98 protein-coding genes (1 of these 98 only partly in view) are annotated in these 115,343 nt (G+C 67.1%); 38 read left to right on the top strand and 60 right to left on the bottom strand.

Annotated features, from left to right (window positions below; genetic code table 11):
* The 7 genes from hpaI to WS49_RS05525 all read right to left on the bottom strand — a co-directional run.
* Positions 1-462 carry the 5' portion of a 4-hydroxy-2-oxoheptanedioate aldolase gene (gene hpaI / locus WS49_RS05555; RefSeq protein WP_059525206.1) on the bottom strand. 342 nt of this gene lie to the left of the window's left edge, so 462 of the gene's 804 nt are visible here — the first part of the coding sequence; its start codon is at positions 460-462; the stop codon falls past the left edge of the window.
* Between the two features lie 11 nt (positions 463-473).
* Positions 474-1,277: a 2-oxo-hept-4-ene-1,7-dioate hydratase gene (gene hpaH / locus WS49_RS05550; protein ID WP_059525204.1), complete on the bottom strand. Its 804-nt coding sequence runs from the start codon at positions 1,275-1,277 to the stop codon at positions 474-476.
* A 20-nt stretch (positions 1,278-1,297) separates the two neighbouring features.
* Positions 1,298-1,690 carry a 5-carboxymethyl-2-hydroxymuconate Delta-isomerase gene (locus WS49_RS05545; protein ID WP_059525202.1) on the bottom strand — a complete coding sequence of 131 codons (393 nt, stop codon included), beginning with the start codon at positions 1,688-1,690 and terminating at the stop codon, positions 1,298-1,300.
* Positions 1,691-1,719: 29 nt separating this feature from the next.
* Entirely contained in the window at positions 1,720-2,568 is an 849-nt protein-coding gene (hpaD, locus tag WS49_RS05540) for a 3,4-dihydroxyphenylacetate 2,3-dioxygenase (protein ID WP_059525200.1), read from the bottom strand.
* A 64-nt stretch (positions 2,569-2,632) separates the two neighbouring features.
* Positions 2,633-4,096: a 5-carboxymethyl-2-hydroxymuconate semialdehyde dehydrogenase gene (gene hpaE / locus WS49_RS05535; RefSeq protein WP_059525198.1), complete on the bottom strand. Its 1,464-nt coding sequence runs from the start codon at positions 4,094-4,096 to the stop codon at positions 2,633-2,635.
* 22 nt (positions 4,097-4,118) lie between these two features.
* Positions 4,119-4,883, bottom strand: coding sequence for a fumarylacetoacetate hydrolase family protein (locus WS49_RS05530; protein ID WP_059525196.1), 765 nt, complete (start codon positions 4,881-4,883; stop codon positions 4,119-4,121).
* Positions 4,880-5,569: a fumarylacetoacetate hydrolase family protein gene (locus WS49_RS05525; RefSeq protein ID WP_059525194.1), complete on the bottom strand. Its 690-nt coding sequence runs from the start codon at positions 5,567-5,569 to the stop codon at positions 4,880-4,882. The genes WS49_RS05530 and WS49_RS05525 overlap by 4 nt, the downstream gene beginning before the upstream one ends.
* A gap of 160 nt (positions 5,570-5,729) precedes the next feature.
* On the opposite strand from WS49_RS05525, the gene hpaR reads away from it, so the two are divergent.
* The gene (gene hpaR / locus WS49_RS05520) at positions 5,730-6,170 is read left to right on the top strand and encodes a homoprotocatechuate degradation operon regulator HpaR (RefSeq protein ID WP_059525192.1); all 441 of its coding nucleotides are present in this window, start codon (positions 5,730-5,732) and stop codon (positions 6,168-6,170) included.
* A gap of 78 nt (positions 6,171-6,248) precedes the next feature.
* Here the strand turns inward: hpaR and WS49_RS05515 are convergent, their stop codons facing one another.
* Positions 6,249-7,460, bottom strand: coding sequence for an SDR family oxidoreductase (locus WS49_RS05515; protein WP_059525190.1), 1,212 nt, complete (start codon positions 7,458-7,460; stop codon positions 6,249-6,251).
* A 649-nt stretch (positions 7,461-8,109) separates the two neighbouring features.
* Here WS49_RS05515 and WS49_RS05510 point away from each other — a divergent pair.
* Together WS49_RS05510 and WS49_RS05505 are read left to right on the top strand one after the other, a co-directional pair.
* On the top strand, positions 8,110-8,457 hold the full coding sequence (locus WS49_RS05510; RefSeq protein WP_059525188.1) for a DUF3564 family protein: 348 nt from the start codon (positions 8,110-8,112) through the stop codon (positions 8,455-8,457).
* 375 nt (positions 8,458-8,832) lie between these two features.
* Positions 8,833-10,725, top strand: coding sequence for a peptidoglycan D,D-transpeptidase FtsI family protein (locus WS49_RS05505; RefSeq protein ID WP_059525186.1), 1,893 nt, complete (start codon positions 8,833-8,835; stop codon positions 10,723-10,725).
* A gap of 130 nt (positions 10,726-10,855) precedes the next feature.
* Here the strand turns inward: WS49_RS05505 and WS49_RS05500 are convergent, their stop codons facing one another.
* From WS49_RS05500 to WS49_RS05485, 4 genes are all read right to left on the bottom strand, one after another.
* Positions 10,856-12,577 carry a cation:proton antiporter domain-containing protein gene (locus WS49_RS05500; protein WP_059525184.1) on the bottom strand — a complete coding sequence of 574 codons (1,722 nt, stop codon included), beginning with the start codon at positions 12,575-12,577 and terminating at the stop codon, positions 10,856-10,858.
* Positions 12,578-12,786: 209 nt separating this feature from the next.
* Complete coding sequence (locus WS49_RS05495; protein WP_059525182.1) at positions 12,787-14,181, bottom strand: cytochrome c; 1,395 nt, start codon at positions 14,179-14,181, stop codon at positions 12,787-12,789.
* The gene (locus WS49_RS05490) at positions 14,178-15,956 is read right to left on the bottom strand and encodes a GMC family oxidoreductase (protein WP_059525180.1); all 1,779 of its coding nucleotides are present in this window, start codon (positions 15,954-15,956) and stop codon (positions 14,178-14,180) included. The genes WS49_RS05495 and WS49_RS05490 overlap by 4 nt, the downstream gene beginning before the upstream one ends.
* On the bottom strand, positions 15,956-16,693 hold the full coding sequence (locus tag WS49_RS05485) for a gluconate 2-dehydrogenase subunit 3 family protein (RefSeq protein ID WP_059525696.1): 738 nt from the start codon (positions 16,691-16,693) through the stop codon (positions 15,956-15,958). Before WS49_RS05485 ends, WS49_RS05490 begins: the two co-directional genes overlap by 1 nt.
* A gap of 6 nt (positions 16,694-16,699) precedes the next feature.
* On the opposite strand from WS49_RS05485, the gene WS49_RS33185 reads away from it, so the two are divergent.
* Positions 16,700-17,062, top strand: coding sequence for a hypothetical protein (locus WS49_RS33185; protein ID WP_179949244.1), 363 nt, complete (start codon positions 16,700-16,702; stop codon positions 17,060-17,062).
* Between the two features lie 244 nt (positions 17,063-17,306).
* Here WS49_RS33185 and WS49_RS05480 read toward each other — a convergent pair whose 3' ends face one another.
* Positions 17,307-17,723, bottom strand: a complete 417-nt coding sequence (locus WS49_RS05480) for a DUF3995 domain-containing protein (RefSeq protein WP_059525178.1) — start codon at positions 17,721-17,723, stop codon at positions 17,307-17,309.
* A 355-nt stretch (positions 17,724-18,078) separates the two neighbouring features.
* Here WS49_RS05480 and ald point away from each other — a divergent pair, with 355 nt between their 5' ends.
* Entirely contained in the window at positions 18,079-19,194 is a 1,116-nt protein-coding gene (gene ald, locus WS49_RS05475; RefSeq protein WP_059525694.1) for an alanine dehydrogenase, read from the top strand.
* A 15-nt stretch (positions 19,195-19,209) separates the two neighbouring features.
* On the opposite strand, the gene polX is transcribed toward ald, so the two are convergent.
* Positions 19,210-20,976: a DNA polymerase/3'-5' exonuclease PolX gene (gene polX / locus WS49_RS05470; RefSeq protein WP_059525176.1), complete on the bottom strand. Its 1,767-nt coding sequence runs from the start codon at positions 20,974-20,976 to the stop codon at positions 19,210-19,212.
* Between the two features lie 169 nt (positions 20,977-21,145).
* The gene (locus tag WS49_RS36335; RefSeq protein WP_059525174.1) at positions 21,146-21,538 is read right to left on the bottom strand and encodes a TraR/DksA family transcriptional regulator; all 393 of its coding nucleotides are present in this window, start codon (positions 21,536-21,538) and stop codon (positions 21,146-21,148) included.
* Between the two features lie 343 nt (positions 21,539-21,881).
* Between WS49_RS36335 and WS49_RS35535 the strand changes: the two genes are divergently transcribed.
* Positions 21,882-22,055, top strand: coding sequence for a hypothetical protein (locus WS49_RS35535; RefSeq protein WP_175907158.1), 174 nt, complete (start codon positions 21,882-21,884; stop codon positions 22,053-22,055).
* Between the two features lie 82 nt (positions 22,056-22,137).
* On the opposite strand, the gene WS49_RS05455 is transcribed toward WS49_RS35535, so the two are convergent.
* Together WS49_RS05455 and WS49_RS05450 are read right to left on the bottom strand one after the other, a co-directional pair.
* The gene (locus WS49_RS05455; RefSeq protein ID WP_059525692.1) at positions 22,138-23,529 is read right to left on the bottom strand and encodes an undecaprenyl-phosphate glucose phosphotransferase; all 1,392 of its coding nucleotides are present in this window, start codon (positions 23,527-23,529) and stop codon (positions 22,138-22,140) included.
* A gap of 32 nt (positions 23,530-23,561) precedes the next feature.
* On the bottom strand, positions 23,562-24,344 hold the full coding sequence (locus WS49_RS05450) for a Crp/Fnr family transcriptional regulator (protein ID WP_059525170.1): 783 nt from the start codon (positions 24,342-24,344) through the stop codon (positions 23,562-23,564).
* A 917-nt stretch (positions 24,345-25,261) separates the two neighbouring features.
* On the opposite strand from WS49_RS05450, the gene WS49_RS05445 reads away from it, so the two are divergent.
* The 6 genes from WS49_RS05445 to WS49_RS05420 all read left to right on the top strand — a co-directional run bounded on the left by WS49_RS05445 (position 25,262) and on the right by WS49_RS05420 (position 32,148).
* The gene (locus WS49_RS05445; protein WP_179949131.1) at positions 25,262-26,044 is read left to right on the top strand and encodes a Crp/Fnr family transcriptional regulator; all 783 of its coding nucleotides are present in this window, start codon (positions 25,262-25,264) and stop codon (positions 26,042-26,044) included.
* A gap of 168 nt (positions 26,045-26,212) precedes the next feature.
* Positions 26,213-26,464: an acyl carrier protein gene (locus WS49_RS05440; RefSeq protein WP_047903457.1), complete on the top strand. Its 252-nt coding sequence runs from the start codon at positions 26,213-26,215 to the stop codon at positions 26,462-26,464.
* Positions 26,461-27,657 carry an acyl-CoA dehydrogenase family protein gene (locus WS49_RS05435; RefSeq protein ID WP_059525166.1) on the top strand — a complete coding sequence of 399 codons (1,197 nt, stop codon included), beginning with the start codon at positions 26,461-26,463 and terminating at the stop codon, positions 27,655-27,657. The genes WS49_RS05440 and WS49_RS05435 overlap by 4 nt, the downstream gene beginning before the upstream one ends.
* On the top strand, positions 27,654-28,625 hold the full coding sequence (locus WS49_RS05430; protein WP_059525165.1) for an amino acid--[acyl-carrier-protein] ligase: 972 nt from the start codon (positions 27,654-27,656) through the stop codon (positions 28,623-28,625). The genes WS49_RS05435 and WS49_RS05430 overlap by 4 nt, the downstream gene beginning before the upstream one ends.
* Positions 28,622-29,677 (top strand): DUF1839 family protein, encoded by a 1,056-nt coding sequence (locus tag WS49_RS05425; RefSeq protein ID WP_059525163.1) that lies wholly within the window; start codon positions 28,622-28,624, stop codon positions 29,675-29,677. The genes WS49_RS05430 and WS49_RS05425 overlap by 4 nt, the downstream gene beginning before the upstream one ends.
* A 29-nt stretch (positions 29,678-29,706) precedes the next feature.
* Positions 29,707-32,148 carry a glycoside hydrolase family 2 protein gene (locus tag WS49_RS05420; RefSeq protein ID WP_257127648.1) on the top strand — a complete coding sequence of 814 codons (2,442 nt, stop codon included), beginning with the start codon at positions 29,707-29,709 and terminating at the stop codon, positions 32,146-32,148.
* A 45-nt stretch (positions 32,149-32,193) separates the two neighbouring features.
* Here WS49_RS05420 and WS49_RS05415 read toward each other — a convergent pair whose 3' ends face one another.
* On the bottom strand, positions 32,194-33,585 hold the full coding sequence (locus WS49_RS05415) for a sigma-54 dependent transcriptional regulator (RefSeq protein WP_059525160.1): 1,392 nt from the start codon (positions 33,583-33,585) through the stop codon (positions 32,194-32,196).
* Positions 33,586-34,457: 872 nt separating this feature from the next.
* On the opposite strand from WS49_RS05415, the gene WS49_RS05410 reads away from it, so the two are divergent.
* From WS49_RS05410 to WS49_RS05400, 3 genes are all read left to right on the top strand, one after another.
* Positions 34,458-34,754: a hypothetical protein gene (locus WS49_RS05410; protein WP_059525158.1), complete on the top strand. Its 297-nt coding sequence runs from the start codon at positions 34,458-34,460 to the stop codon at positions 34,752-34,754.
* A gap of 129 nt (positions 34,755-34,883) precedes the next feature.
* Entirely contained in the window at positions 34,884-35,468 is a 585-nt protein-coding gene (locus tag WS49_RS05405; RefSeq protein ID WP_059525690.1) for a drug:proton antiporter, read from the top strand.
* Positions 35,465-37,039: a mannose-1-phosphate guanylyltransferase/mannose-6-phosphate isomerase gene (locus tag WS49_RS05400; RefSeq protein ID WP_059525156.1), complete on the top strand. Its 1,575-nt coding sequence runs from the start codon at positions 35,465-35,467 to the stop codon at positions 37,037-37,039. Before WS49_RS05405 ends, WS49_RS05400 begins: the two co-directional genes overlap by 4 nt.
* Positions 37,040-37,153: 114 nt before the next feature.
* On the opposite strand, the gene WS49_RS05395 is transcribed toward WS49_RS05400, so the two are convergent.
* Positions 37,154-38,443 carry a right-handed parallel beta-helix repeat-containing protein gene (locus WS49_RS05395; RefSeq protein WP_059525154.1) on the bottom strand — a complete coding sequence of 430 codons (1,290 nt, stop codon included), beginning with the start codon at positions 38,441-38,443 and terminating at the stop codon, positions 37,154-37,156.
* 415 nt (positions 38,444-38,858) lie between these two features.
* On the opposite strand from WS49_RS05395, the gene WS49_RS05390 reads away from it, so the two are divergent.
* From WS49_RS05390 to WS49_RS05380, 3 genes are all read left to right on the top strand, one after another.
* Positions 38,859-39,908, top strand: coding sequence for a glycosyltransferase family 2 protein (locus WS49_RS05390; protein ID WP_059525152.1), 1,050 nt, complete (start codon positions 38,859-38,861; stop codon positions 39,906-39,908).
* A gap of 456 nt (positions 39,909-40,364) precedes the next feature.
* Entirely contained in the window at positions 40,365-41,513 is a 1,149-nt protein-coding gene (locus WS49_RS05385) for a glycosyltransferase (protein WP_059525150.1), read from the top strand.
* 27 nt (positions 41,514-41,540) lie between these two features.
* Positions 41,541-42,620: a glycosyltransferase family 4 protein gene (locus WS49_RS05380; protein ID WP_059525148.1), complete on the top strand. Its 1,080-nt coding sequence runs from the start codon at positions 41,541-41,543 to the stop codon at positions 42,618-42,620.
* Positions 42,621-42,759: 139 nt separating this feature from the next.
* Here the strand turns inward: WS49_RS05380 and WS49_RS05375 are convergent, their stop codons facing one another.
* From WS49_RS05375 to WS49_RS05360, 4 genes are all read right to left on the bottom strand, one after another.
* Positions 42,760-43,929: an acyltransferase family protein gene (locus tag WS49_RS05375; RefSeq protein WP_059525146.1), complete on the bottom strand. Its 1,170-nt coding sequence runs from the start codon at positions 43,927-43,929 to the stop codon at positions 42,760-42,762.
* 85 nt (positions 43,930-44,014) lie between these two features.
* Positions 44,015-45,418, bottom strand: coding sequence for an oligosaccharide repeat unit polymerase (locus WS49_RS05370; protein ID WP_059525144.1), 1,404 nt, complete (start codon positions 45,416-45,418; stop codon positions 44,015-44,017).
* Positions 45,415-47,688: a polysaccharide biosynthesis tyrosine autokinase gene (locus WS49_RS05365; protein WP_059525142.1), complete on the bottom strand. Its 2,274-nt coding sequence runs from the start codon at positions 47,686-47,688 to the stop codon at positions 45,415-45,417. Before WS49_RS05365 ends, WS49_RS05370 begins: the two co-directional genes overlap by 4 nt.
* Before the next feature lie 58 nt (positions 47,689-47,746).
* Positions 47,747-48,973, bottom strand: a complete 1,227-nt coding sequence (locus tag WS49_RS05360; protein ID WP_059525140.1) for a polysaccharide biosynthesis/export family protein — start codon at positions 48,971-48,973, stop codon at positions 47,747-47,749.
* A gap of 127 nt (positions 48,974-49,100) precedes the next feature.
* Here WS49_RS05360 and WS49_RS34840 point away from each other — a divergent pair, with 127 nt between their 5' ends.
* Entirely contained in the window at positions 49,101-49,520 is a 420-nt protein-coding gene (locus WS49_RS34840; protein WP_059525138.1) for a hypothetical protein, read from the top strand.
* A 162-nt stretch (positions 49,521-49,682) separates the two neighbouring features.
* Here WS49_RS34840 and WS49_RS05350 read toward each other — a convergent pair whose 3' ends face one another.
* The gene (locus WS49_RS05350; RefSeq protein ID WP_059525688.1) at positions 49,683-51,539 is read right to left on the bottom strand and encodes a serine aminopeptidase domain-containing protein; all 1,857 of its coding nucleotides are present in this window, start codon (positions 51,537-51,539) and stop codon (positions 49,683-49,685) included.
* Positions 51,540-52,111: 572 nt separating this feature from the next.
* On the opposite strand from WS49_RS05350, the gene WS49_RS05345 reads away from it, so the two are divergent.
* Both WS49_RS05345 and WS49_RS05340 read left to right on the top strand, forming a co-directional pair.
* Positions 52,112-53,368 (top strand): oligosaccharide flippase family protein, encoded by a 1,257-nt coding sequence (locus WS49_RS05345; RefSeq protein ID WP_059525136.1) that lies wholly within the window; start codon positions 52,112-52,114, stop codon positions 53,366-53,368.
* A gap of 499 nt (positions 53,369-53,867) precedes the next feature.
* Positions 53,868-56,069, top strand: coding sequence for a glycoside hydrolase family 3 C-terminal domain-containing protein (locus tag WS49_RS05340; protein ID WP_059525686.1), 2,202 nt, complete (start codon positions 53,868-53,870; stop codon positions 56,067-56,069).
* 114 nt (positions 56,070-56,183) lie between these two features.
* Here WS49_RS05340 and WS49_RS05335 read toward each other — a convergent pair whose 3' ends face one another.
* Positions 56,184-57,431 carry an NAD(P)/FAD-dependent oxidoreductase gene (locus WS49_RS05335; RefSeq protein ID WP_059525134.1) on the bottom strand — a complete coding sequence of 416 codons (1,248 nt, stop codon included), beginning with the start codon at positions 57,429-57,431 and terminating at the stop codon, positions 56,184-56,186.
* 110 nt (positions 57,432-57,541) lie between these two features.
* Here WS49_RS05335 and WS49_RS05330 point away from each other — a divergent pair, with 110 nt between their 5' ends.
* Positions 57,542-58,261, top strand: a complete 720-nt coding sequence (locus tag WS49_RS05330) for a class I SAM-dependent methyltransferase (RefSeq protein WP_059525132.1) — start codon at positions 57,542-57,544, stop codon at positions 58,259-58,261.
* 45 nt (positions 58,262-58,306) lie between these two features.
* Here WS49_RS05330 and WS49_RS05325 read toward each other — a convergent pair whose 3' ends face one another.
* From WS49_RS05325 to WS49_RS34835, 19 genes are all read right to left on the bottom strand, one after another.
* Positions 58,307-58,741, bottom strand: a complete 435-nt coding sequence (locus WS49_RS05325; RefSeq protein WP_179949243.1) for an excinuclease ABC subunit A — start codon at positions 58,739-58,741, stop codon at positions 58,307-58,309.
* Between the two features lie 11 nt (positions 58,742-58,752).
* Entirely contained in the window at positions 58,753-59,178 is a 426-nt protein-coding gene (locus WS49_RS05320; RefSeq protein WP_059525130.1) for a hypothetical protein, read from the bottom strand.
* A 32-nt stretch (positions 59,179-59,210) separates the two neighbouring features.
* A complete protein-coding gene (locus WS49_RS05315) occupies positions 59,211-60,431 on the bottom strand; it encodes a beta-ketoacyl synthase N-terminal-like domain-containing protein (protein WP_059525128.1) in 1,221 nt (406 codons plus the stop codon).
* Positions 60,428-61,657 carry a beta-ketoacyl-ACP synthase gene (locus tag WS49_RS05310; protein ID WP_059525126.1) on the bottom strand — a complete coding sequence of 410 codons (1,230 nt, stop codon included), beginning with the start codon at positions 61,655-61,657 and terminating at the stop codon, positions 60,428-60,430. The genes WS49_RS05315 and WS49_RS05310 overlap by 4 nt, the downstream gene beginning before the upstream one ends.
* Positions 61,657-62,382: a 3-ketoacyl-ACP reductase FabG2 gene (locus tag WS49_RS05305; RefSeq protein WP_059525124.1), complete on the bottom strand. Its 726-nt coding sequence runs from the start codon at positions 62,380-62,382 to the stop codon at positions 61,657-61,659. Before WS49_RS05305 ends, WS49_RS05310 begins: the two co-directional genes overlap by 1 nt.
* A complete protein-coding gene (locus WS49_RS05300; RefSeq protein WP_059525123.1) occupies positions 62,379-62,882 on the bottom strand; it encodes a hotdog family protein in 504 nt (167 codons plus the stop codon). Before WS49_RS05300 ends, WS49_RS05305 begins: the two co-directional genes overlap by 4 nt.
* Position 62,883: 1 nt before the next feature.
* Complete coding sequence (locus WS49_RS05295) at positions 62,884-64,071, bottom strand: beta-ketoacyl-[acyl-carrier-protein] synthase family protein (protein ID WP_059525680.1); 1,188 nt, start codon at positions 64,069-64,071, stop codon at positions 62,884-62,886.
* Positions 64,068-66,479, bottom strand: coding sequence for an MMPL family transporter (locus WS49_RS05290; protein ID WP_059525121.1), 2,412 nt, complete (start codon positions 66,477-66,479; stop codon positions 64,068-64,070). Before WS49_RS05290 ends, WS49_RS05295 begins: the two co-directional genes overlap by 4 nt.
* Positions 66,479-67,147: a LolA family protein gene (locus tag WS49_RS05285; RefSeq protein ID WP_059525119.1), complete on the bottom strand. Its 669-nt coding sequence runs from the start codon at positions 67,145-67,147 to the stop codon at positions 66,479-66,481. The genes WS49_RS05290 and WS49_RS05285 overlap by 1 nt, the downstream gene beginning before the upstream one ends.
* A complete protein-coding gene (locus WS49_RS05280; RefSeq protein ID WP_059525117.1) occupies positions 67,138-67,566 on the bottom strand; it encodes an acyl-CoA thioesterase in 429 nt (142 codons plus the stop codon). Before WS49_RS05280 ends, WS49_RS05285 begins: the two co-directional genes overlap by 10 nt.
* A complete protein-coding gene (locus tag WS49_RS05275; RefSeq protein ID WP_059525682.1) occupies positions 67,563-69,173 on the bottom strand; it encodes an HAL/PAL/TAL family ammonia-lyase in 1,611 nt (536 codons plus the stop codon). Before WS49_RS05275 ends, WS49_RS05280 begins: the two co-directional genes overlap by 4 nt.
* Positions 69,160-70,866 carry a glycosyltransferase family 2 protein gene (locus WS49_RS05270; protein WP_059525115.1) on the bottom strand — a complete coding sequence of 569 codons (1,707 nt, stop codon included), beginning with the start codon at positions 70,864-70,866 and terminating at the stop codon, positions 69,160-69,162. The genes WS49_RS05275 and WS49_RS05270 overlap by 14 nt, the downstream gene beginning before the upstream one ends.
* Positions 70,863-72,554 carry an AMP-binding protein gene (locus tag WS49_RS05265; protein WP_059525113.1) on the bottom strand — a complete coding sequence of 564 codons (1,692 nt, stop codon included), beginning with the start codon at positions 72,552-72,554 and terminating at the stop codon, positions 70,863-70,865. Before WS49_RS05265 ends, WS49_RS05270 begins: the two co-directional genes overlap by 4 nt.
* Complete coding sequence (locus tag WS49_RS35960; RefSeq protein ID WP_059525111.1) at positions 72,551-73,186, bottom strand: hypothetical protein; 636 nt, start codon at positions 73,184-73,186, stop codon at positions 72,551-72,553. The genes WS49_RS05265 and WS49_RS35960 overlap by 4 nt, the downstream gene beginning before the upstream one ends.
* Positions 73,187-73,188: 2 nt before the next feature.
* The gene (locus WS49_RS05255; protein ID WP_059525109.1) at positions 73,189-73,437 is read right to left on the bottom strand and encodes an acyl carrier protein; all 249 of its coding nucleotides are present in this window, start codon (positions 73,435-73,437) and stop codon (positions 73,189-73,191) included.
* Entirely contained in the window at positions 73,434-73,739 is a 306-nt protein-coding gene (locus WS49_RS05250) for a phosphopantetheine-binding protein (protein WP_059525678.1), read from the bottom strand. The genes WS49_RS05255 and WS49_RS05250 overlap by 4 nt, the downstream gene beginning before the upstream one ends.
* Positions 73,714-74,508, bottom strand: coding sequence for a lysophospholipid acyltransferase family protein (locus tag WS49_RS05245; RefSeq protein WP_059525107.1), 795 nt, complete (start codon positions 74,506-74,508; stop codon positions 73,714-73,716). The genes WS49_RS05250 and WS49_RS05245 overlap by 26 nt, the downstream gene beginning before the upstream one ends.
* Positions 74,492-75,178, bottom strand: a complete 687-nt coding sequence (locus tag WS49_RS05240; protein ID WP_059525105.1) for a beta-ketoacyl synthase chain length factor — start codon at positions 75,176-75,178, stop codon at positions 74,492-74,494. Before WS49_RS05240 ends, WS49_RS05245 begins: the two co-directional genes overlap by 17 nt.
* Positions 75,179-75,428: 250 nt before the next feature.
* Complete coding sequence (locus tag WS49_RS34835; RefSeq protein ID WP_156441346.1) at positions 75,429-75,569, bottom strand: hypothetical protein; 141 nt, start codon at positions 75,567-75,569, stop codon at positions 75,429-75,431.
* 42 nt (positions 75,570-75,611) lie between these two features.
* Here WS49_RS34835 and WS49_RS05235 point away from each other — a divergent pair, with 42 nt between their 5' ends.
* On the top strand, positions 75,612-76,199 hold the full coding sequence (locus WS49_RS05235) for an IMPACT family protein (RefSeq protein ID WP_059525103.1): 588 nt from the start codon (positions 75,612-75,614) through the stop codon (positions 76,197-76,199).
* A 209-nt stretch (positions 76,200-76,408) separates the two neighbouring features.
* Positions 76,409-76,696: an H-NS histone family protein gene (locus WS49_RS05230; protein ID WP_059525101.1), complete on the top strand. Its 288-nt coding sequence runs from the start codon at positions 76,409-76,411 to the stop codon at positions 76,694-76,696.
* A gap of 55 nt (positions 76,697-76,751) precedes the next feature.
* Here WS49_RS05230 and ppk2 read toward each other — a convergent pair whose 3' ends face one another.
* Together ppk2 and ggt are read right to left on the bottom strand one after the other, a co-directional pair.
* Positions 76,752-77,702, bottom strand: coding sequence for a polyphosphate kinase 2 (gene ppk2, locus WS49_RS05225; RefSeq protein ID WP_059525099.1), 951 nt, complete (start codon positions 77,700-77,702; stop codon positions 76,752-76,754).
* A gap of 243 nt (positions 77,703-77,945) precedes the next feature.
* A complete protein-coding gene (gene ggt / locus WS49_RS05220; protein WP_059525097.1) occupies positions 77,946-79,667 on the bottom strand; it encodes a gamma-glutamyltransferase in 1,722 nt (573 codons plus the stop codon).
* Between the two features lie 400 nt (positions 79,668-80,067).
* Here ggt and WS49_RS05215 point away from each other — a divergent pair, with 400 nt between their 5' ends.
* The 3 genes from WS49_RS05215 (at position 80,068) to WS49_RS05205 (ending at position 86,772) form a co-directional block, all read left to right on the top strand.
* A complete protein-coding gene (locus tag WS49_RS05215) occupies positions 80,068-80,592 on the top strand; it encodes a metal-dependent hydrolase (RefSeq protein ID WP_059525094.1) in 525 nt (174 codons plus the stop codon).
* A gap of 277 nt (positions 80,593-80,869) precedes the next feature.
* Entirely contained in the window at positions 80,870-85,366 is a 4,497-nt protein-coding gene (locus WS49_RS05210) for a DEAD/DEAH box helicase (RefSeq protein ID WP_059525093.1), read from the top strand.
* Positions 85,367-85,497: 131 nt separating this feature from the next.
* Positions 85,498-86,772, top strand: coding sequence for an APC family permease (locus WS49_RS05205; RefSeq protein ID WP_059525091.1), 1,275 nt, complete (start codon positions 85,498-85,500; stop codon positions 86,770-86,772).
* A gap of 96 nt (positions 86,773-86,868) precedes the next feature.
* On the opposite strand, the gene WS49_RS05200 is transcribed toward WS49_RS05205, so the two are convergent.
* The 4 genes from WS49_RS05200 to WS49_RS05185 form a co-directional block, all read right to left on the bottom strand.
* The gene (locus tag WS49_RS05200) at positions 86,869-87,165 is read right to left on the bottom strand and encodes an XRE family transcriptional regulator (RefSeq protein ID WP_059466239.1); all 297 of its coding nucleotides are present in this window, start codon (positions 87,163-87,165) and stop codon (positions 86,869-86,871) included.
* 70 nt (positions 87,166-87,235) lie between these two features.
* Positions 87,236-87,595, bottom strand: coding sequence for a type II toxin-antitoxin system RelE/ParE family toxin (locus WS49_RS05195; protein WP_059525089.1), 360 nt, complete (start codon positions 87,593-87,595; stop codon positions 87,236-87,238).
* A 134-nt stretch (positions 87,596-87,729) separates the two neighbouring features.
* On the bottom strand, positions 87,730-88,716 hold the full coding sequence (pcaQ, locus tag WS49_RS05190) for a pca operon transcription factor PcaQ (protein WP_059525087.1): 987 nt from the start codon (positions 88,714-88,716) through the stop codon (positions 87,730-87,732).
* Between the two features lie 77 nt (positions 88,717-88,793).
* Positions 88,794-89,531, bottom strand: a complete 738-nt coding sequence (locus tag WS49_RS05185; protein ID WP_059525085.1) for a helix-turn-helix domain-containing protein — start codon at positions 89,529-89,531, stop codon at positions 88,794-88,796.
* Positions 89,532-89,651: 120 nt separating this feature from the next.
* Here WS49_RS05185 and WS49_RS05180 point away from each other — a divergent pair, with 120 nt between their 5' ends.
* The 3 genes from WS49_RS05180 (at position 89,652) to pcaG (ending at position 91,810) form a co-directional block, all read left to right on the top strand.
* A complete protein-coding gene (locus tag WS49_RS05180; RefSeq protein WP_059525084.1) occupies positions 89,652-90,215 on the top strand; it encodes a YiiX/YebB-like N1pC/P60 family cysteine hydrolase in 564 nt (187 codons plus the stop codon).
* A 290-nt stretch (positions 90,216-90,505) separates the two neighbouring features.
* Positions 90,506-91,213, top strand: a complete 708-nt coding sequence (gene pcaH, locus WS49_RS05175; RefSeq protein WP_059525082.1) for a protocatechuate 3,4-dioxygenase subunit beta — start codon at positions 90,506-90,508, stop codon at positions 91,211-91,213.
* 3 nt (positions 91,214-91,216) lie between these two features.
* Positions 91,217-91,810 (top strand): protocatechuate 3,4-dioxygenase subunit alpha, encoded by a 594-nt coding sequence (gene pcaG / locus WS49_RS05170; RefSeq protein WP_059525080.1) that lies wholly within the window; start codon positions 91,217-91,219, stop codon positions 91,808-91,810.
* A 460-nt stretch (positions 91,811-92,270) separates the two neighbouring features.
* Here pcaG and WS49_RS05165 read toward each other — a convergent pair whose 3' ends face one another.
* The 9 genes from WS49_RS05165 to WS49_RS05125 form a co-directional block, all read right to left on the bottom strand.
* A complete protein-coding gene (locus tag WS49_RS05165; protein WP_059525077.1) occupies positions 92,271-93,050 on the bottom strand; it encodes an AraC family transcriptional regulator in 780 nt (259 codons plus the stop codon).
* 227 nt (positions 93,051-93,277) lie between these two features.
* A complete protein-coding gene (locus WS49_RS05160; RefSeq protein ID WP_059525075.1) occupies positions 93,278-94,105 on the bottom strand; it encodes a M55 family metallopeptidase in 828 nt (275 codons plus the stop codon).
* The gene (locus tag WS49_RS05155; RefSeq protein WP_059525073.1) at positions 94,102-95,181 is read right to left on the bottom strand and encodes a DmpA family aminopeptidase; all 1,080 of its coding nucleotides are present in this window, start codon (positions 95,179-95,181) and stop codon (positions 94,102-94,104) included. Before WS49_RS05155 ends, WS49_RS05160 begins: the two co-directional genes overlap by 4 nt.
* Positions 95,181-96,074, bottom strand: coding sequence for a glutathione ABC transporter permease GsiD (gsiD, locus tag WS49_RS05150; protein ID WP_059525071.1), 894 nt, complete (start codon positions 96,072-96,074; stop codon positions 95,181-95,183). Before gsiD ends, WS49_RS05155 begins: the two co-directional genes overlap by 1 nt.
* A gap of 13 nt (positions 96,075-96,087) precedes the next feature.
* Positions 96,088-97,008, bottom strand: a complete 921-nt coding sequence (gsiC, locus tag WS49_RS05145) for a glutathione ABC transporter permease GsiC (RefSeq protein ID WP_059525070.1) — start codon at positions 97,006-97,008, stop codon at positions 96,088-96,090.
* Between the two features lie 67 nt (positions 97,009-97,075).
* The gene (gene gsiB / locus WS49_RS05140; protein WP_059525068.1) at positions 97,076-98,638 is read right to left on the bottom strand and encodes a glutathione ABC transporter substrate-binding protein GsiB; all 1,563 of its coding nucleotides are present in this window, start codon (positions 98,636-98,638) and stop codon (positions 97,076-97,078) included.
* 129 nt (positions 98,639-98,767) lie between these two features.
* Entirely contained in the window at positions 98,768-100,690 is a 1,923-nt protein-coding gene (locus tag WS49_RS05135; protein WP_059525066.1) for a dipeptide ABC transporter ATP-binding protein, read from the bottom strand.
* A 27-nt stretch (positions 100,691-100,717) separates the two neighbouring features.
* Positions 100,718-101,704 carry an isoaspartyl peptidase/L-asparaginase family protein gene (locus tag WS49_RS05130; protein WP_059525063.1) on the bottom strand — a complete coding sequence of 329 codons (987 nt, stop codon included), beginning with the start codon at positions 101,702-101,704 and terminating at the stop codon, positions 100,718-100,720.
* Positions 101,701-102,657 carry a MurR/RpiR family transcriptional regulator gene (locus WS49_RS05125; RefSeq protein ID WP_059525061.1) on the bottom strand — a complete coding sequence of 319 codons (957 nt, stop codon included), beginning with the start codon at positions 102,655-102,657 and terminating at the stop codon, positions 101,701-101,703. Before WS49_RS05125 ends, WS49_RS05130 begins: the two co-directional genes overlap by 4 nt.
* A gap of 451 nt (positions 102,658-103,108) precedes the next feature.
* Between WS49_RS05125 and WS49_RS05120 the strand changes: the two genes are divergently transcribed.
* The 5 genes from WS49_RS05120 (at position 103,109) to WS49_RS05100 (ending at position 110,811) form a co-directional block, all read left to right on the top strand.
* Entirely contained in the window at positions 103,109-104,380 is a 1,272-nt protein-coding gene (locus WS49_RS05120; RefSeq protein WP_059525059.1) for an MFS transporter, read from the top strand.
* Between the two features lie 27 nt (positions 104,381-104,407).
* On the top strand, positions 104,408-106,828 hold the full coding sequence (locus tag WS49_RS05115; RefSeq protein WP_059525057.1) for a glycoside hydrolase family 31 protein: 2,421 nt from the start codon (positions 104,408-104,410) through the stop codon (positions 106,826-106,828).
* A 120-nt stretch (positions 106,829-106,948) separates the two neighbouring features.
* Positions 106,949-108,136 (top strand): porin, encoded by a 1,188-nt coding sequence (locus WS49_RS05110; RefSeq protein WP_059525055.1) that lies wholly within the window; start codon positions 106,949-106,951, stop codon positions 108,134-108,136.
* Positions 108,137-108,419: 283 nt separating this feature from the next.
* Positions 108,420-110,441, top strand: coding sequence for a BCCT family transporter (locus tag WS49_RS05105; protein WP_059525053.1), 2,022 nt, complete (start codon positions 108,420-108,422; stop codon positions 110,439-110,441).
* A gap of 58 nt (positions 110,442-110,499) precedes the next feature.
* The gene (locus WS49_RS05100) at positions 110,500-110,811 is read left to right on the top strand and encodes a hypothetical protein (protein WP_059525050.1); all 312 of its coding nucleotides are present in this window, start codon (positions 110,500-110,502) and stop codon (positions 110,809-110,811) included.
* Between the two features lie 90 nt (positions 110,812-110,901).
* Here WS49_RS05100 and WS49_RS05095 read toward each other — a convergent pair whose 3' ends face one another.
* The gene (locus tag WS49_RS05095; protein ID WP_059525047.1) at positions 110,902-111,750 is read right to left on the bottom strand and encodes a class I SAM-dependent methyltransferase; all 849 of its coding nucleotides are present in this window, start codon (positions 111,748-111,750) and stop codon (positions 110,902-110,904) included.
* A gap of 182 nt (positions 111,751-111,932) precedes the next feature.
* Between WS49_RS05095 and WS49_RS05090 the strand changes: the two genes are divergently transcribed.
* The 3 genes from WS49_RS05090 (at position 111,933) to WS49_RS05080 (ending at position 115,269) form a co-directional block, all read left to right on the top strand.
* Positions 111,933-113,396, top strand: a complete 1,464-nt coding sequence (locus tag WS49_RS05090; RefSeq protein ID WP_059525045.1) for a metallophosphoesterase family protein — start codon at positions 111,933-111,935, stop codon at positions 113,394-113,396.
* 170 nt (positions 113,397-113,566) lie between these two features.
* The gene (locus WS49_RS05085) at positions 113,567-114,895 is read left to right on the top strand and encodes a cytochrome-c peroxidase (protein WP_059525676.1); all 1,329 of its coding nucleotides are present in this window, start codon (positions 113,567-113,569) and stop codon (positions 114,893-114,895) included.
* Positions 114,896-114,993: 98 nt separating this feature from the next.
* On the top strand, positions 114,994-115,269 hold the full coding sequence (locus WS49_RS05080; protein ID WP_059525043.1) for a hypothetical protein: 276 nt from the start codon (positions 114,994-114,996) through the stop codon (positions 115,267-115,269).
* The last annotated feature ends 74 nt before the right edge of the window (positions 115,270-115,343 follow it).

Here is a 115,343-nt window from a genome sequence, read left to right as displayed (position 1 = left end):
GCGCGTCTCGACCTGCACGAGCACCGCCATCTCGTCGTTCGCGCGATGCAGGTAGTCGCCGACCCGATTCCACCGCGACGCACGCGCCAATGCACTGCCGACGCCGCGAATGCCGTGCGGCGGATAACGCGTCGCGGCCACCGCCGCGCGCGCCTCGTCTGCGCTCTGCACCATCGGCACGAGCAGGGTCTGCGCGCCGAGATCGAGCACCTGCTTGATGATCACGGGATCGTTCCACGGCACGCGCACGACCGGATGCGACGGATACGGCGCGATCGCCTGCAACTGCGCGAGTATGGTCGGCACCGTGTTCGGCGCATGTTCGCCGTCGATCAGCAGCCAGTCGAAACCGGCACCCGCGACGACTTCGGCGCTGTACGGATTCGCGAGCCCGAGCCACAGTCCGACCTGCGCATCGCCGCGCGCGAGCGCGGCCTTGAAGACATTCGACGGAGTCAGCATCGTTCGCCACCTCACTCGAAATGACACTGGATCGTCCCGAGCGGACCGTAGTCGACGCTGAACGTATCGCCCGAACGTGCCGCGCACGGCCGCGTGAACGAACCGCCGAGCACGATCTGCCCCGGTTCCAGCGCGACTTCGAAGCGCGACAGCCGATTGGCGAGCCACGCGACGCCATTGGCCGGATGGTTCAACACGCCGGCCGCGACGCCCGTTTCCTCGACCACGCCGTTGCGCGACATGATCGCCGCGACCCAGCGCAAGTCGACGTCCTGCGGCCGCACCGGCCGCCCGCCGATCACGACGCCCGCGTTCGCCGCGTTGTCGGCGATCGTGTCGAACACCTTGCGCGGCCGCTTCGTATCGGGGTCGATCGACTGGCTGCGCGCATCGATGATCTCGAGCGCGGGCACCACATAGTCGACCGCGTCATACACGTCGAAGATCGTGCAGCTCGGGCCCGTGAGCCGCTTGCCGAGCACGAACGCGAGTTCGACTTCCACGCGCGGCACGATGAAGCGGCCGGTCGGAATCGTGCCGCCGTCGTCGAAGAACATGTCGTCGAGCAGCGCACCGTAATCGGGTTCGTCGATTTGCGACGTGTTCTGCATCGCCTTCGACGTGAGGCCGATCTTGTGCCCTTTCAGCGTGCGGCCTTCCGCGAGCTTGAGGGTCACCCACGCGCGCTGGATCGCATAGGCGTCGTCGATCGTGATGTCGGGATGGTCGAGCGAGATCTGGCGGATCTGCTTGCGCTCGCGCTCGGCGTCGTGCAGACGCTGCGCGAGCTGGTCGATGATGGCGGGTTCGAGCATGGTCGGATCGGGAATGGTGTTCAGCCGGCCCGCTTGTAGCGGGCGTGGATGTTGTTGTGCTTGTACGAACCGCTTTCGCTGAACTCGGTCAGCTCCATCGACAACGCGAGATAGCGTTTCGCGTACAGCTCGGCGAAATGCGCCTTGATCGCGTCGAACAACGCGTCGCACGCGGCCTTCTTCGTTTCGTCGCTGCGGCCCGAGCCGATCTTCAGCGTCACGTGGACGAACGCGTCGTCCCCGGTGCCGTCGGCGATGCAGTAGTCCTGCAGCTCGATCGCGCGCGAGCGGATGCCGCCCGTCGGAAACACGCCGCCCTGCGCGATCAGCGTCGCGTTGATCGTGCGCAGTAGCGCGGGAATGCGCGCGTCGTCGCGGATGTTCGCGGTGTACTCGACGACGATGTGTGGCATGGCAACGCTCCGGATAGGTGATGCGGCGCTCAGGCGAGCGGGAAGATCGCGTTGATCTGCCCGGTGCCCGAGCTCGCGAAATAGTCGGTGACGATCTCGACGGGCTTGTCGTAGCGATCCCAGCCGAGCAGGCCGAGCAGCATCGCCGTGTCGTGCATGCCGCCTTCGCCGTGGCAATGCGTGTTGTACTCCGGCAGCATCGCGCAGAAGGTCTTGAAGTCGCCCTGCTTCCACAGCTCGACCACGCGCAGGTCGACCTGCCTGAAGAATTCGCGGCTGATCTGGTGAATCGATTCCTCGGGGCTGCCGTTGTCGTTGAAGCGGTGCGACAACGAACCGCTCGCGAGGAACGCGACGTTCGAATCGCTCATTTCAATGGCCTCCAGCAGCGCCTCGCCGAAGCGCCGGCTTTCGTCGAGCGTGTGCCACATGCACCAGCCCGCGATCGACACGACCTTGAAGTGCTGGTCGCCGTTCATGTAGCGCATCGGCACGAGCGTGCCGTATTCGAGTTCGAGGCTGTCGATCTCGTGCGCGCGCGTCGCGATGCCGCGCACGCTGGCCGTCTCGGCGATCAGGCGGCCGAGCGCCGGGTTGCCCGGATACGCGTACGTCATGTCGCGGATGAAATGCGGCAGTTCGTTGCTGGTATACGTGCCTGCGAACCGCGCATTGCAGTTCACGTGATAGCCGGCGTTGACGAGCCAGTGCACGTCCGACACGACGATCGTATCGACGCCGAGCGCGCGGCAGCGCTCGCCGATCAACTGATGGCCGCGGATCGCCGCTTCGCGGCAGCCATGATGCCTGCCGGGCAACTCCGACAGGTACATCGACGGCACGTGCGTGATCTTGGCGGCGAGGGACAGTTTGCCCATCGTTAAGTCTCCGTATCGTTCTGGCGTTCTGACGGTGTTCCTGCGGCGAAACGATCCGCGCCCGTTACACGCCCCAGCGGGGAATGTGATGCGAACCCATCGAGATGCACACGTTCTTGATCTCCGCGAACACCTCGAAGCTGTATTCGCCGCCCTCGCGCCCGGCGCCCGACTCCTTCACGCCGCCGAACGGCTGGCGCAGGTCGCGCACGTTCTGGCTGTTCACGAACACCATCCCGGCCTCGATGCCGCGCGCGAGGCGATGCACCTTGCCGACGTCCTGCGTCCAGATATACGACGCGAGCCCGTAGGACGTGTCGTTCGCGAGCCGCAGCCCTTCTTCCTCGTCCTCGAACGGGATCAGGCACGCGACCGGCCCGAAGATTTCCTCTTGCGCGATGCGCATCCGGTTGTCGACGTCCGCGAACACGGTCGGGCGCACGAAGTTGCCGTTGCGCAGATGGTCGGCGAGACCGGCCGGCTTGTCCGCGCCGCCCGCCACCACGCGCGCGCCTTCCTGCTCGCCGATCCGGATATAGCCCGTCACCTTCTCCCAGTGCTGGCGCGTGATCATCGCGCCGAGCTGCGTCGCGGGATCGGTCGGATCGCCGACCACCAGGTTGTTCGCGCGGCGCGCGAATTCCTGCACGAAGCGATCGTAGATCGTGCGCTGCACGAAGATCCGCGAGCCCGCGGTACAACGCTCGCCGTTGATCGAGAAGATCGTGAACAGCGACGCGTCGAGCGCGCGGTCGAAATCGGCATCGTCGAAAATCAGCACCGGCGACTTGCCGCCAAGCTCCATCGAATACTTCTTCAGCCCCGCGCGTTCCATGATCCGCTTGCCCGTGACCGTGCCGCCCGTAAACGACACCGCGCGCACGTCCGGATGGCGCACCAGCGCGTCGCCGGCGGTCGCGCCGTAGCCCTGCACGACGTTCAGCACACCCGGCGGAATGCCGGCCTCGAGTGCGAGCCGGCCGAGCTGGTCGGCCGTCAGCGGCGACAGCTCCGACATCTTCAGCACGGCCGTGTTGCCGAGCGCGAGACACGGCGCCGTCTTCCACGTCGCGGTCATGAACGGCACGTTCCACGGCGACACCAGCGCGCACACGCCGACCGGCTGGTACAGCGTGTAGTTCAGCATCTGGTCGTCGACCGGATACGTGCGGCCGTTCATCTGCACGCACACTTCAGCGAAGAAGTTGAAGTTCTCGGACGCGCGCGGAATCAGCTGCTTGCTCGTCTGAGCGATCGGCAGGCCGGTGTCCTGCGTCTCGAGCGCGGCGAGCATCGGCACGTTCTTCTCGATCAGTTCGCCGAGCTTGCGCATCCGCTTCGCGCGCTCCTTGGCCGGGGTGTTCGCCCATTTCGGGAATGCTTCCTTCGCCGCACGCACGGCCGCGTCGACTTCGGCCTCGCCGGCGGACGCGACGTCGGTGATCACGTCGCCCGTCGCGGGGTTCAGCGTCGTGAACGTCTCTCGGCTTTCGACTTCGCGGCCGTCGATCCAGTGCTTGATGGTCATGTGCTCTCCTTGGGCGACGGGCTCAGCCGGCGCGATAGTAGTCAGCTTCGCCGACGATCGTGTTCACGAGCCGGCCGATCCCTTCGATTTCGGTCACCACCTCGTCGCCCGGCTTCGTGTCGGCCAGCCCTTCAGGCGTGCCGGTCAGGATCAGGTCGCCCGGCGAGAGCGTCATGAAACCGCTGATGTGCTCGATCAGCGCGGGTACGTCGAAGATCATGTCGCGCGTGCTGCCGCGCTGCGTCTCCCGGCCGTTCACCGTCGTGCGCAGCATGAGGCCGCCCGCATCGCCGATCTCGTCGCGGCTGACGAACCACGGCCCGAGCGGCGTGCAGGTGTCGCGGTTCTTCACGCGCAGGTTCGGGCGGTAGTAGTTTTCGAGGTAATCGCGGATCGCATAGTCGTTTGCGACCGTGTAGCCGGCAACGTAGTCGATTGCCCGCGTCCGGCTCACGTTGCGCGCCGGGCGGCCGATCACGACGGCCAGCTCGCACTCGTAATGCATGTGCGTCGCGTCCGCCGGGCGCACGGTGTGCGACCGATGGCCGATGAACGTGTTCGGCCCCTTCAGGAAAATCAGCGGCTCGCTCGGTGCCTTGAACGCGAGTTCCTTCGCGTGGTCCGCGTAGTTGAGGCCGAGCGCGAACGTCGTGCGCGGTGCGACGGGCGGCAGCCACGTCACCGCGTCCTCGGCGAGCACGCGCCCCGTGTCGAGGCGGATCGCGCCGTCGCCGGCCGGTTCGGCCGCATGCAGTGCGCCGTTGTAGATCACGCGCGCCGTCTTCATCGTGCTTCCTCCGCAATCAGCGTATGCCGCAACGTGCCGATACCGGCAGCGTCAATCTCGACCGTGCTGCCCGCGCGGGCACGCGGTGCGCCACCCGCGACGCCGAGCAGCAGCACGTCGCCCGCGTCGAACGACATGAACGCCGTCACGTCGGCGATCAGCTCGCGCACCGGGCGGATCAGCGTGGCGGTCGATGCGGACACCGCGGTGCGGCCGTCGATCCGTACCGTCAGGCCGATCGCGTCGATGTCGCCGAGCGCGGCCGCCGGCACGATCGCCGGGCCCAGCGGGCAGAAACCGTCGCGACATTTGAAGCGCACGGCCGGACGGTAGTAATCGGGATGCGGAACCGACACGTCGCTCGCGAGCGTGAAGCCATGCACGTAGTCGAGCGCCCGCGCGGCCGGCACGCGCGTCGCGCGCCGCGAGAACACGACGGCCACCGATGCGCCGATCTCCAGCGCATCGATGCCCGCCGGCACCACGACGGCCGCGCCGTCGGCTGCGTGCGTGTTGGCCGGTTTGATGTAAAGGATCGGTGCCTGCGGCGGACGGCCGTAAGGCGGCGCGTTCACGGCGTCGCCGAGCGCGTCGAGTGCGGCGCGCTCGTTGAGCAGCGCACCGTAGACGGTACCGATGGCGACCGGCAGCGGCGGCGCCGCGGCGGTCATGCAGGACAGCTCCATGCGTCATTCCCCTGCCGCGCGTCGCGGCGCATCGTCAATAGTTAACATCTTAAGTAAACAATCGAATGCCCGCAACCTCGATTACCCTGATACGCGAAATTCATCACCATCGGCTGTTAAGATTGATGCGTCCCCGTCCTCTGCACCTCTACCCACCCCGATGAACCGTACGCTCGACCATCGCAACCTGGCCATGCTGCTGCTCGAGGCCCGCGAAACGCTGATGGGCCTGTTCCGCCCCATTCTCAAGGAATTCGCGCTGACCGAACAGCAGTGGCGGATCATCCGCGTGCTCGACGGCGAGCCTTCGCACGCGCTCGAAGCGGGACAGATCGCGCGCCGCTGCTGCATCCTGAGCCCGAGCCTCACGGGCGTGCTGGAACGGATGGAGCGCGACGGCCTGATTACGCGCACGCGCGCGCAGGAAGATCAGCGTCGGCTGCTGGTGAGCCTGACGCCGCAAAGCAGGAAGCTGGTCACGGAAATCGGTCCGCGCATCGACGAGCAGTATCGTCAGCTTGAAGCGCGTTTCGGCCAGGACGGCCTGGACGACATCTACCGCGCGCTCGACCGGCTGATCGAACTCGGCAGCGCGTCGTAGGGCCTGCCGTCGCCGGACCGCCGCGAGCGGCGGCGAACCGGCCGCCGGGAATCGGCAGGCCCCGAATCGCGCGGGCGCTCAGTGCAGCGCGCCGCGCATCAGTTCTGTCACCGCGACGCCGCGCGACGTGCGCATGCACTCCTCGACGTAATCGATGAACGGCAGCGGCTCGAAATCGATTTCGTCGCGCACGCGGCGGTTGTCGAACACGCGATCGACCATCGCGAACTCCGCGCAACGCTGCAACGCGCGGCCGATCACGCGTTCGAGCGCCGGATCGGACCGCCCGAGCACGTCGCGCACCACGAGCGGCAGTTCGGCCGGCGCACAGGCCACGTAGCGGGGCGCGCCCGTCATGCCGGCCGCCTCGTCCATCGCGCGCACGATCTGCGCGACCTGCGGCGCCTCTTCGCCGGCCGACACGTGGTACACGTCGTGCATCAGCGTCGGCTTCACGGCCAGCAGCATCGTCGCGCGCGCGACGTCGTCGACCGACACGATGTCGATGCGCGTCATCGGCCGCGCGGTAAAGCGCCGCGCCGCGTGCGCCACGCGGAACATCCAGAACGAATTCGGTGCGGGCCGCGTGCCGAGCACCGTGTGGCCGACGACGTGCGACGGACGCACGACGACGAGCGGCAGCCCGAGCGCGCGCAGGCGCTGCTCCGTTTCCGCCTTCGCTTGCAGGTAGTCCGCCGCGAGCACCGCGCCGTGCAACCCGTCGCCGCCCTGCGCCGCGTCGCTCGCCGATGCGCCCGCCGTCGCCTCGTACACGATCCCGCCGCGGCCCGCGTGCGCATAGGCGGTGCCGACGTATACGAAACGCTGCAGTTGCGGCGCGTGCGCGAACCGTTCGGCAAAGCGCAGCGAATCGGCGATGTCGGCCTGCAGGTGCGAGCCGTCGGCCGGCGACGCATGGCCCGCGCAATGGATCACGTGCGTCGCGCCGGCGAGACGCGACGCGTCGGTGCCCTGCCACACGTCGCCGAGCGCACCGACGACCACGTTCGCGTCGCCGAGACGCGATGCCCAGTACGGCGCGAGCCCCGCGCGCAACGCCGCTTCACGCAAACGCGCGACCGCGTGGCCGCGATTCTCCGCACGCACGACACACACGATGCGCTCGAGCAACCCGGCGTTGACGAGCGCCGTCAGCACGGTACTGCCGATGAAGCCGGTGGCGCCGGTGAGCACCAGCCGTCCGACGTTGGCCGCCGCGACCGGTGCGCTGGCCGGCGACACGAGGCTCGTGCGCCAGTTGAGCGACAACGCGGTTTTCCAGATCAGCACGATAGTCTCCTTCGAAGAATCGGCCGGACGGCGCGGCCGCCCCGGATCGCGGAGCGGCGCGCGGCTGTCGGCCGGGCCGGGGCCGACGCTCGCCCCGGCAATCCCGATCGGGCTGCGGCCCGCGATCGCGTCGATCGCGTCTCTGGCACGAGGCGGCGGCGGCCCGCCGCGGACGGGCGTCCACGGCGCAGGATCGGAAAATCCAAGTGTGGGGCCTGATCGCCCGCAAGTCTGTCCTGAAAGTTTCGTGAAAGTGTGAGGATTTGTACGCGAATGTCGGAGTGTGTCGCGTCGGCCGGCGATCAAATCGTCGAAACGTTCGGGCGGGCAGCATTCGGGATGCGTCAGCGGCCGGACGGCCGATGCGCGCGGAGCCCTCGTTTCGGCGCGACACTTCGACGCGGCCGCTCACGGGGTCATCGCATGTCCGGGACACGCCTGGGTCCGATCGCGGTGCGCGGCTCATGCTGCGCTTGCGTTTGCGCGCGCCGTCACGATCGCGGCGGATCGTCAGACATCGTTTCATCGGGAAACGCCTATAGGCGCAATTCGGATTTATTGCGGATTATCACTTGCGTTTCACCGCAGTCTATCTAGACTGGTCAAACCAAAACGGTCGAATGTGTCATTTTCTTCAGGAGACGATCCAATGCGCCTCACTATTCGGATTAATGGCAGCGAGTCGGCAACCCGTCACTCCTTCGCGGTGCTCTGGGTCGATACCGACGAGGGGCTGTGGTCACGCGAGGCTCACCAGGGGATCGATCTTCCGAGCTGGGGCAAGGTTCGGGACGTGGAAGGCGCAATGGCCCTCTGCGCGGCCGACAGCGGGAAGGCCGTGTGCCAGTTGAAGGGGCTGTCGTTCAGCGCGACGCAGCGCGAACAAGGTCCCGCGGTGCTCGCCGGCGAGCACCCCGACGGTGCATGGCGTCTGCAAGCGGTCGATCGTTCCACGGCAGAGCCGGAATACCATGAATTTATTTCCGTCGCGCGATAGGTATTTTTGACGGCAATCCTCTGCGGTTTTCGGGTTTATTCCGGTTTCCGCGATATTCATTTCGATATTCATCAATAAGGCGCCTCTCTTCAAGGCGCCTTTTTATTTTCCGGTCCCTGAATTAATCGGGGCCGGGTTAATCGAACCGCGGCGACGGTAACGATCCGCCCCCTCCATTCCGGCTCCGTTGCGTCAGCACGTCAGGCCGCGCCGCCATTTCGCCCCGCTCCCACCTTTTCCCGACCGTGCCCGGGCGGAAACGCCAATCTTTTACGGGGCCGAAACACACTTTCCCCACATGATGTTTACTCATTTATTACAATCACATTATTCCGACTGACTTGCCGCCGTCCGGCGGCCCGACCCGGCCCTTGCATGAGCGTGAAAAAGAAGACCCACCCCGCCGATCCATACGCCGCCGCGACCAAGCATCCGATGCTCGCGTCACGCCTGCCGATGTGGCGCTCGAAGCTGGTTGTGATCATGGTGTCCCTCGGTTTCGCCGCGCTGATCGGACGCGCCTTCTGGGTGCAGGTCGCGAACCAGGATTTCTACGTCGGGCAAGGCCAGAAGCGCTACCAGCGCACGATCGAGCTCGACGCGATGCGCGGGCGCATCGTCGACCGCAACGGCGCGATGCTCGCGGTCAGCCTGTCGACCTATGAAATCTGGGCAAATCCGAAACAGGTCGCCGAAATCGACTATCCGCAGATCGCGAAGCTGCTCGACATGCCGCTCGTGGAAGTGAAGCGCCGCCTGCGCAACGACCGGACGTTCGTGCTGCTCAAGCGGCAGATCGACGCCGACACCGCGAGCCGGCTCGACAAGCTCGAGATCGACGGCATCACGCAGATCGCCGACTCGAAGCGTTTCTATCCGGAGGGCGAATCGGCCGCGCACGTGGTCGGCTTCACCAACGTCGAGGACAAGGGCCAGGAAGGCGTCGAGCTCGCGGCGAACGGGCGGCTGTCGGGCACTGCCGGGCAGCGCGAGGTGATCCGCGATCGACTGGGCCGCATCGTGTCCGACACGCGTCCGCTCGTGCCCGCGCAGCACGGCGCGACGATCGAACTGACGATCGACCGGCGGATCCAGCAGCTCGCGTTCAGCCAGCTCAAGGCCGCGGTGCTCGAGAACAACGCGGTAGCCGGCAGCGTGGTCGTGCTCGACGCGCAGAACGGGGAAATCCTCGCGCTCGCGAACTACCCGACCTTCGACCCGAACGACCGCGCCCGGCTGACGGGCCAGCAGCTGCGCAACCGCGCGGTGATCGATACGTTCGAGCCGGGTTCGACGATCAAGCCGCTCGTCGTCGCGCTGTCCATTGACGAGCGCAAGGTCACACCGAACACGATCATCAATACGTCGCCGGGCACCTACAAGATCGGCCCGGCCGTGATCCACGACACGTCGAACCACGGTTCGCTGACCGTCTCGCAAGCGCTGCAGAAGTCGAGCAACGTCGCGCTCGCGAAGCTGGCGCTGAACCTGCCCGCCGAAACGATCTGGAACAAGTACCAGGAATACGGGATCGGCCGCGCGCCGGAGCTGACGTTCCCGGGCGTCGCGTCGGGCCGCCTGCGCGGCTACAAGCGCTGGCGGCCGATCGAGCAGGCGACGATGGCGTACGGCTACGGGCTGTCGATGTCGCTGCTGCAGATCGCGCAGACCTACACCGCCTACGCGGGCGACGGCACGCTGCACCCGGTGTCGCTGCTGAAGAACGGCTCCGACCCGCAGACGATCAACGCGCATCGCGGCCACCGCGTGACGTCGCCGCAAACCGCGGCGGCGATCCGCGCGATGCTCGAGTCGGCCGTCGGCGAAGGCGGCACCGGGCGCCGCGCGCGGGTCGACGGCTACCGGATCGGCGGCAAGACGGGCACGGCGCGCAAGCAGGTCGGCGCGACCTATGCGAAGGGCAAGTACCGCGCATTGTTCGCGGGGATGGCGCCGATGAGCAACCCGCGCCTGATCGTCGCGGTGATGATCGACGAGCCGCGCGGCAAGGGCTATTACGGCGGCACGGTGGCCGGCCCGGTGTTCTCGTCGGTCACGAGCGGCTCGCTGCAGTTGCTCGGCGTGCCGCCCGACGCACCGGTCGAGCCGACGCCGAATGCGCCGGTCAAGGCCGCACCGCAGAAGACCGTCGCGGCGCCGAAGGCCGCGGCGCAACCGAAGACGGCGGCCGAGCGGAAGGCATCGGCCCCCGTGAAAACGGCCGCGCAATCCGGCGCGGCCGTACAGGCGAAGGCGGCGGCGGGCTGAAGCCGCCGGGGCGCACTCGGCGCCGCGCGCGGCGAACAGGTCGATCGTTCGCCGTGCCGAATGCCCGGCACGCCCGCTTTCCGCTGGCCGATACGCTCCCTCTATCCGCGCGAATCCGGCCGCGCGACCGTCAGTGCGCGTGCGCGGCCGCCACCGGCTTCACCATCCTGCCGAGCACATGCTCGGTCATTCCACGTGCGAGTTCGCTCTCGCCCATGAACACGGTGCCGACGCCCTCGCTCGACAGCAACGCGGCCTCGTCGCTGCTGTTCGTGCACAGCACGACCTCCAGCGTCGGATTCAGCGTGCGCGAGATCTCGACGATCTGCCGCACGTCGAATACGTCCGGCAGCGTGACGACCAGCATCCCGGCGCGCGCGATATGCGCCTGGACGAGCACGATCGGCTCGATCGCATCGCCCGACACGGCGGCGACGCCGTCCGCGCGCAGCTTCTCGACGAGCTCGCGATTCTGCTCGACGACGACATACGCGATTCCGCGCTCGTCCAGCGCATGCGCGATCCGCGTGCCGACCTTGCCGTAGCCGACGATCACGACCTGCCCGGTCAGATGCGTCTGCGGCGTCGACATCGGCAGCGCGGCGAGCGGATCGTCGCGTGCCTCGAGCTTGCGCGCGAACGCCGAATGCTTGCGGATCCACGCGAGCGCCGGATCGATCATCGCGAACAGCAGCGTGTTCATAGCGATCGAGATCAGCGCGACCGCGAGGATCAGGCTCTGCCCTTCGGCCGACAGCAGCCCGAGCGCACGACCGAGCCCCGCGAGAATGAACGAGAATTCGCCGATCTGCGCAAGGCCCGCGCCGACCGTCAGCGCGGTGTTCAGCGGATAGCGGAACGCGATCACGAGCGCGACCGCCGCGAGCGTCTTGCCGACCAGCACGATCGCCGCGACCTCGATCACGTGCAGCGGCTCGGTGAGCAGCACCGTCGGGTCGAACAGCATCCCAACCGAAATGAAGAACAGCACCGAGAATGCGTCGCGCAGCGGCAGCGTCTCGTCGGCCGCGCGCCGGCTGAACTCCGACTCGCGCATCATCATCCCGGCGAAGAACGCGCCGAGCGCGAACGACACGTCGAACAGCTTCGCCGCGCCGAACGCGATGCCGACCGCCGCGGCAATCATGCACAGGGTGAACAGCTCGCGCGAACCGGTGCGCGCGACGAGCCACAGGATGCGCGGAAACACGCGCTTGCCGACCACGAGCATCAGCGCGATGAACGCGGCCACCTTCAGCATCGTGACGCCGAGCGTGCCCCATACGCTGCCGCCGGCCGCGTGCGCGTCGCCGGGCGGCGTGCCGCCGAGCAACCCCGCGACGGGCGGCAGCAGCACGAGCACGAGCACCATCACGAGATCCTCGACGACGAGCCAGCCGACCGCGATGCGCCCGTTCACCGTCTCGACGAGCCCGCGCCCCTCGAGCGCCCGCAGCAGCACGACCGTGCTCGCGACCGACAGCGCGAGCCCGAACACGAGCGCCGCGCCGAGGCTCCAGCCCCACGTGAGCGCGAGCCCGCCGCCGAGCAACGTCGCGACGGTGATCTGGACGACGGCCCCCGGCAGCGCGATCTTGCGCACCGCGAGCAGGTCGCCGAGCGAGAAATGCAGGCCGACGCCGAACATCAGCAGCATCACGCCGACTTCCGCGAGCTGCTGCGCGAGCGACAGGTCGCCGACGAAACCGGGCGTGCCGGGGCCGATCACGATCCCGGCGAGCAGATAGCCGACGAGCGGCGGCATTTTCAGCAGTGACGCGAGGTAACCGAAGATCATCGCGAGACCGAAACCGGCCGCGAGCAACGCAATCAGGCTGACGTCATGAGGCATCCTCCCTCCCGAGTTCTTGTAACTATTTAGTAAGGTTCAAGAATGGAAGGATAAGGGATGAGATGGAAAAATGGCGGGCCACCGCGAAAAATTCACGCGATGGCCCGCCATTGCGGGGTACTACCCCGGGTGGTCGGAACACGTCTCAAAAGCCGGCCGGCAGCGTGAGGCGGATCGATCGGGCGGGGCCCGGCGCCCCACCGCGCGCGTCAGCGCGACGCCTGCGGGAACCGCGCGCCCGGCGGCGGCTCCGGCCGCGTCGACGGCGTGCTCTTGCGCACCTTCGCGACCTGCGCGGCCGTGATCGCCGCGCCCGTATTACCCCAACTCGTGCGCACGAAGTTCGACACGTCCGCGACTTCCTGGTCCGACAGGCGCCAGCCGAACGGCGGCATCGTGAAGGTCGACGGCGCGGCGTGCGTGCCCTGCAGCGCGCTGCCTTCCAGCACGACGTGGATGAGCGACGTCGGGTCCTCGCTTTGCACGACCGGGTTGCCCGCAAGCGCCGGGAACACGCGCGTGTAGCCGTGACCGTCGCTGCGGTGGCACGCCATGCAGTTGTCGCGATAGACGGCGGCGCCCGGCTTGCTCGCGTCGCCGGTCTGCAGCGCCTTCGCCGCGGCCGCGTCGTAGACGTGCGGCTGCTCGGCCTGCACGCGCGGCGGCAGCGTCTTCAGGTAGCGCGCGATCGCGGTCAGGTCGTCGTCGGTCATGTGCTGCATGCTGTGGCCGACCACGTCCGTCATCCCGCCGAACGCGGCCGTGCGCAGCGTGCGGCCGGTCTTCAGGAACTGCACGATCTCGGTTTCGTTCCACGTGCCGAGCCCGGTGCGCGGCTCGCCGCGCAGGCTCGTCGGCACCCAGCCGTCGATCGCCGCGCCGCCGGCCAGGAAGTCGAGGCCGCCTGCATCGGTCAGCGCGCGCTCCTGCATCGTCGCCGCGCGCGGCGTGTGGCACGCGCCGCAATGGCCGAGACCCTGCACGAGATACGCGCCGCGCGCGACCACCGGATCGGTGTACGACGCCGCATCGAACGGCTTCGGCGCCGGCGCGAACATCTTGCGCCAGAACGTCAGCGGCCAGCGCATCGACAGCGGCCATACGATGTCGACCGCGCGGTTCTCGCGTTCGACCGGCGCGACGCCGTGCATGAAGTACGCATACAGCGCCTTCACGTCGTCATCGCTCAGGCGCGCGTAGGATGGATACGGCATCGCCGGATACATCGTGTCGCCGTTCTTGCGGACGCCCTCGCGCACCGCGCGGGTGAAGTCGTCGAGCGTCCAGCCCCCGAGGCCCGTCTTCGGGTCCGGCGTGATGTTGGTCGAATAGATCGCGCCGATCGGCGTGTCGAACTTCAGCCCGCCCGCGAACGGCTTGCCGCCGCTCGCGGTATGGCACGCGATGCAGTCGCCCGCGCGGGCGAGGTATTCGCCACGCTTGACGAGGTTCGCGTCGGCGGACTGTGCCGCCGGCGCCGCCGGTTGCGCGACGGCCGCGCCGCCCGCGAAACCGAACGCCGCCCATGCCGTGCCGATCGCCAGTGCGCGCCGCAGCGGGGAAATTCGGCGCGCGGCGTTGTGGTGGTTCACTGTCCTCTTCATGCGGTCACCAGCGGGGCGGGATTTTTCAGGTATTGCTCGCGGATCGCACGTGCCGACCAGTAGGCCAGCGCCGCGATGATCCCGGTCGGGTTGTAGCCGATGCCCTGCGGCAGCGCCGACGCGCCCATCACGAACACGTTGTGCACGTCCCAGCACTGCAGGTAGCGGTTCAGCACGCTCGTCTTCGGATCGGTGCCCATGATCGCGCCGCCGACCAGGTGCGTCGTCTGGTACGCGCGCGAATCGAAGTGCTTGCCGAACTCGCGCGTCGACACGCCGATCGCCTTCGGCCCCATCGCCTCCGCGATCTTCTTCATCTGCCCGGTCACGTACTGCGCCATCTTGATGTCGTTGTCCTTCCAGTCGAAGGTCATCCGCAAGAGCGGCTGGCCGTACGAATCGCGATAGGTCGGATCGAGGTCGAGGTAGACATCTCGGTACGACATGTTCGTGCCGTGCGCGTCCATCGAGATCGTATGCGCGTAGTTGTCCTTCACGGCCTTCTTCCACGCGGCGCCCCATTGCGGCGTGCCCGGCGGCGTCGCGATGCCGCTGATCGGCTTCACGCCGGCCTGGTTCACCCACAGCGGCGAACCGCCGACGAAGCCGAGCGGGCCATGGTCGAAGTTGTCCGCGTTGAAGTCGTCCACCGCGACGCCGTTGCCGCCCGCGCCGATGAACGGGTTCGTGAAGGTGTCCTTGTCGAAGAACGCCTTGATCGTCGACAGGTTCTGGTACGCGAAATTGCGGCCCACGACACCTTCGCCCGAGATCGGGTCGTACGGCTTGCCGATGCCCGAGAGCAACAGCAGGTGCACGTTGTGATACTGGAACGCCGCGACGATCACGAGATCGGCCGGCTGGTGCACTTCACGGCCTGCCGGGTCGACGTAGGTGACGCCCGTCGCGCGCTTCTTCGTGTCGTCGAGGTCCACGCGCAGCACGTGGCACTTCGAGCGCAACTCGAAGTTCGGCACCTGCTTCAGCGCGGGCAGGATGTTCAGGTTCGGCGACGCCTTCGAGTACATGTAGCACGCATAGCCGCTGCAGTAGCCGCAGAAGTTGCACGGCCCCATCTGCACGCCGTACGGGTTCGTGTATGGGCCCGACGTGTTCGCCGACGGCAGCCGATACGGATGCAGCCCGAGCGACTTCGCCGCATCGAAGAAGCGTTGCGCCGAATACGTGTTGAGCTGCGCGGGCAGCGGGAAGTTGTCGCTGCGGTTTGCCTCGAACACGTTGCCGTCGCCGACCACCTTGCCGCCGACCTTGTATGCCTGCCCCGACGTGCCGAACACCTTCTCGGCGAAGTCGAAATACGGCTCGAGCTCGTCGTAGCTGACGCCCGTGTCCTGGATCGTCATCCCTTCCGGGATGAACTTCTTGCCGTAGCGCTCTTCGTAATGGCTGCGCAGACGCAGCTCTTCCGGCGTGATCCGGAAATGCACGCCCGACCAGTGCAGCCCCGCGCCGCCGACGCCCTCGCCCGGCAGGAACGCGGCGAGCTGCCGGTAAGGCAGCGCGGTGTCCTGCACGCCGTGGCGGATCGACACGGTCGTTTTCGACAGGTCGAGGAACAGCTTCTTGCGGACGTTGTAGGTCAGCTCGTCGATCGTGTTCGGATACGCGCCGTCCGGATACGTGTCGCGATACTCGCCGCGCTCCAGCGCGACGACGTTCAGGCCCGCTTCGGTGAGTTCCTTCGCGAGAATCGCGCCGGTCCAGCCGAAACCGACGATCACCGCATCGACGTGCGGCTTCTTTTCCGCTGCCATCAGGTGCGCTCCCCGTTGATCGAGACCGGGCCGTACGGGTACGGCTTGCCGTTCTGGTTGACGAAATCCATGAAGTCGGCGCGCGCGCCCGGAAAACCGATCATCTTCCACGCGGCCATGTCGTGATTGCCGCCATGCACCGGATCGCAGAAGTAGCCTTCGCGCGTGTTCTGCAGCAACTGGCCGAAGAACACGACGGACGGCACGTCGTCGATCTGCGCGCCGCCTTTTTCCAGTGCGCCGAGCACGGTGTCGCGAGTCGGCGCGTCGAGGTCGGCGAACACCTTGCCGTGGGCCTTTTCGCAGTAGCGGTTGACCGCCGCGATGCCGAGCCGGTAGATATCGCGCGGCACGAGCTTGAGCTGGTAGCCGAGCTCGGGCACGCCCTGCTGGAACGGCCCCTGCATGTACCACGTCGCGCCGTGCGCGTACGGGGTTTCCATCTGGCGGTCGATGAATTCGGGCACGCCGGATTCGAGCGCACCGGGGCCTTCGGCGTCGGCCGGGATCAGGCGGTCGACGGCGGCCTGGACGAACGCCCACTCCTTCGCGTCGAAAAAGGTCGGCTTGTACGGCGCGCGTTCGACACTGGCCGATGCGGTGGACGCATTGCCGGCCGCGGTCGCGGACGACGACGAGCGCAGGTCGCAACCGGCGACCGACGCGATCGGCACGAGCGCGACCGACGTGCGCAGGAAACGGCGACGCGAATTGGGTTTGTCGGGTGGCGTGGACATGGTCGGATGGTGATCGTTGGGGAACGTGGTTCGGGGCGCGCATTCCGCATGCGGCATGCCCGGCACGGCAGCCATGCCGCGCGCGGCCGGCCGTCCTGTTCTTGCGGTGTTGCGAACAACCTCGATGCGGGCGCACGCCGCGCGTTGCGCGGTGGCGCCGTCATGCAGCCGCGCAGCGCGCCGGTTGTCGGCGCGCTGCATGGAGTCGACCTCTTCGCGGGTCTGATCTTCGGACAAATACCGGCTTACCGCCCGCATCTGCCCTGCATCGCCATGGCCCTATTCAACTTAGACGCCGCGCTGGCCGGCGGCAAGCGCATCGTGCACGACCCTCATTCCGGGCCCGGCGACAAACGTCGCGAATTATAGATGGAACCGGTTCCATTTCCAAAGGGTTCGATGCAATTCATTACATCGAAAATCGCAATAATGGGGAAATCGTTTTCCGGATTGCGCAAGAGCCGTGGTGCGGTCGTGTCGTCGCTCACCCCGCCGGCGCGATGCGCGCGCGGGCTTCGCCCGCTTCTCCCCGGTCTGCGCGTTCCATCTCGACGCCGCGACGAGCGTCAGTGCGCCCGTCGCTGCACACGGCCTGCCGCGCCGGGCGCGACGCTCACCACGGCCACAGCATCGACGCGATCGACAACGAGAGCGCCACGCACAGCGGCGAGTAACACACGCTGTCCATCCGCGCGAAACGCGACCCGCGAACCCGCTTGAAGAAGCCGACGTAGCGGAAATCGCCGACCGCGCGCACCGCGAAGATCAATGCGAGCGCAACGATCGCGAACGCGATCGCGCCGGGATACCGGTTCGGCCACAGCCAGCCCGCGCGCGACGCCACCACGCATGCGCCGGCCAGCAATGCCGTCGCGACGGCGAGCGTGCCGAGCGTGGTCGGCCGCAGCAGCGGTACCCCGTTCTGTTCGGGAATGGCCGCACGCTTGCCGAGCCGTCCGCCGAACGCCCAGTAGACGTGAACGAGTGCGATCGCACAAAGCGTCGGCACGCTGAAATACGCGCCGGTCATCTCGGTAAGGTTCCTTGTCTCATCGTGTCGTCGTGTCGTGATCCGGCCGGACAGGCTCCGGCCGCGCGCGGCCCCGGTTCCGCGCAACACGAGACGATACCCAAACCACGTGCCGCATGCATTGCGACGTCCGGTCGCAATGCGCCATGCCGCGTGCTGCGGTGCAGTGCGCGCGCGCCGTCTCACAGGCCGCCGCTTGACTTCCCTCCGGGCACCACTACCCTTTTATTCCAGTACGGCACTCGAACCGTGCATGCGCGACCGTCGCACGCGTGCCGTTCGCCGGCACGCACGATCGGACGATCGCTGCACACCCGGGCACGACGACAACGACGAATACCCATGGAGACGACTCATGCTGATCGGTGTGCCGAAGGAGATCAAGAACCACGAATACCGCGTCGGCCTCACGCCGGCCGGCGCACGCGAACTCACGCGGCATGGCCACGGCGTGCTCGTGCAGCGCGGCGCGGGCACCGCGATCGGCCTGCTCGACGACGACTACACGGCCGCCGGCGCGGCATTGTGCGACGACGCGCGCGACGTCTTCGCGCGCGCCGACATGATCATCAAGGTCAAGGAGCCACAGGCGGCCGAGTGCGCGATGCTGCGGCGCGGACAGATTCTTTATACGTATCTGCATCTCGCGCCCGATCCCGAGCAGGCGGCCGCGCTGGTGAAGTCCGGTGCGGTGTGCATCGCGTACGAGACCGTGACGGGCCCCGGCGGCGGGCTGCCGCTGCTCGCGCCGATGAGCGAGGTCGCGGGACGCATGTCGATCCAGGTCGCGGCGACGCACCTCGAAAGCCCGCGCGGCGGCCGCGGCGTGCTGATGGCCGGCGTGCCCGGCGTGCCGGCCGCGCACGTCGTGGTGCTCGGCGCGGGCGTGGTGGGCACCGGTGCGCTGCAGATGGCAGTCGGCCTCGGCGCACGCGTCACCGTGCTCGACACGAACGTGGGCCGGCTGCGCCAGCTCGACCTGGTCTTCGCGAACCGGATCGCGACCGTCTGCTCGAACGCGCACACCATCGACGAAGCCGTGCGCGACGCCGACGTCGTGATCGGCGCGGTGCTCGTGCCGGGCGCGTCGGCGCCGCGGCTCGTCACGCGCGACATGATCGCGACGATGCGCACGGGGGCGGTCGTCGTCGACGTCGCGATCGACCAGGGCGGCTGTTTCGAGACATCGCATGCAACGACCCATGCGCAGCCGACTTTCGTCGTCGACGGCGTCGTGCACTACTGCGTCGCGAACATGCCCGGCGCGGTCGCGCGCACGTCGACGTTCGCGTTGAACAATGCGACGCTCGGCCATGCGCTCGCGCTCGCCGACAAGGGCTGGAAGCGCGCGATGGCAGACGATCCGCATCTGCGCGCGGGCCTGAACGTATGCGACGGCCGCATCACGTACGAGGCCGTTGCGCTGGCGCTCGGCCTGCCGTACGTACCGGCGGAAGACGTGCTGGCCTGACTTCGGCGCGCGCCGTCACGCACCCTTCGGGCGGCCGCGCTGCGACGCGCCGCTCGCGCGCATCGTGCGCGCCAGCAAAGGCCGCAGTTGCGCGAGCGTGCGCGTGTTGAGCACGTCCTGCCGCGTGAGCCAACCACGCCGCGCCTGGCCGATACCGTATCCGAGGTTGTCCAGATCATTCGCGCACCGTGCGTCCGAGCCGATCGCCACGGCGACGCCGGCTTTCGCGGCCTCGCGGCACCAGACGTCCGGCAGATCGAGCCGTCGCGGGTCGCCGTCGAGTTCGACGAAGCAGTGGCGCGCGGCGGCCGCGGCGAGCACGCGCGGCACGTCGAGTTCGCATGCGTCGCGTTCGCCGAGCAGCCGGCCGGTCGGATGCGCGAGGATCGTGAAATTCGGTTGATCCATCGCACGCAGGATCCGCGCGGTCTGCGCGTCGCCCGACAGGTCGAAGCCGTCGCGCACCGCGCCGACGACGAGGCCGAGGCGACCAAGCACGTCGTCGGGCACGTCGAGGCTGCCGTCCTCGCGAATGCCGGCCTCGACGCCCTTCAACAGCACGAAGTCGTCGAATGACGCGTTGAGGCGGTCGATCTCGTCGATCTGCCGCACGAGCCAGTCGCCATCGGCGCGGTGACCTTTCGTATCCGGTGCGCGATCGGTGACGGCCAGATAAGCGAGCCCGCGGGCCCGGGCCGCATCCGCCATTGCGCGCAGGCTGTCGCGCCCGGCCGACGCCGCGGTATGCGCGTGCAGATCGCCATGAACGTGCCTGCGCTCGACCAGCGCCGGCAGCGTGCCCGAACGCGCCGCGTCGATCTCGCCGCGGTCCTCGCGCAACTCGGGCGGCACCCAGCGAAGACCGATCGCCTCGTAGACGGATGCCTCCGTCGCGCCCGCGATTCGCTCGTCGCCGCGGAATACGCCGTATTCGTTGATCTTCAGGCCGCCGGCCTGCGCGATCCTTCGCAGTGCGATGTTGTGCGCCTTCGATCCCGTGAAATAGACGAGCGCCGCGCCGAACGCGTCGGCATCGACGACGCGCAGATCCACCTGCAGCCCGTTGCCGAGCATGATGCTCGAACGCGTCTTGCCGTTCGCGAGCACGCGCGCGACTTCACCGTAGCCGACGAACGCATCGGCCACCGCGGCCGGATCGCGGGCCGTCACGAGGATGTCGAGATCGCCGACCGTCTCGCGGCTGCGGCGAAAGCTGCCGGCCGGCACCGCTTCGCCGACGCCGGCCACCTTGCGCAGACGCTCGAGCAACGGCATCAGCGATTGCGCGGCATCCGGCAGCAGGAAGCGTTGCGGCTCGCGCTTCAGGCGATCGTCGATCGCGTCGAGCAGATGGGCTTCGGTCTTCGCGCCGAAACCCGGCAGCGCACGGATGTGCCCACTCTTCGCTTCGGCGCGCAGCTGTTCGAGCGAGTCGACGTGCAGTGCGTCATGCAGCGCCTTGACGCGTTTCGCGCCGAGCCCCGGCACGTCGAGCAGTTCGACGATCGCGCCCGGCAGCGCATGGCGCAGCGTTTGCTGCAGTTCGCAGGTGCCGGTCGACGCGATCTCGCGCAGCTTCGCCGCGAGATCGGCACCGATCGATGGAATCCGGCCGAGATCGCCGCCGCTCGCGATGATCGCGGGAATGTCCCGCCCGTAGTCGGCAATCGTGCGGGCCGCGTTGCGATAGGCGCGCACCCTGAATGGATTGGCGCCCTGGATCTCGAGCATGTCGGCGATTTCGGCGAAGACGGCCGCACACTCGGCATTGTGGATCGGCATGGTCGGCGTGGCTCCCTTCCACGTGGATGGCGCCGTGCGCCGGCGCGCCGGCGTCTGCCCGCCCGGCACCGCATGTCGACGACGGCGGGCGCCCGTTGGTCATCCCGCACCGATTGCCCGTGTCGTGTCGCGCGGGACATGCGGCCTGCGCGGCACCTGCGCCGATACCTCAGAGCGATGCGCGCGGTGTCGTCGCGTAGCGGCGCTCGTACAGGGACTGGCAATGCGTGCAACGCTCGGCAGTCGGGCGTGCGAGCAGCCGCTCGTAGCCGACCGGCGCGTCGCAGTCGATGCATTCGCCGTAGCTGCCGTCGCGCATGCGCTGCTGCGCGCGCCCGATCGCACGCAACTCGGTCAATTTCATCCCGATCAGCGCGTGATCCATGTCGACGAACAGATCGGCGTTCGCCTCGTCACCCTCGTCCGGCGCCGCGCCGGCGAGCTCCGCGTAGGACTCCGACGCGCGCTGGTCCTCGCTCGTGCGAATATCCGCCCGCAACGCCTGCTCGCTCTCGGTCAGCCGCTGCTGCAGCGTCCGCCGTTGTTCTTGATCGAGCGCCATCGCCGTCTCTCCTTTTCCGGGTTCCGCGCAACGGGCATACGGCGCGCGGTTGTCGCGCCGGTGCGCGGCGGGCCGGAACGCCCCGGCTCGCCGCGCCCGGATGCACGTCCGGCCGCACGAAGCGCCGGACGCCTTCGACGCAGCATAAACCCAATGCACACGCGTGTGTTGACCGGCGTCAGCGCCCACCTCGTGCGCGCGAAAACGGGGGACCGACGCGATAATCGCGCCCACCCGCATTCGTCTGACGCAGCCGCCGTTGAGGTCGATCAATCCCCTGTAAAAAGTTGCGACATAGATTGAAAACATGCGCGGCGAATCCGCTGCTTCGAGGGAGAACGTCATGTTGTTCGGCGTCGTCATCTGGGTGGCCCTTGCGGCCCTGTTCCCGACGATGGTCGTGCCGACGATCCAGCACGCCATCCAGCCGTCGAGCGCGCAAGCCGCGCCCGACGCCAGCCCCGCCGCCACGCCCGCTGCGTTGCCGGCGGCCGCTCAGCCGCCGTCGGACGGTTGACGCGCGGTTTCAGGTGCGCCGTCCCGGGGCGCATCGCATCGACGACGAAAACGCCGCACAGAATACTTCGCAATCCTCTTCGTCAGAATGCATTGCGCCCGACGAAGCCACGCACGACCGTCATCAGGATGATCTTCATGTCGAACCAGAAGCTCCAGTTCTGCATGTAGAACAGATCGAACTTCACGCGTGCGGCCATCGCCTCGACCTTGCGCGTCTCGCCGCGGTAGCCGTTCACCTGCGCCCATCCCGTGATCCCGGGCCGTACGCGATAGCGATACATGTAGCAGTCGACCAGTTGCCGGTAGAAGTCGTCGTGTTCGATCGCATGCGGACGCGGACCCACCACCGACATCTGGCCGAACAACACGTTGAAGAACTGCGGCAGCTCGTCGAGCGACGTGCGCCGCAGAAACGCGCCGACGGGCGTGATGCGCGCATCGTTGCGCGAGGCCTGCCGCACGACACCGGGCTGTGCGCGATGCACGCGCATCGTCCTGAACTTGAGGATGTGAAACTCGCGGCCGTCGGCACCCTTGCGGCGCTGTCTGAACAAGACGGGCCCCGGCGACGACAGCTTCACCGCGATCGCCAGCACCGCAAGCAGCGGCAGCAACGGGATCAGCACGGCGACCGCGAACAGCCGGTCGAACGCGAACTTCGCCCACAGTTCCGGCGCGGAACGCGGCGTGGTCGCGAGGTTGATTGCCGGCATGCCGAGCACATCGGTCGCGGATCGCTCGACGACCGCCATCTGTCGCACGTCCGGCAACAGTCTCAACTCGACGAACTCGTCGCGCAGTTCGCGCACGATGCGCTGAATGCGCGACTCGTGCGACATCGGCAGCGTGAGCCACACTTCGTCGATCTCGCCGCCGCGGATCATGCGCCGAAGCGCGACCCAGTCGCCGATCACCTGCACGCCGCCGATCCCGGCGGTGGCTGCCCCGGCCGGCGCGTCGTCGTCGAACACGCAGGCCGCCGCGAATGGGCCGGTCGGCTCGAGCTGCATGCGCTCGATCGCCACCCGTCCGTAAGCGGTCGCGCCGACGATCGCGACCCGCCGCTGCCGCGTGCGCGAATCGCCGCGCTTCATCGCCAACGCGCACAGTGCCAGCCTGCCGAGCAGCAGTGCCGCGTCGCCGGACAGCACCGTCCGCGCAATCCAGCGCGTCGTGACCGTGCCGCCGCGGTTCATGATCCACATCGTGCCGGCCACCGTCAGCGTGCCCGCGCACACGACGGCCACCACCGTGCGCGTCAGCACGGTTCCGCTGTCATGCGACGACGACGCCCCGCGCGACACACGCACACTGCGCGGCAACAACGCGACCGTCAGCGCGCACAGCAATGCAATCGCGCCGCGCTGCGCATCCGACAGATCGCGCCACGCGAGCCCCGTCGCAACCTGCGCGGCGAGCGCGCCTGCCAGCACGAGCGCGACATCGGCCGCGGCGATCGCGGCGCGCCGCATCGTATTCGTTCCACCCGCCGTCGCGTGCATCGTCACGCACCATGCACCGGAAATCCGCCGTGCACGTCGTGCATGCGCGGTCGCACCGGCATCGATCGCGCGCCGTTCCGCGTGCCGAGTAGCCGGCGAAAGTCCGCACGAATCAGCTCGTAGCATTCGCACGCCTGGCGCTCGAGGCCGTCGCGGTCGAGCACCGTGATGCGGCCGCGACGCTGACGGATCAGCCCGGCTTCCTGCAGGTGGCCGGCTGCTTCCGTCACGCCTTCGCGGCGCACGCCGAGCATGTTCGCGATCGTCTGCTGCGTGACGGCCAGTTCGTCGCCGTCGATCCGGTCATGCGCGAGCAGCAGCCAGCGGCTCAACTGCTCGCTGACCGAGTGATGCCGGTTGCACAACGCGCTGCGCGAGATCTGCGCCATCGTCGCCTGGCAGTAGTTCAGCAGCAGCCGATACGTCGCCGGGGAACGCTCGAATTCCGAGCGCATCACGCAGGTCGGCACGCGATAGGCCATGCCGCCGATACGGACTTCGACGCGGTTCGATATCGCGGTACCGCCGACGAGCGTCGCCAGACCGACCACGCCTTCGCGGCCGACCACGGCGACCTCGACCATCGCACCGTCCTCCATCAGGTGCTGCACCGACATCATGGCGGTCGTCGGGAAATGCAGGTGGCGCATCGGTTCCCCGACACGGTCGAGCATGCCGGCCTTGATCCTGACCAGTTCGAGGTGCGGTGCGATGGCGCGGATGCTGTCCTCCGGGAGGGCATCGAGGATGGCATTCGCCGAGTAGCTCGAGTGAAGATGAAGCATGTCTGTATCCCATTTTGTCGTCCGCGCCGCATGCAGCCGCGTCAGCGGAACTCGTTATCGCGATGCGCGTCCCGACGGCGACGCGGGTTGCGGCCCACAACCCTCCTTCCAATCGACCGTCGGCTTCACACCGCCGGATCGAATCGGCAGTCCCGTTTCGATGCGCCCATCTCAATAAGCGATTTACGTGCCAATACCCGCTTCATCCTTAATATATAAATGACCCGCGATTTTGCACCCCCGAATTGCCGACTGAAAACCGCAAAAAGCGTCTCATTTTCGGACACCCTCTGCCGCAGCGGACACAGCCGGTGATTCGACTGATCAATGGCCACCGAGTATGCTGCGGCTCCGGCAGCGGGGCCGCGAAGCTTATCGTTCAACTACTTACGGCCCGTTTTCAATTGTTTCCGTGACGTCCCGCGCGACACCCGAGCGGCGCCCGACACCTCGAATGATCGTTTGAAACTGTCTCAAATATGAATCGTTATATTAATTTACGACTCTGTAAGCAAACGCACACAACCACCGCAACCACATGATTCAATTGATAAATTCATGACTAAAATCTCAATTGTCAAATAATGTTCGACGCATCCTTAATGTTTTACCTGTACGATATGCGACGCTTCCCGATTGATTCCAGATCGTCATCGAATTCACGACTTAACCGCCAATCCATATCAATTCGATTAACTCGTGAAAACATGATCTTCAAATCCATATAACGTTTTCATTTATCCAGAATCGTCAAACTTTGTGAAGTTACGCAGTGCGCAATTTATCGAATTCAATTGCGTGCTAGCCTTTTCCCGCCATCAGCATTCGAATTCCGACGAACTCAAATCCGCACGCGCGTGCTAAATCCCCATGGATGCCGCCGCGCGACGTGCGACCGCCCCCTACGAGGATGCGCCGTGACCCACCAGGCCAATGACGCCGTCGCCCACGCGAGCGGCATGATCGAGCTCTCCCACAGCTTCGACGCCAACCGGTTCCTCGCGGCCCTCGACCGCGAGGAACGCGCCACGCTGATTGCCAATCTTCAGCTCGTTCACCTGAAATCGGGCCAGGTGCTGTGCGAACCCGGCGAAATGCTCACCGCGGTTTACCTGCCCGTCACGACGGCGATTTCGCTGCAGTACGTATCGTCCGGCGGCATGACGCTGGAAGTGGCCGAGATCGGCAGCGAGAGCGTCGTGTGCGACGACGTGATCGGCGGCAGCGGCCGGATGCCCTGCCGTGCCGTCGCATGCCGCGACGGCTTCGTCTATCGGCTGGACCGACGCATCTTCGCCGCCGCGTTCGATGCGTCGCCGGTGATTCGCCATCTGGTGTTCGTCTGCGTGCGGCTGCTGATGGCCCAGGTATCGCAGATCACGTTCTGCAGCCGCCATCATGTGCTCAAACATCAGTTATGCAGATGGTTCCTGCTTGCCTACGACCGGTCGCGCAGCATCGAGATCCAGGTGACTCACAGCATGCTCGCGCAGATGCTCGGTGTGCGGCGCGAGACGGTCACGGACGCAGCCGGCGAGATCCAGAAACTCGGCCTGATCCGCCAGTACCGGAGCTCGATCGAGCTTGCCGACCTTGCGGGCCTCGAGAAAATGTCGTGCGGCTGCCGCGCGATCGTGCGCGACGAGATGAAGCGCATCCTGTCGGCCGACTCGAGCGTGGCCGCTGCGGCACGCGCGTGATGCGCACGGCGTTTCGGCGCACGCGTGCGATCCGAGTCAGCCGATTGTAGGGTGGCGAACAGAACACCGTGCTTGCGAATGGTCTACTGATGCCGGACTGCCGGGGGGATGTCAGCGCGCTGCGCGCGTCCGCCCGTGCGGACGACACCACACACGCCGGAGCAGCACGTGAAAAACGAAATCAGAACCATCCTCAAGCACGTCGCCCACCTCGAAGCCGCGATCGATTCGATCGGTGACGGGGACGACCTCTACGAAGCGGGCCTCTCCTCGCTCGACACGATCCAGTTGATGCTCGCGATCGAGAAGCAGTTCAACATCGAGATTCCCGACGAGATGCTGAACCGCAATCTGTTCCGCAGCATCGACGCGCTTGCGGATACGATCGCGACCCTGCAACGCTCCGAGCATTCCGCATGAGCGCGCTGCTTCCCGAACTCGCGGCCGACGACGAAGCACACCGGCTCGACGAGGCCGCGCATGCCGTCGCGCATATCGCCGCCCAGCATGCGGATGCGGTCGATCGCGACGCGCGCTGCCCCGTCGAAGCGATCGAGGCCATGCGCGCGCGCCGCCTGCTGAGCGCAATGGTCCCGACCCGGCTCGGCGGTGCCGGCGCGTCGCTGGCCGACATCGCATCGGCATGCTCGATCCTCGGGCAAGCGTGCGCATCGTCGGCGATGGTGTTCGCGATGCACCAGATCCAGGTCGCGTGCATCGTCAATCACGCTGCCGACCAGGGCTGGCACAAGCTGTTCCTGCAGCAGCTCGTGCGCCATCAGTGGCTGCTCGCGTCGGCGACATCCGAAGACGGCGTCGGCGGCAACCTGCGCGCAAGCCAGTGCGCGCTCGAAGCCAACGGCGGCGCATTCCGGCTGCACAAATCCGCACCGACGATCTCGTACGGCGACTATGCCGACGGCATCCTCGCGACCGCGCGGCGCGACGCAGACGCGCCAGCGTCCGAGCAGGTGCTCGTCACGCTGCTGCGCGACGGCTACACGCTCACGCGCCGCGGCGAATGGGACACGCTCGGCATGCGCGGAACGTGCAGCAACGGCTTCGTGCTCGACGCACAGGGCGCGACCGAACAATGCCTGCCCGTGCCGTTCGCGCAGATCGCCGAGCAGACGATGGTGCCGGTTTCGCACATCCTGTGGGCGGCGGTGTGGATCGGCGTGGCCGGCGATGCGTTCCATCGCGCGCATCAGTTCTTCCGCGCGCAGGCACGCCAGACCGACGGCGCGCCGTCACCCGCGTCGCGGCGCATCGCCGAATCGCTTGCGCTGATGCAGGCGATGCAGGCCCGCGTCGACAACGTACTGCGCCTCTATGCCAGCGCGTCGCCCCGCTCGTGGTCGGCCGGCATGGCCTGGGCCGCCGAGATCAACACGCTGAAAACCTATGTGTCGTCGACCGCGCTCGAAGTCGCACAGCAGGCGATGATGATCTGCGGGATGGCCGGCTACAAGCACGGCACGCCGTTCAGCATCGGCCGCCACCTGCGCGACCTGCACGCGGCGCCGCTGATGATCAGCAACGACCGCATTGCCGCCAATACCGCGAGCCTGCTGCTCGCATTGCGTCCCGCGACGCTGGAGAAACATTCGTGAACGACCGCCTGTCCGTGCCCTCTGCCGCCACCCCGTCCGACGCACCGCTCGACCGCGCGGGCGTCAATCCGCTGCGCGACGCGCTGATCGATGCGGGCCTGCTCGTGTCGACCGGCATCCAGGGCCTGTTCGGTCGCAGCGAACGGTTCGAGCGCGTCGTCGAAGCGCTCGACGCCTTCGTCACGCGCCTCGGCGCCGACCAGCAGGCCGAAGTGCTGCGCTTCCCGCCGGCGATGAGCCGCACCGAGTTCGAGCGCAGCGAATACATGAAGAGCTTCCCGCAGCTCGCGGGCAGCGTGCATGCGTTCTGCGGCGACGAGCAGCGCCACCAGCGCGTGCTGCAGTGCCTCGACCGCGGCGAGGACTGGACCGAAAGCCAGAAGCCGACTTACGTCGTGCTGACGCCGGCCGCCTGCTACCCGGTCTATCCGGTCGTCGCGCGCGCGGGTGCGCTGCCCGACGACGGCCGCATCGTCGACGTGTTCTCGTATTGCTTCCGCCACGAGCCGTCGCTCGACCCGACCCGCATGCAGCTGTTCCGGATGCGTGAATACGTGCGGATCGGCACGCCCGAGCAGATCGTCGCGTTCCGCGCGACGTGGATGGAGCGCGGCACGCGGATGATCGAGGCGCTGCGCCTGCCGAACGCGATCGATCTCGCGAACGATCCGTTCTTCGGGCGCGGCGGCAAGATCGTCGCGAACAGCCAGCGCGAGCAGAACCTGAAGTTCGAGCTTCTGATCCCCATCGAGCACGACGATCGCCAGACCGCGTGCCTGAGCTTCAACTACCACATGGATCACTTCGGATTGCTATGGGACATCCGCACCGCGACGGGCGACGTCGCGCACACGGGCTGTGTCGGCTTCGGCCTCGAGCGGCTGACGCTCGCGCTGTTCCGTCATCACGGTTTCGACATCGACGCATGGCCGGCCGACGTTCGCGACGTGCTGTGGGGTACGCGATGAAATTCGTGTCCCGCGACGGCGAGGACGCGTCGTTCGAGGACGTGCGCCACCGCGCACGCCACTACCGGCCGCACCCGCTGCACAGTCAGGAGATGGTCTGGAAGCAGACCAACTGCTACGTCGACATGTGGCTCGAGGTGCTCCGCTGGTGGGGCCTCAATCCGTACGCGGCACTGCCGTTTACGATCGCGCTCGATTTCGAGGGCGACCAGTTCACGTTCTTCAAGTTTCCGCACGACGAACTGGAGCGGCTTTACGGAATCGTCGTGCAGGAGCACTCGATCTACGAGCCGCTCGACCAGCACGTCGAGACGCAGGTCGCGCGCGGTCACCTGATGATCGTCGAGGTCGACGCGTGGTTCCTGCCGGACACGCGCGGCAGCAGCTACCGCGCGCAGCATACGAAGACGACGATCGGCATCGACTCGATCGATCGCACGCACCGCCAGATCGGCTACTTCCACAACAGCGGCTATTACGTGGCCGAGGATGTGGACTACGACGGCCTCGTCGGCGGCGGTTCGCCGATGTCGCTGCCGCCGTACGTCGAGTGCGCGAAGCGGCGTTTCGCGCCGCTCGACGAGCGCGCGCTGTGCGAAGCCTCGCTCGCGGCGCTGCAGCGCCATCTGCGCCGCCTGCCGGTCGTCAATCCGGTCGCGGCGTTCCGGCGCCAGTTGCAGATCGATGCGAAATCGCTCGCCGATTCGCCGCTCGAACGGTTCCATGCGTACTCGTTCAATTCGGTGCGGCAACTCGGTGCGAACTTCGAACTGTTCGGCCATTACGCGCGCTGGCTGCAGGCAAGCGGCTGCGTCGGACCGTTCGCCGAGATTCGCACCGCCTGCGACCGCATCGCGTCCGAGGCGATGGTGCTGGAGTTCCGCCTGGCGCGGGCCTGCGCGCGCGGCAAGGAAGAGCGCGGCGACGCGACGCTCGAAGCGATCGAAGCGGCCTACGCCGACCTGATCGACTGCGCGCGGCAGATCACCCCGCCGCTTCAGCGCGCGGTGCCCCTTCGCGTCGACGCGGCCTCCGTGCCGTCGATGCGGTGAGACGCGCGCCCGCCGCGCTCGCTTGGTCGATGCTCGCCACGGCAGCGGGCGCCACGCGCGGGCCGCTCGATCTTCCCGCCGACGGCTGGATCGCCGCCCCCGTCCCCGGCACGGTCGCGCAAGCGCTCGCGCTGGCCGGACGCCCCGACGATACGGCGTCGCTCGACGAACGCGACCACTGGTATCGCGTCGAACTGCACGGGCACGGACCGCGCGTGCTGCGCTTTCACGGCCTCGCGACACTCGCCGAAGCGTGGCTCGACGACACGCCGATCCTGCGCTCCGACAGCATGTTCGTCGCGCACGACGTGCCCGTGTCGCTCGATGGCACACATCGCCTGACCGTCTGCTTCCGCGCCCTCGCGCCGCACCTGCGCGACGTGCGCGCACCGCGCCGTGCACGCTGGCGCACGCGACTGGCCGAACCGGCGACGCTGCGCACCGTTCGCACGTCGCTGCTCGGGCACATGCCCGGCTGGTTTCCGCGCTGCGTGCCGACCGGACCGTGGCGGCCCGTCGACGTGCTCGATCCGGCCGCTGGTCCCGTTCTCGTTCATTGCGACCTGCATGCGCGCATCGATGGCGACACCGGCTGGCTCGACGCGGAACTCGCGTTTGCCGGGCCGCTGCCCGATGCGTTCACGGCCCGGCTGTCGTGCGGCGAGCACCACGCGACGCTCGAGCGCAGCGGCGCCGACCGGCTGCACGCGACCGTCGCGGTGCCGAACGTGCGCCGCTGGTGGCCGCACACGCACGGCGAACCGGTGCTCTATGAAGTCGCATTGCACATCGGCGCCGATCGACGACCGCTCGGCGCGACGGGTTTTCGCACGATCGAGCAGGACGCGGGCGACGACGGCAAGGGCTTCGGCCTGCGCGTGAACGGCGTGCGCGTGTTCGCGCGCGGCGCCTGCTGGAGCAGCGCCGCACCGCTCGCGCTGCACGCCGACGACGCAACCTATGGCCGGCTGCTCGGACTCGCGCGCGACGCCGGCTTCAACATGATTCGCGTCGGCGGCACGATGGCGTACGAGGCCGACGCATTCCACGCGTGGTGCGACCGGCTCGGACTGCTGGTCTGGCAGGACTTCATGTTCGCGAATTTCGATTACGCGCTCGACGATCGCGCGTTCGCGGACGCCGTCGATCGCGAAGCCGAACAGTTCCTCACGCGCCACCGCGCATCGCCATCGCTCGCGGTTCTGTGCGGCGGCAGCGAGATCGCGCAGCAGGCCGCGATGTCGGGGCTCGGGCCGAAGCAGCGCTTCCTCGAACTGACCGCCGAGCGCCTCGCCGGCCATGCGGCGGCGCGACGGCCCGACACGCTTTACGTCCCCGACTCGCCCGACGGCGGCGTGCTGCCGTTCATGCCGCGCGAACGCGTGTCGCACTACTACGGCGTCGGCGCGTACCTTCGCCCGCTCGACGACGCGCGTCGCGCCGACGTGCGCTTCGCAAGCGAATGCCTCGCGTTCGCGAACGTGCCGTGCGATGCGATGCTCGCAAGCCTCGGCTGGCCGGGCGTCCATGAGCCGCGCTGGAAAGCGGCCGTGCCGCGCGATCCCGGCACGTCGTGGGATTTCGACGATATTCGCGATCACTATCTGCAGACGTTGTACGACGTGGCACCCGACCGCCTGCGGCGCGAGGATCCGGCGCGTTACTTCGAGCTGTCGCGCGCGGTGATCGCGGACCTGATGCGCGACACGTTCTCGGAATGGCGGCGCACCGGCTCACGCTGCGCGGGTGCGCTCGTCTGGCAGTTCCAGGACGTGATGGCGGGCGCCGGATGGGGCTTGCTCGATGCGACGCATCGGCCGAAATCCGCATGGTATGCGCTACGCCAGGTACTTCAACCGGTGCAGGTCCTGCTCGTCGACGAAGGGTTGAACGGGCTCGACGTGCATGTGATCAACGAGCGGCCGGCGCCGCTGTCGGCAGCGGTCGAGCTGGTCGCGCTGCGCGACGGCCGTACGCCCGTCGCTCGGGCCGGCGGGGCCCTCCGGATCGCCGCGCACGACGCGGTGCGGCTCGAGTCGGCCGAATTGCTCGGCCGCTTTTTCGACTGGACCTATGCGTATCGCTTCGGCCCGTGCGAGCACGACACCGTCGTCGCGACGCTGCGCGCCGAGGACGGCACGCTGCTGTCGCAGGCTTTCTACTTTCCGTCCCGCACGCATCCGACCGTGTTCGCCCGCCGCGAACCCGGCATCGAGGCATGCGTGTCGCGCACCGGCGACACTTGGCACGTCGACATCGATACGCGCCACGTCGCGCGTCATGTGCAGATCGACGCACCGGGCTTCGTGCCGCGCGACGACTGGTTCGATCTCGCGCCCGGCACGCCGGCACGCGTCGCGCTCAGGCCGCTGGATAGCACCGGCGACCATGCGGCCGCCGGCGCGCCACCGACCGTCGAGATCCGGGCGGTCAACGCCGCGCGAACCGTGCGCGCCGCGTTGGCCCGCTGACGCGGGCGGGACCGCTCACACGGTCGCACGGCCGCGCCGCGCACGTCAGTCCGACGAGCCCGTGCCGCGCGGCCGCTCGATTCCGTACGCTTCCATCCAGCGATAGAGCGTGGCACGCGACACGCCGAGCTCGCGCGCGGAAGCGGCGACGCGCCCGCGCGTGCGCAGCAGCGCGGTTTCGATCGCTTCGCGTTCGATCGACTTGCGGATATCGGCAACGGACGGCGACGCCGCGTCGAGACAGTATTCGAGCTCGAGGTCCTGCGCGGTGATCAGGCGCCCTTCCGTCATCACGACCGCGCGCCGCACGCGGTTGATCAGCTCGCGGACATTGCCCGGCCAGTCGTGCTTGTAGAGCGCCGTGATCGCATCCGTCGAGAAGCCGCGCACGCGATGGCGCGCGTCGCCACGAAAGCGTTCCAGCATGTGATGCGCGAGCAGCTCGATGTCCTTGCCGCGCGCACGCAGCGGCGGCTGATCGATGCGCATCACGCAAAGACGGTGGAACAAGTCCGCGCGGAAACGCCCTTCTTCCATCGCTTCGCGCAGGTCGACGTGCGTCGCGGAGACGATCCGCACGTCGACCGGCACCGGATCGCTGCCGCCGAGGCGATGAATCGCACGCTCCTGCAGGAAGCGCAGCAGGCTCGCCTGGCTCTCGTGCGGCAGGTCGCCAATTTCGTCGAGCAGCAGCGTGCCGCCGTTCGCGGCCTCGACGTAGCCGATCTTGCGTGCGTTCGCGCCGGTAAACGCGCCGCGCTCGTAGCCGAACAGTTCCGATTGCAACAGGTGGGGCGGGATCGCACCGCAATTGACCGCGACGAACGGGCCGTTGCGCCGTTCCGAATGACGATGGATCGCGACGGCCGTCAGTTCCTTGCCGGTTCCTGTCTCGCCGAAGACGAACACCGGTGCGTCGGTGCGCGCGAAGCGCCGCACCGTATCGAACAGCCGCAGCATCGCGCTGCAGGTGCCGACGATGCCGTGCTCCCGCGATTCGAGCGCTTCGCGATCGCGCGCGAACAGGCATTCCATTCCGTACGCATGGCCGACCGTATCGGCGATTCGTTGGTGCGACGCGGGCAACGTGATGTAGTCGAAGCAATAGTCGCGCAACAGTGCGCGCACGTTCGGCGACGCCGTCTGACCGGTTTCGACGAGCGCGACCCATACGACATCGCGCATCGACGCGCAGGTCGACGCGATGCTGCCGATCGCGTCGGCGTGGCCGCCGCTCAGGTCGAGGATGCCGCAGGTGATTTCGCCGGAGGTGTCGCGCAATTCGTTTGCGTGCGCAACGACCGTCACTTTCCAGTCACGCCGGGCAAGTTCCTTGCGCAGCATGACGGACGGCGACCGGGTCCAGTAAATCAGAGGACGCTGCCCGGTAGTCCTCCCCCCGCCGGCGCTCTTATCGCGCGTTATTGGCATATTCATAACGAACCATCACTTTCTCCACTCCGCGAACCGTTCGCGTGCGCTGCGGACGGCGGCGCATGGCCGCCTGTCCGCGCTGCGTTTCCGCAGCTTTGGCGAAGATCGAAACTGCACACGGCGAGAGCCCCCGGAGGTCGAGCCGGATGTCATCCGGCCTCGTTGTCATCGAACTCGAAGGGAACGCACGGCCGCGGGAGCCGCGGCGTTCCGGCTTTCATGCGACGCGCCGTCAGGCGGAGCACGTCGGCAAACGGGAATTCCGTCCGCATTTGCGTCGCGTCGTACACGACAGTCGCGCCCGATGCTGAACCGGATGGTCGCCAACCCGCTTTCGGAATGGTGACCTCATTTCATCCGCTCCTGAATTTACACCCCGTATCGAGATGCCCTTGTTACCAAAAGCTAAACATCGATTCAGCCGATTACGGTGCCGCTCCGCCTGCGCGGCGCGCGTTTAGCGACTCAGATTTGATTATCTACGACCATTCCCGTCAATCAGTGGCAAATCCCACTTTTCTGCAAGATCGGCCCCTCCCATTGCCCGCGATTCTCGCCTGAATCGCACAAAAAGTCCGCACAGCATGTTCCACACGTCGGTAATCGTGCGTCGCGCGCGACGCAGCATGACGCATCGAACGCGGGGAAACCGGGCTGTTCGTTACAACATCGTAACGAAGCGGCCGGCCGGACCATCCGTCTCCTGCCGCGATGCAGCATGACCTCCATGCCTGTCGCGCCCCCTGTCGCTGCCGACGTGCCGATGCGACAGGCACCGCGCTGGTGCAAGCCCGCATGCAGCCCGAAAAGAGTCGCGCAGCACTACATGGCAAGTATGCGCGTGTTGACCGGCGCGGCGAAATGATCGCGGCCCGATGAAGGATGTGCGCACCGCGCGGAAACCGGCGATGCGATGGACGTTGGCTTGCGAGCGACAGCCGATCGCGAGGCGCGACCTGCCTGCCGTGAACGATCGCAATCTTCAAGTACGGCCCCGGTTCTTCAATCGCTTCGATGCGGACGACATCGCTGCGGATTTCGCAGCGGTGCGTCGCGACGATTCAATTATGGGAAAGCCGCCATACGGCCACCGTGTGCTACCGCACATTGCCCCGTTCGCGGCACGCGGCCCGTGTCGCGCAGCCGGCATCGGCCGCGCGAAACAGGAATAACGGGAGCGTGAGTACGCTTTCGAACAGACCGCCGCGCGCCTCATCCGCATCATGGATATCGTCGGGCCGCACGGAACGAACGCGTTCATGCGGCACGGCGTGCTGAAGGCTTCACACGAGGACCGCATCATGGAATGGCATTGTTGTGAATTCGAACATCTGAGCCCGATCGATCTCTACGCAATCCTGCGCTCGCGAAACGCGGTGCTGGTGGTCGAGGACGCGCACACGCATCTCGACATCGACGGCAAGGATGCGCACGCACTGCACGTGTTCGCGTGCATGCACAAGGGCGACACGACGGAAGTCGTCGCCTATGCGCGCGTCCTCCCCGGCGACGACGCCGATCCGGACGTCGTGATCGACAAGGTGCTGACAAGCGAGGCATGTCGCGACGACCGCACCCTCGAACAGCTGATGCAGCGCGCGCTCACGGCCGCGCAAGCCGCATGGCCCGACGTGGCTGTGCGCACGCACGTGCCCGCACAACGCCAGTCCTTCTACAAGCGTTTCGGATTCCGCAAGGCCTACGGCCCCTATCTCGAACAGGGCGCGCCGTTCGTCGGTCTCGTCCGGCCGGCAGACCGCGCCGCCGGCGCGCTGCGTCAGCTCCTGTCGCGGGCCATCTCCGCGCCGCGATCGCGAAACGAGGACGCGCGCGTCGACGGCCGCGCGCACAACCGGCTGTCCGCCGATACCGGAGCCAATCGATGAGCGCCACCCTTCGCCCGGTTCCCGACCCGGAGCTGCCCTGCATCCTGCCCGTCATTCTCGCCGGCGGTTCGGGCACGCGCCTCTGGCCGTTGTCGCGAGAGCAGTATCCGAAGCAGTTGATCGAGCTGACCTCGAACGAATCGCCGCTGTCGTCGACCGCGCGCCGCCTGAACGGCATCGCGAACGCGGCACTCGGCGACACGCTGCTGCTCGTGTGCGGCGAACAGCATCGCATCATGAGCGCCGCTCAGGTGGTCGGGCGCGCGGCGCCTCCCCGTATCCTGCTCGAACCGGCCGCGCGCAATACGGCACCTGCGCTGACGCTCGCGGCGCTCGACGCCAGTGCGCTTGCGGACGATCCCATCCTCGTCGTCATGCCGGCCGATCACGTGATCGGCGACGTCGCCGCATTCCAGGACGCGATCGGACGCGCGGCGCGCTACGCGCAGGAAAGCGCGATCGTCACCCTCGGCGTGCTGCCGCGCCGCGCGGAAATCGGCTACGGTTACATCCAGGTCGGCGAACCGCGTGCCGGTCGCCTCGGCGGACAAGGCGGCTATGCAATCGGGCGGTTCGTCGAGAAGCCGAACGCCGCACTCGCCGAACGCTACCTGCATTCGGGCGATTATTGGTGGAACAGCGGGATTTTCATCACGCGCGCATCGATCTGGCTGAAGGCCATCGGCACGCTCGCACCCGACATCCATGCGGTCTGCGACGCCGCATGGCGCGCGGGCACCGCCGAGGATCCGTTCTTCCGCATCGACGCGGCGGCTTTCGACGCGTGTCCGTCCGACTCGATCGACTACGCGGTCATGGAACGTCTCGCGGAGAACCCCGAACTTGGCATCGACGGCATCGTGGTCCCGCTTTCCGCAGGCTGGTCGGACGTCGGCACCTGGGATGCGATCTGGGAAATCATGCCGAAGGACGATCACGGCAACGTCGCGCGTGGCCCGATCGTGTTCGAGGACACGCAGGACAGTCTCGTGCGCTCGGAAGGCCGGCTGATCGCGTGCGTCGGGATGAAGGACGTCGTCGTGATCGAGACACCCGATGCGGTGCTGGTCGCGAACAAGCACGACGTCCAGCGCGTGAAGAACATCGTCGCGCGCCTGAAGACCGAGCAGCGCCCGCAGGCAAGCGAACACCGCAAGGTGCAGCGGCCGTGGGGACACTACGATTCGATCGATCTCGGCGAGCGGTTCCAGGTGAAGCGGATCGTCGTCGAGCCCGGCAAGCGGCTGTCGCTGCAGATGCACTATCACCGTGCCGAGCACTGGATCGTCGTGCGCGGCACCGCGAAGGTCACGCGCGGCGACGAAACCTTTCTGCTCAGCGAGAACGAATCGACCTACATCGCCGTCGGCGAGGTTCACCGTCTCGAGAATCCCGGCCGGATTCCGCTCGAGATCATCGAGGTGCAGTCGGGCGACTATCTCGGCGAAGACGATATCGTGCGGTTCGACGATCAATATGGACGGCCGGTCGTCGAGGCTGCGCGGCAGCGACCGTCGCTTGCCTCGCGCGAACCGGACGAGGAAGCCGCGGAACGCGACGTCATCCGGTAGGCGCATGCGAATCGCGGCGGCGCGCGTGACGATGACGGGCGCCGCCGCGCGAACAAGCAGCGAGGGTCCGTTCACCGTATGTCGCCTCGGACCGGCGGCCCACGCGTCGCACCATCAGTCGATTCCGCCTTGCGACCAGCGCGCCTGCCTGACGGACTCGCGCACGCGCGGCAACAACGACGTATCCGCGCCGACCGCGTCACCCGCCGCCAACGGCGATTGATGCCCGGCCGCACACTGCGTGCCCTTCGCCCGCCCTCCCGATGCCGTCACCGGCCGGCCGGTCGCGCAATCGTGCGCCGGGTCGATCCGGACCGGCATTCCGCCGATCTCCGATAATTCGTTGTCCGCAAGACGCACGCCCGACACGTTTCCCCATAGACGAATGCCGTCGAATCGCGCATGCGATACGCGGTTGCCGATCACGGTCACGCGCGACACCGAACCCGACCACGTGCTGATCTCGATCGCCGCCTGCTGTGTGATCGGGCGAGGATCGGGCCGGCCCTTCGCGGTCTGGATATCCGCGATCGAGTTGCTCTCGATGCGGATGTCGGACGAGCCGGCGGTGCGGTTGCTGTCTTCCTGCGCGACGAGAATCCCCGAGCTCACCTGCACGTTGCGCACGATGTTGTTCGAGATGGTGACGTTCGCGCCGCCGACCACCGTGATGCCCCGGCCCCACGGATTGCCCTCCAGCGAGTTGCCGGTAATCAGCACGTTGCGCGTCAGCACGCCTTCCGCCTGGTAACTCACCACGGCGATCATGTCGTCGCCGGTGCCGCGCACGACGTTGCCTTGCACGAGTATGTTGTGCGAACCGTGCGTCATGTGAATGCCGTCCGCCAGCGTCGACAGCACCTCGTTGCCGACGATCGCGACGTCCGCGCCGCCGAACACGAAAATGCCGGCGCCGGCGCCGCCGTCGATCACGTTGTCGAGCACCTGCACGCCGCGCCCCGTGACCTCGACCTTCGTCGATGCAGGCGTCGTGAGCCGGGTCGTGCCGGTTCCCGCGAGCCGGAAGCCGACGAGTGTCGTACCGTCGCCGCGCATCTCGATCGTCTGGTCGTCGGGGGTTGTCGCGATCAGCGTCGCACCGTAGCCCGACAACACCACATTCGGCTGCTGCACGACCAGCGAACGGCCGATCACGTACCGCCCCGGCGCGAATATCAATCGCTGGCCCGGCTGCAATGCGTCCAGCGCACGTTGCAGCATTTCGGCCTGATCTGCAGCGTCCGCGGCGGGACGCACGTATGCATCCGGTACGCTCGCATGAAGCGCACCGGGTGCGGGCGTGCCGGATGCCGCCACGGCACTGCCCGGCCACGCCAGCCCGCCTGCCATGCACATGCCGGCGATCGCCGCGCATGCGAGAAACGGGCTTGGTGATCTATACATATCGAATCGACTCCCTCGAATGACTTCATGCGCGTCGGCCGGAGGATTCGAACGCGAGATCCCAGCCGGATTGCCTGCCTGTGATACCGCCGAAGCGGGCGACGCGATACGTTCGATTAGATCATTCGAACCAGGCGCGTATCGGTGCGTCAACAGACCAATGCCTCCGTCCTGCGCGGCGTGCGTTCACCTACCGTTGATCATTCATGGCGCCTCCCGCGCAGCGAATCGCCGAACGGTAGGCTCGCGAACCAAGTGCAGATCGGCGACGCGTATCATGGTCATCATGCGACGCGACCGCGCTACGGCATAACCCAAAGGCACCGGCCGCCGCGGATCCGGCGTCGTGGTCCCGACGGGGTCCCATGCGCGCCGCACCCGCATCGTCCGCTCTTCGCTTGTCCAGAACCCGTTCATGACCGACCTGACCATCGCAATCTGCAACCACAACCATGGCGCCTACTTGCGCGATGCGATCGATTCGGCGCTCGCACAGACCGCGCACGGTGTACGCGTGCTGGTCGTCGACGACGGTTCCACCGACGATTCGCGCGACATCATTCGCTCGTACGGCGAGCGGGTGACGGCGGTGTTTCAGGAGAATCGCGGTCAGGTCGCCGCATACAACCGCGCGCTCGAGCACGTCACGACGCGCTACGTCATCCTGCTCGACGCGGACGACCTGCTCTATGACGACGCCGCGATCCGCGTGCTGGCCGCGTTCGCGTCCGGCGACTTCGTGAAGGTGCATTTCCGACTCGACGTGATCTCGCGGGACGGTGCGGTGACCGGGGCGAGCGTGCCGCAATCGGCCGTCGACACCGATTGCGGCCGACTGTTGCGCGCGGGCTGGCTGTACCCGTCGCCGCCGGCATCCGGCAACGCGTATCGGGTCGATGCGCTCAAGCGCATCTTTCCGGTGCCCGTCACGCCGGACAACCTGCATGGCGCCGATTTCTACGCGATCTACGGTATCGCGTTGCTCGGCGCCGTGCACATGATCGATGCAACCCTCGGCGGTTATCGCGTGCATCAGAAGTCGGATACGCGGCCGGCCGAGGATACGCCGTCACTTGCCCTCACCAATTCGGAAGACGCCGCGACCGGCGCGCTGAAAGCTGAACGCCGTTGGTCGACGCTGCGCATGATCGCCGGCACGCGGCTGCACGAGACATTGCCGATCGCGCCGCTCGACTTCGCGATCGAGAAGGCCCGCTTCGCAAGCACGCTGTATCGCGCTCCGCTCGTGCGGCGCTGGCGCTGGTTCCTGTGCGAATCCGGGCGCTACTGGCAAACCGTGCTGCGCAATCCGTTCTGGGGTCCTGCCAAGAAGGTGGCCGTCGCCGGGCTTTCACTGGCATGCCTGCTGCCGTCGGCAACGCTCAGCAATCGCGCGATTCACTACATCTCCAACCCTCTCGCACGCGTGCGCAAGTCATCCGGGCATCGCGCCGACGCTCGATAGCCGCGTCGGGCCAGCGCATCCAGCGCCAAATCGCTCCTTCGGTAAGCCATCGCACCCAGTGGGTCGCGCATGGGCTGCACAATGATCCGGACCAGTGGATTCACGCGCGCTGACCGGATCTCGCCGTGTTCTCTCCAGTCGTCGTAGTCGAACGCCGGCATCCGATGTTCGGAGGAATCCGGCCGACGCGTAGCGCGCCGCATGGATTCTCCGTACCGCATCGTGTTCGGCGCTCTCCGGCTACGTCTACCCGATATTGCATCGGCTGAAATCATCCGGCCGCCTCGCCAGCTCATACATGCGACCGCGACTCCAGGATCCAATGGTCAAGGACACCATGCATTTATCAATCAGGAATGCATAGTTTAACGAAACGGACACCGAGACCGCACGATTTGCAGGCGACTCATCGTCACGATGGGCGATGAGTGTGCGATCGGATCGCCAGACCCAAAGATGACCAAAGAAAAGATCGTTCATATTGCCGAGGCATTTGGCGGCGGCGTGCTTTCGATGCTGACCCATCTCGCGAACCATGCGGCGGCATCCGGTGTCGACGTGACGGTGCTGCATTCGATCCGACCGGAAACTCCGGCCGATTTTTCAACGCTGTTCCTGCCCGATGTGAAGCTCGTATACGTCGAGATGGCGCGCGAGGTGAGCATCAAACAGGATCTGCGGAGCTTGCGTGCGCTGATCCGGAACCTGCGCGACTGCAAGCCGACCGCGATTCATCTGCACTCGTCGAAGGCCGGCGTGCTGGGGCGAGTCGCCGCCCGGATCGCCGCCCCGGACGCACGGGTCCTCTACTCGCCGCACGGTCTCTCGTTCCTGCGCCGCGACGTATCGCGCATGAAGCAATACGCTTATCTGAGCTTCGAACGCATCGCGGCGCATATCGGCGGAACCATCGTCGCGTGCTCGGGCAGCGAACTCGCCGAGATCAGGGGAAAGGTTCGTGCGAAGTCGGCCGTCCTGGTGGAAAACGGCGTGAATGCGGCGGAGATTCCGCTGCGTCGAACGCGCGACGATCGCAAGGTCGTCATCGGGATGAGCGGTCGGGCGTCGTTCCAGAAGAATCATGAAGCGTTCGTGCGTCTGGCCGACGCGCTGCACGGCGCAGACGTCGAGTTTCTCTGGATCGGCGGCGACTCCGCCGAAATTCCGGACCCCTGCCAACGCCGCGCCGTCGTCTGCAGCGGCTGGGTAACCCGCGCACGCGCGCTCGCGCTGACGTCGGAACTGGACATCTACGTCCAGACTTCCCGCTGGGAAGGCATGCCGGTCGCGCTGATCGAAGCGCAGGTCGCCGGCATACCGGCCGTGGTGACGGACGTCGTGGGCAATCGCGACGTGGTGATTCACGGCGTGACCGGCTACGTCGCGTCGAACGCCGACGAGATGACCGCATATCTGAGCCTGCTCCGCGACGACCGGCAGCTTCGCGAGGAAATGGGTGCGGCTGCCCGGCAACGGGCGATTCAGCGGTTTTCGATGAACGCGATCTTCCGTCAGTGGCATGCCCTTTACGGACTCGACACCGACGAGCCGCGTGTCGACACGCGCGACTTCAAGCCGGTTGTTCCGGATCACGTCAAAGCCTGATTCCGAATTCGACATTCCCTTATCGACATGACCGCTTTCAAGAAATCGAAGCAACTCGTCTACAACGGCCGATTCACGACGCAAAAAACAACCGGCGTGCAACGCGTCGCGCGCGAACTGATCGCCGCACTGATCAAGTTTCAGCCGCAGGATCCGGTGACCGTTCTGGTGCCGCCGCAGCCGGGCGTCGAGGTAAGCGGCGCGAAGACGGTCAAGGTGGGGTTCTACAAGGGCGTGGTCTGGGAGCAGCTGGTTCTCCCGTTGTTCGCGCGACGCGGCCGCATCGTCAATCTCAGCAATTCGGCATCCATTTTCATCGGCAACCAGATCATCTACATGCACGACGCGGCGGTGTTCGACACGCCCGCGCATTTCTCCAGGGCGTTTCGCGCGTGGTACCGGATCATGTTCTGGATCCTCGCGCGAACCTCCGTTTGCGTGCTGACCAACTCCCGTTTCTCGCGGGATCGCCTCGCGCATCATTGCGGCGTTTCCGCGGAGAAGATCAGCGTCGTGCCGCTCGGCGCGGATCACCTCGACGCCCTGGAACCGGACACGAGCGTGCTCGGCAAGCATGCGCTGACGCCGGGTCGGTTCGTGCTCGCGGTCAGCAGCATGAATCCCACCAAGAACTTCGGCCGGCTGATCGCGGCGTTCCGGCAGATCAACGATCCGTCTGTCGATCTCGTCATCGTCGGCATGCAGAACGCCACCGTGTTCGGCAAGCAGGATCAACTCTCGGCAGCCGAGCCGAACATCAAGTACGTGGGCTACATCAGCGACGAGCAACTGAAGGCGCTATACCAGAACGCGGCGTGCTTCCTTTATCCGTCGATCTACGAAGGCTTCGGCATACCGCCGCTCGAGGCGATGCGATACGGCTGTCCGGTGGTGGTCGGTAAATCGGCCGCACTGCCGGAAGTCTGCGCCGATGCGGCGTTGTACTGCGATCCGTATTCGCAGGACGACATCGCGCAGAAGTTGCGGAGCCTGCTCGATTCCGCCGAGCTCAGGGCCGAGCTCAAACGCAAGGGAAGCCTGCACGCGCAGAAATATCGCTGGAGCCGAAGTGCCGAGATGATGAAGGAGATCTTCGAGTCGCTGTAGGTCGATCGCGGCGTGTCGTCATCGGAAAACGTTCGATCGACACGCCCTTCTCTCATGCGCCTCCCGGCGTCCCTATCGACACCCGCAGTTTCATGTAGTCGCGCCGCCACCGGCCGACATGCTCGGCGAATCGACGCAATTACGCGACGTTGACCGTGCTACCGGTCGCGGCCCGTCGATTTCCGAACAGGCGCTTGCCGAGATACGACCTGATCGGCTCCTCGACGAATTTCGCGAGGACGGCAGCGGAGACGATCGAAACGCACGCCGCGAGCATCGCCGTTCTGACGACGTGGATGTCGCCATGCGGTGCATACGCGAACACCAGCCTTCCGATCGGGTAATGCACGCAATAGAGCGGGTAAGAGATCCAGCCGAGGAATGCACTGATACGGGCAATGACCCTGCTGCTCGGAGCAAGCATGGCGCCCCTAAAAACCAGCGCAGGCGCGACGAACCACAGCACGGCCAGCGCGTAAATCCCCTTGATCGACGTCGGAAACACGACAACCAGCAGGAAAGCGGCAAACAGCATGTAATCGTTCTTGATGAGCCCGGCGACAAACCAGTGCGGCCTGGCCGAGAGACTGGCGTCGTGCATCTTCCCGATCGCCACTCCCAGCAGGAACCCGTAGCCGACTCTGAAGAACCCGCCGATGAAGTTATCGGCCGACCAACCCTGATTCAGGATGACGGTCAGCTTGTCGTTGTCGAGGCCCACGAGCCATCCATAAACGACGAAAGCGCCGAGACACGCATACGCCAGTCGCAGCAGATTCCGCGCATTCGTCCTGATCGCCGCGATCAGGACGACGCTCGCGAACAGCTCGAAGAACAGCGACCATGCAGGTGGATTCAGAGGAAACACCCCCGGGTCATCGACTGCCGGCAAGCCGTGGTTCGCCGCGCCGACGAAGCCCGACACCGAGAAACGACCGAGATACGGAACGAGAAAATAGTTCTGCCCGGTGGCTGCCGCCAGGTTACCCAACGAAAACGCCGCCGACGCGTGGATACGCATGACGACGAGGCTCACGAACCCGATCGTGAGCCCGATGCATATCATCGGATACAGGCGTATCACGCGGCGCTTCAGATACTCGCCCCACCACGACTCCTGCCGCAATCTTTCGCCGTAAGAGTGCGTCAGGATGAATCCACTCAGCATGAAAAAAACGTCCACCGAAAGATACGCGCTCTGCAGTATCGGAATCGGCAGATCCTGAAGGAAATGCATGAACATCACGCTGATTGCCGCAATACCGCGCAATCCGTCCAGAATTTCAAACTTCTGCTTGTGAGTAGCCATGAAAAGTGGTGGCTCCGGGAAATATTGGTTTTGGGACCCGGCAATCTATGAAGCGGTCGCAGCCCCGTACCGCGCGACCCTGCTGTTATCGCGACAACACTGGATCGATGTCCGCAGCGCGATTCCCACGCGCGATGGCGCGCCTGCTTCCGTCTCCATCTGATCCGGCGCCGGCGGCATCGGGCGCCGTGCGTGCCCGAACCTTGGCGAACCAGTGAAATACGGCGATGAGCAGTACGACCGGAACGAAATTCCGCCCGCTGAACAGGTTCGGAGTCCGCATGACTTCCATGACCGACACGAACAGCACCGCGTGTACGCAGCACCAGAAGCCGTTCCCGCTCCGCCAGCCCGCATAACTGCGGCCGACCGCCCAGCCGAGCACGAGTGCGTCGAACAAGCCGAACCAGCCCCACTCGTAGAAGTGAACGAAAATCCCCGACGGATTATTGAACTCCGGATCGGCGTAGCCGTTCAGGAACAGGTTGATGCTGTCTCCCGAGTCGAGCCACGGCTGCAACGCCGCGCCGATGATCGGGAAACGCAGCAGCCAGTCGAACGTGAACATCGGGTGGCCCTGGTCCCAGCCCAGCACACTCAGTATTCCCGCGCCGTTGTTCAACGACGTCGAGTAGTACAGGCCGAGACGTTCGAGCGCGAAATCGAACAGGTTGTCGTAGATGTTGACGTAATAGGCTTCCCACGACCGGTTGTACTCGTTCGCGATGAACAGCCCGAACAGGAGCGGGATCGCCGCATACGGGCCGAACGTCAACAACCGCGAGTACCTGCCGCCGAGGCGGAATCGCACGACCATGAGCGCAAGCGGCATCACCATTTCGATCAGCGCGAGCCGCTCGGCGAAGATGAAGCTGCGCAGCAGTGTCAGCACCGCAAGCACGGCGAAGTAGATCTTGTAGCGATTCAAGCCCTTTACCGGTGTCCTGAACACATAGAAATACAGGACAACGTACGGTGCGGTAGCCTGCGTGAACGTGCTGAGGCCCGTGATGCGCCCTTTCAGATCGAGCATGTCGTATGCATTCGCTTCACCACGGACGAACGCGACCAGCAGTGCGGGATGCGTGACGATGCCGCTCAACAACAAGGCGTAGCCGAACAGCGCAAGCGCGAACACGAAATCGAGCACGCGAGGCGACAGTTCGACCTCGGCGGGCGGCGGGCCGCGTCGCGTCCGCACTTCGGCCGTCGCGAGCCATGACGCCGCCATCACCACCATCAGGAACAGCGCGCCGACGAACGCGTAGTAGCCGTCGAAGTAGATCCGCGCAATCGACTTCTGGTCACCCAGCAGGCTGAGCGACAGCAATCCGTACAACGGCAGGATGAAGATCAGCACGAGGCGCGCCGGATCTTCCCACCAATAGCCCGTATAACTGCCCCCGCCACCGCGCACGCGCGCCATCCTGCGCGTCGTCGCCGGGCGCTGTCGTGGCTCGCCCCGTGCGCCGCCCGCTCGCCGGTTCATGACACCCGTTCCACCCGTTGCCGCGGCGCGATCACCCCGGCATATCCGGACGCGGCCTGATGCGTGTTCGTATCCGTATAGCCGTAGTCGTACCGTCCCGGCGCGCCCTTGTAATCGTTCAGGACCACACCGCGCACGTCGATATGCGCGTGTTCGAGCCGTCGCGCGCTTTCGTCGAGTTCGGCGAGCGTCGTCACGCCGCTGCGCGCGACGAGGAACACGGTTCCCGCGAGGCGGCCGAGCACCAGCGCATCGGCCACCGGCAGCAACGGCGGCCCGTCGATCACGACCATGTCGTAGCGCGATGCGACCTGCTCGATCAGTTCGGCGAGCGCGGGCTGCAGCAGCAGTTCGCCCGGATCGGGCACGACGCTGCCCATCGCGATGAAATCGAGACCCGGCACGACGCCGCGCTTGATCGCCTCGTCGAGCCTGTGGGTGCCTGCCACCACGTCCGACAAGCCCGGTGCGCGGCTATAGCGGAACCGCTCGTGCAGCGATCCCTTGCGCAGATCGGCATCGACCAACAGGACTCGTCGCTTCGCCGCGCCGACGAGCGATGCGATATTCGCGGCGACGAACGACTTGCCGACGCCCGTCGTCGGCCCGGAGATCAGCACGACGGGATTCGACGCGCCCGGCATCGACAGTTGCAGCGCCGCGCGGAAATTGCGCAGGCTTTCGAGCGCCGCGTCCTGCACGGCCACCGGCGGAACCGGCGCGCGCGCGCCGCGCCGTCCGGCCTTCGGACGCAATTCCGCTTGCGCCGCGGCCGGGCTGTGCGGCACGGTCGCGAACACGGGCAGCCCTGTCGTCCATTCGATTTCCTCGGCATCGCCGATCGTGCCGACGATGCGCTGACGGACGATCACGATCGCCGCGCCTGCCAGCAGGCCCACCATCAGCAGGGCGATCACGGCGACCCCGCGATGCGGACCGATCGGCTGCTCGGCGACCTTCGCCGTATCGACGATCCGCACGGTGCCGGTCTTGCTGGCCCGCGCGAGGATCATCTGCTGACGCGTATTGAGCAGGTTCGTGTACAGCGCCGTGTCGACGGCCACATCGCGCTGCAGCTGCAGCACGCCCTGCTCGACGGTAGGCAGTTGCTGAATCTGCTTGCGTGTCGTGTCGAGCGAACGCTGCGCGTCGGAGAGCTGGGCATCGACGGCCACCACGGCCGGATGCTTCGGCATAAAGCGCGTCAGCAATTCCTCGCGCCGCTGCTGCAGCGTCTGCACGCGCGTCTCGATGTCGACCGACTGCTGGCGCAACGCCAGCGCCTCGTCGCTCGTATTGACCGTCCCGTGCGAGGCCCGGAATGCATTGAAGCGGCTTTCCGCCTTTTCGAGCTGCGCCTTGAGTTGCGGCAACTGGGCGTCCATGAAGCGGATCAGCTTGTCGGCCGCCTCGGACTTGCGCTGCGTGTTCTGCGCCAGGTACGCGTCGCCGATCGCGTTCAGCACGCGGCTGTCGTGCACGGGATCGGTCCCGTCGAGCGTCACGCCGACCATGTTCGACTGCTTGCCGCGCTCCGAGATCAGCGCGTTCTTCTGCAGCCAGGCCGTCGCCTCCTCGTCGCTGTAGCGCGTCAGGTCGAAGCGTGCGCCGGGCTTGCCGGCCACGCCGCGCACGAAGATGTCGAGCGGCCCCTGCGGCGTCTCGACATGCAGCGGCTGCCCGATGCGCCCCTGCCATGCCGGGCCGCTTCGGCCGAACCAGCCGGTACGCTGCAGCGTGTAGGCGCCGTCGTCCCCGACGGTCAGTGCGAACCGCTTGCCGAGCAGGCGCCTGGGCACGTCGAAGGTCGGCACGTCGATGCGCTCGGTGCCGTACACATAGCCGCCCGGCAACGGCGACGACACCCCGTCGGCCGCGTTCACGAGCCGCCAGCCGATCAGCGGCAGGTAGTGCGGCCGTGCGTCGACGGCCAGATTGGTGCTGTCGATCGCGCGATCGAGCACCGCGCGGGATTTCAGCACTTCGATCTCGGTCGACGCGTCCGTCTTCAGGTCGAACACCGATGACGGATCGCCTGTGGGCGACGTCGATTTCGAGTCGGTCGGGCTTTGCTCGACCTGGAACAGGATGTCGGTCCGGTAAACGGGGGCCGCACATAGCGCATACACGGCGCCGATGAGCGCGCCCGCGAGCGCCGTGCAAAGGATCAGGCGCCGGCCGCCGTACAGCATGCTCCAGTAGCGGCGCACCGGATAGGACGGCCGCAGGGCGGGCCCGCCGTGCGGGTCGGGCAGGGTCGAAGAAGTCATACGGCATCAGTCCCGTAGGCGCGACGCGCGGTCGCGATGACGAAATGGGTCACGAGGGTCACGGCGAAATCGCCTTGGCCGTCAGCGCGCCCTGCGCGGACGACGGAATCAACAGGTTGACGACACGGCTCCAGCGCACCAGCGACGACGCATCGACGAACACGACGTCGCGACGCTCGAGCGGAAACTGGTCGGCCAGCGCGAACGACGCGGGCGAACTGCCGTCGAGGTGGTACACCCGCGGACGGTTGTCCGGGCCGCGCCGCACGACGAACACCTGGCGCGCGTCCGACGTGTACTGGCTCGCGCCGCCGGTGTCGCCGAGCGCTTCGCCGAGGCTCATCCGGCCGTCGGTCAGCGTCAGCGTCGCGGGCCGCGACACCTCGCCGAGCACGAACACCTTCGCATCGCTCGCCGCGCGCACGCGCACGAGATCGCCGTCGCGCAGCAGGATGTTCGACGGGTTCACGCCCGCGGCGATCAGCGCGGGCAGGCTCACGTTCACGGTCCTGTCGCCGCGCGTGACCGAGACCTGCGAGCGGTCGGCCGTCGGGGTGAAGCCGCCCGCGCGATCGATCGCCTCGGGCAGCGTCATCGGCATGTCGTTGACGATCTGCAGACCCGGCGTGCGCACCTCGCCATCGAGATAGACACGCTTGCTGCGATAGGTCTGCACGCGCAGCGCGATCTGCGGCTTGCGCACGTATTCGCCGAGCCGCTTCGTCAGCAGCGCGCGCGCCTGCGCCTCGGTCAACCCCGCCACGTGCACGAGGCCCGCGTACGCAAACTGCACGTTGCCGTTGGCGTCAACCGTGTAACCGGTCGCAACCGAACTGGCGCCGACACCGTCGCCGCTCCCCGTCGTCTGCGTCGTCGGCAGATTCAACTCGGGGTGATCCCACACGACGATGCCGAGCACGTCGCCGGGGCCGATCGCGTACGGCTTCGGCTTGCCGAACAGTTGACGGATTTCCGCGTCGACATCGGCCGGCCGGCCCGCGTGCTGCTGCGCGACGAATGCCGGCGTGATTTCGATCAGCTCCTCGCTCGACACGTTCTGCACGCCGTCGAGGCCGCCCGAGCCCGACGCATCGGCGCTCACGCGCGCGTTCGCGTCACGGTCGGCGGGCGCCCGGTACGTCATGCCCGGCGACAGCACGCATGCGCTCAGCGCGCACGCGGCCGCCACGATCGCCATGCGCGACAGCCACGGTGCGCGACGGGTGCCGCCCGTGCATGGCCGCGGCGTCCCTGGCGTCGATTCGGGTTGCGTGGTGATTGACATCGTGCCCTTCCAAAACTGTGTGGTAACCCGCCGAACGCGGCGAATTCCGGCATTACGCTTGCCGGCGCGGCTCGCATCGCGGCGCCGCACCTCCCTCTACACCGCACGTCATTCCGTACGATTCGTCATGAACTGCTCTTCGTCGCTTTCGTCACTCGTCTGCATCGTCTCGGTCGGCATTGCCTGCGCCGTCAATGCGCAGACGTTGCCCGCCGTCCCGGCCGACGCGCCGGCGCTCGCATCGTCGGCGGTGCTTCCGCCGGCACCGCTGCAACGTTCGGCGCAAGCCGCCGCGACAAACGACGCCGCCGATCCCGCAGCAACCGCCTCCGGGGTCGCGACGCCCGCCTTCATGCGTCCCGCCGCCAGCGCCGCGGTCCAGCCCGACACGCGCGCCCGTGGCATGCTGCGCCGGCCGCTCGTGCCGGGGCGGCCGCATCGCTCGCGCGTGGCCGTTGCTCCCGCCGACGACGTATGGCGCAGCGACAGGTTGTACGAGTCGCCCTACGCGAAGTCGCCCTATGAGCAACCGGATGTTCCGGACTGACGCATCCCGGCCGGTCATGTCGCGACGTGACCGGCGATGCACCGATACGGGATTGGACACCACGGCGAACGGCGCGTCTGTGAGGGACCCCACCGAACGCCGATCTTCATATGTAACGGGGATCGCACCCCTAAGCGCCCGACGCGTACGACGCCGCACGCATCACGACCGGCCGACCGACACGCTCGCGTACGATCGCGCGGCCGCTTCGGGTGTGGCCGGATCGGCGACGCGCGCGACCGGCCGGGCCGCGTCGCGGCCCAGCGCCTGCATGCACCGGTCGATCACGATGTCCGTGCCGACCGCGCCGTACACCGCATGGTCGACCTCCGGCTCGAGGTGCAGACGCACGTGACGCGAGCGCCGGAACGCACACTCGATTGCGCCGAAGTGACGCCGGACATCGTCGATGCCGGGATCGAGCGCGCCGTATACCAGCGTCGTCCATACGTCGCGCCGCGCAAGCTCGTGCATCACGCCGCGTGGCGTGCCGATGCCCGGCTTCCAGCCGACGCGCGCGGCGAGTTCCTTCACCGGCACGCTGACCCGCGCAATCGCATTCGCGGCCACGGCCCGCACGATGGGCCGCAGGTCGCGCCGTTCGCGCACGAGACGCTTCCACTTCTGCCAGTCGCGCACCGACAGCCAGTAGCCGCGCACCGAGTTGTTCCGCTGCTTCTGCACCACCTCGAGCGAGAGCCCGGCCGGCCACACGAAGCGGGCGAGATTGATCGCGATCACGCCGCCGAGCGACGGCGTCTTCACGGCCGCATGTAACGCGGCATAGGCGCCGGAACAAATGCCGGCCGCGGCGACCTCCGGGTGACCGAGCGCGCGCAGCCAGTCCGCGGCAGCGGCCACGTCGTCGCTCGACTGCGCCGAATACACGACGCCCGACTGATCGTCCAGCGCAGCGGGCCCGCTATCGCCGACGCCCTGCACGTCGATCCGCAACGTCGTCACGCCGGCGCGTGCCAGCGTGCGCGCGAGGCGCACGCTGAAGCGCCCTTCGCCGCTGCGCGGATTCGTCGACGTGTTCGCGATCACGACCGCCGGCCCCACCGGATTCGTCGGCCGCGTGTCGGCGGGACGGCACAGCACGCCGACCAGCCGGTCCGGACCGACCGCGACGACCTGCTCGGTCATGTCGTGCAAGTCGAGCGCGACGGCCGATTCGCCATTCCACGCCGGATCCGCTCGCGACGGTGTCTCGACGCCAGTCGCCATACCCGGCGCGCGTGCGACGATCCAGTTCGCGAGTGTGTCGATCGCCGCGAGCGGCAGGCGCGAGCGCGTGCCGTCCAGCATCGTCGTCGGCCATTCGCGGAACGGATCGCTGGCCACGTTCACGCCGCGCTCGAGCAACGCTTCACGCAATGCGGGCCCGTCGCCCTGATCGGGCTGGATCAGCAACATCGCGCCGGGCAACGTCGGCGCATCGCGCACGACGTCGCACAGATCGACCGCCTTCAGCGCGTCGACGAAATCGGCGGGAAAGCGGTGCCCCAGCACGTTCATGCACGGTTCGTCGCGATGCGCGACGCGGATGGCGGGAGACGTGGTATCGAGCCACTGGCGATGCACGAACGACAGCTCGCGCAGATAGGCGCGGCCGCGCACCACGGGCGCCAGCGCCACCAGTGCGTCGACACGCGGCGCCGGGCGCGGGCCGAAACCCGCGGCGGCCAGCATCGCGAACAACGCGCCCGCGCGGATCCCGACGAGCGTCAGCGCGGTAACGCCGGCCTGATCGCGCAGCAGGTCAATCGCGTCGTGAATGCTGGCGATGCTCGCGGCATGTCGACCGGCATCGCGATCGTCGCCCGCCGAGTCGCCGGTGCACGGATAGCTGAATCGCAATACCGTGACGCCCTCGCGGGCCAACCGCTCAGCGATCGCCCGCATGAGCTTGTGCGTCCATGAAGCTTCGTGACCCAGCGATTCGCACAGGATCACGCCTTGTGTCGTCTGTCCTTCGTGCAGCCACCCCACGCAGCTGCCGAACGTTATCGGCTTCAATCGGTACTCCTCGGATCGGTATTTGTTATCGGATGCGAACACGCGTTCCGGCGGCTCCACCGGAATCGGCCACTCCACGATCATGTGACTGCGCGACAACGCACGGCCTTCAGGCAACGGACCTTCGCCGCGCCCCTGCGCGACTCGTTCGACCTTCGCCATGCGTTGTCCCGGTCCCGCTGCGGCAGGTTGCCGGCCTGAGTCGTCGTCAAGCCTTTCCGCCGCGAACCCAAACAGTCGTTCGATTAGAGCACTCGGCCCGAGCATTCTTCGGTGCGCCAGCTTACAAATGCATTCATCACTGCGGCGATACAACGAGGCGCGCGCGGTCGCGATTCGCGCCGCACATGCGCACCGAATCCTCGAAAGGTAGGCTCGCGAACACTGCCGTCCCGCTCGGCCCGTATCATGACCGCCATACGATGTGGCCGTGTCCGGCATCGCCGGATGAAACCGGCGCCAGCCGGAACGGGCCGCGAACCCACGCAGCCGGGTCAGCGCCGACCGGCCGCGCGAGCGCACGGCGGCACGCGCGCCGCCGCCCAGCGACACCCACGGCGCCGACCAAGCGAATGTCAAACATCAAGAAGAATTTCCTGCTGCTGCTGACGCTGCAGATTTCGATGTATGCGGTGCCGCTGCTGATCGCACCGTTGCTCACGCATGCGCTGGGCCCGGAAGGCTACGGGCAGCTCGCGTTTTCGCTCGCGGTCATCGCGTATCTCACCAACTGCACGAGCTACAGCTTCGACCTGACCGCCACGCCGCGCATCGCGCTCGCCCGCGACGACCGCGCCGAACGCTCCCGCATCTTCTGGGCGACGCTGTATGCGCAGATCGGCATCGCGGTGATCTGTTTCGTCGTGCTGATCGTGCTGATCGTCCTCGTCGGCCGCTTCGGCGAGGACCGCGACCTGCTGCTGATCGGCTTCGGAATGGTGGCCGGCGTGGCGTTCACGCCAGGCTGGTATTTCCAGGGCATGGAGAAGTTGCGCGCGCTGAGCGTGATCCTGTTCGTCGGCCGCATCCTGAGCCTGCCCGCGATGTTCGCGCTCGTGCACAGCCCGGCGGACATCGACCGCGCGATGATCGTCAACGCCGCCGTCCCGACGCTGTCCGCGCTCGTGCTGGCCGTCTATCTGTATGCCCAGCGCGAAATCGATTTCGTTCGCGTCGGTTTCGCCGACATCGCCGAATCGCTGAAAGGCGGCTGGCAGGTGTTCCTCGCATCGACGTCGATCGCGTTCTATGCGTCGACCAACACCGTGCTGCTCGGCTTCGTGTCGGGCAACGTCGCGGCCGGCTATTTCGCCGCCGGCGACAAGCTGATCCGCGCGGCGCTCAGCATGCTCCAGCCGCTGAAGGCCGCCACCTATCCACGCATCAGTTATCTGATGCGGCATGCGCGGAACGACGCGTTTTCTTTCCTGCGCAAGCTGTTCGTCGTGCAGGTCGCGATGGTGCTCGGCATCTCGCTCGCGATCTTCTTCGGCGCGCCGCTCGCCGTGCGCATCCTGTACGGGCCTTCGTACGAACCCACGGTCCAGGTTCTGCGGTGGATGGCCTTCATTCCCTTCATGGCCGGGATGACCGACCTCTTCGGTGTGCAGACGATGCTGCCGCTCGGGATGAAATCCGAATTCACGCGCGTGCTCATGTCATCGGGCATTCTGAACATCGTGCTCGTGCCTGTGCTCGCGAAGTACTTCGCCGAACTGGGCGCCGCCGCCGCCGTGCTGACGGCCGAGGCTGCCGTCGCCGCGGCGCTCGCGACCGTCGTCTATCGCGCCGGGATACCGCTGCCCGGCAGTCCCGTCGCGCGACGCTAGCGAGTCCGGACGGGCCGCCCCGATTTCGCCGAAGCGGCCGGATCCCCGCGATGTCGCGTTCGATGCGCGCGCAACGAGCGGCGTCGCACGGGCGCACGCCTCTGCGCCTCCCCCTTCCAAACGCTCGCGCGCAGGTACTTCTTACCCTGCTGCAGACGCACAATCAGGAACGCTTACTGCCTTTTCCCCACACCGCGCGACCATCTCGAAAAAAGATCATACGTATCGGTAGAAATACCGATGCTGTAGTCAAACTACATTCGTACGATTGGTCGCTGCAGAGAATCGCTACATCCGATTCGGCAGCGTCGGACGGTCCGCGTCGCCGTCCGCGTTGTTCGATCGGGCCCAACCGGCCGTAACGATTCCCCGCCTGGCCTGGCATGCCGACGCGCAATCACCCTGCATCGCCAGCCGAATGCGTCCGGTGCGAATCCACCGGGCGTGCGCAGCTCCAGACATCATTCGAACAACCGGCAATACGATCATGGAGAGCAACATGCGGGACACACTCTGGCCGGCCGCCGTGCTGGCAGCGACCCTCTGCACCACCGCTTACGCGGGCAACGCCGATTTCAATGCACCGGGCGACGCCGCCGACGCGTTCGCGTCTTCCGCCGTGCAACGACGCGCCGACCTCCTCGTGCGCAAGATGACGCTCGACGAGAAACTTCAGTTCATCCATTCGCAATACGAAATGTCGAAGGTGCCGGGCGGCGGGGCCGGCTACATCCAGGGTGTGCCGCGGCTCGGCATTCCCGATCTCAACATGGTCGACTCGGCGACCGGTTCCGGCAGCACGTCGCAGGCCAGTACGACGTTTCCCGCGACGATCGCCGTCGCCGCGAGCTGGGATCGCCGCCTGTCGTACGACTTCGGCAAGCAGGTCGCGATCCAGTTGCGCGCGCAAGGGTTCGGCATGGGCCTCGCCGGCGGCACCAATCTCGCTCGCGAACCGCGCGGCGGCCGCCTGTTCGAGTATCTCGGCGAGGATCCGTTGCTCGCCGGCGACCTGCTCGCGGAGCGCACACTCGCGACGCAGCGGCAGAAGGTCATCGCGACCATCAAGCACTATGCCGGCAACGAACAGGAGCATGGCCGGATGGGCGGCAACACCCAGATCGACGAGCGCACGCTGCGCGAGCTCTACCTGCTGCCGTTCGAGATCGCCGCGAAACGCGGGCAACCCGGCAGCGTGATGTGCAGCTACAACCGCCTGAACGGCACGTATGCGTGCGAGAACAATCACCTGCTCAACGACGTACTGAAGAACGAATGGGGCTTCCAGGGTCAGGTGCAATCCGACTGGGGCGCGACGCACAGCACGGCCGCCGCGATCAACGCCGGGCTCGACGAGGAAGAGGACGTCGGGCCGTCGGTCTACCTGACGCCGGCCGCCGTCAAGCAGGCGATCGCGAACGGCTCGGTGTCGACCGCGCGCCTCGACGACATGGTGCGCCGCAAGCTGGCCGTGATGATTCGCGTCGGCGTGATGGACGATCCGGCCAAGGGCGGCGGCACGATCGATTTCGCGGCCGCGAATCGGTTCGCACAGGGGGTCGCCGAGCAGTCGATCGTACTGCTGAAGAACGACGGCAACCAGTTGCCGCTGGCGGCCGCGGCGTTGTCGCGTATCGCCGTGATCGGCGGCCACGCCGACGCGGCCGTGCTGTCGGGCGGCGGCTCGGGCAACACGCGCGATCCGGTCACGGGTTCGTTCGCGGGTTGCGGCGGGCTGACGTTCGGATCGTCGACGGGCTGCAGCTGGTGGCGCAATCCGTGGCTCAAGGTCGACGTGCCGATCGTCGCGGCGATCCGCGCGCTCGCGCCGGCGGCACAGGTCACGTTCGCGGGCAACAGCGATCAGCAGTCGCCGTTCCGCGCGTACACGCAACAGGAAATCGACCAGGCCGCGGCACTCGCGGGCCGCTCGGATGTCGCGATCGTCGTGGTCGCGCAGCCGGCCGGCGAGGATTTCGGTGACCTGCAAAGCCTGAGCCTCGCGAATCCGTCGAACCAAGATGCACTCGTCGAAGCGGTCGCGCGTGCGAATCCGCATACGATCGTCGTCGTCCAGAGCGGCAATCCGGTGCTGATGCCGTGGAAGGACAACGTGTCGGCGATCGTCGAGGCGTGGTATCCCGGCGAAGGCGGCGGCAAGGCCATCGCGAACGTGCTGTTCGGCGCGGTCAATCCGTCCGGCAAGCTGCCCGTCACGTTCCCGGCGCGCGACCAGGATTCGCCGGCGTGGGGGCAAAACGGCGCGTTCGAGAACGATCCGGTCTATGCGGAGAAGCTGAACATGGGCTACCGCTGGTACGACGCGCGCAACATCAAGCCGATGTTCGAATTCGGCTACGGTCTGTCGTACACGCACTTCGCGTATTCGGGCCTGTCGGTGTCGCGGCAACGGGACGGTTCGCTGAGCGTCGCGTTTACCGTGCGCAATGACGGCCGCGTCGCCGGTGCGGAAACGCCGCAGGTCTATCTCGGCGTGCCGTACAAGGACGAACCGCCGAAGCGGCTGGTCGGCTGGGAAAAGATCCGGCTGAACCCGGGTGAGGCACGGCATGTACGCGTGACCGTGTCGCCGCGGATGCAGAGCGTGTGGGACACGTCGCGCAACGGATGGCAGGTCGTGCCGGGCGGGACGGTGTATGTGGGCGCGTCGTCGCGCGATATCCGGCTGCAGGGGAGCTGATCGGACAGCCAGGCGGCCCGCGCGCACCGGCCCGCTCGGCTGACAGGAGAAACGGGAAGCCCGGACGTCTCACGACGTCCGGGCTTCCCGCATCGCACATGCGGCTCAGGTGAATCAGCCGAGGCCGCCGGCACGGCAGAATTCGGCGAGCACGTCGAGGCCGCGCGCCGGTTCCCGCACAAACGGATTCGACTCGTCCCACGCGTAGCCGGCCAGGATCGAGCAGACCATGCGCTTCACGTCGGATGCCTTGTCTTCATGAAACACGATGTCTTGCAGCGTCCCTGAATACCAACGCTCGACGAAGGCGCGGAAGGTGTCGATGCCCTTGCGCAACGCGACGTCGTAATCGCGCGCCCAGTCGACGGTCTCACCGCGCAACTGCCGTTCGAGCACGGCAACGGCCAGATGAGCGGACCGCAGCGCGATCGTCACGCCCGACGAGAAGATCGGATCGAGAAATTCGCCCGCGTTACCGAGCAATGCATAGCCGCGGCCGTGCAGAGACTCGACATTCGACGCATAGCCCGAAATGCGACGCACCGGCATCACGAAGGGCTTGCTGCCGACAAGCCGCGACAGTGTCGGCTCGCTCTGCAGCAATTCGCGCAACAGCGATTCCTGCTGCGCCTCCGGCACGTCCAGAAATCCGGCGTCGGCCACACACCCGACCGACGAACGTCCGTTCGTCAGCGGAATCATCCAGAACCACACATCGCGTCGCGCCGGATGGACAGCAATGCAGATCTTGTCTCGATCGGTCGATCCGGCAGGCAAGCTGTCTTCGACGTGCGAAAAGATGGCCGCGCGCGTCGGCAGGCCGGTGGGCGCCTCGAGCCCCAGCAAGCGCGGCAACACACGACCGAACCCGCTCGCATCGAGTACGAACGACGCTTGAACGGAATATTCGTGGCCTGCCTCGTCGACGACGTCGAGCCGCGGCGTATCGCCGGGCTCGAAAGCGCGTACGGTATGGCCAAATCGCACGTCCGCGCCCTGTTCGACCGCACACCGGATCAGCAGATCGTCGAACGTTGCGCGTTCGACCTGATACGCCGTTCCCCAGCCCTCGGAAAACTTCTCGCGGAAATCGAATGACGACATCCTGTCGCGATAAACGAAATACGCGCCGTTCTTGAACTGGAAGCCGGCCTCGACGACTGCCTGCAACATGCCCGCTTCTTCGAGATACCGCATGCTCTGGGGCAACAGGCTTTCCCCGATCGAAAAGCGCGGAAAATGCTGCCGTTCGAGCACCAGCACCGAGCGGCCAGCCTTGCGCAGCAGCGCGGCTGCGACTGCACCGGACGGCCCTGCCCCGATGATCGCGACATCGATCGAATTCGATTTCATTTCACTCATGCTTGCCAATTCACTTCGATTGATTGGGTATCTTACGTTTCTCACGCCACGATTTGACGTTGCAAATTACAATAGGCGCTCAACAAATCCAAGATTCCGACGAGAGGCCCATGACGTCCTACCGCACGCACGCTCCCGCCTATGTTCCCGAAACCCGATTCGGCATCTGGTTTCTTCGCACGCATACCTGGGAACATCACGTGCTCAGGGTGGCCATCGACGATCTGAAGCGGCTTGTCGCGGCGCCGCTGCCGACGGCGCCCGTCATCCTCGATGCAGGCTGCGGCCAGGGTAAATCGTTCCGCCTGCTGAGTGAAGCGTTCTCGCCCGACAAGATCATCGGTATCGATTGCCACGATGACTCGCTCGAGCATGCGTCGCAAGAGGCGCATCGCTGCGCAACGCCCGTCGAACTGCATCACGCCGACTGCACGCAGATTCCGCTTGCCGATTCGAGCGTCGACATCGTGTTCTGCCATCAGACCTTTCACCATCTCGTCGACCAGGAACATGCACTGGCCGACTTTCGCCGCGTGCTGAAACCCGGCGGGCTGCTGCTGTTCGCCGAATCGACCGATGCGTACATCAAGTCATGGGTGATCCGACTGCTGTTCCGTCACCCGATGCAGGTTCAGAAAAGCGCCGACGGCTACCTTGCGATGCTCCGCCACGCCGGGTTTGCGTTCGAACCGTGCAACGTGTCGTTTCCCTACCTGTGGTGGAGCCGCGCGAAAGACTTCGGCCTGCTCGAGCGCATCGGCCTGTATGCACCGAAGCCTGGCAAGCGCCGCGAGACGCTCGTCAACGTCGCTGCACGCAAACCTGCCTGAGCGAACAAGGCCGCCGTCTGGCGGCCCCTTCCCGACGCGTGTCGATTACGGCTTCAACGTCACGATCTCGCCGGTCAGTGCTGCCCCGGCCACGATCGCACCGGCACCGCACGTGAACTCGGTCGCGCTGGAGCGCAACACGTTGCGGTAATTGCTCTTGATGCCGATGACGGCATTGCCGCCCTCCTTTCGCGCGCGCGCCTGAAGCTCGATCACGGCCGACAGGAATACGTGCTGGCACGCCGCCTCGTCGCTCTTGCCGAACGAATTGGTCTTCTTGTTGGTCGCGAACGAACCGTACGACTTGATGACGCGCGGATGCGCCTGATCGCCGAAATAGAGCGCGATGCCATTGTCGAGCTTGCCTTCCTCGCTCTTCAATGCGCTTTCGATCGGATAATCGTTGATCGTGTCGCGTGCGTGTGCAACCGAGACCGCGAACATCGCGCCAAACAGCGCCAGTGCAATGCGATATTTCACGTGCGCTCCCGTTATTGCGCGTTCAGCTGCACGACGTCGCCCGACACGGCGATCGCACCGGCACTGCCGCTCACGCCGCACGTATATTCGCTCGTCGAATTTGAGCGCTTCTCATGAAAACGTGTCGTCACGTTGATGACCGCATTCCCGCCATGATTCTTCGCATAGACGCGCAGACGGTTCAGCGCTTCGGCCAACGCCTGGTCGCACGTCGGCTGTTCCGCTTGCGTCCCGCGCGACACACGGACCGATTCCGAACGCGGACCGATGCTGGTCTTGACGTCCGGGTGCGGCTGCGCGCCGAAATAGATCGCGACGCCGCTCGTGTCCGATGCCGTCGCCGCTGACGGCAGAGGCAGCGAACGGACCACGGTGCCGCACCCCGTCAGCAACGATGCCGCGACCAACATGCCGGCCAGATGTCGTTTGTGCTTCATTGTTATCGTCCTCTCAGCTCAGTAAGTTCACATCAATCGCCCTTCCAGGCGTCCAACAACACACTTGCACAGCTGCCGCCGAATCCGAACGAAACCGACAGCGCCCGCTCGATCGTCCATTCGCGTGCGTCGCGAACGAGCGGCATGCCGGCGATTGCCGGATCGGGCTCGCGGCCGACGGCGGTGCCCGCGACAAATCCGTCGCGCATCATCAGGATCGTGTAGATCGCTTCATGCGCCCCGCTCGCGCCGAGCGGATGCCCCGTCATGCCTTTCGTCGACGAGAACGCCGGCACGTCGCCCCGAAATACGTCGATGAGCGCCTTCAGTTCCTCGATGTCTCCGAGCGGCGTCGATGGCGCGTGCGTATTGACGTAGTCCAGACGCCGTCCGCCGCCGTCGAGCGCGCCGCGCATCGCCCGCGCGATCCCCGCCGCGTGAGGCGTCGCCATGCCGGCGCTGTCCGTGCATTGGCCGAACCCGGCGACCTCCGCGTAAATTCGCGCACCACGCGCACGCGCGTGCTCGAGCGATTCGAGCACGAGAATGCCTGCGCCGGACGCGATCACGAAGCCATCGCGGCCAAGCGCATACGGACGCGACGCGCAATCCGGCGTACTGTTGAAACTGCCGGACAACACACCCATCGCGTCGAACATCAACGTCATGTTGTCGTGCAGCGCCTCGCTCCCGCCAGCAAGCACGATGTCCTGGCAACCGGACCGGATCAATTGCGTCGCTTGCCCGATCGCGAGCGCCGCGCTCGTGCACGCGGACGACGGCGAGTACGACACGCCCTCGATGCCGAACAACTGCGCAACGCATGCCGACGCCGTGCTGCCCATCGCCTTCGGAACGACATAAGGTGGCGTCTTGTCGATACCGCGATGCTGCGCAATCGACATCGCATCGTCGTAATCGGCCATCGATCCGATGCCCGACCCCACGATCGCGCCCGCGCGCGGCGAACGAAGCATCCCGGCATCGATGCCCGCATCGTCGAGCGCCGACGCGGCCGCATGCGCCGCAAAGCGCGCCGTGTCGCCCATGAACCGTTCGTGCTTGCGCGAAAAACGCGCCGCCGATGCGACCGACGCCACCCCTGCGACCTGGCTGCGAAAACCGCGCTCGCGCCATGCGCTCACGTGACTCACGCCCGAGCGACCGGCTCGCAGGGCGGCCGATACTTCGTCCAGCGAATTACCGAGGCACGACACGATGCCGAGCCCGGTGACGACGACGCGCGCCGTCATCGGCCGGCCCGCCGGAAAATCAACGACGTGTTGATTCCGCCGAATGCGAAGTTGTTGCTCATCGCGAATTCCACATCGATCCGTCGCGCGTCGCCGACGATGTAGTCGAGCGGTGCACAGGCTGGATCGACTGTCTCGAGATTGAGCGTCGGTGCGTACCAGTTGCGCTTCATCATCTCGATCGTCCACCACGCCTCGAGCGCGCCGCACGCGCCCAACGTATGACCCACATAGCTTTTCAGCGAGCTGATCGGCATACGCTCTCCGAACACGGACGCCGTCGCGTGACTCTCCGCCACATCGCCTCGATCGGTCGACGTACCGTGTGCGTTGACGTAGCCGATCGCATCGGCATCGAGCCCCGCGTCACCCAGCGCGAGACGCATGGCGACCGCCATCGTCTCGGCCGTCGGCTGGGTGATATGTGCACCGTCGGAATTGCAGCCGAAGCCGACGATCTCCGCATGGATCGTCGCGCCGCGTGCGATCGCGTGCTCGTATTCCTCAAGCACCAGCGTCGCCGCACCTTCCCCGACAACCAGGCCGTCACGATCGGCGTCGAACGGGCGCGGCGTCAGGTTCGCGTTATCGTTGCGCGTGCTGGTCGCGTACAACGTATCGAACACCGCCACCGCCGGGCCCGACAATTCTTCTGCGCCGCCCGCCAGCATCAGCGTCTGCTTGCCCGTCGCGATCGCCTCGTAGGCATAGCCGATCGCCTGACTGCCGGACGCGCAGGCGGACGACGTCGGCACGATCCGGCCTTTCAGGTCCCAGAACAGACTGACGTTGACCGCCGTCGTGTGCGGCATCATCTGCACGTAACTGTTCGATGTGACGTCCCGCATCGAACCCGTCTCGATCATCGTGCCGAACGCCCGGATCGGTTCGACCGATCCCGACGACGACCCGTACGCGACGCCCATCCGGCCGTCCCGGATCGACGGATCGTCGGTCAGCCCCGCATCCGCCAGTGCGAGTTCGCTCGCGCGCACCGCGTACATCGAAACCGGCCCCATCGAACGCGTCTTCTTGCGCGGATACGTGCCCGGCAACTCGAAGGCCGGCAACGGACACGCGAGTCGCGTATGCAGCGCTTCGTAGCAATCCCATTCCGGCATGCGCCGTACCGCATTGCGCCCGTCGCGCAAGCGCGCCTCGATTTCCGGCCAGCTTTGGCCGAAGGCGGTCACGCCACCCATCCCCGTCACGACCACTCGCTTCATCACACCATCCCGCCGTTGACGCCGATTACTTGCCGGGTGACGTAGGTCGCCGCATCCGACATCAGGAAGCCGACTACCGCCGCGACTTCGTCGGGTTGACCGACGCGCCCCATCGGCACCGTCTTCAATGCGTGCTCGAGCGGCACGTCGTCGAGCATGCCGGTATCAACCAGCCCCGGAGCAACGCAATTGACCGTGATCTTGCGCGATGCCAGTTCGACCGCCAGCGCCTTGGTCGCGCCGATCAGGCCCGCCTTCGCGGCGCTGTAGTTGACCTGGCCGCGATTGCCCATCACGCCCGACACGGACGCGATCGTCACGATGCGTCCGCCGCTACGCAGGCGCACCATCGGCATGGTCAGCGGATGAACGATGTTGTAGAACCCGTCCAGCCCGGTTTCGATCACGACGTCCCAGTCCTCTTCCGACAACGCCGGAAATGCACCGTCCCGCGTCACGCCCGCGTTGCACACGATCCCGTAGTACGCGCCGTTCGCTTCGACGTCGGCCTCCAGCTCGCGCCGGCACGCCGCACGATCGCGCACGTCAAACTGCAACACGCTGGCCGTGCCGCCCTGCGCGCGAATCGTCGCGGCGACCGCTTCCGCTGCCTCGCGCCCGGTGCGGCAATGAACCGTCACGGCGAAGCCGTCGGACGCCACGCGCAGTGCCACGGCGCGGCCGATGCCGCGGCTCGCCCCTGTCACGAGAACTCGCCGAGTCATGAATTGAAGCTCCCTTCGATAAAAGATTGGAAATCGTTTGGTTGGTAGACCTTGACGACGGCTTCCGCGCAACACTGACCTTCGGCATGAATCGCGCATTCGTATGCGCCATGCCCCTCGTCGCCGCGCAGCAGTTCCCGCGCGACGATGCGCAGCACCGTGTCCGCGCCGAACGTCGTGCGATGCGCGACATAGCGGTTGGCCCCGAGCAGCACGCCCGGCTTCGCGCGACCGCCCGCATGTGCCGCGAGCAGGCCGACGTGCGCGGCGATCGCCTGCGCCATCAGCTCGATGCCGATCCACGCCGGCATCGCCCCGCTGCCGTCGGCATACCACGCATCGCGGCGCACGGTCGCGCTCACTTCGATGCCGGTTTCCGAGCAGCGCTCGATTGCATCGAGCAGCAGCATCGTGCCGCGATGCGGCAATACGTCCGGCACGTTCCCGACCGGGATATCCGCACCGCCGTGCAACGCATCGATCAAAGGTTCGGCATGCATGTCAGGCTCCCAGAATCAGGCTGGCATTGCTGCCGCCGAAAGCGAACGAATTGCTCATTACATAGCGCCCTGTTGCATCGCCCGCGAGGCGGCGCTCGCCGTGGACGAGATCGAGTTTCGGCAGCGCCGGATCGTGCTCGCCGTCCCAGACGTGCGTCGGCAGCGGGATTCCGCGGGCCAGCGCCAGCCAGCCGAATCCGAGTTCGGTCGCGCCAGCCGCGCCAAGCATGTGCCCCGTCAGCGGCTTGGTCCCGCTCGCCGGCACGCCGTGCGGAAACACCCGCGCCGTCACGTTCGCTTCCATTTCGTCGTTCAGGCGCGTCGCCGTCGCGTGCAGGTTCACATAGCCGATCGCGGACGACGCCACGCCGGCGTCCGCGAGCGCGGCGCGCAGCGCGTCCTCCGCGCCATATCCCGCCGGGTCCGGCGCCGAGATGTGATGCGCATCGCTCGACTCGCCAACGCCGGCCAGCCGGACCGCGGCTTCATCGCGGCACATCACGAACAGCGCGGCGCCTTCGCCGATATTGATGCCGCTCCGGTTCCGGCTCATCGGATTGGTCCGCCCCGGGCTGACCGATTCGAGCGAGGCGAAGCCTTGCAACGTCAGCTCGCACAGCGAATCCGCTCCGCCGACGACGACCGCGTCGCACAGCCTCAACTGCAACAGGCGGCGCGCGGCTGCAAATGCCTTCGCGCTCGATGTGCAGGCCGTCGACAGCGTGTAGGCCGGCCCGGCCACACCCAGCGCCGCACGCACGAACGGCGCCGCCGTGCCGATTTCCATCTGCCGATAATCGAATCCGGCTGGCATCGCGCCCGTTGCGGCACGCTGTGCGAGTGCCTGCTCTGCCGCCTGAATCCCGGACGTACTCGTGCCGATCACGACGCCGACCCGGCGCGGGCCGTAACGCGCGATCGCCGCGTCGACGCAGGATCCGATCTGCGCCAGCGCCGCAAGCAGCAGGCGATTGTTCCTGCAATCGAAATGCGCGAGGGATTCGGGCGGCGCGACATCGAGCGCCGACCGCACGCGCCCGACCCAGCCGCCGGCGGGAACATCGGTGCGCGGCGCCATGCCCGGTGCGATGCCGGCGCACAATGCGTCGACGATTTCGTCCGTGGTTGCGCCAAGCGCGTTGATCATGCCGGGTGCCGACAGATAAGCCGGCGCCTGTTTCGAATTCATGCGCGACACTCCTTCGTGGACGGCGTGGCAAGCGGCGCGAACAGCACCGAAAACACGATGCCCATCGCGAGGGTCGTGCCGAAGCTGCGCAGCGCGGGCATCGCGCTCGCTCCGAGCATCCCGAACGACAGCAAGGTCGTGGCCGCCGACAGCAGCACGCCAGTCCACACTGCGCCGATGCCGGCACTGTCTCGCATGCAGCCTTCGCGGAGGAACACCGCGTAGTTGGCGCCCACGCCGAGTACCAGCATCAGCGCGAGCCAATTGAACAGCGTAAGCGGCACCCGTGCATAGCCGAACGCCGCAAGCGTCAACGCAATGGCGAACACGACCGGCAACGTCGTTGCGATGCCGCCGCGCACGCCGTAGCGCCACATCAGCAGCCCGGCGACCACGACGAGCGCGCCAGCCAGCCACAGGCCGCTGTCGACCCGATAGGCACCGAACAGGCTCGACACACTCGATGCCTTGTCTACCCACGATACGCCCGGCAGCGTGCGCGCGACGGCAGCAAAAGTCTCGGCATTCGACGCATCGACCCGCTCGGGAATCGCTAGCGCCGCATCGACGGGACCCGCGCCGCCCTCGATTCGTCCGAGCCACAAATAGCGGAACGGCGCCGACCAGCGTGCCGCCAGCCACGTGCCGATGGAGAGTGTCTCCGGGGCATTGCGGGAATACGCGTTGATCCACGCGTCGACCGCCTCGTCGCGGAAGCCCGCGCGCGCCAGCGTCCCGCGCAGTGTGGCGGTATCGGCAAACACGTGCGCGTCCAGCACCGCACGGTCATGCGCCTGCTGCTTGGCCGACGGCACGAACGTCGTGATCGACTGGACACGGCCGACCCGCTGCTGATCGAGCGACCCGATCAGTGCCTCCGAACGCTCGAGCACCTCCTCCGGCGTTGCGCCCTGAACGACGAAGAACTGTGCCGTGTTCGCCAGCCCGACCGCCGCGCGAATATTGTTCTCCTGCCGCGCGAGGTCCGCATCGCGCTGGATCAGCAGATGAATGTCGTCGTCGCTCTTCAAGAGGGTCCAACCCGGGATCGCAACCAGCGCAACCAGCATGGCAGCGAACAGGGCGCGCCGACCGGCCAGCAGCGATTGCCATCCGCGCAGCAGGCGGGCCGCGCACGCGAAAACACCGGACGGCACGCACCGTGGCCCCTTCGTCAGCATGAGCGGCAAAAAGCCTGTGACGGCCGCGAACGCGCTGAGGATTCCGACGATTGCAAAGCACGCGATCTGCTTGAGCGCGGGGAACGGCACCCACATCAGGATCGCGTAACCCAGCAGACTGGTCGCCAGTGCCACCATGAGTGCCGGCCTGACCGCCGCCGCACCGCGACGCGCATCCCATTGCCGCCCCGCGGAGAGGTACGCGACGAAATACTGGATCGAATAATCGACGGCTTCGCCGATCAGACTCACACCGAACACCAGCGTCAACAGGTGCAGCTTGCCGAATACGAGCAGCGTTGCCGCCAGCGCGCACACGATGCCGAATGCCGTCGACGCGAACGCGAGCACCAGCAGGCGCGGCGAACGGAATACGCTCATCAGCAGCAGCGCGATGCCGCCCAGCGATACCGCGCCGATCACGTGAACGTCGCGCTCGGCGCTGGCACGCGCTGCTTCCGCATGAAAGACCGCGCCGGCACGGTCGACGCGAACGCCCCGAAACTCGGCCGCGAGCGCATGTTCCGCATCGTCCGTCGCGACGCGCACGGCGTGCTGGATCTTCGATTCGTAAGCCGAGCCCGGCAACGACGTCATCACGAGGACGCCAGTTGCGCCATCGCGATGCGACACCAGCATGCCGTCCTCGAGTGACAGATTGGACGCCGCGAGCGGCAGCTCGCCGAGCCAGTGCTGCAACCAGCCGAACGGGTCGTCCGCCACGGCGGTCTGCAAGCCGTCGACGGGCGGTGCATAGAGACGCCGGACCAATCGTTCGTCGAGCGTGGCCCCGCCTTGCTCGAGCGACCGGCGATCCGCATCCGTCAGCAGACCGAAACGGGCCGTCATGTAGGTGGCCGAGATATCCGACAGATTGAATGGCGGCACCTCGACCGTCACCGAACGAAATGCTCCGCTGGCGTCGAGCCGCGCACCGAACTGCTTCGCGGCGGCCTTGGCGCGGGCGGCGTCCGGGTCGGTCACCAGGTAGACGGTGCGATTGCCGAGCGCATCTCCGAGCATGTCGACCGCTCGCTCGGCAACCGGGTTTGCCTCGGTAGCCGGCAGCAACGCGAGCAGGTTCGTCTGCAGCGGCGCGGCCCCGCTCGAGAAGCGCCATAGGATGTACGCAGCCGCCACGAGCGCAACGAGCAGCCATGCAGCACACAGTCCGCGCCGCCGTGCGCGTTCGCCCGATGCGTCGACGACATCACGCGCCGCATCCATCACCGGGCCTCCAGCCACGCGCGTTCGACCGGCGCGGGTGCGTCGACCGGCGTCGGCCGAGCGAACTCCAGCGATGTCACATTGCCGTTCGCAAAAGTCAAGTCGAGCCGGCCGAGATAAGTGCCTCCGCTCATTTCGAGCACACGAACCGCCTGGGCGAGCTGCGGCTGATTCGGCCGCAGCACCATCCGCCACCGTTCCGGCGTTCCGCTCGCATCGACGTCGAATTGCGCGTACAGCGCCGACAGGTCACCCCCGAGCATGTCGCGCATCATGCGCGACACTTGTGCGACGCCGCGGCCGCCACCGCCGGGTGCGACGAGGTGCCCGTCCGCGCCGACCTCGCGCACGCCGCTATCGGTGATCACGTAAGTGGCCTTGTAAGGCGTCTCGATTCGCCAGACGACACCCGACCTGCGATCGAACAACATCGATCCAGTGCTGACAAGCGGCTGCTTCATCGCCGACAGCGTCTGAGTTTGCCGAAAATCCGTGCGAATCGCGCCAACGCGCGCGAGCCGCGCCGCAACGTCGGACACGAGCGCGGCATTCGACGGCCGCGACGCCGCAACCGGCGCCGGGGCGGCCAGCACCGTGCCGCCGGAGAGCGTCATGCATACGGTCAGCGTCACCGCCGCAAACCATCGGTAGTGCGAATTCAGGCCCATTGTGCATGCACCTTTTCGATCAGGGTCGGTGGCGACACGAACTGCAGTTCGCGCGTCGTCGCATCGACCGCCAGTTGCACCGTATACCCTTTCGTCAAGCGCTCGCCGGACGCCGCGTCAACGATTTCGTACCCGATCTTCAGCCGGTTCTCGAATTCGAGCAGCGTCGCGCGCACGTCGAGCTGCTGACTGTAATGGGCCGGACGAACGTACTTCAGATGCGCCTCCACCACCGGCCACATGTAGCCCGACGCCAGCATCGCGGGATAGTCGTAGTCGATCATGCGCAGCAACGCAGCACGGCTGCTCTCGAAGTACTTCAGGTAATGGCCGTGCCAGCAGACGTTCATGGCATCGACGTCGTGAAACAGGACCTCGACACGGGCCGTCGCGGTCAGCGGCGGACGAGATGCGTTCATGCCGCCTCCCCGTGCCGGATTCCGCCGTACGCGCCGCCGATCGCCTCGCACGCGGCAAGACGCGCGGTCAGCGCGCGCAACTCGGCTTCGAGCGGCCGGTCCTCGACCACCAGCGGCGATTGACGATCCACATCGTCGACGAACGCGCGAAGCGCGGGCGAAAGTTGTGTCTGCTGATTATCGCGAAGTCGCAGCCGGGTGGCCTGCACGGTCGCGAGCACATGCGCCGCCGCAACCTGTTCGGTCAAGGTCAGAACGCGCAGGCAATCGCGCGCAGCAATCGTCCCCATGCTGACCTTGTCCTGATTGTGCGACTCCGTCGAGCGGGAGAACACGCTCGCCGGCATCGTGAGCTTCAGCGCCTCCGCCGTCCACGCGGAAGACGAGATCTGCACGGCCTTGAAGCCATGGTTGATCGCCGCGCGTTCCGGCCCGGCGCCCGTCAGGTTGCGCGGGAGTCCGTTGCTGAACTTGTCGTCGACCAGCAGCGCAAGCTGGCGATCCATCAGGTCCGCGAGGTTGGCGACCGCGGTCTTCAGCGCATCCATCGCGAACGCGATATGACCGCCGTAGAAATTGCCGCCATGCAGTACGCACCCTTCGTCCGGGTCGATCAGCGGATTGTCGTTCGCACTGTTCAGCTCGTTCTCGATATCGCGGCGCATCCACGACAATGCGTCGCGCGCCACGCCGATCACGTGCGGTGCGCAACGTACCGAATAGCGATCCTGCAACCGACGTCCGGGCAATTCGTCGCGCCCGACCAGGTCGGCGCGGATCCACGCTGCCGCCTCCGCCTGCCCCGCGTGGGGTTTCGCGTCGAACAGCCGCGCATCGAAGTGCCCGGCCCGGCCGTCGAGTGCGACGGTGGTCAATGCCGTCAGGCGAGCGGCCACACGTGTCAGGTAGTCAGCGCGCGCAAACGCGAGACAGGCCAGCCCGGTCATGACCGCCGTGCCGTTCATCAACGCCAGTCCTTCCTTCGGCGCGAGCGTCAGCGGCGTGCGATCGATCGCATGCCACACCTCCCGCGCGTCCCGCTCGGCGCCGTCGAACACGACGGTGCGCTCGCCGACCAGCGCCGCGGCTACGTAGGACAGCGGTGTGAGGTCGCCGCTCGCGCCGACCGAGCCTTCCGATGGAATACGTGGCAGGATGCGGTGATTCACCATGTCGGCCAGCCGTTCCAGCAACGTGAACCGCACGCCCGAATAGCCGAAGGCGAGCGAGTTGAGCCGGGCAACGATGATGGACAACGTTTGCGTCGCATCGAACCGGTCACCCATGCCGCACCCGTGATAGCGGGTCAGCTGCAGCGGCAGCGCTTCGACGAGCGACGGCGGCACCTCTACCACGCAGGCATCGCCATATCCGGTGGTCACGCCATACAGCGTGCCGCCATTCGCGAGATAGGCGCGTAGCCAGGTCGCACCGCGCTCGATACGCGCGCGCCATTCGGGTCCCGCGTTCAGTGCGACGGGCGCACCGTCGCGGGCGATCGCGACGACGTCCTCGATCGTCAGATGCCGGCCTCCGACCACCACGGCCGGCCGATTCGGATCCGCGGCGGTGCATGCCGCGACGTCGTTCATGTCATGCTCCGCCACGCGGACCTCCATCGGGCCGCGCCCAGAAATCGAAGAAGTTGAACCATTGGTAGGGAGCCTTGCGGCAATAATGTTCGAGCCGCGCGGCGTAGCGTTGCGCCCATGCCGCGACGTGTTCGGCGCGCTCACGGCGCGGTAGCTCGATCCGGTCGGCGAACGGCTCGAAATAGAGGCGGTAGCCGTGCGCCTCCTTCAGGCAGAAGAACAGGTAGACAGGACAACCAAGGGCGTGGGCGAGGATATACGGACCCTGCGCGAACGGGGCAGTCGCGTCGAGAAAACGGGCGTCGACCGTTTTACCGGAATCACGCGGCGGCACGCGGTCGCCGACGATCACGAGCAACTCTCCCGCGTCGATGCGCGACTGCATCATCATCGCCGTATCGGGTCCGAAGTTCGACACCTCGACGAGCTGTTTGCCGAATTCCCGGTTCGCGCCGGCAAGCACGCCGGTAAAACGCTTCGCATGCTCGGTGTAGACGATCGCCGTCACCTTCGTGTGTGCGTCGCGCAGCGCAAGCGCCCGTGTCATTTCCAGGTTGCCCAGATGCGCGCCGATCACGAGTGCGCCGCGCCCGCTCGCCGCGAGCGCATCGAATGCGGACGAATCGTCGAAACGCACGTCGAGCTCGTCGAGGCGGCCGGACCACGCGACGAACTTGTCGAATCCTGCCTGTGCAAAGGCGAGCATGTGCCGGTAAGCACTGCGCCATCCCGGCTTCGGCACGGCCGCCGCCTCCGCATCGCGCAGGCGCGCGATATACGCATGCGACGCGGCGCGCGCCGTACGATTCGTCAGCACGAAATAGCCGACGATGGGATGCAGCCAGAACGACGTGAAGCCCTTGCCGAACCAGCGGCAGCTGAGCGCCAGCAACGCCATGCCGATCCGGCTGCCGCGCTCCGGCATGCGCCACCATGCGCGCGTGCGGCCCGTCGGCGCCGCGCCGTGCCGCCCGGCCAGACGGCGTGTCAGCAGCATCGGCGCGCGCGCGAGCATCCCCGCGACGAGCCGTGTGTGGCTCAGGCTGATGCGCACGTTGTCGCGCCAGACATCGAAATGGGACACACCGTCGACCGGGTAGATGACGCGCGTCGGAACCGTCCTGAACGCGAGGCCGCGCCAGTGGAGACGGACCAGGATTTCGCTGTCGAAAGCCATCCGCGTGGGCATCGATACCGCGTCTATCAGTTCGCAGACGAGGTCGACCGGATAAAGACGAAACCCGCACATCGCATCGGGAATGTCCAGCGACAGGGTTTCGATCCACACCCATGCATGCGTGAGGTAGCGGCCGTACAGGCGCGCCTTCGGAACGCTGTCGTCGAAACGCGGCCGGCCGAGAATCACGGCGTCCGGCTCGGCCTGCGCGGCCGCGACGAACTTCGGCACATCGGCCGCGTCGTGCTGGCCATCGGCATCGATCTGAATCGCGTGCCGATAGCCCCGGACACGCGCGGCGCGCAATCCTTCCATGACCGCCGCACCCTTTCCGCCGTTGACCGGCAACCGGAGCAGCGTCACGAGGCCGGCGTAGCGCGTCGCCAGCGTGGCCAGCACCTGTTGCGTCGGCTCGTCGCTGCCGTCGTCGATCACCAGGATCGGCAGGCCGTGCACGGCGAGGCGCGCCAGCGTGCCGCCGATCGCGGCGCGATGGTTGTAGATCGGAATGACGATGCAGGTGTCGCTCATCGGGCCGCCGTGCCATAGACCAGAACGCCCGATGTGCATTCGCGGTCGCCGCAACGGAACGCGAAGCGCGTGGAGCCGCGTACACGGTCATGCGCGATACGCAGCGACAGCACCGCGCCCGGCGGCACCGGTGCCTTGAATTTCAGGTGTTCGACGGAACGGATTTCGCGCACGGTCGGCATCTCGCGGCCAGCCAGACGCGCAGCCCAGTCGATTTGCACGACTCCGGGCAGGATCGGCAGGCCCGGAAAATGACCTTCGAAATGCGCGAGCGTGGGCGGCACGCGCAACTCGTAATGCAACGCGTCGTCGCTGCGCCATGACGCGAGCAGTTCAAAGCCCTCCGGCGTAGCCGTGAATGCGGCCGCCAGCGCGGCGGCGGGCAACTTGCCGCGTGCATCGAACGGCATCGCGTGCAGGAACCGCCAGTAGCGCGGTAATGCGGCCGCGTCGAAATATGCACCGAGCGCGTGCCGCAAGGTCGTGGCAACGGCAACCCGTCCATCCGCCGCCAGCGCATCGCGCCCCGCCGCGGTCAATACCGCCACGACGCCGACGTGCGCGCGTGTCGTGCCGTCGACCACCACGGCCGCCGCTTGCTCGACGTATGCATGCGCGAGTATCCGCGCCTCGAGCTCCGGCAGCGACACGCGCTTGCCGTCCAGTTTGACGACGCGATCGCGTCGTCCTGCGAGTGCAAAGCGACCGTTCACGTCGAATCGTGCGGTGTCGTCGGTGCGGTGCCAGCGATCGTGGCCGAGATGGGCAGAGCGAACGCACAGCACGCCATCGTCGTCGCAGCGCACGTCGACACCGGTCAGCGGCTGCCACGCGTGCGCAACGTCCTGGCGACGCCATGCAATGCCACCGGTTTCGGTACTGCCAAATATCTCGAACGGCGCAGCGCCGAATGCGTTCGAATAGGCCGAAGCCGCATCGGCCGGCAACGGGCCGCCCGACGAGAAGAACGCGCACGGCATGGGCGCCCGCATCGGAAAGCCGGGCAACGCCGGCCAGCGCATCAGTTGCGACGGCGTGGAGACCACGACACCGCCACCGTATTCGGCCAGCCGCTGCTGCAGTTGCAGCGGTTCAAACACCGTCATCCGGTCAAACGCGCGGCCGGCCGCCAGCGGCCAAAGGATCCTGAAGAGCAGTCCGTAGATGTGGTGATGCGGTACGCTCGACAGTGTCACTGCCGCGCCTGTCCGGTCGCCCCATTCGCGCTGCAACGTGCGCACTTCGGCATCAAGCTGCGCGAGCGACTTTCGCACCGGCTTCGCGGTGCCGCTGCTGCCCGACGTGTAAAGCGTCACCGCTGCGACAGCATTGATCGGGCGGGTGAAGCGTGCAGATCCGGCATCCGTGTCGTGCCCGCATGCGGCCAGTGCCGGCGCATCCAGCACGAGGTCGTATGCATGCGCCAGTGCATCAAGATAGCCGGGTGCGCTGCTGGCTGGAATCACGACTTCCCCGTGCACCGCCGCAACCGCAAACAATGCACACGCGAACTCGTACGGATCATCCGTGCAAATCGCAACGCGTCGCGCGCCGCTCGCTTCCACTACCCTCGCAATCGCGCCGGCGCGAGCGCGCAGGTCACCCAGCGTCAGCACCTCGGCGCCATCGCGACAAACCGCCACTCCGCTATCCGCTTCGGCACACAGGATCTCGTGCAGCGCAATCATGCGACACCCGTTCGCTTTCGCGCGACGGCGATGAAGCGCCTGCGCCACAGCCACTCGCCTGCTATCAACGCACCGATCAGCACATACGCGATCAGCCCGTTGTAAAGCGCCCATCCCGCACGGCTCCAGTACAGCGCCGTATAAACCGAAAAACTGCCGTTTACGATAAAGAACGCGCACCACACCTGTGTGACGCGCCGCGTGTACCCGACGATTTCCGGACTCGGTTCGGGATAAGTCAGTCGTGCGAATTTTTCGATCATGGTCGGACCGTGCCGCAGCGTCGCGCCGAACGCGACCAACAAGCCGACACTCACGCATGCCGGGTAGAGATGAAGAAGTCGTTCGCTATCGGTCACGGCAATCGCGGCCGACAACACGGTCAATGCACCGGCCACGCCCCAGTCGAGCAGCGTGAGGCGTTTGAGCGCCTTCGCCAGCGTGCCTTTGCCGACCGTGCGCTGCAGCCACAGCAATGCGATCAACAGGCAACCGACGTAACGCGGCGACATGCTCTGCCACGCAAACAGGATGACGAGCGGATAGGCAAGGACCAGTGCAGCCCTGGTCGCGACACCTGCCCAGCGCGGCAGGACCGTGCCCGTGGTAGCCCGCATGCCCGTCACCACCATCGTCAAGCGCGCGTGAGCAACACGTGAACGGCGGCGATAACGTCACCGACGGTCCGCACCGATTTGAACTCTTCCGGTTTGATGCGCCTGCCTGTCATTTCCTGAAGCTTGATGGCCAGATCGACCGCGTCGATGCTGTCCAGATCAAGCTCTTCGAACAGGTGCGTATCGGGCGTCACCCGTTCCGGCTCGATCGCGAAATTCTCATGAAAGATGGCGCGGATGCGCTCCAGGATTTCTGCGTCGGTCACGAGTGACTCCCTTTTTCCAGCACGGCTTCTTGCGATGCCTGATGAGACTGCTGGTCGGCAATGAACGCCGCCAGCGTGTTGATCGAACGGAAATGCGCTTTCGTGCGTTCGTCGTTCGCCGCGATCGTCAGGTGAAATTTCTTGCGCAGCATGATGCCGACTTCGAGCGCATCGACTGAATCGAGTCCGATTCCGTCCGTCGAGAACAGTGGCGCATCGTCGTCGATGTCGTCGACCGCCATGTCGCTGAGATCGAGCATCTCGATCAGAAGCTGCTTAATTTGCAGTTTTAAAGTATCCATGCTGAAACAGGCTTTGAGTAATGTGCACTTCCACCTCGCGGGCGATGCTGCGAGCGGCAATCGACGGTGATGTCACGTTCGGCGCCAGCCGGTTCAGGTCCATCGGCTCGAGGACGTCGATGCGCATACGAAATGCTCGAGCCGGCACGTGATACCAGCGCAGCGCCTTGGTAAATACCGGTGGATCGCAATCGATCAGCACCGGCTGGATCCGGGTGCGGGATTGCAGCGCCATATGTGCGAAACCGCGTGAGAACGAATGCAGACGATTGCCGCCCGGACTGCGCGTCCCCTCCGGGAAGATGATCATCGTGTAACCCGCCGCCAGTTGTCGCGCGCCGGCCTCGACAAGATGGACGGCATCGGCATTGCTCACGTACTCGGCCGCGCGGACGATACCCCAGAAACAGGGGTTGCCCCAATGACCACGCTTTACGACGCAGCACGCCTTCGGCGTCAGCGACAGCAGCACCATGACGTCGAGCCAGGTCGGGTGGTTCGCGACGACGATTGCAGGGCCGTCCTTTGCGAGGCGCTCCGCGCCGCTCAGCTCGAGCCTCATCACGCCGATGTGTTGCAGCATCGCGACCAGCGCGCGGAAGAAATAATGGATGACAAGCGTCACCCCGCGCTGACGCGAGCGCCGATGCGGCCATAATCCGCCGACGACGATCGCCAACAACGAGAACGCCGATCCGCACAGCGCGAAAAACGCCAGGCTCGCACCGGTCGCGAACAGACGCCAACCGTAGTCAAGCCGCGCGATCATGCAAGCTCCATCGCCAGGATGCGTGCTGACAGCGCCACGACGCCGTGGTGCGCGCGGACAGGCAACGCAGCACCGCCTCGCTTTGCGTACCGGCCGCATCGTCGGCATCTCCTGCGTCGCCCGGCGCCATCTCACACGTCAGATAGTCGGCCGATTCACCGGCGCCAATCAGAATGGCCAGCCCGACACTTTCAGGATCGTCATCGACATCGCCATAAACGGGATCGGCTGGCTCGTGCGCATAGACGAGCAGCACCGGCGAGCCCGGCGACGTTGCGTACTGGGAAAAGGCTTCGAGCAGCGCGTAGCCTAGCGTTTCATGGCCGGCCGCGATCGCCGTGGCTGCAGTTCGGTCGCGACGGGCGATTCCGAAAATACCCGTAACGGCATTGAGAACCGAGAGACTGAAGGCCGTCGGCGAGACAGGTTCCGAGGCGCCGATGTCGGCAAGAATGCCGGTCGTGCGCACCAGTTCACCGTGACGCGATGCGAACACCATGCGCAACGGATTTTCCGTTCCGGCGCAATCGTAGGCCGCCTGGAGCGCGAGCCGCGACAGCCGGCTCAAGCGGCGTCGCACCATCGGATCGAGGGCTTCGACGCCCGGCACCCCCGCGGTCGAAATCGACGTCCATCTGGCGATTGGCATGGTCCAATGCAAATCGGCCATTGTTGTTCTCGTTAGGATTGCTTCTCTTGGGTGTCTTTATATCGCGCCACCCAGCATCAGGCGGTTGCGCTCCGCTTTCGATGAAAGCCGCCGATCGCGTATTGACCACCGGACTCGCGCCATCGACTCCCCCTTCCGGTACTGCCTGGAAAAATCGGAAATCGTAATGTTTGCGAAGCCGGCACCCGGATTGTCAATCGCTGCGATTGAATGAGCGGCATATCAGTGCGCCGGAACTGTAACAGGGCCGTTACAAAAGATCAACGCCACTGCGCGAGGCGCCTTCCAGATTTAACCATTTATCAATTTCTCGAGAAAATCGCGCATCGTCGGTTATCGAGCCGATCCCCCCCGGCGTGCCTTGCGTCGATCCTGCACCGGAATGGCTCATAATGCGCTCGATGCCGCCCCCACACGACCTGCTTTCCGTTCAATGAGTTATTCACTCGCTACTGTTTACACGCGCGAACTCGAAATCCGCAAGAGCCGCTTCATCGCATTCGCGATCCCCGTCGAGGACCGCGATGCCGCCATGCAGGCGTTGCAGCGCCTGCGCGACGAGCACCCGACGGCCACCCACGTGTGCTGGGCGCTGCTTGCGGGCGGCCAGTCCGGCATGTCCGACGACGGCGAACCGTCGGGCACCGCCGGCCGGCCGATCCTCGAAGTGCTGCGTCATCACGATCTCGACGGCGTGCTCGGTGCGGTCGTCCGTTACTACGGCGGCGTGAAGCTCGGTGCGGGCGGCCTGGTGCGCGCCTATACGGATGCGATCGCCTCGGCGCTGCTCGACGCCGAGCGGGTCGAACGCATTCGCCACACGCGGTTCGCAATCGAAATCGGCTACCCGGACGAGGCGCGCGTGCGCCGCTGGATCGAGCAGGCGGGTTATGAGCTGGTGGACAGCGCGTACGGGATGACGGTGAAGCTCGTGATCAAGCTGCCGGAAACGGCCGAGGCGGCGGCCAAGACCGAGCTGTTCGACTTGACGCAGGGACGCTCCGGCTTCCCCGACCTGTGAGGCGGGCAGCCTTCCCGGCATCGCCATCACGGTTTCACACAGATGCCCGTGAAAATTCAGATACGTCCGATAGAAAATCCGCGCGCCGAAACTTAATCTCTCCCGTGTTCCTCGCGACGCGCCCTGCAAACGTCTGGCCGAATGTACAGACACGCGGCACATCGCGCGACAGCCAACAATCAGAATTCAGCTACGGGGATATCGGACGCATGCAACTGCAGCAACTACAAGCCCAACTCACGGAACTCGATCAACGCATCCGGGCGGCGCGCCGCCGCGAACGCCACGCGGCGCTGGTGCAGGTACGCGAGCTCGTGAAGACCCATGCGCTGACCGCTCGGGAAGTCTTCGGGCAGGGTTACAGCAATCGCGCGAAGCTGTTCACCGTCGGTGCGAAATATCACGATCCGGTGACCGGCGCCACCTGGAGCGGACGCGGTCGTGCGCCCGCGTGGATCGCCGGCCGCGACCGCAGCGCGTTCCTGATCCGGGAGTAACGCGCGCCGCATTGCACGGCGCGCCTCAGTGGTCGATCCGGCCGGCCCGGGCCGCTCAATAAACGTCCGGGACGATCATGCTGTCCGGCGTCGGACGGCGAATGTAATCCTCGTGGTGCTCACGCTGCGGCAGATCGATCGTCGGCCGCGGCACCTCGTGATACGGCACCTGCGTCAGCAGGTGGTGGATGCAGTTCAACCGCGCGCGCTTCTTGTCGACCGCCTGCACGACCCACCACGGCGCCTCGGGAATATGCGTGCGCTGCATCATCTCTTCCTTCGCGGCCGTGTACGCTTCCCAGCGGCGGCGGCTCTCGAGGTCCATCGGGCTCAGCTTCCACTGCTTCAGCGGATCCTCGATCCGGCTCTGGAAGCGCAGCTCCTGCTCGTGGTCGGTGATCGAGAACCAGTATTTGACGATCTGGATCCCGCTGCGCACGAGCATTTTCTCGAACTCGGGCACCGAGCGGAAAAACTCCTCGTATTCGTCTTCGGTGCAGAAATTCATCACGCGCTCGACACCCGCGCGGTTGTACCAGCTGCGATCGAACAGCACGATCTCGCCGCCGGCCGGCAGATGCGCGACATAGCGCTGGAAGTACCATTGCGTGCGTTCGCGGTTGCTTGGCGCCGGCAGCGCCGCCACGCGGCACACGCGCGGGTTCAGGCGCTGCGTGATGCGCTTGATCGCGCCGCCCTTGCCCGCCGCGTCGCGTCCCTCGAAAATCACCACGAGCCGGTGCCCCGTGTTCACGACCCAGTCCTGCAGCTTCACGAGCTCGCCCTGCAGCCGGAACAGCTCGCGGAAATACTGCTTGCGCGCTTCGCGGCGCTCCGGCGAGAACAGCAGATCCTCGTCGTTGTCGAAGCGGCGGTCGTCGAGCTCCATTTCGAGTTCTTCGTCGTACGCGTCGACGAGGTCTTCCTCGAAACGGCGCTGGCGCGACTCGAGCGATGCCGAATCGGTGAAGTTGTCGGTCTCGGTGCGGGAATCGTTATCGCCCATGGGGGCCTCCTTCCTTCAATTGACGCAGCCAAACTCCACCATTATCCCAGCGTCTCGCGTCAAATTGATGAAAAAGGGGCCGATCCGCCCCTCACAAGCGGAATCCGAGCCGCACCGGGTTCGCGGAAATATCGAAGGTATCGGACGCCAGCCTCCGGTTCGGCGGGCTGACGTCGAGCCTGATCCTCGTGCGCAACGGGAAAAGCCGGACACGTGATCGAGCAGTACCCCAACCCGCCTCCGTCACTGAATGATCCGCGTGACCCCGCGTCCGCGCGGATCGGCCATCGCCTCCGGCGTCTTGCCGTCGATCTTGATCACCTGGATGTCGCCGCTGAAGTCCTGCCCCTTCAGCGTGTAGCCGCGCGCCTCGATCTGCTTCGCGAGTTCGCCTTCGATCGGGTGGTACGGCTCCCAGAAGATCGTGTTCGGCGGCAGCAGCTGATGGTGGAAACGCATCGCGCCGACGGCCTCCTTCAACGGCATCCCGAAATCGTAGATGTTGTTGATCACCTGGAAGATCGACGTGAAGATCCGCGAGCCGCCCGGCGTGCCGATCACGAGCGACACCTTGCCGTCCTTCGTCATGATCGTCGGCGACATCGACGACAGCGGGCGCTTCTTCGGCTCGATCGCATTCGCATCGCTGCCGACCACGCCGAACATGTTCGCGACGCCCGGCTTCGCGGAGAAGTCGTCCATCTCGTCGTTCAGCACGATGCCGGTGCCGTCGGCGATCACGCCCGAGCCGAAGTAGCCGTTGATCGTGTACGTGTTCGACACCGCGTTGCCCCACTTGTCGACGACCGAGAAGTGCGTCGTCTCGGCCTTCTCCGGCATCGACGTGCCGAGGCCCGGCTGCACGCTCTTCGTGTCGGCGATCTGCGTCGGGCTCACTTCGGCCGCTCGCCTCGCGATGTACGCGTCGTCGGTCAACTGCGCGACCGGCACCTTGTAGAAGTCGGGGTCGCCGAGATACTGCGCGCGATCGGCGAACACGCGCTTCTCGATTTCCGCGACTAGGTGGACATATTGCGGCGAGTTGAGCTTCACGCCCTCGAAGTCCTGCTTGAGGTCCGCCTTCATCTTCAGCAGTTGCACGAGGCCGATGCCGCCCGAGCTCGGCGGCGGCGCGGTGATCACGTCATAGCCGTTCCACTTCGCCTGCACCGGCTGGCGCCACACCGCACGGTATTGCGCGAGATCCTCGGTCGTGATCAGCCCGTTGCCGTCGCCGGTCTTCATCGACGCGGCGATCAACCGGGCCGTCTTGCCCTTGTAGAAGCCGTTCGCGCCGTCGTTCGCGATCCGTGCGAGCACGTCGGCGAGATCGGGCTGCTTGAAGTTCGTGCCGGCCTTCATCGTGGAGAAGTACTTGTCGAAGTTGGTCTTGCCGCCGAACTCCTTCGACGCGTCGACGCCGCGCTGCGCAAGCTGTTCGTCGACGACGAAGCCGTCGCGCGCATAGCGGATCGCCGGCGCGAGCACCTGCTTCCACTTCAGCTTGCCGAAGCGCTTCTGCGCTTCCCACATGCCCGACACCGTGCCCGGCACGCCGGCCGCGCGCGGCCCGTACAGGCTCATGCCCTTGACGACATTGCCGTCCTTGTCGAGATACATGTCCTTTGTCGCGGCGAGCGGCGCGCGCTCGCGATAGTCGATGAAGTACGGCTTGCCGTCCTTGTAGATCGTCATGAAGCCGCCGCCGCCGATGTTGCCGGCCTCCGGATACGTGACGGCGAGCGTGAACGCGATCGCGACGGCCGCGTCGATGGCGTTGCCGCCTTCCTTGAAGATCTGCTCCGCGGCGTCCGCGCTGTACTTGTCGGCCACCGCGACCGCCGCGCTCGTCAGGACCGCCGGCTGCGGCCCCTTCGCATAGGCCGGCGCATTCGGCAGGAAGCCGATGCCGGCCACCGTCGCGAGCACGGCAGCGGATGATTTGAAACGATTCAGCGTAGTCATTAAATGTCCCCCATGGATTCTCCGGCGAGCTGGAATAAGCCCCTGATCCGCTTATAGCCGCTAGCACGCGGTCGGTCCCATGCCGTTTTCGTAGTAAATAAATGCGCCGGGACGGAAAACGCGCCGCTCACTACGAATCATCGCGAATCCTGTGCGCTCGGCCACACGGCGGAGCAAAAAGCGGGCCGGCGGATCGGTCGAAATTGCATGCGGCGAATTCGACGCGCATCGCACAATCGGAAAATCACGGCACGCGGCGCTTGCGCGGTGCCGTGCATGCAAAAAAACCGCGATCGGACCGCCCGCTGCGCGAGCCGATCTGAGAAGATAGCGCCCCGCTTTCGCGGCCGATCGTTCCCGCTCGTCTGCCGTCGCTTCACGCTTTTTCGTCTCGTTTCCTATGGCATCACACAATGCGCACCACGCGTCCGGCTTCGCGGCCGGCGTCGCCGCCGCCGTCCTCGTCGCGCAAACCGGCGCGACCGGCCCCTGGCACGCGGGCCTGCTCGCCGCGTTCGCGGCCGGCGTCGCGGGCGGCACCGCGCCCGACTGGCTCGAAGTCGCGTGGTGGACCCGCAAGCGCCGCTTGTGGATCACGCACCGCACCGTCACGCACTGGGGCATCGGCTGGATCGCGCTGCTCGCGCTCGGATGGCACGGGCTCACGCATCATCCGCATCCGCTGTGGGCCGCGCCGCTGTTCGGCTTCGCGTGCGGCGGCGTGATGCACCTGCTCGCCGACTGGCCGAATCCGCTCGGCGTGCCGTGGATCTGGCGGCGCCATTCGCTGAACCTGTGGAACAGCGGACATTGCGACCTGATCGTCGTGGCCGCCGCATGGGCCGGCACGCTGTGGCTCGCGCAATCGCTGTGGACGCGCGCCCCGTTCCTCGAACACTGGCTCGGCTGGCTGCATCGCGTGTAGTTGCGTTTAGTCGCGTGCAGTTTCGCGTGGCCGCGGATCGAGCCGCGCAACCGCCCGACGCACGTCGAACGCGACGTCCTCCTCTCGCCGATCCGGCACCCGCGCCCCGACGGGTGCCGTTCCGCGCGCCCGCCCGTTGAAATGCCGGCATCGCACCTCATCTGAATCTCCGACGCGCGCGTTCTCTCGCCCGCGGTGTCCGGCACGCGCACGCGACGTCTGGCACACTGACGATTCGCGCGCCGCCCACGCGCTCGCACCCCAATTCAACGCTCCGATGGACGTCACAGCCACCCGCCCCGCCAACGCGCTCGACGTGTTCCACCCGGCCGTCGCCGCGTGGTTCCGCCGTGCGTTTGCCGCGCCGACCGGCGCGCAGGCGCTCGCGTGGCCGCACATCAAGGCCGGGCGGTCGACGCTCGTCGCCGCGCCGACCGGCTCCGGCAAGACGCTCACCGGGTTTCTGTGCGCGCTCGACGATCTCGTGCGCGATGCGCTCGCGCACGACGGCGCGCTGCCCGACGCGACGCTCGTCGTCTATGTGTCGCCGCTGAAGGCGCTGTCGAACGACATCCACGTGAATCTCGACGCGCCGCTCGCCGGCATCGCCGAATCGCTCGCGCAACTGGGCCTGCCGGTGCCGACGATCCGCACCGCCGTGCGCACCGGCGACACCACGCAGGCCGAGCGCGCCGCGCTGCGCAAACGCGTGCCGCACATCCTCGTGACGACGCCGGAGTCGCTGTACGTGCTGCTGTCGTCCACGTCGGGCCGACAGATGCTGTCCAGCGTGCGTTCGGTGATCGTCGACGAGATCCACGCACTGGCATCGTCCAAGCGCGGCAGCCACCTCGCGCTGTCGCTCGAACGCCTCGACGCGTTGACGGGTCGTGCGCTGCCGCGCATCGGGTTGTCGGCCACGCAGAAACCGATCGACGCGGTCGCGCGCTTCCTGGTCGGCGGCCCGGCCGATGCGCCGCGCGACTGCACGATCGTCGACACGGGTCACACGCGCGAACGCGACCTCGCGCTCGAGTTGCCGAACGTGCCGCTCGAACCGGTGATGGCAACCGACGTGTGGGAGCAGGTGTACGACCGGATCGCCGCGCTCGCCGCCGCGCACCGCACGACGCTCGTGTTCGTGAACACGCGGCGCACCGCGGAGCGCATGGCGCGCCATCTCGCCGACCGTCTCGGCAAGGACGCGATCGCGGCGCATCACGGCAGTCTCGCGAAGGAGCATCGCTTCGACGCCGAACAGCGGCTCAAGCGCGGCGAATTGAAACTGCTCGTCGCGACCGCGTCGCTCGAACTCGGCATCGACATCGGCGACGTCGATCTCGTGTGCCAGGTCGGTTCGCCGCGCGGGATCGCGCCGTTCCTGCAGCGCGTCGGCCGCTCGGGGCACCATGTCGGCGGCGTGCCGAAGGGCCGCCTGTTCCCGCTGTCGCGCGACGAGCTGGTCGAATGCGCGGCGCTGCTCGACTGCGTGCAACGCGGCGAGCTCGACGCGTTGCGGATTCCCGAAGCGCCGCTCGACGTGCTCGCACAGCAGATCGTCGCCGAAGTCGCCTGCGCGGAATGGCGGGAGGACGTGCTGTACGCGAGCTTCACCCGCGCGGCGCCATACGCGAGCCTGTCGCGCGAACGCTTCGACGACGTGATGAAGATGCTCGCCGAAGGCTTCACCAGCCGTCGCGGCGTGCGCGGCGCGTATCTGCATCGCGACGTGGTCGGCGGCACGGTGCGCGGGCGCCGCAACGCGATGATGACCGCGACGACATCGGGCGGCACCATTCCCGACATGGCCGACTACGCGGTGCTGCTGGAGCCCCAGGGCATCCAGGTCGGCACCGTCAACGAGGATTTCGCGATCGAGAGCCTCGCGGGCGACGTGTTCCAGCTCGGCAACCAGTCGTACCGGATCATTCGCGTGGAAACGGGCCGCGTGCGTGTCGAGGACGCGCAAGGCCAGTCGCCGAGCATTCCGTTCTGGCTCGGCGAGGCGCCCGGGCGCAGCGACGAGCTGTCGGCGGCGGTCGGCCGGCTGCGCGCGCGGCTCGACGGGCTGTTCGCCGAAGGCGATCGGCATACCGAGGCCGGCGGACGCAAGCACGCGAGCGGCGCCCCGGCCGGCAAGACGGGCACGCGCGGCAACGCCAGGCAGGCAGCGGAAGCCCGTGCCGCCACCGATTCGCGCGACGACGCCGTCGGCACCGCGATCGGCCCGGCCGAAAGCCGCCTCGCGCCGGCGCTGCGCTGGCTCGTCGACGAACTTCATCTGTCGCCCGATGCGGCCCGCCAGATCGCCGACTATCTCGCACGCACGCGAGCGGCGCTCGGCGCACTGCCGACTCAGGACACGCTCGTGATGGAGCGCTTCTTCGATGAATCGGGCGGCACGCAGCTGGTGATCCATTCGCCGTTCGGCAGCCGCATCAACCGTGCGTGGGGGCTCGCGCTGCGCAAGCGTTTCTGCCGCAGTTTCAACTTCGAGCTGCAGGCCGCCGCGACCGACGACGCGATCATTCTGTCGCTGTCGCTCGCGCACAGCTTCGCGCTCGACGAAGTGTGGCGCTACCTGCGCTCGGCCAGCGCGGAGCACGTGCTGGTCCAGGCACTGCTCGACGCGCCGATGTTCGGCGTGCGCTGGCGCTGGAACGCGACGACCGCGCTCGCGCTGCCGCGCTTCACCGGCGGCCGGCGCACCGCGCCGCAGCTGCAGCGGATGAAGAGCGACGACCTGCTTGCGACCGTATTCCCCGATCAGGTCGCGTGCCTCGAGAACATCGTCGGCGAACGCGAGATCCCGCATCATCCGCTCGTCGACCAGACGCTCGACGATTGTCTGCACGACGCGATGGATACCGACGGCTGGCTCGCGCTGCTGCGCCGGATCGAAAGCGGCGCGATCGAGCTGATCGCGCGCGACCTGCCCGCGCCGTCGCCGCTGGCGGCCGAGATCCTGAACGCGAAGCCCTATGCGTTCCTCGACGACGCGCCGCTCGAGGAGCGCCGCACGCAGGCCGTGCAGTCGCGCCGCTGGAGCGATCCAGAATCGGCCGACGATCTCGGCGCGCTCGACGCCGACGCGATCGACGCGGTGCGCGACGAGGCATGGCCGCTCGTGCGCGACGCCGACGAAATGCACGATGCACTGCTCACGCTCGCCTGCGTCGCCGACAGCGAAGCGCATGCGCACGACGGCTGGCCCGAGCGGCTCGCGGAACTGGCCGAACGCCGCCGCGCGACGAAGCTCGTCACGTCGAACGGCGCCGCGCTGTGGGTACCGGTCGAACGGCTGATCTGCATGCGCGCGCTGCACCCCGACGCACGCGTCGCGCCGGCGCTGAAGGTGCCCGCCGCCTGCGCACAACCATGGGAAGTCGATGCCGCGCTCGTCGACGTGATCCGGGCGCGGCTCACCGGCTTCGGGCCGTTGACGCTCGACGCGATCGCGCAGCCGCTCGGTTTGCCGTCCGCGACGATCGCGACCGCGCTCGCGGCACTGGAGCGCGAAGGCTACGTGATGCGCGGCCGCTTCACGCCGGGCGCGACGACCGACGAATGGTGCGAACGCCACCTGCTCGCGCGCATTCATCGCTACACGGTCAAGCGGCTGCGCCGCGAGATCGAACCGGTCGAGCGCGCCGATTTCATGCGCTTCCTGTTTCACTGGCAACACCTGACGCCCGACACGCGCGGCACGGGCCGCGACGCGCTCGCAGCCGTCGTCGAGCAGCTCGAAGGCTACGAAGCCGCGGCGAGTGCGTGGGAAGACGCGTTGCTGCCCGCGCGCCTGACCGACTACACGGCGGGCGGCCTCGACGAGCTGTGCCGCTCGGGCAAGCTCGTGTGGACCCGCATCGGCGCGCCGGCCCGCGCGGCCGGCACCCCCGTGAAAACGACGCCGGTCGTGCTGCTGCCGCGCCGCCACCTCGGCGCATGGCAGGCGCTGCGCGACCCGGACGCGCAACCGGCGCTGTCCGCACGCGCGACGCAGGTGCGTGACGCACTCGCCGCGCATGGTGCGATGTTCTTCGACGCGTTGCTCGACGAACTGCACATGCTGCCCGTCGAACTCGAACAGGCGCTCGGCGAACTCGTGTCGGCCGGCCTCGTGAATGCGGACAGCTTCGCCGGACTGCGCGCGCTGCTGAAGCCCGCGGTCAAGCGCAGCGCGACGTATGCGCCGCGCACGCGGCGCGGCGGCGCGCTGATCGGCGGGATGGACGACGCCGGTCGCTGGGCGCTCGTGCAACGCGCTTCGGCACCGGACGATGCGCCCGCACCGAAGCGCGGCCCGGCCGCGACCGATCCCGACGCACTCGAACATATCGTCTGGACGCTGCTGCGCCGCTATGGCGTGGTGTTCTGGCGGCTGCTCGAACGCGAGGCCGACTGGCTGCCGAGCTGGCGCGAACTCGTGCGCGTGCTGCAACGTCTCGAAGCGCGCGGCGAGATTCGCGGCGGACGCTTCGTCGCGGGGCTCGCAGGCGAGCAGTTCGCGCTGCCGGAAGCCATCCCGATCCTGCGCGAACTGCGTCGCCAACCCGGCGACGGCCAGTACGTGTGCGTGACGGGCGCCGATCCGCTGAACCTTGCCGGCACGTTGTTGCCCGGCGACAAGGTGCCGGCGCTGGCCGGCAATCGCGTGCTGTTCCGCGACGGCGTGCCGGTCGCGTCGCTCGTATCGGGCACGTTCCACTACGTGCCCGAGCTGCCGCCCGCTGCACGCGAGGATGCGCGGCTGCGGCTCGCACGCCGCTACTGACATCGACTGACACGCGGCACGTCGCGGACTACTGAACGCCGCGCCGCATCGCCGCGCCCGTTCGGGTAGCATCGAGCGATTCACCGCGCGGCCGTCCGCGCGCATAACAAGCCTCCCGGAGACTGCCCTTCATGTCCTCGCATGCCGATTCGCCCGCCGCTCATCACGCGGGCTCGCTGACGATTTTCCAGGGCGCCGCGCTGTATATCGGCGCGGTGCTCGGCACCGGCGTCATCGCGTTGCCCGCGCTCGCCGCCGAGGTCGCGGGCCCGGCGTCGCTGCTTGCATGGGCCGCGCTCGTCGTGCTGTCGGGGCCGCTTGCGGCCACCTTCGCCGCGCTCGGCGCGCGCTATCCGGACGCGGGCGGCGTATCGACCTACGCGCGACGCGCGTTCGGGCCGAAGGCCGCGGCGATCGTCGGCTGGTGTTTCTATTTCGCGGTGCCGGCCGGTGCGCCGGCCGCCGCGATGTTCGGTGGCGCGTACGTCGCGGCCGTCACGGGCGGCGGGCATACGACGGTCATCGTCACGGCTGCCGCGCTGATCGCGACGGTGTCGGCCGCGAATGCGTTCGGCGTCACGGTGTCGGGCCGCATGCAGCTCGTGCTGTCGGCGCTGCTCGTCGCGCTGCTGCTGGCCGCCGTGCTCGCCTCCGCGCCACATGCGCGCCCGGCGAACCTGCATCCGTTCGCGCCGCACGGGTGGCTCGCGGTCGGCCAGGCTGCCGCACTGCTCGTGTGGAGCTTCGCGGGCTGGGAAGCGATCACGCACCTCGCGGCCGAATTTCGCCGGCCCGCGCACGACATGCCGCGCTCGGCCGGGATCGCCGTCGTGGTCGTCGGCTTCCTGTACCTGTCGGTCGCGGCCGCGAGCGTGACGGTGCTCGGGCCGTCGGCCGGCGCGTCCGGTGCACCGCTTGCGGAACTGATCGCGGGCGGCATCGGCGGTCATGCGCAGGTGCTGGCGGCCGCGGCCGCGCTGCTGCTCACGCTCGGCACGATGAACGCGTATTTCGCGGGCGCGGCCAAGCTCGGCGCGGCGCTCGGGCGCGATGGCGCACTGCCTGCATGGCTCGCGCAAGGCAGCCAGGTCGGCGGCGTGCCGCGCCGCAGCCTCGGCGTGATCGCGATGCTGGCGGCCGTCGCGCTGGCCGCGACGACGCTCTCGGACGTCGGGCCGAAGCCGCTCGTGCTCGTCACGTCCGGGTGCTTCGTGATGGTGTACGGCCTCGGCGCGGCCGCCGCGCTGAAACTGCTGCCGCGCGGCGGCATTGCGTATCGCTGCGCATGGATTTCGCTGGTCGCCGTCGCCGGGCTGTTCCTGACGACCGGATGGTATTTCCTGTGCCCGCTGCTGCTCGCGGGCGGTGCGCTGCTGTATCTGCGGATAGCCGGGCAGCGCACGTGATCGCGTGCCGGTGCCCGTGTGCGGCCGAGCGCGCGCCCGTTCGCCGCGATGCACCGACACGCCGTGCAACGGCCGCGCACCGCTTCGCCCGGTGCGTCAGGCCGGCACGAGCTCGAAGCTGAGCCGCTTGCCGAGCGCGGTGGCGGCGCTCGCGAGCGTCGCGAGCGTGAGGCTCGTATCGGTTTCGTCGAGCAGCCGGTTGAGTGCGGCGCGGCTGGTCTTCATCCGCGCGGCCATCGCGGTTTTCGTGATGTGCTGCGCCTTCATTTCCTGCCCGATCTGCCACGCGATCACGCGCTTGATCGCGGTGGCGGTGGCCGCTTCGAGGTGCCCTTCCTCCTCGAGGAACGTGTCGAAGTCGCTGCCGATATGCGGATTGTTCGTGGTCGTCATGGGTACTCCAGTGCATGGCGTTGCCGGCCGGCACATCGCCGATCGCATGTGGCGGCGCAGCCGGGGGAATTCAGATGGCGCGCGTGAGCGCTTTCAGCCGCGCGACGGTCACATCGAGATCGTCGGACGGCGTGGCCTGCGACTGCTTGAAGAACGCATGCAGCAGCACCATCGTGTCGCCGACGATCGTGAACAGCACGCGCGCGCTTCGCCGCGGCAGCATCACGCGGATTTCCCAAAGATCCGCCGACATCTTCCGGACCAGCGGCATGCCGAGCGGCCAGCCGAGCTGAACGGTCTTGATCTCTTCGCCGATCACCCTGCGTTCGATCTGCCCGAGCGCCTGCAGCCATTCGCGCACCGGCTCGTTACCACGCGCGGTGCGGAAGAACCGCACGCCGAGCGTGATCTGAATCTGCTGTCTCGCCATCGTCGTGTCATCAAGCGTATCAAAAACGGTACGATATGCCAAGCATGACGAGGCCCGCTACTGACCGAACGGCTAACGAATGGAGGTGAAAGAACGGCGGCTGGACACCGCCCGCCCACGCCCTGCCCGGCGGCTCAACGCGCGCGGCGAGCCGGCTTGCGCGCGCCGCGGGGCGTGCGACGGGTGGGCGCATCGCCGAACCGCGCCTGCGCGATCTCGCGCACGGCGTCGATCAACGTCCGGGCGACGGGTGACGGTTGCGCGTCGGTGCGCAGCACGAGCCCGACCGGCTCGTCGGTGCCCGCGGACGGCAGCGGGAGCCGCGCGAGTGCACCGGCCGACAGGTCGTATTCGGCCGCATAGAGCGGCACGAACCACACGGCGTCGTTCTCGAGCGCAAGCGCACGCGCGACCGACACCGACAGCACCTCGATGAACGAATCCAGCGGCGGCGCGCCGCACGCGCCGAGCAGTTGCTCGGCCGACTGGCGGATCAGCGTGCCGAACGGCGGCAGCACGACCGGGTAGCGCGCGAGCTCGACAGCCGGCGTGGCGCTCGTCAGCAGCGGATGGCCCGCGCGCACGACTGCGACGAGCGGTTCGTTGTACAGCTGCTCGAACGCGAGGCCGATCATCCGCTCCGGCTCCGACAGGCGCCCGATCGCGCATTCGATCGTCCCGGCCTTCAGGCGCTCCAGCAACTCGGTGTTCGCGGCCGTCGCGATCCGCACCACGATGCGCGGCCAGCGTGCGGTCAGCGCCTTCATCAGCGCGGGCGCGAGCGATGCCGCAACCGTCGGCAGCATGCCGATTTCGAGCGTCGCCGCGGCCGCGCCGCCCTCGCGCGCGAGCAGCCCGACGCCCTGCCGCAGCGCCAGCACGCACGCGTTCGCATGCGGGATGAACAGTTGCGCTTCGCGGGTCGGCTGCGCGCCGTGACGCCCCCGTTCGAACAACTTCACGCCGAGGATCGACTCCAGTTCGGCGATCGTCTTCGACACGGCCGGCTGCGTGATCGACAGGCTTTCGGCCGCCTTCTGCACACCGCCCAGTTGCGCGACCGCGAGAAAACATTGCAGGTGCCGGAACTTGACGCGGCCGTCGGCGATACGGTTATTCATAACGAGCAGTTATGCGAGTGACGATGAAATGCCATTTTGCATAACTTTCCGGAAAGGCCCAAGCATTCGGCGCGGTGTCACGCATGACGCCGCAGCGCGTGGAATCCGGTCGGCTCCCAGATCCGTTTCGCGATCAGCAGGGCCGTGCCGCGCTTCTGCCCGAGCGGCGCCGACGACGACTCCGCATGCAGCGCCGCCGCCTTGCTGCCGAGCCGCCGCAGTTCCTGCTCGAGTTCCGCGGCGGCCGCGTCCGTCAGCATCCCTTGCGAGAACGTCATCGTCTCGCCCGGGCCGTCGAAGCGGCTGCCGAGAAAGTCGTCGAGCACGTGCGCATGGAAATAGCGGCGGATCGGCCCGCCCGGCAGCCAGTCGAAATCGCGCGCGACGCGCACGCGAATCCGGTCGCCCGGGAGCAGCGCGATCACGTTCATCCGGTCGAGCATCAGCAGGTATTTGACGCACTCGGCCTGCGTCACGCGATAGGCGGACACGATGTCCTGCACGGTCCAGTAGTTGATCGCGCAGACGGCGACGAGCAGCAGCTTCTCGTCCGACACGAGCAGCGCCTCCTGCTGCTCGGTCAGCACGCGCAATCGCGGCGCGGACGCCGACGCCTCCTGCACGAGCTCGGCGAGCGTGTAGCCGAGCAGTTGCGCGATTTCCGCGACACGCTCCAGCGTGAAGCGGCCGCTCGCGAACAGCCGCTTCACGCTCGTCTCGGACACGTCGAGCGCACGCGCGACGTCGCGGTAGGTCATCCCCTGCGCCTTCAGCTGGCGCTTCAGCGTTTCGATGAGTTGGGCGGTCTCGGTCATGTTGGTATCGAAAAATGATGCTGATGGTCGGATATTAGGCTACTCGCGCATCCGAACAGGCACTTTTGGATACTCGTCTGCATAATCCGCTCCGTCCTGTCACGCACCGACGGAGCCGCGATGAACACCCGAACCGACACCCATTCCTTCGATCCGCAGCACGCTGCTCGGCGCGATGCCCGCGACACCGATCGCACGCTGCCGCTCGCCACGATGCGCACGCTGGCCGCCGGCGCGCACGTCGGGGATCTCGTGTTCATCCGCGTACCGGCCGGCGCGTCCCGTGCCGCCGCAGGCAGCGTGGACGCGTGGGCCGGTCGCTTCGGCATCGTCGTCGATACGTCGGGCGACGAGCCGCTGATCGCCGAGCCCGCGTTTGCGCGGACGAAGCTCACGCCGCTGTCGCGCTTCGTCGCCCGCGCCGACGGCGGGCGCATCGCGCTGGCCCGCCGCGTCGCGGCACCAAACGTCGACGCGCAGCGCAACGTGCACGCGCTGGCCGAACAGCGGATCGACGCGCTGCTCGGCAGCCGCGTCAAGCTGCTGGCGCAGCGCGGGTTCTGCGCGAACTATGTGACCGACGTGCTCGGCGCCGACCGCGCCGCGACACCGGCCGCGCTGCTGCGCAGCGGCACGCTGTCGCTCGAATTCGACGGGATCGTCTTCGATCCCGCCCGACCGTAACGACGAAGGACGAACGACGGGCATGCTCGGGGAGACCGGATAACAACAACAACGAAACACAATAAAGCAGCGACGGGCTGGCTGGAGGGCCGTGCACGGAGTCGTCACCGACGACGCGAAGCCCGATCGCTTTTTCGCCGGACAGGCCGCCTGTCCGGCGGATTTTCATTGGCGCCGCAAAACATAACGAACGGTTATGCAATTCGCGAAAAAAGGTCATTTTTCATAACTTTCCGGCTTGGCTAAAGTCTTGCCATCCACTTCGCGAAATACCTATCAGGAGACGCCCGATGGATTCCCCCACGATCCTCACGCCGCGCGACTGGCCGTCGCATCCCGCGTATGTCCACCCCGAGTACCGTTCGTCGGTGAAGCGCGGCCCGACGCGCCCGATGATCCCGTTGAAGGAAAAGCTGCGCGACCAGTTCGCACCCGTCTACGGCGCCGAGGATCTCGGCGCGCTCGACCACGACCTGACGAAGAACGCCGTGAAGAACGGCGAGCCGCTCGGCGAGCGCATTGTCGTCACCGGCCGCGTGCTCGACGAAGGCGGCAAGCCCGTGCGCAACACGCTCGTCGAGGTATGGCAGGCGAACGCGGCCGGCCGCTACGTGCACAAGGTCGACCAGCACGACGCGCCGCTCGACCCGAACTTCCTCGGCGCCGGCCGCTGCATGACCGACGCCGAAGGCCGCTACCGCTTCCTGACGATCAAGCCCGGCGCCTATCCGTGGGGCAACCATCCGAACGCGTGGCGCCCGAATCACATCCACTTCTCGCTGTTCGGCGACTACTTCGGCTCGCGCCTCGTCACGCAGATGTACTTCCCCGGCGACCCGCTGCTCGCGTACGACCCGATCTTCCAGGGCACGCCGGAAGCGGCGCGCGACCGCCTGATCTCGCGCTTCTCGATGGACATCACCGAAGAAGGCTATGCGCTCGGCTACGAATTCGACATCGTGCTGCGCGGCCGCGACGCTACCCCGATGGAGCGCTGAACCATGACGACGCTGAAGCAAACCCCTTCGCAGACGGTCGGCCCGTACTTCGCGTACGGCCTGTGCCCGCAGCAATACAACTACGATCTGAAGAGTCTGTTCACGCCGACGATCGCCACGCCGGACGCCGACGGCGAGCATGTGCTGCTGGTCGGACAGGTGTTCGACGGCGACGGCAACGTCGTCAGCGACGCGGTGCTCGAATTCACGCAGGTGGACGCGGCGGGCCGCTATCCCGCCTCGCGTGACGACATCGCGAAGTCCGGCTTCACGGGCTTCGCCCGCGTCGGCACGGGCACCGATGCGCAGCACCGCTTCGTCGTATCGACGGTGAAGCCGGGCCGCATCGCCGCCGACGAAGCACCGCACGTCAACGTGACCGTGATGATGCGCGGGATCCTGACCCACGCGTTCACCCGCGTGTATTTCGACGACGAAGCTGCCGCGAACGCGGCCGATCCGGTGCTGAACCTGGTGCCGGCCGAACGCCGCGCGACGCTCGTCGCGAAGCGCGACGCGCAACCGGGCCGGCCCGTCGTGTATCGCTTCGACATCCGCATGCAGGGGCCGGACGAGACCGTGTTCTTCGACGCGTGACGCGCGAGCCGGCGCCGGCCGGCTGCTCGCACCGAACCGCCGCGTGGCGCGATTCCAACAGGTATCGCGTTGCGCGGCGGTTTTCATTTTCGCGCATCAACATTCGATGCCGTGCCGCAGCACGCCCGGTCGGGCTCGCCGACGCCCGTCGCTGGCTCCTTCGGACCCCGAAATCGAACGCGCGATTAAAACGCATGCTGCGACTGCACATGAATCGTGGGGCCCGCGCAATATCGTTTGCGCGTTATGCGGCGTATGCTTTGCTATCCGCAGTCCGCCGAGGCAATTAATTCGAAACGAGCAACAATTTCACGATTCGATGCACGAACACGTCCCGCTGGCTGTCGCGCATTTTTTCTGACCGAGTGCCTTTAAGCGCGTCTGACCGAAACCTGGCAGGCGCGTTTTTTTCGTCCGTGACGGAAGCGCGGCACCGCGCCCGCCACCGTATCCGCTCCGACTAGCGGCGCGCCTCCAGATACCGGCTCGGCGTTTCGCCGAGGATGCGGCGAAACGCCGACGTAAAGGCGCTCGCGCTCGCATATCCGAGATCGAGCGCGACACGCGTCACCGGCTGCCCGTCGCTCAGCCGTGTGATCGCCGCCAGCATGCAGACCTGCTGGCGCCACGCGGCGAAACTCACGCCGGTCTGCGCGCGGAACAGCCGCGTAAACGTGCGCCGGCTCACGCCCGCATCGGTCGCCACCTGGTCGAGATCGGCCGCGATCGACGGCGACGCGAACAGATGCCGGCAGATCTTCGCGAGGCGCGCATCGCTCGGCAGCGGCGCGTGCAGCGACAGCCGCGGCATCGTCGCGATTTCCGCGACCAGCAGCGCCATCAGCTTGCCTGCCCGGCCGTCGACGTCGTACATCGCCGGCAGGTCGATCGCATCGTCGATCAGTTGCCGCAACAGCGGCGACACGCCGTATACGCCACACTGGTCCGACAGCCCCGCAGCCCGGGCCGCATCTTCGGACACGAACGCGTTGAGCATCGTGACCGGCCCGGTCATCGTCATTTCGTGCCGCACGCCGGCCGGCACCCAGCACGCGCGCTGCGGCGGCACCAGCCAGCGGCCGTGCGGCGTCGACACGCTGATGGTGCCGCGCGACGCGAACGCGAACTTCCCGCGCCCGTGCGCATGCTCCGGAAACGTCGTGCCCGCCGCGTAGTCGTTGGCGGTCGCCACGACGCTACGCGGAATATGTTCGTAGGGATCCAGCAGCGTATTTCTCAAGGCCCGAATTCCATCATGAAGGAACCGATAGCGAAGGCGGGTCACCTTCGATCGGTCTACGATCCGCTCCACGCTTGCGCGACCGGACGGCCGCAAGACCCGACGGCCGAAACGACCGGATAGCGACTTCATCGGAGCGGAGATGTCGAATACGTTTCATCTCGCGGGGCGTGGGCCGACACGGATTTCAGCGACCAGATCGCGGTCCGGCATCCGGTCGGCACGCATCACCGCAGCATGAACGACATGGCCGACAGGCTGTTCAGCGTGCGCACCACGTGCTCCACCGACGGCCCGTCGAAGCGAAGCGTCACCGCATCGACCCGCTCGAGCGACGGCAGCACGCAGAACAGATCGGCGAGCGCGGCCGTCTGCACGCGCAGCGTGCAAGCAGCCGGCGCGGGCCGATGCGCGCCCGCGCGCCAGCCGCACGACAGCGCGTGCGCGACCGTTTCGCGTGCGGCGGTCGCGATGCGCGCGCAGGACGCTGCCGGCGTGAGCGTGTCGCCGCTCGATGCGCCGCCGGCCGTCTTGACCGTCTCGAAACGCGCGTCCGGAAACAGCGGCCGGGTTTCCTCGGCGAATACGTCGTCGCCCGACGCCAGCGCGACGTGAGCGCCGTATTCGCGCGCCAGCGCGCCGTACAGCCCGGCTTCGCCGAGCTCGACGCCATTCAGCCACACCTGCGTGAACGCGAAGTTGTTGATGGTGTGCGCCAGCACGCCGCGCGTCTGCGATTTCGCGTGAAAGCCGATCATGAACACGAGGTCGGGCTGCTGTTCGAGGCCCGCCATCATCCCCAGCGTACGCGGCTTGCCGAGCACGACGCGGGCACGGGCATCGAGCCCGTCGGGCAGCAGATTGCGGAAGCCGCCATGCGAATCGTTGACCCAGACGGCCTGCGCGCCGCCGGCGAACGCGCCTTCGATCGCCGCGTTCGCCTCGGCGGTCATCCAGCGGCGCGCGCGTTCGTATTCCGGATTGCCGGCACGCGTCTGCTCGATGGCGAACACGCCGGCGACACCCTCGATGTCGGTCGAGATCAGAATCTTCATGAATGGGTCGGACGTCCTTCGTTGTCTTCGTTGAATAACCGATCGAGATCGGGCACCGCGTCGCGCAGCGATTGCCGCACATGGCCGTCGCGCCCGGTCACGGTCACGGCCTGCAGCAGCGCGTCGGCGATCGCGTGTTCGACGCTCTCGGCCGCGGCCATGAACAGCGGATCGAGCGCCGCATCGGCCACGAGGGCCGGTAGCGCGACGGTCGATGCATCGTGCGCGATCGTGTACGCGGTCGAAAAAGCGAGCGCGATGTCGCCGCTGCCGTGCCCGTAGACCGAGCCGGTGCGAGCAAGCCCGGCGCCCGCGCGACGGGCGAGCCGCGACAGTTGCCGCGCGTCGAGCGGCGCATCGGTCGCCAGCAGCAGGATGATCGACCCTTGCTCCGGCGCCGCCTGCGCGTTCGCGGCGGCACGCCGCTGCGCGACGACGCGCCCGAGCGGCACGCCGCCGAGCGTCAGCATCGGCAGACGGCCGAAATTCGCGAGCACCAGCGCGCCGACCGTATACGGCCTGCCGGCCGCGACGGCCACGCGCGACGCGGAGCCGATCCCGCCCTTCAGGTCGAAACACGACATCCCGCGCCCGGCGCCCACCGCGCCACGCGCGAAGTCTCGCGACGCGGTGTTGCAGGCTTCGTCGTAATGCGCGGCCGTCACCGCGAACGCCTGGATGTCGTTCAGATAGCCGTCGTTGCACTCGAACACGAGCGGGTTGACGGTCGACCAGTCGCGGCCGATGTGCGGATTCTTCGCGATCGCTGCGCGGATCTGCGCCTGCGCGACCGCGCCGACGCCGAACGTGTTGGTCAATGCGATCGGCGTGTCGAGCGTGCCGAGTTCGTCGACCTGCACGAGCCCGACGCTCTTGCCGAAGCCGTTGATCACGGCCGCGCCGGCCGGCACCTTGCTGCGGTAAAGATCGCCCGGATGCGGCTTGACGACGGTGACGCCCGTCTGCACGTCGCCGGCATCGAGCGTCGCGTGGCCGACCGTCACGCCCGGCACGTCGGCGATCGTGCCGCGTGGCCCGGCGGGCAGCGTCGTGCTCCACATCGGAACCGCTCGCATCAGCGCCGCTCCAGCTTCGGGTCGAGCGCGTCGCGCAGCCCGTCGCCGAGCAGGTTGAACGCGAGCACCGTCAGGAAGATCGCGAGGCTCGGGAAGATCGCGACGTGCGGCGCGGTCACCATGTCCGCGCGCGCCTCGTTGAGCATCGCGCCCCACTCCGGCGTCGGCGGCTGCGCGCCGAGCCCGAGGAACGACAGGCTCGCGGCCGTGATGATCGACGTGCCGATTCGCATCGTGAAGTACACGACGACCGACGACACGGTGCCCGGCAGGACGTGCCGCATGATGATCGTCCAGTCGGACGCGCCGATGCTGCGCGCGGCTTCCACGTAGGTCATGTGCTTGAGCATCAGCGTGTTGCCGCGCACGAGCCGCGCGAACGCCGGAATGCTGAAGATCGCGACCGCGCAGATCACGTTGACCATCCCGTTGCCGAGGATCGCGACCACGCCGATCGCGAGCAGGATCCCCGGGAACGCGAACAGCACGTCGGCCACGCGCATCGTGATGCGGTCCCACCAGCCTTCGTAGTAGCCCGCGAGCAGCCCGAAGAACGTGCCGACGAGCGCGCCGAGCGCGACCGAGAAGAAGCCCGCGGCGAGCGAGATGCGCGTGCCGGTGACGATCCGGCTGAAGATGTCGCGGCCGAGCGAGTCGACGCCGAACCAGTGCACGGCCGACGGCCCCGCGTTCAACGCGTCGTAGTCGAAATAGTTCTCCGGATCGAACGGCACGATGTGCGGGCCGACGAATGCGAGCACGACGAGCGCCAGCACGAAACCGCCGGCGACCAGCGCGACGGTCTGCTTGCGGAACTTGCGCCAGAATTCGCGCCACGGCGTGCGGATCGCGCTCGATGCGGCCGACGCCGCGGGCTGGACAGTCGCGTTCATGCGCGCCTCACTCTCACTTGAACCGGATGGTCGGGTTGATGACCGCGTACAGCACGTCGACGGTCAGGTTGATCAGGATGAATTCGAGCGAGAACAGCAGCACGATCGCCTGGATCACCGGGTAGTCGCGCATCGTCACCGCGTCGACCAGCAGGCGTCCGAGCCCCGGCCAGTTGAACACGGCCTCGACGACGATCGAGCCGCCGAGCAGGAAGCCGAACTGCAGCCCCATCATCGTGACGACCGGGATCATCGCGTTGCGCAGGCAATGCTTGAGCACGACCATCGGCTCGTGCACGCCCTTGGCGCGCGCGGTGCGCACGTAGTCCTCGTTGAGCACCTCGACGAACGACGCGCGCGTGAAGCGCGCCATCACGGCCGCGACCGCCGCGCCGAGCGTCAGCGACGGCAGCACGTAGCTCTTCCACGTGCCGTCCGGCACGACGGGCAGCCAGCCGAGCTTCACCGAGAAGATCTCCATCAGCAGCATGCCGAGCGCGAATGCCGGAAACGAGATGCCCGACACCGCGATCGTCATCCCGAAGCGGTCGGGCCAGCGATTGCGCCATACCGCCGACGCGATCCCGATCGCCATTCCGAACGCCGTCGCCCAGACCATGCTGACGAGCGTCAGCAGCAGCGTCGGCATGAAGCGCTCGCCGATCTCGGTCGACACCGGACGCTTGCTGCGCGTCGACATGCCGAAATCGCCGTGCGCGATCTTCACGAAGAAGTTCGCGAACTGCGTCGGCAGCGGCCGGTCGAGCCCGAGATCGGCGCGCACGAGCGCGACCGTCGCGTCGTCGGCCTCGGGGCCCGCCGCGAGTCGCGCCGGATCGCCCGGCAGCAGGTGCACGAACAGGAACACCAGCACCGCGACGATCGCGAGCGTGGGCAGCAGGCCGAACAGGCGTTTGACGAGAAAATTCAGCATGGGGCACCGATCGAATCAGCGCGCCGGCAGCTTGCGCCGCCGGCGCCGCACAACGGGCGAATCGCCGTCATTTCACCGAGATTTCGTCGAAGTTGAACGAGCCGTCCGGCATCACGTACATGCCGTGCAGGCGCTTGCTGCGCGCATAGACGATCTTCTCCTGCACCAGGAAGATCCACGGTGCGTCGGCCCACACCTGCTTCTGCGCGTCGGCGTACAGCGCGGCCTTCTTCGCGTTGTCGGTCGTCTCGAGCGCCTTCGCGAGATCGTCGTCGACGGCGCCGTTCTTGTAGTACGCGGTGTTGTAGAGCTTCGGCGGCGCCGATGCGGACGCGAGCAGCGGCGACAGCGCCCAGTTCGCCTCACCCGTCGAGGCCGACCAGCCGCTGTAGTACATCCGCACCGGCGCTGTCGCCGGGTCCTGCGCGCTCTCGACCTTCGCGACCCGCTCGCCGGCCTCGAGCGCCTGCACCTGCACCTTCACGCCGACCTGCGCGAGCTGCTGCTGGACGAACTGGATCAGCTTCTGCGCCGTCGAATGGTTGTACGCGGACCAGAGCGTCGACTCGAAGCCGTTCGGATAACCGGCCTCCTTCAGCAGCGCGCGCGCCTTCGCCGGATCGTACGGCCACGGCCCGAGCTTGGTCGCGTATTCGACGCCCACCGGGGCGACGCCCGTCTGCGGGGTTGCGTAGCCGGCGAACACGACCTTCGCGAGTGCTTCCTTGTTGACCGCGTAGTTCAGCGCTTCACGCACCTTCGGATTGTCGAACGGCTTCTTCTGCGTATTCAGCGAGATGTAGCGCTGGATGATCGACGGCCGCTCGATCAGTTCGACCTTCGGATTGCTCTTCAGGTCGGCTGCCTGCTCGAACGGGATCGTGAACGCGAAATCGGCTTCGCCGGTCTTGAGCAGCGCGGCGCGCGTGTTGTTGTCGACCACCGGCTTCCAGTCGATCGAATCGACCTTCGGATAGCCCTTCTTCCAGTAGCCGGCGAACTTCTTCACCTTCATGTCGTCGGTCTGCTTCCATTCGACGAACTCGAACGGGCCCGTGCCGACCGGATGCAGCGACACGTCGCGCCCCCACTTCTTCAGCGCGGCCGGCGAAATCATCACCGCCGACGGGTGCGCGAGCGTGTTGACGAACGCGGAGAACGGCTCGCGCAGCGTGAAGCGCACCGTCATCGGATCGACCACCTCGGTCTTCTCGATCACGCGGAACAGCCCGTAACGCTTCAGCTTGTTCGCCGGATCGGTCACGCGGTCGAAGTTCGCCTTCACCGCGTCGGCGTTGAAGTCCGTGCCGTCGTGGAACTTCACGCCCGGGCGCAGCTTGACCGTGTAGACCTTCGCATCGGGCGACGCCTGGTAGCTCGTCGCGAGCACGTTGACGAGCTTCATGTCCTTGTCGAAGCCGAACAGCCCTTCGTAGAACGACTTGACGACGGCTTGCGACACCGTGTCGTTCGCGTCGTACGGATCCATCGTCGTGAACGTCGAGTACACGGCGACCACGACGTTCTGCTGCGCGAACGCGGGCACGGCGACCGACAGCGCGAGCGCGCCGGCCCCCGCGGCGAACAACGCGCGCGGACGGAACATCGGGAACGAATGCGACTTGTTCATTTTGTCTGGCTCCTGTGGATGATTCGGTAACGCGTGGTGGAAATCGCGGCGTGACTGCATCCGCTCGGGAAAATGGCGCCGTTGCCTGGCGCGTGCGCAGCTGCGGTCCATATGCGACTCGCCGTGCAATCAATACGCGCCGCCGACGCGATGCGTCGCGACGTAATGATCGGGGCCGACCGCGACGAGCGGCGCGACGAGCGGCTCGTCGCCGACCGCGCGGATCGGGCTCGGAATCTCGTCCGCCGCGAGCTGGCGCAGCGCATGCCGGCGCGCGGGGTCGGCCACCGGCACCGCGCTCATCAGCTTCTTCGTGTACGGATGCTGCGGCGCCTCGAACACCGCGCGGCGCGGGCCGATCTCGACGATCTGGCCGAGATACATCACCGCGACGCGATGGCTGACGCGCTCGACGACGGCCATGTCGTGCGAGATGAACAGATACGCGACGCCGAGCTCGCGCTGCAGGTCGAGCATCAGGTTCACGATCTGCGCCTGCACGGACACGTCGAGCGCCGACACCGATTCATCGGCGATCACGACCTTCGGATTCAGCGCGAGCGCGCGCGCGATGGCGATCCGCTGACGCTGGCCGCCCGAGAATTCGTGCGGATAGCGGCGCGCGGCATCCGGCGGCAGGCCAACCTTGTCGAGCAGCCAGTCGACGCGCGCCTGCGCTTCGCGGCCGCTCGCGACGCCGTGCACGAGCAGCGGCTCCATGATCGAGAAACCGACCGTCAGGCGCGGGTTCAGCGAGGCGAACGGATCCTGGAAGATGAACTGGATGTTTCGGCGCAGCGCCTGCAGGTCATGGCCCTTCATCGCGCTGATGTCGCGGCCGTCGAATTCGATCGAGCCGCTCTGCGATTCGACGAGGCGCAGCAGCGAGCGGCCGGTGGTCGACTTGCCGCAGCCGGATTCGCCGACGAGCGCGAGCGTCTCGCCGGCGCGCAGCTCGAAGCTCACGCGCTCGACCGCGTGCACGTATTGCGACACGCGGCCGAACACGCCGCTCTTCACCGGAAACCGCGTGACGAGATCGCGCACGCGCAGGATCGGCGGCGCGGCCGGATCGACGTGCGGCTGCCCGGCGGCGGAGGCCGCGGCCGCGTTGCCCGCATCGTTCGCGGCCGGCGCCGGCGTGGCCGCGCTCGCGCCGTCCACCTTCAACAGCGGGAATTTTTCGGGGTTATCGGTGCCGTGCATCGAGCCGAGCCGCGGCACGGCCGCGAGCAGCGCACGCGTGTAGCGATGCGCGGGCGTCGCGAAAATGCGTTCGGACTCGCCCTCCTCGACCTTCTCGCCGCGATACATCACGAGCACGCGATCGGCCACTTCGGCGACCACGCCCATGTCGTGCGTGATGAAGATCACGCCCATGTTCATTTCGTCCTGCAGGCCGCGGATCAGCTGCAGGATCTGCGCCTGGATCGTCACGTCGAGCGCGGTCGTCGGTTCGTCGGCGATCAGGAGCGCCGGCCGGCACGACAGCGCCATCGCGATCATCACGCGCTGCCGCATCCCGCCGGACAATTGATGCGGATAGCGCGCGAACACGCGGCGCGCCTCCGGAATGCGCACGAGATCGAGCAGCCGCAACGCTTCCGCGCGGGCTTCGGTCGCGCTCTTCGACTGGTGCAGCGCGATCGCCTCGCTGATCTGGTCGCCGACCGTAAACACCGGGTTCAGCGACGTCATCGGTTCCTGGAAGATCATCGCGATGTCCGCGCCGCGGATTCCGCGCATCGTCGCCGCGCTCGCCTGCGCGAGGTCGACGAGCGCGCCGCCGCGACGCCGCAACACGATCCGGCCGCTCGTGATCTCGCCGCCGCCATGCTCGACGAGCCGCATCAGCGCAAGCGACGTGACCGACTTGCCGGAGCCCGACTCGCCGACGATCGCGAGCGTCTCGCCGCGATCGACGTGAAACGACACGTTGCGCACCGCATCGAACGTCGCGTTTTCGCGGCGGAACATGACCGACAGGTCGTCGACGGCGACGACGCGCTGCTCCGGCAGCACCAGCGCGGACGGGGTTCGGCTCGAAGTCATGCGGAGGTCTCCTCGTGCGGTCCGGAATCAGGCCGCATCGTCGCGATAGATGCCGACCACGGGCGTCTCGCCGACGCGTGCGTAGCCGCGATACATCCCTTCCGTGTTGAACGGCATCGCGACGTTGCCGTGCGCGTCGACCGCGATGATCCCGCCGCGCCCGGCCAGGCGCGACAACTTGTTCATCACGGCGTCGTGCGCGGCATCGGCGAGCGATGCGCCGCGATAGGCCATCTGCGCGGCCACGTCATGCGCGGTCGCGAGCCGGATGAACATCTCGCCGGTGCCCGTCGCGGATACCGCGCAGGTCGCGTCGTCCGCGTAGCAGCCGGCGCCGATGATCGGCGAATCGCCGACGCGGCCGGGCTGCTTGTTCGTGATGCCGCCGGTCGACGTCGCCGCCGCGATATGGCCGTGCGCATCGCACGCAACCGCGCCGACCGTGCCGTGCTTGCGGTCGGGATCGAGCGGCTCGGCCGGCTGCCCGGCGCCGAAGGCGAAGGTCGCGGCATCGTGATCGAGCATCGTGCCGGCCGCCGCGCGCGCCTTGACCCACTGTGCATGACGCGCTTCCGTGTCGAAGTAGCCGGGCTCGGCGAGTTCGAGGCCCTGTGCGGCCGCGAACGCGTCGGCGCCCGCGCCTGCCAGCAGCACGTGCTCGCTCGCCTCCATCACGCGCCGTGCGGCGAGCACCGGATTGCGCACGCGGGTCGCGCAGCAGATCGCGCCGGCCGCGAGCGTCGTGCCGTCCATCACCGCCGCGTCGAGTTCGTGCTTGCCTTCGGCCGTATAGACGGCGCCGCGCCCCGCGTTGAACAGCGGACAGTCCTCGAGCAGCCGCACCGCGACGGTGACGGCGTCCAGCGCGCTGCCGCCATCGGCGAGCACGTGTTGCGCGGCCTGCAGGATCGCGGTGAGTTCGGCGCGGTACTGGCGTTCGGTGTCGGTGTCCATCGCATCGCGCAGGATCGTGCCTGCACCGCCATGAATCGCGACGATCGCGGGTGAAGTCATGATTTTTTCGGACCGGAGGAAGAAGGGTTGGCGGCCGGCAGCGTCGCTTGCGGGTGGATCAGCCACGGCAACAGGAATTCGGTCATTTCGGCGGCGGACTTCGCGGAGCGGTGCGTGCGCAGCGCGACTGCGTCGATCAGCGCCTCGATCATCGTCAGCACGGCCGCTTCCGACGTGGCCGCGAAACGCCGTTCGGCCTTGACGTACAGATTCAGCGACGCGATCGGCGCAAGCGGCGAGCCGGGCCCGTCGGAGATGCCGAGCACGCGCGCGCCGCGCGCGGCCGCGCGGCGGGCCAGCTCGATCGTGTCCTTGACGTAGCGCGGAAACGCGAGCGCGATCACGAGATCGCGCGAGTCGGCCGTGTACAGGCGCCGCGCCGCATGCGACGGGCCGCCGAGCAGCGCGAGCGACTGCACGTTGTCGTGACACACCGACAATCCGTGTTCCATCAGCCCGGCCAGAAAGGCGCTCGAACCGGCGCCGAGGATCAGCACGCGCCGCGCGCCGACGATCGCCTCGACGGCCGCCTCGACGTCGGCCGCATCCAGTTGCGCACGCGTGTTCTCGATGTTCGCGACGGCCTGGTCGAACACCGCGTCGATCCACGCGGCGCCGCGCACGCCCTGCTCGTGCTCCTGTTCCTGCTCCTGCGCGGAACGCAGCCGCTCGACCGGGCCGAGCGTCGCCTCGAAGCCGCGCACGAGCGCCGCGCGCATCGCCGGATAGCCGTCGAAGCCAAGCGCCTTCGCGAAACGGTTCGCGGTGGCGATCGACGCATTCACGGCCTGCGCCAGCTCGTCGATCCGCATCGTCGCCGCGCGAAACGGATTCGCGAGCACGAATTCGCCCATCCGGCGGTGGATCGGCGTCATTCGCGGCATGGCCGAGGCGATGCGCTCCGCGATCGCGGATTCGTCGTGACTGGCATCGTGCGGAACGAGAGGCGTCATGCGAATGGTTTTGCAAGGTGGATGAAAATCAATTTACACAATCTGCCGGCAGGAAAAAAATAAATTTTCATCAGGGTTGTCACGCCCCCTGCCGGGCCCGCCTGATGCAGTCGGTCGAGCGACGGCCGCTCGGCCTCGTCGAGCAAACATCCGGCGCCATTCGTCGCGCAATGCACCGGCGGCCCTGTCCGCGGACATATCGGGAATACCCCGAGGATGTTCGTTCGAATGCAGATTCACGTTGACCGGATTCGAATTCGAACATAGGATGCTCGAAAATGATCAGTCGTCCGATAACATTGACCTTCAACAGCAGCGAAATGTTCGATTGAACGCTGTGATTCCGATAAAAATCAGGTGAATCGGTCGCCCATCAAGATCGGACATCGTACAAACACGACCCGCAAAAGACGCCCCCCGCCGGGCGACTTGCATGGCTCAGGAGACAGCAGTGAAAACAGTCAAGGCGTTGCGCTGGTGGATCATCGTGCTGGTATGTCTCGGCACGATCCTCAACTACCTCGCACGAAATTCCCTCGCGGTGCTCGCACCGGAACTGAAGCAGGTGTTCGCGATCTCGACGCAGCAGTATTCGTATATCGTCGGGGCGTTCCAGATCGGCTACACGATCATGCAGCCGGTATGCGGGTTCATCGTCGACCTGATCGGCCTGCGGCTCGGGTTCGCGCTGTTCGCGATGCTGTGGTCGGTGGTCGGCGTCGCGCACGGCTTCGCGTCGGGCTGGCTGTCGCTCGGCATCCTGCGCGGCCTGCTCGGGCTGTTCGAGGCCGCCGCGATCCCGTCGGGGATGAAGGCCGTCGCCGAATGGTTTCCCGATCGCGAGAAATCCGTCGCGGTCGGCTACTTCAACGCGGGCACGTCGCTCGGCGCCGCGATCGCGCCGCCGCTCGTCGTGTTCCTGTCGATGCGGTTCGGCTGGCAATCCGCGTTCATGGTCACCGGCGCGCTCGGCTTCGTGTGGGCCGCGCTCTGGTACACGCAGTACCGGTCGCCGTCCGATCATCCGCGCATCACGTCGCAGGAGCGCACGCTGATCCGCGACGGTCAGGCCACGATGCCGGCCGCGTCGAAGCGCCGGATTCGCGACGTCGTCACCGCGCGGCGCTTCTGGGCGATCGCGCTGCCGCGCTTCTTCGCGGAACCCGCATGGCAGACCTTCAGCTTCTGGATTCCGCTGTACCTCGCCACCGAACGCCACATGCCGCTCACGCAGATCGCCGTGTTCGCGTGGATGCCGTTTCTCGCGGCCGACGCCGGCGGCATCGCGGGCGGCTACCTGTCGCCCTACCTCGCGAACCGGTTCAAACTGCCGCTCGTGTGGTCCCGCGTCGCCGGCGTCGCGCTCGGCGCGGTGCTGATGCTGGGGCCGGCGATGATCGGGCTCGTGTCGTCGCCGTACACGGCCATCGGCCTGTTCTGCGTCGGCGGCTTCGCGCACCAGATGATCTCCGCGCTCGTCAACACGCTGTCGGCCGACGTGTTCGATCCCGAGGAAGTCGGCACCGCCAGCGGCTTCGCGGGCATGGCCGCGTGGATCGGCGGGCTCGGCTTCTCGCTGCTGGTCGGCGCGCTCGCCGACAAGATCGGCTACGCACCGCTGTTCGCGTGCCTCGGCCTGTTCGACATCATCGGCGTGACGCTGCTCGCGGTGCTGATCCGCGGGCAGTCGAAGCAGGAACGCCTGCTCGCGCAGCACGCCTGACCTCCGTCTTCACCAGGAATCGCCTTCATGACTTCGCTTCTTCATCCGCCCGTGTTCCGCGTCGCCGACCGGCAGGCGAACCGTGTGCTGCTCGCGTCCGACGCGGGCGCGACCCTCGAGATCTTCGTGCTCGAGGATGACATCGTGCGCGTGCGCGTGCTGCCCGACGCGACGGCGCGCACCCCGCGCACCTGGACGATCGCACCGGGCCTCGACGACGTGCCGCTCGACGGGCGCGACCGCCTCGACCTGAGCGGCTTCGCGCTGCCGGCCTACGACTTCGTCGAAGACGACGGCGGCGTGCGCATCGAAACCGCACAGATCCGCCTCACGGTAAGCCGGCAAGGCGGCCATTGCACGTGGTCGATGCGCGACGCGGACGACGCGTGGCGCGTCGTGCTCGCCGACCGCGCGACGCAGGCGTACAACTTCGGCTGGTGGGACGAGCGCGCCTATCACTACGTCGCCCGCGAGCGCGGCGACAAGGTGTTCGGTCTCGGCGAGCGCGCGGGCGACCTCGACCGCACCGGCGCGCGCTTCGAGATGCGCAACATCGACGCGATGGGTTACAGCGCGAAGCACACGGACCCGCTCTACAAGCACATTCCGTTCTACGTCACGTGGTCGCCCGGCGCGTGCCAGGGCTTCGGGCTGTTCTACGACACGCTGTCGGATTGCACGTTCGACATGGGCCGCGAACTCGACAACTACCACGGGCTCTACCGCTACTTCGTCGCCGAGCACGGCGATCTCGACTACTACTTCATCGCGTCGCCCGACACGCCGCTCGCGGCCGCCCGGCGCTTCACGTGGCTCACCGGGCGCCCGGCGCGCACGCCGAAATGGGGGCTCGGCTATTCGGGCTCGACGATGAGCTACACCGACGCGCCGGACGCGCAGCGGCAGATGAACCAGTTCGTCGAGCAGTGCGAATCACACGACATCCTGTGCGACTCGTTCCACCTGTCGTCGGGCTATACGTCGATCGGCGCGAAGCGCTACGTGTTCAACTGGAACCGCGAGAAGTTTCCCGACGCGAAGGGTTTCGTGAAGCACTACCGCGACCACGGCATCCGCCTGTGCGCGAACATCAAGCCGTGCCTGCTGCGCGACCACCCGGCGTTCGACGACGCCGCGCGGCGCGGGCTGCTGATCCGCTCGGCATCCGGCGAGCCAGCATGGGTGCAGTTCTGGGACGAGGTCGGCGCGTATCTCGACTTCACGCAACCGGACGCGTACCGCTGGTGGCGCGAGCAGGTCACGTCGGCGCTGCTCGACTACGGAATCGAGTCGACGTGGAACGACAACAACGAATACGAGATCTGGTCGCCCGACGCGATCGCGCACGGCTTCGGCCAGCCGTTTCCCGCGCGCGAGGCGAAGGTGCTGCAGACGATGCTGATGATGCGCGCGTCGCGCGAAGCCCAGCGCGCGCATGCGCCGGCGCAGCGGCCGTTCCTCGTGTCGCGCTCCGGCGGCGCCGGCATGCAGCGTTACGTGCAGACCTGGTCCGGCGACAACTACACGTCGTGGGAAACGCTACGCTACAACCTCAAGATGGGCCTCGGGCTCGCGTTGTCGGGCGTGTCGAACATCGGTCACGACATCGGCGGCTTCTCCGGCCCCGCGCCGTCGCCCGAGCTGTTGCTGCGCTGGGTGCAGTTCGGCATCTTCATGCCGCGCTTCAGCATCCATTCGTGGAATGACGACGGCACCGTCAACGAACCGTGGATGTATCCGGAGATCACCGCGCGGATCGCGTCGCTGATCAAGCAGCGCTACCGGCTGCTGCCTTACCTCTATCACCTGCTGTGGCTGTCGACCACGCGCTACGAGCCCGTGCTGCGGCCGACCTTCGGCGACTTCCCCGGCGACCCACGCTGCTACGACGAATGCGACGACATGATGCTCGGCGACGCGCTGCTGGTCGCGCCGGTCGTCGAGCCGGGCCGCACGGAACGCGCGGTCTACCTGCCGTCAGGCGCGCGCTGGGTGTGCTGCGCGAGCGCACAGTCGTTCGACGGCGGCGCGAACGTGACGCTGCCCGCGCCGCTCGACACGCCGGTGATGTTGTTGCGCGAAGGCCGCGTGTTGCCGCTGAACGTCGCCGAGCAACGGTTCGGCGCACGCGCGGACACGCGCGGCTTCCTCGTCGCGCCGCGCATCGAGGACGGCGTTGCGTACGGCGAATGCGTCGAGGACGACGGCGAAACGGAAGCGTGGCGCGACGGCGAATATGGTCTGTGGCGCATCGAGACCGGACGCACGGCGTCGGGCGAACTCGGCGTGTCGGTCCGCTGGGATGGCCGCATGAACCGCCCCGCCGAGCGCGTGGAGATCCTGCTGCCGGCATCGCTGCAAGGCGCGCTTGCCGTGCGCGGTGCGCGCGTCGAACGCGATGCGCGGGACGGCGCGTGGCGTCGCGTCGTCGTGGCACTCGACGACTGACCGCGCAAGCGCGGGAAAACGCCGAACCCTCGGATCGGGCGGGCCGCGCACACGGCCCGCCCTCCACCAAAGAGGAGGCCGATCAGCCTCCCGCCCCTTGAAGAGACTTGGAGATCGTCAATGAAAGCATCGCACAACTACTCTGCAATCCTGATTTTATCGGCCGCGTCGCTCGGCGCTTCCGCCGCCCATGCGCAGAGCAGCGTGACGCTGTACGGCGTGGTCGACGATTCGCTCGCGTACGTGAACAACCAGCAAGGCCACTCGAACGTGTACATGCGCGACGGCAACCTGTATGCGTCGAAGTTCGGGCTGCGCGGCGACGAGGATCTCGGCGGCGGCACGCACGCGATCTTCGACCTGCAATCCGGCTTCAACCTGAACACCGGTGCGCAGGCCGCCGCCGGCACGATCTTCAACCGCCAGGCGTTCGTCGGGCTGCGCAACGATCATTACGGCACGGTGACGGCCGGCCGCCAGTACACGCCGTACTTCCTGCTGGTCGGCCCGTACGCGGCGAGCAGCTGGCTGACCGGCGCGACGGGCGCGCATCCGGGCGACATCGACGGGCTCGACACGACGATCCGCGTCAACAATTCCGTCACCTATACGTCGCCGACCTTGTCCGGGCTGACCGCGAGCGCGATGTATGCGTTCGGCGGCATCGCCGGCGCGACCGGCAAGGGCAACACGTTCAGCGCCGCGCTGCGCTATGCGAACGGGCCGGTCGGGATCGCGGCCGGTTACCTGCGCATCAACAGCTCGGGTTCGTCGGCGGGCTTCCTGAATCCGGCGACCGCCGCGTCGGGCAGCTTCGCGGTGTCCGTGCTGAACCAGGGCTACCTGACCGCGAAGGCCGTCGAGCAGGTCGCGGCGGCCGGCAACTACACGCTCGGCAACCTGACGATGGGCCTCAACTACTCGAACGTGAAGTATCTGCCCGGCAACGGCTCCGCATTCACGGACACGGCCGTGTTCAACACCTACGGCGCGCTCGCCGCGTATCGCTTCACGCCGACGTTCTCGGTGGCCGGCGCGTTCGCGTACACGCTCGCGTCGAAGGCGAACGGCGTGTCGGACGCGGCCCGTTACCAGCAGTATTCGCTGAAGGAGTCGTACAGCCTGTCGAAGCGCACGACGCTGTATGCGCTGCAGGCATACACGCATTCGAGCGGACGGACGCTCGGCGCGCTGGGCGCCGGCCATATCGTCGACGCGGCGCCGATCGTCGGCGATTCGCAGCAGCTCACGCCGTCGACGACGCACGGCCAGTTCGTCGGCATGGCCGGGATCGCCGTGACGTTCTGAACCCGTACGGCCGTGCCTCCGTTGCTTGCGCCCCGGACGATCCGGCATCGTCCGGGGCGCCGGTTTGACGTTCGTGATCCACCTCTTTCGTACGCAACGCGCAGCGTGCGGGTTTTCGCGATCGCCCCGATACCTTACAATTCGTCAGGCTTTCCCTGCTGCATATCCCTTCTTGCAGTCCTGACACCGCGGTACACTCGACGCACGCCGTATCAGGGTCCGACGCGCGACACGCGCGCCGGGCGGCGTCGCGCCTCGTTGCGCCCACAACTGGATGCCAGCCATGCCAGATTCCCGTTCCTCGCCCCGCACGACATTCAAGCCGCAGGTCGTGCTGCCCGCGCTCGCGGTCATCGGTGCACTGCTCGTCGTGTGCGCGCTGCACCCGACCGAAGCAGGCGCGCTCTTCTCCTCCGGCCAGCAATGGGTCGTCGCGCGCTTCGACTGGTTCTACGTGCTCGCCGTCACCACGTTCCTCGTGTTTCTCGTGCTGATCGCGGCGAGCGACTTCGGCAACATCCGGCTCGGCCCCGACGACGCCGAGCCCGAATTCAGCTTCCTGTCGTGGACGGCCATGCTGTTCGCGGCGGGCATGGGCATCGGCCTCATGTACTTCGGCGTCGGCGAGCCGATGCAGCACTTCCTGAAGCCGCCGACCGTGGACCCCGGCACGCCGGCCGCCGCGCGCGAGGCGATGCTGATGACCTTCTTCCACTGGGGCTTCCATGCGTGGGCGATCTACGGGCTGATGGGGCTCGTGCTCGCATACTTCGGATTCCGCTACAACCTGCCGCTGACGCTGCGCTCCGGGCTGTATCCGGTGCTGCGCGAGCGCGTGAACGGCTGGATCGGCCACACCGTCGACGCGTTCGCGCTGGTCGGCACGGTCGCGGGCATCGCGACGACGCTCGGCTACGGCGTGATGCAGTTGAGCGCGGGCCTGCATACGGTCGCCGGCTGGGATACGAGCGGCAACGCGTTCCGCATCGGGCTCGTCGTGATCGTCGTGATCCTGGCCGGCGCATCGGCCGCGAGCGGTCTCGACAAGGGCGTGCGGCGGCTGTCCGAGCTGAACCTGCTGCTGGCGTTCCTGTTGCTCGCGTTCGTGGTCGTCGCGGGCCCGACGTCGTTCCTGCTGCGCGCGCTCGGCGACAACATCGGCCAGTACCTGTCGAATCTCGTCGACCTGTCGTTCCGCACCTATGCGTACGCGCCGCCGCGCGAGGAAGGCTGGTTCGGCGGCTGGACGATCCTCTACTGGGCATGGTGGGTGTCGTGGTCGCCGTTCGTCGGCATGTTCATCGCGCGCATCTCGCGCGGCCGTACGATCCGCCAGTTCGTGATCGGCGTGTTGCTCGTGCCGACCGCATTCAACCTCGTGTGGATGACCGTGTTCGGCAACAGCGCGATCTGGCTCGACACGCACGGCGCGGCCGGCGCGCTCGCGCAGACGGCCGGCAGTGTCGACGCGTTGCTGTTCCGTTTCTTCGATTTCCTGCCGCTGCCGCAGTTGCTGTCGATCGTCGCGATCGTGCTGATCGCGGTGTTCTTCGTCACGTCCGCCGATTCCGGCGCATTCGTGATCGACCAGATCGCGACGCGCGGCGCCGCGCATTCGCCGGTCTGGCAGCGGCTGTTCTGGGCTGCGCTGCTGGGCGTGACGGCGGCCGTGCTGCTGGTCGCGGGCGGGCTCGGCGCGCTGCAGGCGATGACGTTGATCGCCGCATTGCCGGTCGCCTTGATCATGCTCGCGCTGTGTTACGGGCTGTGGCGCGGGCTCGCGGCCGATCGCGCGCACTATTCGCAGGACGTCGCGCCCGCGACGAGCTTCTGGACCGGCCAGCACTGGCGCCATCGGTTGACGCATATCCTGCGGCAGACGACCGAGTCCGACGCGCGCCAGTTCGTCGCGGAAACCGTCGAGCCCGCGCTGCGCAAAGTCGCCGACGAGCTGCGTTCGGGCGGCGTCGACGCACACGTGCAGCGCGACAGCGACGATGCGGTGCGGCTGACCGTGCCGACCGCGGAACACCGCGATTTCGTCTACGGCGCGCGCGTGACGGCGAAATCCGCGGCAGCCTTCCTGGTACGCGAAGCGGCCGAGCCGGAAGCCGAGCGTCCGCACGTGTACGGCATCGTCACGTTCTTCGAGGACGGCCGGCTCGGCTACGACGTCGAATATCTGCGCGGCGACGAACTGATCGCCGATGTCCTGCGTCAATACGAACGCTACGTCTCGCTCGCGGCCGACCAGCGTACGCATCTGCTGAGCCGCGCGCCGGGACACGCAACGGAGGCCGAATGAACCCGACCGCTGCGTTCCTCTCGTCGAGCCGACGCGCGGCGCCCGACGGAGCCGTGCCATGAGCGGCCTCCTGAACGATCGCACCGGCGACTTCATCGCGCTCGCGACGCTCGCGGTGCTTTACCTCGGCGGCGTCGGCCTCGCGCTTTGGCGAATCCGCACCGCCGCCGCGCGCGGCAAGGTTTACTGGATCGTCTGCATCGCGCTGCTCGCCGGCGGCGCGATCGCGATCACCGCCAACCTGTCGCCCATGCCGAACAGCGGCGAGATGCCGCCCGGTTTCGCACTCGGCGTCGAGGCGGTGCTGCTCGGGCTCGCGCTCGTGGCGGCAGGCTGCGCCTGGCTGATATTGCGGGCGAGGCGCGACTGACACCCGCCTTTTGCACGGCGCGGCAGCCCTTTCACGCATGAACGGCAGCACACATGCCGAACAACGGGCTGCCGCCGTTTTCCTGATGCATCATGCGGACGGCGCCCGCGCGGTGACGAGCCAGCACGCCGCGTCGAAGCGCACGTCTTCGCCCTCCACGTAGCGCTCGAACGCAGGGCGAATCGTATCGATCACGCGCCGGCGCGTCGCGTCGTCCACCTGACGAAGCGCGAGCCCGACCGGTCCGAGTCGCGCGATGTAGTCGTCCAGCGCGGACGCCGGCAACGCGCACGCGATATCGATCGGCTCGATCGCGATGTCGGCCCAGCCGCTGTCCGACAAGACCGACGCGATCCGTTGCCGGTCGCCGAACGCGAATTGTCCCGGTGCCCCCGGCAGCCGCGCAGGCAGGGCCGGCAGCAATGGCGCCGCGACACGTTCGGCCGTCGTCATGAACGGATTGTCGGCGGCGCCGCGCCATGCAACGAATCGCAGTCGCGCGTTCGGGCGCGCCGCGTGCCGCAGGTTCGCGAAGGCCTGCACCGGATCGTCGAAGAACATCACGCCGAAGCGCGACACGATCAGGTCGAACTTCCCCGGCGCGAACGCATGCGTCTGCGCATCGGCATGCACGAAGTCGGCGTCAACGCCCTCGCGTTCGGCGCGCGCCCGTGCGGCGGCAAGCATCTGTACCGAAATATCCAGGCCCGTACAGCGCGCGTGCGCGCCAAGGCGCCGTGCGATCGCGAGCGTCACCGCGCCGGTGCCGCAGCCGACGTCGAGCACGCTGCTCGCGGACGCCGCCACCGCCCCATCCGCGAGCAATGCCTCGAACGGCTCGAACATCCGATCGAGCGAGCGCTGCGCGTCGACCCATGCCAGCCCCGACGGGCCGTTCCACAGCGCAGACTGCGCTTCGTTTGTCCGGTTTCCTTCCATCGTCGATTCTCCTTTTGTCCGCATCGTTGACCGTGATCCGGACTATGCTGCTTCAAGCCGGCTTGAGGTCAAGGCCGCGAACGCGGCACGACTCGCGCGCCGTGTCGGCCGTCGTACCCCTGGCCTTCACATTTCTTACATTCGCGTTCCGTATCGTTGACGGCTTTCCTACGGTGCCTCCCATGCGACGACTCCTCTCCCGCGCGCTGTTCGTGCGCTGCGCTCCGCTTGTTGCCCTCGCGGCGCTGTCCGCGTGTTCGAATCACATCGATACGCCCGCCGACCCGGCCAGTGCCGCGATCAACGTTCAGGCGGCGTGGGTCGAGATCGGCGATGCGAACCAGGCGATCGCGCGCGTCGTCACGAACTACAGCCCTGCGTCCGCGAGCGATCCGCTTTGTCCGCAGCTGTCCGTCGACGGCAAGCTGTCGCGCATGACGCTGCGCGCCGGCGCCGCGACCGTCGCGCAACGGCCGACGGCGAGCGCCCCGGCCGACTCGAAACCGTCGAGCTTCCCGGTGTCGGTCTGCGAAGCGACGCTGCCGGCCGATGCCCAGACGGCGAGCGTCGCGGGCCGCGCGCTGCCGCTGCCGAAGACGCAGCCGCAGCGCATCGCGATCATTGCCGACACCGGCTGCCGGATGAAGAAGGCCGACAACGCATGGCAGGCGTGCAACGACGCGACGGTCTGGCCGTTCGACACGATCGCGGCGAGCGTCGCGAAGCTGTCGCCGGACCTCGTGCTGCACGTCGGCGACTATCACTACCGCGAAAACGCGTGCCCGCCCGACATCGCCGGCTGCAAGGACAGCCCGTGGGGCTACGGCTGGGATGCGTGGCAGGCCGATCTGTTCCGCCCGGCCGCGCCGCTGTTCGCGAAGGCGCCGTGGGTCGTCGTGCGCGGCAACCACGAGGAATGCGCGCGGGCCGGCCAGGGCTGGTACCGCTTCCTCGATCCGCATCCGTATTCGGCGGCCCGTTCGTGCGACGATCCGGCCAACGACGACGACGCGAACTACTCGGACCCCTACGCGGTGTCGCTCGGCGGCGGCACGCAAGTGATCGTGTTCGACACCGCGAAGGTCGGCCGCAATCCGCTGAAGACGACCGACGCGCAGTTCCGCATCTACCAGAAGCAGTTCCAGACGGTCGCGGCGCTCGCGTCGAAAGCCGGCATGTCGACGACGATCTTCACGAACCACCATCCGATCCTCGCGTTCGCGCCGATCGCCGGCAGCACGCCCGCGCCGGGCAACCTCGCGCTGCAGTCGGTGATGGCGAGCCTGAACGCGCAGGCGTACTACCCGCCCGGCATCCACGTCGCGCTGCACGGGCACGTGCACGACTTCCAGGCGATCAACTTCTCGTCCGGGCATCCGGCGACGATCGTGTCCGGCAACGGCGGCGACAACCTCGACGTCGCGCTGCCCGATCCATTCCCGGCCGGCCTGACGCCCGCGCCGGGCGCCGTGATCGAGCGGCTGTCGCACAACAACAGCTTCGGTTTCCTGATCATGGAGCGACGCGCGGCGCCGGCGACGGGCTGGGTGTTCCATGCATATTCGGCGGCAGGCAAGCTGCTCGCGTCGTGCGACCAGTCGGGCAACACGCTCGCATGCGACAAGACGGGGTTCATCGCGCCGTGAGTGACGCAGTTCGATCGAGTGACGATTTGATGGATTCGACGGGCCGCCGGCGACGGATGGCCGGCTCGCGGAGGCGGACGGTTTCGTCGGTGACCGCTGCCGAGCATTGGGAGTCCGGTTCGGTTCCGGTCCCCGGCAGCGGATGGACGGTACGCGCACTTGCCGCCGCCCTGCTCGCCGGCACGGCGTTCGCGGCCCATGCCGCGCCGCCCGAGACGATGCTGCTCCCCGGCGCGCCGCCGTCGCGCGTCGTCGGCACGATCGGCAACGGCACGCCGCAGGTGACCGACAAGGTCGACGCGGCGGCCGCCCGTTTCGCGCCGGACCCGACGCTCGTCGCGCTGGGCCGCCGGATCTTCTTCGATCCGCGGCTGTCCGAGCCGCGCGGCATGTCGTGCGCGGGCTGCCACGATCCGGGGCGCGCGTTCGCGCCGACATTGTCCGCCGCTTCGCTCGCGGGGCCGGGCGTGCCGGAAGGCAGCCGCCACGGACGCTTCAGCCTGCGCAACGCGCCGTCGCTGCTCTACGTGCGCTACGTGCCGCGCCGCCACTTCTATCAGGACGACGACGCCCCCGCGCCGTCGCCGTTCGGCGGCCTCTTCAGCGACGGCCGCGCGGACACGCTCGCCGAACAAATCCGCGGGCCGCTGTTCGATCCGAACGAGATGAACAACCGATCGCCGGCCGCGCTGCTGCGCAAGGTCGACCGCACCGATCTGGCGGACGATCTCGCCGCGCGCTTCGGCGCATCGGTGCGGCGCGACCCCGAGCAACTGGTGCGCGCGCTGGGCTCGGCCGTCGAGGCCTATCTGCAGAGCGACGACATGGCGCCGTTCACGTCGCGCTTCGACGCGTATCTGCGCACGCGCAAGCCGCTCGCGCCGGCCGAGATGCGCGGCCTGACGCTGTTCCGCAATCCCGACAAGGGCAACTGCATGAGTTGCCATACGCTGTCGGAGACGTCGAGCCGGCCGGAGCGCTCGCTCTTCACCGATTTCGGCTACGACGCGATCGCGGTGCCGCGCAACCGCGCGCTGCCCGCGAACCGCGATCCGCGCCATTTCGACAACGGCCTGTGCGACACGGCCACACGGCTGCGCTGGCCCGAGCCGACGCAATGGTGCGGCTACCTGCGCACGCCGGGGCTGCGCAACGTCGCGGTCAAGCAGACGTTCATGCACAACGGCGTGTTCACGACGCTGCGCGACGCGGTCGCGTTCTACAACACGCGCTCGACCGAGCCGGGCCACTGGTATCACGGCGCCAGGACCTTCGACGACGTGCCGGCCGCCTATCGCGACAACATCAACGTCAATTCGACGCCGATGAACCGCCGGCCGGGCACGCCGCCCGCGCTGACCGACGCGGAAATCGACGACATCGTCGCGTTCCTCGGCACGCTGACCGACGCGCGCTACGCGAACCTCGTCCCGCCCGCCGCGCCTGACGCCCGGATGACCGGATCGCCGGGCGCCCGCCCACCTGCGCCGGTGCGCTGAACCCTGGCCGAACGGCCAGGCGCATGCGCGCCCGCTTGCGGCCGCCTCATATACTGGTTATATTTACAGTACTGTATTTATGAACAGTGAGGTGCGCGATGGAACATCTGGTCCGTATCGTCAACGACACCGATCGCCAAGTGCTGGCATGGCTGCGTGCGCAGGTCGGCGACGCCCGCGTCGAGCGCGCGGCGCGCCAGCTCGGGCATACACGCAAGCCCTTCCCGTCGGCGGTATGCCGGTATCTGGGCATGAGCGCGCCGGCCACGCTGCGCCGGGCCGAGCGGCCGCGTGCCGCACGCGACTTCTCGGTCGGCGATCGCTACCTGTCGCTGATCCGTCAGCATCTCGCCGCGCATGCGGTCAGCCGATGAAATCGCCGAAATCGTATCGTCGGCGCATCGCCGCGCGGCGGCCGTCCGGGGTGAACGCGGCGTGCCGGCCGGAA

This window comes from Burkholderia sp. RF7-non_BP4 (assembly GCF_001521935.1).
GTDB classification, from domain to species: Bacteria; Pseudomonadota; Gammaproteobacteria; order Burkholderiales; family Burkholderiaceae; genus Burkholderia; species Burkholderia diffusa.
The sequence above is the reverse complement of the archived record's forward strand: the minus strand, read 5'-3'. Positions and strand labels throughout refer to the sequence as shown.

What these genes read in the sequence shown, in the direction of transcription:
- hpaH (WP_059525204.1), bottom strand. Translation starts at nt 1,277, where the DNA reads ATGCTCGAACCCGCCATCATCGACCAGCTCGCGCAGCGTCTGCACGAC.
- WS49_RS05545 (WP_059525202.1), bottom strand. Translation starts at nt 1,690, where the DNA reads ATGCCACACATCGTCGTCGAGTACACCGCGAACATCCGCGACGACGCG.
- hpaD (WP_059525200.1), bottom strand. Translation starts at nt 2,568, where the DNA reads ATGGGCAAACTGTCCCTCGCCGCCAAGATCACGCACGTGCCGTCGATG.
- hpaE (WP_059525198.1), bottom strand. Translation starts at nt 4,096, where the DNA reads ATGACCATCAAGCACTGGATCGACGGCCGCGAAGTCGAAAGCCGAGAG.
- WS49_RS05530 (WP_059525196.1), bottom strand. Translation starts at nt 4,883, where the DNA reads ATGAAGACGGCGCGCGTGATCTACAACGGCGCACTGCATGCGGCCGAA.
- WS49_RS05525 (WP_059525194.1), bottom strand. Translation starts at nt 5,569, where the DNA reads ATGGAGCTGTCCTGCATGACCGCCGCGGCGCCGCCGCTGCCGGTCGCC.
- hpaR (WP_059525192.1), top strand. Translation starts at nt 5,730, where the DNA reads ATGAACCGTACGCTCGACCATCGCAACCTGGCCATGCTGCTGCTCGAG.
- WS49_RS05510 (WP_059525188.1), top strand. Translation starts at nt 8,110, where the DNA reads ATGCGCCTCACTATTCGGATTAATGGCAGCGAGTCGGCAACCCGTCAC.
- WS49_RS05505 (WP_059525186.1), top strand. Translation starts at nt 8,833, where the DNA reads ATGAGCGTGAAAAAGAAGACCCACCCCGCCGATCCATACGCCGCCGCG.
- WS49_RS05500 (WP_059525184.1), bottom strand. Translation starts at nt 12,577, where the DNA reads ATGCCTCATGACGTCAGCCTGATTGCGTTGCTCGCGGCCGGTTTCGGT.
- WS49_RS05495 (WP_059525182.1), bottom strand. Translation starts at nt 14,181, where the DNA reads ATGAAGAGGACAGTGAACCACCACAACGCCGCGCGCCGAATTTCCCCG.
- WS49_RS05490 (WP_059525180.1), bottom strand. Translation starts at nt 15,956, where the DNA reads ATGGCAGCGGAAAAGAAGCCGCACGTCGATGCGGTGATCGTCGGTTTC.
- WS49_RS05485 (WP_059525696.1), bottom strand. Translation starts at nt 16,693, where the DNA reads ATGTCCACGCCACCCGACAAACCCAATTCGCGTCGCCGTTTCCTGCGC.
- WS49_RS33185 (WP_179949244.1), top strand. Translation starts at nt 16,700, where the DNA reads ATGGTGATCGTTGGGGAACGTGGTTCGGGGCGCGCATTCCGCATGCGG.
- WS49_RS05480 (WP_059525178.1), bottom strand. Translation starts at nt 17,723, where the DNA reads ATGACCGGCGCGTATTTCAGCGTGCCGACGCTTTGTGCGATCGCACTC.
- ald (WP_059525694.1), top strand. Translation starts at nt 18,079, where the DNA reads ATGCTGATCGGTGTGCCGAAGGAGATCAAGAACCACGAATACCGCGTC.
- polX (WP_059525176.1), bottom strand. Translation starts at nt 20,976, where the DNA reads ATGCCGATCCACAATGCCGAGTGTGCGGCCGTCTTCGCCGAAATCGCC.
- WS49_RS36335 (WP_059525174.1), bottom strand. Translation starts at nt 21,538, where the DNA reads ATGGCGCTCGATCAAGAACAACGGCGGACGCTGCAGCAGCGGCTGACC.
- WS49_RS35535 (WP_175907158.1), top strand. Translation starts at nt 21,882, where the DNA reads ATGTTGTTCGGCGTCGTCATCTGGGTGGCCCTTGCGGCCCTGTTCCCG.
- WS49_RS05455 (WP_059525692.1), bottom strand. Translation starts at nt 23,529, where the DNA reads ATGCGGCGCGCCGCGATCGCCGCGGCCGATGTCGCGCTCGTGCTGGCA.
- WS49_RS05450 (WP_059525170.1), bottom strand. Translation starts at nt 24,344, where the DNA reads ATGCTTCATCTTCACTCGAGCTACTCGGCGAATGCCATCCTCGATGCC.
- WS49_RS05435 (WP_059525166.1), top strand. Translation starts at nt 26,461, where the DNA reads ATGAGCGCGCTGCTTCCCGAACTCGCGGCCGACGACGAAGCACACCGG.
- WS49_RS05425 (WP_059525163.1), top strand. Translation starts at nt 28,622, where the DNA reads ATGAAATTCGTGTCCCGCGACGGCGAGGACGCGTCGTTCGAGGACGTG.
- WS49_RS05420 (WP_257127648.1), top strand. Translation starts at nt 29,707, where the DNA reads ATGCTCGCCACGGCAGCGGGCGCCACGCGCGGGCCGCTCGATCTTCCC.
- WS49_RS05415 (WP_059525160.1), bottom strand. Translation starts at nt 33,585, where the DNA reads ATGAATATGCCAATAACGCGCGATAAGAGCGCCGGCGGGGGGAGGACT.
- WS49_RS05410 (WP_059525158.1), top strand. Translation starts at nt 34,458, where the DNA reads ATGAAGGATGTGCGCACCGCGCGGAAACCGGCGATGCGATGGACGTTG.
- WS49_RS05405 (WP_059525690.1), top strand. Translation starts at nt 34,884, where the DNA reads ATGGAATGGCATTGTTGTGAATTCGAACATCTGAGCCCGATCGATCTC.
- WS49_RS05400 (WP_059525156.1), top strand. Translation starts at nt 35,465, where the DNA reads ATGAGCGCCACCCTTCGCCCGGTTCCCGACCCGGAGCTGCCCTGCATC.
- WS49_RS05395 (WP_059525154.1), bottom strand. Translation starts at nt 38,443, where the DNA reads ATGTATAGATCACCAAGCCCGTTTCTCGCATGCGCGGCGATCGCCGGC.
- WS49_RS05390 (WP_059525152.1), top strand. Translation starts at nt 38,859, where the DNA reads ATGACCGACCTGACCATCGCAATCTGCAACCACAACCATGGCGCCTAC.
- WS49_RS05385 (WP_059525150.1), top strand. Translation starts at nt 40,365, where the DNA reads ATGACCAAAGAAAAGATCGTTCATATTGCCGAGGCATTTGGCGGCGGC.
- WS49_RS05380 (WP_059525148.1), top strand. Translation starts at nt 41,541, where the DNA reads ATGACCGCTTTCAAGAAATCGAAGCAACTCGTCTACAACGGCCGATTC.
- WS49_RS05375 (WP_059525146.1), bottom strand. Translation starts at nt 43,929, where the DNA reads ATGGCTACTCACAAGCAGAAGTTTGAAATTCTGGACGGATTGCGCGGT.
- WS49_RS05370 (WP_059525144.1), bottom strand. Translation starts at nt 45,418, where the DNA reads ATGAACCGGCGAGCGGGCGGCGCACGGGGCGAGCCACGACAGCGCCCG.
- WS49_RS05365 (WP_059525142.1), bottom strand. Translation starts at nt 47,688, where the DNA reads ATGACTTCTTCGACCCTGCCCGACCCGCACGGCGGGCCCGCCCTGCGG.
- WS49_RS05360 (WP_059525140.1), bottom strand. Translation starts at nt 48,973, where the DNA reads ATGTCAATCACCACGCAACCCGAATCGACGCCAGGGACGCCGCGGCCA.
- WS49_RS34840 (WP_059525138.1), top strand. Translation starts at nt 49,101, where the DNA reads ATGAACTGCTCTTCGTCGCTTTCGTCACTCGTCTGCATCGTCTCGGTC.
- WS49_RS05345 (WP_059525136.1), top strand. Translation starts at nt 52,112, where the DNA reads ATGTCAAACATCAAGAAGAATTTCCTGCTGCTGCTGACGCTGCAGATT.
- WS49_RS05340 (WP_059525686.1), top strand. Translation starts at nt 53,868, where the DNA reads ATGCGGGACACACTCTGGCCGGCCGCCGTGCTGGCAGCGACCCTCTGC.
- WS49_RS05335 (WP_059525134.1), bottom strand. Translation starts at nt 57,431, where the DNA reads ATGAGTGAAATGAAATCGAATTCGATCGATGTCGCGATCATCGGGGCA.
- WS49_RS05330 (WP_059525132.1), top strand. Translation starts at nt 57,542, where the DNA reads ATGACGTCCTACCGCACGCACGCTCCCGCCTATGTTCCCGAAACCCGA.
- WS49_RS05320 (WP_059525130.1), bottom strand. Translation starts at nt 59,178, where the DNA reads ATGAAGCACAAACGACATCTGGCCGGCATGTTGGTCGCGGCATCGTTG.
- WS49_RS05315 (WP_059525128.1), bottom strand. Translation starts at nt 60,431, where the DNA reads ATGACGGCGCGCGTCGTCGTCACCGGGCTCGGCATCGTGTCGTGCCTC.
- WS49_RS05310 (WP_059525126.1), bottom strand. Translation starts at nt 61,657, where the DNA reads ATGAAGCGAGTGGTCGTGACGGGGATGGGTGGCGTGACCGCCTTCGGC.
- WS49_RS05305 (WP_059525124.1), bottom strand. Translation starts at nt 62,382, where the DNA reads ATGACTCGGCGAGTTCTCGTGACAGGGGCGAGCCGCGGCATCGGCCGC.
- WS49_RS05300 (WP_059525123.1), bottom strand. Translation starts at nt 62,882, where the DNA reads ATGCATGCCGAACCTTTGATCGATGCGTTGCACGGCGGTGCGGATATC.
- WS49_RS05295 (WP_059525680.1), bottom strand. Translation starts at nt 64,071, where the DNA reads ATGAATTCGAAACAGGCGCCGGCTTATCTGTCGGCACCCGGCATGATC.
- WS49_RS05290 (WP_059525121.1), bottom strand. Translation starts at nt 66,479, where the DNA reads ATGGATGCGGCGCGTGATGTCGTCGACGCATCGGGCGAACGCGCACGG.
- WS49_RS05285 (WP_059525119.1), bottom strand. Translation starts at nt 67,147, where the DNA reads ATGGGCCTGAATTCGCACTACCGATGGTTTGCGGCGGTGACGCTGACC.
- WS49_RS05280 (WP_059525117.1), bottom strand. Translation starts at nt 67,566, where the DNA reads ATGAACGCATCTCGTCCGCCGCTGACCGCGACGGCCCGTGTCGAGGTC.
- WS49_RS05270 (WP_059525115.1), bottom strand. Translation starts at nt 70,866, where the DNA reads ATGAGCGACACCTGCATCGTCATTCCGATCTACAACCATCGCGCCGCG.
- WS49_RS05265 (WP_059525113.1), bottom strand. Translation starts at nt 72,554, where the DNA reads ATGATTGCGCTGCACGAGATCCTGTGTGCCGAAGCGGATAGCGGAGTG.
- WS49_RS35960 (WP_059525111.1), bottom strand. Translation starts at nt 73,186, where the DNA reads ATGGTGGTGACGGGCATGCGGGCTACCACGGGCACGGTCCTGCCGCGC.
- WS49_RS05250 (WP_059525678.1), bottom strand. Translation starts at nt 73,739, where the DNA reads ATGGATACTTTAAAACTGCAAATTAAGCAGCTTCTGATCGAGATGCTC.
- WS49_RS05245 (WP_059525107.1), bottom strand. Translation starts at nt 74,508, where the DNA reads ATGATCGCGCGGCTTGACTACGGTTGGCGTCTGTTCGCGACCGGTGCG.
- WS49_RS05240 (WP_059525105.1), bottom strand. Translation starts at nt 75,178, where the DNA reads ATGGCCGATTTGCATTGGACCATGCCAATCGCCAGATGGACGTCGATT.
- WS49_RS34835 (WP_156441346.1), bottom strand. Translation starts at nt 75,569, where the DNA reads ATGAGCCATTCCGGTGCAGGATCGACGCAAGGCACGCCGGGGGGGATC.
- WS49_RS05235 (WP_059525103.1), top strand. Translation starts at nt 75,612, where the DNA reads ATGAGTTATTCACTCGCTACTGTTTACACGCGCGAACTCGAAATCCGC.
- WS49_RS05230 (WP_059525101.1), top strand. Translation starts at nt 76,409, where the DNA reads ATGCAACTGCAGCAACTACAAGCCCAACTCACGGAACTCGATCAACGC.
- ppk2 (WP_059525099.1), bottom strand. Translation starts at nt 77,702, where the DNA reads ATGGGCGATAACGATTCCCGCACCGAGACCGACAACTTCACCGATTCG.
- ggt (WP_059525097.1), bottom strand. Translation starts at nt 79,667, where the DNA reads ATGACTACGCTGAATCGTTTCAAATCATCCGCTGCCGTGCTCGCGACG.
- WS49_RS05215 (WP_059525094.1), top strand. Translation starts at nt 80,068, where the DNA reads ATGGCATCACACAATGCGCACCACGCGTCCGGCTTCGCGGCCGGCGTC.
- WS49_RS05210 (WP_059525093.1), top strand. Translation starts at nt 80,870, where the DNA reads ATGGACGTCACAGCCACCCGCCCCGCCAACGCGCTCGACGTGTTCCAC.
- WS49_RS05205 (WP_059525091.1), top strand. Translation starts at nt 85,498, where the DNA reads ATGTCCTCGCATGCCGATTCGCCCGCCGCTCATCACGCGGGCTCGCTG.
- WS49_RS05200 (WP_059466239.1), bottom strand. Translation starts at nt 87,165, where the DNA reads ATGACGACCACGAACAATCCGCATATCGGCAGCGACTTCGACACGTTC.
- WS49_RS05195 (WP_059525089.1), bottom strand. Translation starts at nt 87,595, where the DNA reads ATGGCGAGACAGCAGATTCAGATCACGCTCGGCGTGCGGTTCTTCCGC.
- pcaQ (WP_059525087.1), bottom strand. Translation starts at nt 88,716, where the DNA reads ATGAATAACCGTATCGCCGACGGCCGCGTCAAGTTCCGGCACCTGCAA.
- WS49_RS05185 (WP_059525085.1), bottom strand. Translation starts at nt 89,531, where the DNA reads ATGACCGAGACCGCCCAACTCATCGAAACGCTGAAGCGCCAGCTGAAG.
- WS49_RS05180 (WP_059525084.1), top strand. Translation starts at nt 89,652, where the DNA reads ATGAACACCCGAACCGACACCCATTCCTTCGATCCGCAGCACGCTGCT.
- pcaH (WP_059525082.1), top strand. Translation starts at nt 90,506, where the DNA reads ATGGATTCCCCCACGATCCTCACGCCGCGCGACTGGCCGTCGCATCCC.
- pcaG (WP_059525080.1), top strand. Translation starts at nt 91,217, where the DNA reads ATGACGACGCTGAAGCAAACCCCTTCGCAGACGGTCGGCCCGTACTTC.
- WS49_RS05160 (WP_059525075.1), bottom strand. Translation starts at nt 94,105, where the DNA reads ATGAAGATTCTGATCTCGACCGACATCGAGGGTGTCGCCGGCGTGTTC.
- WS49_RS05155 (WP_059525073.1), bottom strand. Translation starts at nt 95,181, where the DNA reads ATGCGAGCGGTTCCGATGTGGAGCACGACGCTGCCCGCCGGGCCACGC.
- gsiD (WP_059525071.1), bottom strand. Translation starts at nt 96,074, where the DNA reads ATGAACGCGACTGTCCAGCCCGCGGCGTCGGCCGCATCGAGCGCGATC.
- gsiC (WP_059525070.1), bottom strand. Translation starts at nt 97,008, where the DNA reads ATGCTGAATTTTCTCGTCAAACGCCTGTTCGGCCTGCTGCCCACGCTC.
- gsiB (WP_059525068.1), bottom strand. Translation starts at nt 98,638, where the DNA reads ATGAACAAGTCGCATTCGTTCCCGATGTTCCGTCCGCGCGCGTTGTTC.
- WS49_RS05135 (WP_059525066.1), bottom strand. Translation starts at nt 100,690, where the DNA reads ATGACTTCGAGCCGAACCCCGTCCGCGCTGGTGCTGCCGGAGCAGCGC.
- WS49_RS05130 (WP_059525063.1), bottom strand. Translation starts at nt 101,704, where the DNA reads ATGACTTCACCCGCGATCGTCGCGATTCATGGCGGTGCAGGCACGATC.
- WS49_RS05125 (WP_059525061.1), bottom strand. Translation starts at nt 102,657, where the DNA reads ATGACGCCTCTCGTTCCGCACGATGCCAGTCACGACGAATCCGCGATC.
- WS49_RS05115 (WP_059525057.1), top strand. Translation starts at nt 104,408, where the DNA reads ATGACTTCGCTTCTTCATCCGCCCGTGTTCCGCGTCGCCGACCGGCAG.
- WS49_RS05110 (WP_059525055.1), top strand. Translation starts at nt 106,949, where the DNA reads ATGAAAGCATCGCACAACTACTCTGCAATCCTGATTTTATCGGCCGCG.
- WS49_RS05105 (WP_059525053.1), top strand. Translation starts at nt 108,420, where the DNA reads ATGCCAGATTCCCGTTCCTCGCCCCGCACGACATTCAAGCCGCAGGTC.
- WS49_RS05100 (WP_059525050.1), top strand. Translation starts at nt 110,500, where the DNA reads ATGAGCGGCCTCCTGAACGATCGCACCGGCGACTTCATCGCGCTCGCG.
- WS49_RS05095 (WP_059525047.1), bottom strand. Translation starts at nt 111,750, where the DNA reads ATGGAAGGAAACCGGACAAACGAAGCGCAGTCTGCGCTGTGGAACGGC.
- WS49_RS05090 (WP_059525045.1), top strand. Translation starts at nt 111,933, where the DNA reads ATGCGACGACTCCTCTCCCGCGCGCTGTTCGTGCGCTGCGCTCCGCTT.
- WS49_RS05080 (WP_059525043.1), top strand. Translation starts at nt 114,994, where the DNA reads ATGGAACATCTGGTCCGTATCGTCAACGACACCGATCGCCAAGTGCTG.